Annotated in this window: 85 protein-coding genes, 2 tRNA genes, 1 other RNA gene and 5 pseudogenes (1 of these 93 cut by a window edge); 46 read left to right on the top strand and 47 right to left on the bottom strand. The window is 42.0% G+C overall.

What is annotated here, in order from left to right; genetic code table 11:
* Both tssC and tssB read right to left on the bottom strand, forming a co-directional pair.
* A partial coding sequence (gene tssC, locus IG80_RS0104215) for a type VI secretion system contractile sheath large subunit (protein ID WP_032112695.1) occupies positions 1–673 on the bottom strand: 673 nt, incomplete at its 3' end.
* Between the two features lie 21 nt (positions 674–694).
* A complete protein-coding gene (gene tssB, locus IG80_RS0104210) occupies positions 695–1252 on the bottom strand; it encodes a type VI secretion system contractile sheath small subunit (RefSeq protein WP_032113353.1) in 558 nt (185 codons plus the stop codon).
* Positions 1253–1385: 133 nt separating this feature from the next.
* Between tssB and IG80_RS0104205 the strand changes: the two genes are divergently transcribed.
* The 7 genes from IG80_RS0104205 to fliW all read left to right on the top strand — a co-directional run bounded on the left by IG80_RS0104205 (position 1386) and on the right by fliW (position 6972).
* Positions 1386–1655 (top strand): hypothetical protein, encoded by a 270-nt coding sequence (locus tag IG80_RS0104205; RefSeq protein WP_232224320.1) that lies wholly within the window; start codon positions 1386–1388, stop codon positions 1653–1655.
* A 150-nt stretch (positions 1656–1805) separates the two neighbouring features.
* Positions 1806–2930 carry a flagellar basal body P-ring protein FlgI gene (locus IG80_RS0104200; protein ID WP_032112693.1) on the top strand — a complete coding sequence of 375 codons (1125 nt, stop codon included), beginning with the start codon at positions 1806–1808 and terminating at the stop codon, positions 2928–2930.
* A gap of 5 nt (positions 2931–2935) precedes the next feature.
* Complete coding sequence (locus IG80_RS0104195; RefSeq protein ID WP_198027176.1) at positions 2936–3244, top strand: rod-binding protein; 309 nt, start codon at positions 2936–2938, stop codon at positions 3242–3244.
* A gap of 2 nt (positions 3245–3246) precedes the next feature.
* Complete coding sequence (locus IG80_RS0104190) at positions 3247–3669, top strand: flagellar export chaperone FlgN (RefSeq protein ID WP_032112691.1); 423 nt, start codon at positions 3247–3249, stop codon at positions 3667–3669.
* Between the two features lie 13 nt (positions 3670–3682).
* Positions 3683–5572 carry a FlgK family flagellar hook-associated protein gene (locus tag IG80_RS0104185; RefSeq protein ID WP_032112690.1) on the top strand — a complete coding sequence of 630 codons (1890 nt, stop codon included), beginning with the start codon at positions 3683–3685 and terminating at the stop codon, positions 5570–5572.
* A 14-nt stretch (positions 5573–5586) separates the two neighbouring features.
* Positions 5587–6522: a hypothetical protein gene (locus IG80_RS0104180; protein WP_156962026.1), complete on the top strand. Its 936-nt coding sequence runs from the start codon at positions 5587–5589 to the stop codon at positions 6520–6522.
* A 12-nt stretch (positions 6523–6534) separates the two neighbouring features.
* Complete coding sequence (fliW, locus tag IG80_RS0104175) at positions 6535–6972, top strand: flagellar assembly protein FliW (protein ID WP_032112688.1); 438 nt, start codon at positions 6535–6537, stop codon at positions 6970–6972.
* A gap of 103 nt (positions 6973–7075) precedes the next feature.
* On the opposite strand, the gene IG80_RS0104170 is transcribed toward fliW, so the two are convergent.
* From IG80_RS0104170 to mutS, 3 genes and pseudogenes are all read right to left on the bottom strand, one after another.
* Positions 7076–8455 (bottom strand): leucyl aminopeptidase family protein, encoded by a 1380-nt coding sequence (locus tag IG80_RS0104170; protein ID WP_052046009.1) that lies wholly within the window; start codon positions 8453–8455, stop codon positions 7076–7078.
* A 36-nt stretch (positions 8456–8491) separates the two neighbouring features.
* Positions 8492–9784: an AmpG family muropeptide MFS transporter gene (locus IG80_RS0104165; RefSeq protein ID WP_032112687.1), complete on the bottom strand. Its 1293-nt coding sequence runs from the start codon at positions 9782–9784 to the stop codon at positions 8492–8494.
* 366 nt (positions 9785–10150) lie between these two features.
* Positions 10151–12834, bottom strand: a pseudogene (gene mutS / locus IG80_RS12405) (DNA mismatch repair protein MutS).
* 151 nt (positions 12835–12985) lie between these two features.
* On the opposite strand from mutS, the gene IG80_RS0104155 reads away from it, so the two are divergent.
* The 5 genes from IG80_RS0104155 (at position 12986) to IG80_RS0104135 (ending at position 15592) form a co-directional block, all read left to right on the top strand.
* Entirely contained in the window at positions 12986–13864 is an 879-nt protein-coding gene (locus tag IG80_RS0104155; protein WP_052046007.1) for a phosphoribosylaminoimidazolesuccinocarboxamide synthase, read from the top strand.
* Positions 13827–14060: a BolA family protein gene (locus IG80_RS0104150; RefSeq protein WP_032112686.1), complete on the top strand. Its 234-nt coding sequence runs from the start codon at positions 13827–13829 to the stop codon at positions 14058–14060. The genes IG80_RS0104155 and IG80_RS0104150 overlap by 38 nt, the downstream gene beginning before the upstream one ends.
* Before the next feature lie 73 nt (positions 14061–14133).
* Entirely contained in the window at positions 14134–14466 is a 333-nt protein-coding gene (grxD, locus tag IG80_RS0104145) for a Grx4 family monothiol glutaredoxin (RefSeq protein ID WP_032112685.1), read from the top strand.
* A gap of 133 nt (positions 14467–14599) precedes the next feature.
* Positions 14600–14675, top strand: a tRNA-Asn gene (locus tag IG80_RS0104140).
* A 296-nt stretch (positions 14676–14971) separates the two neighbouring features.
* Positions 14972–15592 carry a hypothetical protein gene (locus IG80_RS0104135; protein ID WP_032112684.1) on the top strand — a complete coding sequence of 207 codons (621 nt, stop codon included), beginning with the start codon at positions 14972–14974 and terminating at the stop codon, positions 15590–15592.
* Between the two features lie 208 nt (positions 15593–15800).
* On the opposite strand, the gene IG80_RS0104130 is transcribed toward IG80_RS0104135, so the two are convergent.
* The 4 genes from IG80_RS0104130 to IG80_RS0104120 form a co-directional block, all read right to left on the bottom strand.
* Positions 15801–16121 carry a YbaB/EbfC family nucleoid-associated protein gene (locus IG80_RS0104130; RefSeq protein ID WP_032112683.1) on the bottom strand — a complete coding sequence of 107 codons (321 nt, stop codon included), beginning with the start codon at positions 16119–16121 and terminating at the stop codon, positions 15801–15803.
* Between the two features lie 11 nt (positions 16122–16132).
* The gene (locus IG80_RS0104125) at positions 16133–17755 is read right to left on the bottom strand and encodes a DNA polymerase III subunit gamma/tau (protein ID WP_032112682.1); all 1623 of its coding nucleotides are present in this window, start codon (positions 17753–17755) and stop codon (positions 16133–16135) included.
* A 33-nt stretch (positions 17756–17788) separates the two neighbouring features.
* Positions 17789–17886, bottom strand: an RNA gene (gene ffs, locus IG80_RS13875) — signal recognition particle sRNA small type.
* Positions 17887–17965: 79 nt separating this feature from the next.
* Positions 17966–19231, bottom strand: coding sequence for an MFS transporter (locus IG80_RS0104120; protein ID WP_032112681.1), 1266 nt, complete (start codon positions 19229–19231; stop codon positions 17966–17968).
* A 183-nt stretch (positions 19232–19414) separates the two neighbouring features.
* Between IG80_RS0104120 and IG80_RS0104115 the strand changes: the two genes are divergently transcribed.
* The 12 genes and pseudogenes from IG80_RS0104115 to IG80_RS0104065 all read left to right on the top strand — a co-directional run bounded on the left by IG80_RS0104115 (position 19415) and on the right by IG80_RS0104065 (position 32737).
* Positions 19415–19499: transfer RNA gene (locus IG80_RS0104115), tRNA-Leu, on the top strand.
* Positions 19500–19529: 30 nt separating this feature from the next.
* Positions 19530–20963 carry a trigger factor gene (tig, locus tag IG80_RS0104110; protein ID WP_032112680.1) on the top strand — a complete coding sequence of 478 codons (1434 nt, stop codon included), beginning with the start codon at positions 19530–19532 and terminating at the stop codon, positions 20961–20963.
* Complete coding sequence (gene clpP, locus IG80_RS0104105) at positions 20963–21607, top strand: ATP-dependent Clp endopeptidase proteolytic subunit ClpP (RefSeq protein ID WP_032112679.1); 645 nt, start codon at positions 20963–20965, stop codon at positions 21605–21607. The genes tig and clpP overlap by 1 nt, the downstream gene beginning before the upstream one ends.
* Before the next feature lie 499 nt (positions 21608–22106).
* Positions 22107–23564 (top strand): hypothetical protein, encoded by a 1458-nt coding sequence (locus IG80_RS0104095; protein WP_032112677.1) that lies wholly within the window; start codon positions 22107–22109, stop codon positions 23562–23564.
* Between the two features lie 327 nt (positions 23565–23891).
* A complete protein-coding gene (locus IG80_RS0104090) occupies positions 23892–24923 on the top strand; it encodes a leucine-rich repeat domain-containing protein (protein WP_032112676.1) in 1032 nt (343 codons plus the stop codon).
* A gap of 278 nt (positions 24924–25201) precedes the next feature.
* Positions 25202–25331, top strand: a pseudogene (locus IG80_RS16735) (transposase); the annotation flags it as partial.
* A gap of 51 nt (positions 25332–25382) precedes the next feature.
* Positions 25383–25637 (top strand): transposase, encoded by a 255-nt coding sequence (locus IG80_RS14585; protein ID WP_052046006.1) that lies wholly within the window; start codon positions 25383–25385, stop codon positions 25635–25637.
* A 99-nt stretch (positions 25638–25736) separates the two neighbouring features.
* Positions 25737–25871: pseudogene (locus tag IG80_RS16730) on the top strand (transposase); the annotation flags it as partial.
* 449 nt (positions 25872–26320) lie between these two features.
* Positions 26321–26749: a hypothetical protein gene (locus IG80_RS0104080; protein WP_032112675.1), complete on the top strand. Its 429-nt coding sequence runs from the start codon at positions 26321–26323 to the stop codon at positions 26747–26749.
* A gap of 635 nt (positions 26750–27384) precedes the next feature.
* Positions 27385–28647: an ATP-dependent Clp protease ATP-binding subunit ClpX gene (gene clpX / locus IG80_RS0104075; RefSeq protein WP_032112674.1), complete on the top strand. Its 1263-nt coding sequence runs from the start codon at positions 27385–27387 to the stop codon at positions 28645–28647.
* 95 nt (positions 28648–28742) lie between these two features.
* A complete protein-coding gene (gene lon, locus IG80_RS0104070; protein WP_032112673.1) occupies positions 28743–31154 on the top strand; it encodes an endopeptidase La in 2412 nt (803 codons plus the stop codon).
* 377 nt (positions 31155–31531) lie between these two features.
* Entirely contained in the window at positions 31532–32737 is a 1206-nt protein-coding gene (locus tag IG80_RS0104065; protein ID WP_084756133.1) for an SEL1-like repeat protein, read from the top strand.
* Between the two features lie 547 nt (positions 32738–33284).
* On the opposite strand, the gene IG80_RS13115 is transcribed toward IG80_RS0104065, so the two are convergent.
* Positions 33285–34127 carry a leishmanolysin-related zinc metalloendopeptidase gene (locus IG80_RS13115; RefSeq protein WP_052046002.1) on the bottom strand — a complete coding sequence of 281 codons (843 nt, stop codon included), beginning with the start codon at positions 34125–34127 and terminating at the stop codon, positions 33285–33287.
* A 581-nt stretch (positions 34128–34708) separates the two neighbouring features.
* Here IG80_RS13115 and IG80_RS14965 point away from each other — a divergent pair.
* Positions 34709–34864 carry a hypothetical protein gene (locus tag IG80_RS14965; RefSeq protein WP_156962025.1) on the top strand — a complete coding sequence of 52 codons (156 nt, stop codon included), beginning with the start codon at positions 34709–34711 and terminating at the stop codon, positions 34862–34864.
* A 99-nt stretch (positions 34865–34963) separates the two neighbouring features.
* Here IG80_RS14965 and atpD read toward each other — a convergent pair whose 3' ends face one another.
* From atpD to atpH, 4 genes are read right to left on the bottom strand one after another with little or no spacing between them, the layout of a single operon-like run.
* Entirely contained in the window at positions 34964–36418 is a 1455-nt protein-coding gene (gene atpD / locus IG80_RS0104055) for a F0F1 ATP synthase subunit beta (RefSeq protein WP_052046001.1), read from the bottom strand.
* Positions 36419–36439: 21 nt separating this feature from the next.
* On the bottom strand, positions 36440–37306 hold the full coding sequence (atpG, locus tag IG80_RS0104050; protein WP_032112672.1) for an ATP synthase F1 subunit gamma: 867 nt from the start codon (positions 37304–37306) through the stop codon (positions 36440–36442).
* Between the two features lie 18 nt (positions 37307–37324).
* A complete protein-coding gene (gene atpA, locus IG80_RS0104045) occupies positions 37325–38857 on the bottom strand; it encodes a F0F1 ATP synthase subunit alpha (protein WP_032112671.1) in 1533 nt (510 codons plus the stop codon).
* The gene (atpH, locus tag IG80_RS0104040) at positions 38857–39423 is read right to left on the bottom strand and encodes an ATP synthase F1 subunit delta (protein ID WP_032112670.1); all 567 of its coding nucleotides are present in this window, start codon (positions 39421–39423) and stop codon (positions 38857–38859) included. Before atpH ends, atpA begins: the two co-directional genes overlap by 1 nt.
* A gap of 166 nt (positions 39424–39589) precedes the next feature.
* On the opposite strand from atpH, the gene trmB reads away from it, so the two are divergent.
* A complete protein-coding gene (gene trmB / locus IG80_RS0104035; RefSeq protein WP_032112669.1) occupies positions 39590–40282 on the top strand; it encodes a tRNA (guanosine(46)-N7)-methyltransferase TrmB in 693 nt (230 codons plus the stop codon).
* 38 nt (positions 40283–40320) lie between these two features.
* On the opposite strand, the gene IG80_RS0104030 is transcribed toward trmB, so the two are convergent.
* The 3 genes from IG80_RS0104030 to IG80_RS0104020 all read right to left on the bottom strand — a co-directional run bounded on the left by IG80_RS0104030 (position 40321) and on the right by IG80_RS0104020 (position 42534).
* Complete coding sequence (locus IG80_RS0104030; protein WP_032112668.1) at positions 40321–40995, bottom strand: outer membrane protein; 675 nt, start codon at positions 40993–40995, stop codon at positions 40321–40323.
* Between the two features lie 141 nt (positions 40996–41136).
* Positions 41137–41736 carry a superoxide dismutase gene (locus IG80_RS0104025; protein ID WP_032112667.1) on the bottom strand — a complete coding sequence of 200 codons (600 nt, stop codon included), beginning with the start codon at positions 41734–41736 and terminating at the stop codon, positions 41137–41139.
* 69 nt (positions 41737–41805) lie between these two features.
* The gene (locus tag IG80_RS0104020; RefSeq protein WP_052045999.1) at positions 41806–42534 is read right to left on the bottom strand and encodes a 16S rRNA (uracil(1498)-N(3))-methyltransferase; all 729 of its coding nucleotides are present in this window, start codon (positions 42532–42534) and stop codon (positions 41806–41808) included.
* Between the two features lie 47 nt (positions 42535–42581).
* Here IG80_RS0104020 and IG80_RS13110 point away from each other — a divergent pair, with 47 nt between their 5' ends.
* The 4 genes from IG80_RS13110 (at position 42582) to prfA (ending at position 47323) form a co-directional block, all read left to right on the top strand.
* On the top strand, positions 42582–43214 hold the full coding sequence (locus IG80_RS13110) for a type II secretion system protein (protein WP_198027168.1): 633 nt from the start codon (positions 42582–42584) through the stop codon (positions 43212–43214).
* Positions 43215–43366: 152 nt separating this feature from the next.
* Positions 43367–44968: a lysine--tRNA ligase gene (locus tag IG80_RS0104010; RefSeq protein WP_052045996.1), complete on the top strand. Its 1602-nt coding sequence runs from the start codon at positions 43367–43369 to the stop codon at positions 44966–44968.
* Position 44969: 1 nt separating this feature from the next.
* On the top strand, positions 44970–46238 hold the full coding sequence (gene hisS / locus IG80_RS0104005; protein WP_032112666.1) for a histidine--tRNA ligase: 1269 nt from the start codon (positions 44970–44972) through the stop codon (positions 46236–46238).
* Positions 46239–46243: 5 nt separating this feature from the next.
* Positions 46244–47323, top strand: a complete 1080-nt coding sequence (prfA, locus tag IG80_RS0104000; protein ID WP_052045994.1) for a peptide chain release factor 1 — start codon at positions 46244–46246, stop codon at positions 47321–47323.
* Positions 47324–47929: 606 nt separating this feature from the next.
* Here prfA and IG80_RS0103995 read toward each other — a convergent pair.
* From IG80_RS0103995 to folP, 4 genes are all read right to left on the bottom strand, one after another.
* Positions 47930–48745 (bottom strand): aminotransferase class IV, encoded by an 816-nt coding sequence (locus IG80_RS0103995; protein WP_032112664.1) that lies wholly within the window; start codon positions 48743–48745, stop codon positions 47930–47932.
* Positions 48742–49314 (bottom strand): anthranilate synthase component II, encoded by a 573-nt coding sequence (locus tag IG80_RS0103990; RefSeq protein WP_032112663.1) that lies wholly within the window; start codon positions 49312–49314, stop codon positions 48742–48744. Before IG80_RS0103990 ends, IG80_RS0103995 begins: the two co-directional genes overlap by 4 nt.
* Positions 49315–49369: 55 nt before the next feature.
* Positions 49370–50752, bottom strand: a complete 1383-nt coding sequence (gene pabB, locus IG80_RS0103985; protein WP_032112662.1) for an aminodeoxychorismate synthase component I — start codon at positions 50750–50752, stop codon at positions 49370–49372.
* Between the two features lie 248 nt (positions 50753–51000).
* A complete protein-coding gene (folP, locus tag IG80_RS0103975; protein ID WP_052045992.1) occupies positions 51001–51858 on the bottom strand; it encodes a dihydropteroate synthase in 858 nt (285 codons plus the stop codon).
* A 68-nt stretch (positions 51859–51926) separates the two neighbouring features.
* On the opposite strand from folP, the gene IG80_RS0103970 reads away from it, so the two are divergent.
* Positions 51927–53210 carry a phosphoglycerate kinase gene (locus IG80_RS0103970; RefSeq protein WP_084756130.1) on the top strand — a complete coding sequence of 428 codons (1284 nt, stop codon included), beginning with the start codon at positions 51927–51929 and terminating at the stop codon, positions 53208–53210.
* A 47-nt stretch (positions 53211–53257) separates the two neighbouring features.
* On the opposite strand, the gene IG80_RS0103965 is transcribed toward IG80_RS0103970, so the two are convergent.
* The 3 genes and pseudogenes from IG80_RS0103965 to IG80_RS0103955 all read right to left on the bottom strand — a co-directional run bounded on the left by IG80_RS0103965 (position 53258) and on the right by IG80_RS0103955 (position 56348).
* The gene (locus IG80_RS0103965; protein ID WP_198027167.1) at positions 53258–53590 is read right to left on the bottom strand and encodes a hypothetical protein; all 333 of its coding nucleotides are present in this window, start codon (positions 53588–53590) and stop codon (positions 53258–53260) included.
* Between the two features lie 164 nt (positions 53591–53754).
* Positions 53755–54150, bottom strand: a pseudogene (locus IG80_RS16160) (transposase); the annotation flags it as partial.
* A gap of 521 nt (positions 54151–54671) precedes the next feature.
* Positions 54672–56348 carry a type II toxin-antitoxin system HicA family toxin gene (locus IG80_RS0103955; protein ID WP_032112659.1) on the bottom strand — a complete coding sequence of 559 codons (1677 nt, stop codon included), beginning with the start codon at positions 56346–56348 and terminating at the stop codon, positions 54672–54674.
* Between the two features lie 469 nt (positions 56349–56817).
* Between IG80_RS0103955 and IG80_RS0103950 the strand changes: the two genes are divergently transcribed.
* The 3 genes and pseudogenes from IG80_RS0103950 to IG80_RS16155 all read left to right on the top strand — a co-directional run.
* Positions 56818–58617: a hypothetical protein gene (locus IG80_RS0103950; protein WP_032112658.1), complete on the top strand. Its 1800-nt coding sequence runs from the start codon at positions 56818–56820 to the stop codon at positions 58615–58617.
* A gap of 511 nt (positions 58618–59128) precedes the next feature.
* A complete protein-coding gene (locus tag IG80_RS0103945; RefSeq protein WP_032112657.1) occupies positions 59129–59707 on the top strand; it encodes a hypothetical protein in 579 nt (192 codons plus the stop codon).
* A gap of 69 nt (positions 59708–59776) precedes the next feature.
* Positions 59777–60044, top strand: a pseudogene (locus tag IG80_RS16155) (IS6 family transposase); the annotation flags it as partial.
* Between the two features lie 487 nt (positions 60045–60531).
* Here IG80_RS16155 and IG80_RS0103935 read toward each other — a convergent pair.
* The gene (locus IG80_RS0103935; protein WP_032112656.1) at positions 60532–61935 is read right to left on the bottom strand and encodes an MFS transporter; all 1404 of its coding nucleotides are present in this window, start codon (positions 61933–61935) and stop codon (positions 60532–60534) included.
* Between the two features lie 771 nt (positions 61936–62706).
* On the opposite strand from IG80_RS0103935, the gene IG80_RS12385 reads away from it, so the two are divergent.
* Complete coding sequence (locus IG80_RS12385) at positions 62707–63366, top strand: alpha/beta hydrolase (protein ID WP_052045989.1); 660 nt, start codon at positions 62707–62709, stop codon at positions 63364–63366.
* Between the two features lie 3 nt (positions 63367–63369).
* Here IG80_RS12385 and IG80_RS0103925 read toward each other — a convergent pair whose 3' ends face one another.
* Positions 63370–64296: an EamA family transporter gene (locus IG80_RS0103925; protein ID WP_052045987.1), complete on the bottom strand. Its 927-nt coding sequence runs from the start codon at positions 64294–64296 to the stop codon at positions 63370–63372.
* Positions 64297–64842: 546 nt separating this feature from the next.
* On the opposite strand from IG80_RS0103925, the gene IG80_RS0103920 reads away from it, so the two are divergent.
* The 3 genes from IG80_RS0103920 to IG80_RS0103910 all read left to right on the top strand — a co-directional run bounded on the left by IG80_RS0103920 (position 64843) and on the right by IG80_RS0103910 (position 69558).
* On the top strand, positions 64843–65994 hold the full coding sequence (locus IG80_RS0103920) for a tetratricopeptide repeat protein (protein WP_084756124.1): 1152 nt from the start codon (positions 64843–64845) through the stop codon (positions 65992–65994).
* Between the two features lie 265 nt (positions 65995–66259).
* The gene (locus IG80_RS0103915; RefSeq protein ID WP_032112654.1) at positions 66260–68842 is read left to right on the top strand and encodes a tetratricopeptide repeat protein; all 2583 of its coding nucleotides are present in this window, start codon (positions 66260–66262) and stop codon (positions 68840–68842) included.
* Positions 68843–69156: 314 nt separating this feature from the next.
* Entirely contained in the window at positions 69157–69558 is a 402-nt protein-coding gene (locus IG80_RS0103910; RefSeq protein ID WP_198027165.1) for a DUF2155 domain-containing protein, read from the top strand.
* Between the two features lie 108 nt (positions 69559–69666).
* Here IG80_RS0103910 and IG80_RS0103905 read toward each other — a convergent pair whose 3' ends face one another.
* From IG80_RS0103905 to hemA, 3 genes are all read right to left on the bottom strand, one after another.
* The gene (locus IG80_RS0103905) at positions 69667–70683 is read right to left on the bottom strand and encodes an NAD(P)/FAD-dependent oxidoreductase (protein ID WP_032112652.1); all 1017 of its coding nucleotides are present in this window, start codon (positions 70681–70683) and stop codon (positions 69667–69669) included.
* Between the two features lie 270 nt (positions 70684–70953).
* Positions 70954–71223, bottom strand: coding sequence for a 30S ribosomal protein S20 (gene rpsT, locus IG80_RS0103900; protein ID WP_032112651.1), 270 nt, complete (start codon positions 71221–71223; stop codon positions 70954–70956).
* A gap of 139 nt (positions 71224–71362) precedes the next feature.
* Entirely contained in the window at positions 71363–72586 is a 1224-nt protein-coding gene (gene hemA, locus IG80_RS0103895) for a 5-aminolevulinate synthase (protein WP_232224318.1), read from the bottom strand.
* Positions 72587–72669: 83 nt separating this feature from the next.
* On the opposite strand from hemA, the gene xseA reads away from it, so the two are divergent.
* Positions 72670–74070 (top strand): exodeoxyribonuclease VII large subunit, encoded by a 1401-nt coding sequence (gene xseA / locus IG80_RS0103890; RefSeq protein WP_052045986.1) that lies wholly within the window; start codon positions 72670–72672, stop codon positions 74068–74070.
* A 50-nt stretch (positions 74071–74120) separates the two neighbouring features.
* Here xseA and IG80_RS0103885 read toward each other — a convergent pair whose 3' ends face one another.
* Positions 74121–74711, bottom strand: a complete 591-nt coding sequence (locus IG80_RS0103885; RefSeq protein WP_032112650.1) for a peroxiredoxin — start codon at positions 74709–74711, stop codon at positions 74121–74123.
* A gap of 185 nt (positions 74712–74896) precedes the next feature.
* On the opposite strand from IG80_RS0103885, the gene IG80_RS0103880 reads away from it, so the two are divergent.
* Positions 74897–75850, top strand: coding sequence for a TerC family protein (locus tag IG80_RS0103880; protein ID WP_232224317.1), 954 nt, complete (start codon positions 74897–74899; stop codon positions 75848–75850).
* 213 nt (positions 75851–76063) lie between these two features.
* On the opposite strand, the gene IG80_RS0103875 is transcribed toward IG80_RS0103880, so the two are convergent.
* Positions 76064–76465, bottom strand: coding sequence for an acyl-CoA thioesterase (locus tag IG80_RS0103875; RefSeq protein ID WP_032112649.1), 402 nt, complete (start codon positions 76463–76465; stop codon positions 76064–76066).
* 400 nt (positions 76466–76865) lie between these two features.
* Here IG80_RS0103875 and parE point away from each other — a divergent pair, with 400 nt between their 5' ends.
* Complete coding sequence (gene parE, locus IG80_RS0103870; protein ID WP_032112648.1) at positions 76866–78830, top strand: DNA topoisomerase IV subunit B; 1965 nt, start codon at positions 76866–76868, stop codon at positions 78828–78830.
* Between the two features lie 95 nt (positions 78831–78925).
* On the opposite strand, the gene IG80_RS0103865 is transcribed toward parE, so the two are convergent.
* The 10 genes from IG80_RS0103865 to tatA all read right to left on the bottom strand — a co-directional run bounded on the left by IG80_RS0103865 (position 78926) and on the right by tatA (position 86548).
* Entirely contained in the window at positions 78926–79375 is a 450-nt protein-coding gene (locus IG80_RS0103865; protein ID WP_032112647.1) for an NUDIX hydrolase, read from the bottom strand.
* A 78-nt stretch (positions 79376–79453) separates the two neighbouring features.
* Positions 79454–80389, bottom strand: a complete 936-nt coding sequence (gene secF, locus IG80_RS0103860) for a protein translocase subunit SecF (protein WP_032112646.1) — start codon at positions 80387–80389, stop codon at positions 79454–79456.
* A gap of 15 nt (positions 80390–80404) precedes the next feature.
* Complete coding sequence (gene secD / locus IG80_RS0103855) at positions 80405–81994, bottom strand: protein translocase subunit SecD (protein ID WP_032112645.1); 1590 nt, start codon at positions 81992–81994, stop codon at positions 80405–80407.
* Entirely contained in the window at positions 81991–82347 is a 357-nt protein-coding gene (gene yajC / locus IG80_RS0103850; RefSeq protein ID WP_052045982.1) for a preprotein translocase subunit YajC, read from the bottom strand. Before yajC ends, secD begins: the two co-directional genes overlap by 4 nt.
* 81 nt (positions 82348–82428) lie before the next feature.
* Positions 82429–83316: a M23 family metallopeptidase gene (locus IG80_RS0103845; RefSeq protein WP_198027164.1), complete on the bottom strand. Its 888-nt coding sequence runs from the start codon at positions 83314–83316 to the stop codon at positions 82429–82431.
* 10 nt (positions 83317–83326) lie between these two features.
* Positions 83327–84079 carry a 5'/3'-nucleotidase SurE gene (gene surE, locus IG80_RS0103840; protein WP_032112643.1) on the bottom strand — a complete coding sequence of 251 codons (753 nt, stop codon included), beginning with the start codon at positions 84077–84079 and terminating at the stop codon, positions 83327–83329.
* Between the two features lie 12 nt (positions 84080–84091).
* Complete coding sequence (gene serS / locus IG80_RS0103835; protein WP_032112642.1) at positions 84092–85381, bottom strand: serine--tRNA ligase; 1290 nt, start codon at positions 85379–85381, stop codon at positions 84092–84094.
* A complete protein-coding gene (gene tatC / locus IG80_RS0103830) occupies positions 85369–86160 on the bottom strand; it encodes a twin-arginine translocase subunit TatC (RefSeq protein ID WP_032112641.1) in 792 nt (263 codons plus the stop codon). The genes serS and tatC overlap by 13 nt, the downstream gene beginning before the upstream one ends.
* Entirely contained in the window at positions 86144–86377 is a 234-nt protein-coding gene (locus IG80_RS0103825) for a Sec-independent protein translocase subunit TatA/TatB (RefSeq protein ID WP_032112640.1), read from the bottom strand. The genes tatC and IG80_RS0103825 overlap by 17 nt, the downstream gene beginning before the upstream one ends.
* Before the next feature lie 15 nt (positions 86378–86392).
* The gene (tatA, locus tag IG80_RS0103820; RefSeq protein WP_032112639.1) at positions 86393–86548 is read right to left on the bottom strand and encodes a twin-arginine translocase TatA/TatE family subunit; all 156 of its coding nucleotides are present in this window, start codon (positions 86546–86548) and stop codon (positions 86393–86395) included.
* 306 nt (positions 86549–86854) lie between these two features.
* On the opposite strand from tatA, the gene IG80_RS0103815 reads away from it, so the two are divergent.
* Positions 86855–87451 carry a hypothetical protein gene (locus IG80_RS0103815; RefSeq protein WP_032112638.1) on the top strand — a complete coding sequence of 199 codons (597 nt, stop codon included), beginning with the start codon at positions 86855–86857 and terminating at the stop codon, positions 87449–87451.
* 150 nt (positions 87452–87601) lie between these two features.
* Here the strand turns inward: IG80_RS0103815 and IG80_RS0103810 are convergent, their stop codons facing one another.
* The 5 genes from IG80_RS0103810 to argS all read right to left on the bottom strand — a co-directional run bounded on the left by IG80_RS0103810 (position 87602) and on the right by argS (position 93820).
* Positions 87602–88588: a phospholipase D-like domain-containing protein gene (locus IG80_RS0103810; protein ID WP_232224316.1), complete on the bottom strand. Its 987-nt coding sequence runs from the start codon at positions 88586–88588 to the stop codon at positions 87602–87604.
* A gap of 347 nt (positions 88589–88935) precedes the next feature.
* Positions 88936–89598, bottom strand: a complete 663-nt coding sequence (locus IG80_RS0103805; protein ID WP_032112636.1) for a site-2 protease family protein — start codon at positions 89596–89598, stop codon at positions 88936–88938.
* Positions 89598–90659, bottom strand: coding sequence for a beta-N-acetylhexosaminidase (gene nagZ / locus IG80_RS0103800; protein WP_052045980.1), 1062 nt, complete (start codon positions 90657–90659; stop codon positions 89598–89600). Before nagZ ends, IG80_RS0103805 begins: the two co-directional genes overlap by 1 nt.
* Positions 90660–90683: 24 nt before the next feature.
* Entirely contained in the window at positions 90684–92075 is a 1392-nt protein-coding gene (locus IG80_RS0103795; RefSeq protein WP_032112635.1) for an SPOR domain-containing protein, read from the bottom strand.
* Positions 92075–93820 (bottom strand): arginine--tRNA ligase, encoded by a 1746-nt coding sequence (gene argS, locus IG80_RS0103790; RefSeq protein WP_032112634.1) that lies wholly within the window; start codon positions 93818–93820, stop codon positions 92075–92077. The genes IG80_RS0103795 and argS overlap by 1 nt, the downstream gene beginning before the upstream one ends.
* A 356-nt stretch (positions 93821–94176) precedes the next feature.
* Here argS and IG80_RS0103785 point away from each other — a divergent pair, with 356 nt between their 5' ends.
* From IG80_RS0103785 to IG80_RS0103775, 3 genes are all read left to right on the top strand, one after another.
* A complete protein-coding gene (locus IG80_RS0103785) occupies positions 94177–95145 on the top strand; it encodes an SPFH domain-containing protein (RefSeq protein ID WP_032112633.1) in 969 nt (322 codons plus the stop codon).
* 3 nt (positions 95146–95148) lie between these two features.
* On the top strand, positions 95149–95601 hold the full coding sequence (locus tag IG80_RS0103780; protein ID WP_032112632.1) for an NfeD family protein: 453 nt from the start codon (positions 95149–95151) through the stop codon (positions 95599–95601).
* 109 nt (positions 95602–95710) lie between these two features.
* A complete protein-coding gene (locus tag IG80_RS0103775; protein WP_032112631.1) occupies positions 95711–96670 on the top strand; it encodes a helix-turn-helix domain-containing protein in 960 nt (319 codons plus the stop codon).
* A gap of 223 nt (positions 96671–96893) precedes the next feature.
* On the opposite strand, the gene IG80_RS0103765 is transcribed toward IG80_RS0103775, so the two are convergent.
* Positions 96894–98159, bottom strand: coding sequence for an amino acid permease (locus IG80_RS0103765; protein ID WP_032112629.1), 1266 nt, complete (start codon positions 98157–98159; stop codon positions 96894–96896).
* Positions 98160–98385: 226 nt separating this feature from the next.
* Between IG80_RS0103765 and IG80_RS0103760 the strand changes: the two genes are divergently transcribed.
* Positions 98386–99606 carry the 5' portion of a pyridoxal phosphate-dependent aminotransferase gene (locus IG80_RS0103760; RefSeq protein ID WP_232224315.1) on the top strand. Its footprint extends 24 nt past the window's final position, so 1221 of the gene's 1245 nt are visible here — the first part of the coding sequence; it begins with the start codon at positions 98386–98388; its stop codon lies beyond the right edge, outside the window.

The raw sequence follows: 99606 nt of genomic DNA, 5'->3' as shown, positions 1-99606 counted from the left end.
AATCTTCGCTATCGCGGAAAGAGTTCCATTTGATCAGCTCAAGGCTCTCAAAGATCTTAGCAAGGTCGCGTGGTTTACCCAGATCCTCAAAACTATCCAAGTCAAACAAGCGTGGATGGGCCGCTGTGATAAAGGGCGCATGCGCCGCCGCTGCCACTTGGGAGAGTTTTGACAATAATTCCATATCTTGAGGATGACGCGTGAATTCAAAGTCACCCATCAGACAAGAATAAGGATGGCCACCAAAGGTGCCGTATTCTTCTTCATAGACTTTTTTGAAGAGTTGGCTTTGGTCGAATTCAACAGCTTTTTCCAAATCATCAAGTACTTCTTGCTTTGTCGCATTCAACAAACGTAGCTTTAGATGAGTGCTTGTTTCGGTGTTAAAGACAAGATAATGTAAGCCTCTCCATGACCCTTCTAATTTTTGAAAATCAGGATGGTGCATGAAAGCATTTAGTTGGGCGGCAATTAAGTCGTCCAATTGTTGGATGCGTTGCGTAATAAAAGCAACAGTATCGCTGCTGGTTACTTTTCCTTCTTCAAGAACTTGTTTCACAAATTCGGTGACAAGATCTTTAGCAAAAGGTTTTTGGGCATCGTCGCGGGCAAGCTTCCCTTTCGTCATTAAGACGTCGAGGGTAAGTTTTTCTTGGTTTGTTGTGTCAGCCATGATGTGTCTCTCCCCTTCAGGTTAGCTTGCTGGTGTTTCTTCAGAAGCAGTTGACCCCGCTGCTGGTGCTGCTGCTGCTTCATCAGCGATTCCAAGCTCGGCTTTGAGAGCATCACGTTGATCGGTACTTTGGATAATTTCTTGGAGTAATTCATCCAAGACATCGTTCCCATCAAGCTTGGTCAGCAAATCTTTCAAATGTGTTCTTGCCTCATAAAGTTTTTTAAGCGGCCCAATTTGTTTCACAACATTCAGAGGATTGAAATCATCAATAGTATGAAAAAATAGTTCTGCACTCATATGACTATTATCATTTGTCAATTTATTTTCGACCCGAAGTGGCAAGCGTGTTTTCACTTTTCCCATGATATCATCGAAGTTATCACGGTCAATTTCAACGAATTTGCGCTCTTTTAACTTTGGTAATGGATCAGCTGGAACCCCGGAAAGATCAGCGATAACTCCCATTACAAAAGGAAGTGCTTTCATGACAATCGCGTTACCGATTTCTACGTCGTAGGTAATTTGGACGCGGGGAGGTCTAACGCGATCTAACTTATGTTGTAAACTTTCAACCATTTCGGTTCCTCCATAAACTTTGCTGGCCATAACGGGGCCATTCTTATATTTAGGATGTGCTGAAAAGATTAAATTTTCCTTAAATCTTGAATTTAATTTTTTTCTTTTTGCAGAATTTATCCTACACTTTCATGTGATTGACAAAACTGGAGGCCATGATGAATTGATTCCTAACGAAGGATTTATAGCAAGGTATCCCTCTGTTAAGAGTAATTTTAATATTAAATATACGGGTAAACTTCTTAAGAAGAAATACGGCGAAGTTTTTGGATTACATGCCCTATCAGTTCATTTTTGGGAACATGCAAATGACCCAGCATGGAGTGAGGCTGATGGCCGTCAAGGTGGAGGGGGCAACACCTGCTGGCTCACACACATGCGCTTATGGGCATGGCTGCTGTAAGTAGGGTCTAAATGTCACTTTTTTGGTGTCATCATGACTCGTACCGATGACAATCTCTTCAATTTTCTCTCTCTTCTTTCACTCTATCTTCTCAGTTGGCATGATCTTTGCTTCATTAGGAAACGCAACTAACCCAAAGGTTTATATTTGATGAAGCGGATTTTTTCCTTAGCTATTTCACTTATTTATATATTAGCGACTGCCATTGGAGCCGCCCAGGCCAAAATGTATCCTGTTCGGATCAAAGACATCGTTAGTTTTGAAGGAATTCGCCAAAATCAATTGGTGGGGTATGGGCTTGTTGTTGGGTTGAATGGGACGGGAGATACAGTTAACAACAATCCCTACACGAAAGAAAGTTTGACGGGTATGTTGGAACGTTTAGGCGTCAACATTCGTGATGCTGCAGCCATTGGAAGTACCAACATTGCTGCTGTCATGGTCACCGCAACACTTCCACCCTTTTCAAGACAAGGAAGTACAGTAGATATAACCGTTTCCGCGATTGGAAGTGCAACCGATTTGCGGGGTGGGACATTGTTGGTGACCCCCTTATTAGGAGCTGATGGGGATGTTTATGCCGTCGCACAAGGCCCTGTTGCCGTTGGTGGGTTTACAGCTGCTGGTCAAAGCGGCAGCAAGATCACCAAAGGTGTTCCAACCTCAGGGAAAATCTCTTCCGGCGCTATTGTTGAAAAAGAAGTTGGCTTTGAGCTGGCCAATTTAAACACGATGAATCTAACCTTGCGTAACCCTGACTTTACGACAGCTAAAAGAATTGGAGATGCCATTAATAAGCATTTTACAGGCATTGCCAGAGCCGTGGATCCAACAACCGTTTCCTTATCTATTCCCCCAACGTTTAAAGCCGATTTGGTTGGCTTTTTAACTAAACTTGAACAGCTGACAGTTGTGCCCGATCAAATCGCTAAAGTTGTAATTGATGATCAAGATGGCGTTATTGTTATGGGCGAACATGTCCGTGTTTCAACAGTGGCGGTAACCCATGGCAGTATCACCATTCGTGTTACAGAAACCCCACAAGTCTCCCAACCGAATCCGTTTACGCAAGTTCAATCCGCCACTAAAGTTGATCGTTCTGATATCGATGTCCATGAAGAACAAGGAAAATTCGTGGTGATGGAGTCAGGAGTTACTTTGCAAAAATTAGTGAATGGATTGAATGCATTAGGGGTTACACCACAAGATATGATTACAATTTTGCGCAGTATTAAAGCAGCTGGCGCGCTTCAAGCTGAAATAGAGGTGATCTAATGGATATGATGACAGCTGGAATTGGTTATGCAAATTCACAATTATCTATGCCTAAGCCCAATGCAAGCATGGATCCTAAAAAAGCATGGGATGCGGCGGTACAAGTTGAAAATATGTATGTTAGTCAGTTTATGCAGCAAATGTTTGCGAGCAATAAAGAAGGCATGTTTGGTGGTGGACGGGTCGAAGTGATGTTTCGTTCCTTTTTTGCGGCAAATATTGCCGAGTCAGCTCAATTCAATTTGGGGATTGCCGAGTCAATTTATCCAACACTGTTTAAAAATCAAGGCAATCACCATGAGAAAGGTAAATAATCATGTCTATCCTTGTTGATTCATTTATCAAAGTTGCCAACAAATTTTTAGAAGTGTTGGCTCATGAAAATGAAATGCTGGAACAGCAGGATCTTGGGGATGTTTCTGACTTAGTCCAACAAAAGCAAATGGTTGCCGGACAATACGAGTTGCTTGCTGAAAAATTACTTCTTGCCTTTCCAGGAGAAGAAATTGTCGAACCACAGCGGGAAGAACTGCAAACGGTTGTCCATGCATTGAGTGAGAGACTAAAAGAAAATGAGCAGATGCTTACCATTGCCTTGAAATCAAATGAAAAAATTTTGGATGTGATAGTTCGTTCTTTCAAGAAAAAAGGAACACCAAATTGCTACTACACCAAAGCGGGGAATTTTAGGCGTAATCAGACAACAATTTCGATGATCTCTCTCGATACAAAACTATAAGGAGTAATTCAAAATGACTGCGGTTTCAACTCTCGTTTCCTTGCTTAAAACTGAAAGGGGTTTAAGTAATATCTGTAGCACCAACATTGCTTCTGCTGAGGTTGAAGGGTATGCTCGAAAAGAATCGGATATTGTTAGCTTGGGTATCAATGGTAATTTGAGTGGGGTGACGCTTTCGCAAATCTATAATACTATTGACCCGATTTTGCAAACTCAGACACGCGCACAAAATTCGCTTTATGGAATGCAGCAAGCCACGGATCAACTTTACCAAAAAGTTAACTTGATTTTTGGTAGTAAAGGTTCACAGACTTCTTTTGTGCATAACTTTGGACGGTTTACTTCATCAGTCGGTGAAATTACCGCAAATCCAGATATCACGAAAAAAACACAAGCCATCGCGGATGCAGTTGCCTTTGCCAATCAAATATCAGATGTTGCAAATACAGTGAATGAGTTGCGGGGTAATGCGGATCAGATGCTAGGAGATGCTATTACACAGATTAATACACTTCTTCAGCAAATTAGTGAAAGTAATCAGACAATTTTTAAGTTATCAGCTTCCCTAACTGGATCACCTGCTAACAGCGGTTATATTGATATTACAAGTTTTGAAAATGAGCGTGACGAATATATTCAACAGCTGGCGGGGCTTATTGGGATTGATGTTTATAAAACTGATGACAATAAAGTTAATATTGGTTTGGCAGGAAGTGGCCAAATTCTGGTTCAAGGAATTTATAATTATCAGTTGGATTATACCGCCGCAACATCTGTAAAGCCTGGTGATGCCTTATCGAAAATCCTTTACCTTGGCACAGATATTAAGAATGAAATTATCTCCGGTCAAGTAGCCGGATTAGTCAATATGCGTGATACGGTTTTGCCCAATGCGCAACAGGAATTTGATGAAATGACGCGCGTCATTCGCGATACCGTCAATAAGTTGCATAATCAAGGAGCTTCTTTACGAGGATCACAAACACTCACCGGAACTGCATCAGTTCCTGGCCCAGGGGGAGTTGCAGTTGCTCTTACTTCAGCGCCAGCTATTTCTGGGGCAGGCACAGTTCGTATTGGTGTTATTAATAACCTTGGGACGATCATCGATTATAAAGATGTGGATTTGTCAACAGTAGCAACAGTGAACGACATACTGAATATTAATACAGCCAACTACATGATTAGCACAACCACAACTCCAGCAGTAGGGGGTGGTTTTGCCATAAATCAGTTGGCCAGCGGTGCCATCCAAATTCAAGCTTCAACACCAGGGAATACCATTGTGATTGGGGCAGCAGGGCCAACATTGCCAACTTTAAGTTGCGGCACTCCTTATAATGCAGCAATATCGTTTGGTTTCTCCCATTTCTTAGGGTTAAACAACTTTTTTGTCACTGGCAATGATCTTGTCAGTACCGCGGTAAGCCCAACGGCCAAACCAGGAATTGCGAATCAATTGCAGGTAAGATCAGATATTGCTACCAATCCTAGCTTTTTCTCTGTTGGCAGTTTAGATAGTAATGTTCCAATTTCTGTATCAGTAGACGGGGCATTACCGAATCGGGCAACTGATATTGCCAATCAAATCGTAACGAAGTTAACTACAGGAAAACTCGCTTTTTCAGGGGCAGGTGCTATTTCGGCAATTAATACAGATGCGGCAAGTTATGCAACGCAGTTAATGTCACTGCTGCAAACCGACATTAATCAATCATCACAAAATTTAAAAATGCAAGAGTCGATTTATAACCAGATGGCAGCATTGGCCTCTGAAAAAACAAGCGTAGATGTATCTGATGAACTTATCAAAATCTATAACATCTCAACATCCCAGCAGGTGGCGACCAAAGCACTAAGTATAACATTAGAAATGATAAAATCAATTATTAACATTATTTAAGAGGGATGACAACAATGTCGAGCATGTTATTACCGGCGCCAAATCCAGCGTATCTGACATTTCAAGTGAACAATCGATTAACAGCTTTGAAACTAGAAAAAGAGTATGAATTAGCCACCCAAGAGATTACATCTGGTGGTCGTACAGTCGATTACAGTGATGTTTCAGACGTCGAACTGTTTGTAAGTCAAGAGGTAGCGTTGGAAGCCAATGGAAAATATTCTGATGGTGATAACTATAATATGAATCGCTTGAAGTTTATGGCAGCAGGGATCGATGGATTGAGAAAAATTGCCACAGATTTACAGCAACAAATTTCTATGACAACGAGTGCGGCTGGGACGCCTACAGCTCAACTGATTAACGTTGCCAAGGGCATGCAAACCCAAGTATACAACATCTTGAATTCATCTTTTGGGCAAGAATATCTTTTTTCAGGGACCGCAACCTTAGCCGCATCTGTTTCTTCCATTGATGATTCAGGGGTTACCACAGGCGGTTTCTTACCCACTTATTACACCAAGTATTATCAGGGAAATCAAGACTCTATCGTGTTTAATGCTGATCAGACAACAGCCATTCAGACCAATATTAACGCCAGTAATTTGGGTATAACTGAGTTAATTTATGCCATTAATTTGTGTGTGTATGCCGGCGGTGACCCAAACATTCAAGCCCGGTTGGGGACTGCTAACGACTTATGTAATAAAGCATCACAAGATATTATCAGTGCTAATACAGATATACAAATTCAAATGAAAAATTTAGCCAACTCACAAGAAGGCCTGCTCCTAGACGCACAAAATCTTGAGGAATCCATTAAGGCGGCTGGTTATAAAAACCCTGCCGAAGCATTGCAAGATTATATAGATGCCAGGACCTCACTTGAAATTGCCCAGGCAATTGTGACTAAAAATGATTACATCCTCAATTTGGTTGAAAAAATATAACGGAGACCCTTTATGCTGCAGCAATCAGAAGTCGTTATACACGATAAGCTAGGTGAGGGGGTAAGGCTCCTCATGCCTCAGGGTATTATTGGGTTTCACGAATTAAAGCATTATTGTTTTAATCCGATTAATAACGGTGATCAGCCGGGAGTTTTTTGGTTGTTGCAATCCCATGAATATGAAAAAATTGCTTTTATTTTACTAGAAAGCAATGCGCTTAAAGACCGTGTGGAGGTGGATTTAAAGGATCTCTCTACGATGGCAGAGCGTTACGGGATTCAAGTAGAGGCATGTGAGCTATTTTACGTGACAACCATAGACCGCTCTGATTCTGCAAACAAAAAAGTAACAGTTAATCTACGAGCTCCGGTTGTGATTGATTTTGGTCAACAACACGCCTGGCAAGTCATCTTACCAGATTCTAAATATGAAATTAATTATGCTTTGTAAGTTTTTTCAAAGAATGTCAATTTGTCAGCTAAAATGACTATCTACCTCGAAATAATTGGAGAAGGGGCTTTAATCCCCATCTCTTCAATTATTTCGGGTCTCACTATCGTCTGTCGTGCAACCAAGAGCAGATAAACTCATAAGCAGCCCGCAGTGCCATCGCGTCACCTCCTTCAGGTCTTCCAGGCGTACTGCTTAAGTTGTAAGCCATCAAATCGAGGTGAATCCATGGCGTGTCATGGGCAATGAAATGGTCAAGAAACAGAGCCGCGATAATGGCGCCACCGTAGCTGCTTTTACCGGTGCTACTCAAATCTGCAAATGGTGTTTTAAGTTGTTTAGCATAGGGTTTATGAAGGGGAAGTGGCCAAACAGGATCATTTACTTTAGTTGCTGCTAAGACAAAGTGATTGGCTAGTATTTGCCGGTTACAAAACAGAGCCGGAAGGTCGGTGCCCAGAGCCACACGTGCAGCGCCAGTTAAAGTGGCAAAATCAATGATGAGATCTGGCTTATTTTGGGAGGCTTCCTCAAGGGCATCCGCCAGGATTAATCGCCCTTCCGCGTCCGTATTACCGATCTCAACTGTCAACCCTTTTCTGGTTTTGATGATATCCAGCGGGCGCATGGCATTGCCGCTAACACTATTTTCTACGGCGGGAATGTAAAGATCCAGGTCAACGGGGAGGTTCATCGCTAAAATTAATTGAGACAGACTAAGAGCATGGGCAGCGCCGCCCATATCTTTTTTCATCAAGAGCATGTTGCTGGCTGGTTTTAGGTCTAACCCCCCTGAATCAAAACAAACACCTTTCCCCACAAGGCTTAGTTTTTTAACGGCCTGCGAGTGCCGATGTTGAAGATGGATATAGCAGGGTTCAGCTGCGGCTGCTTTGCCAACGGTATAAACGGCAGGGTAGTCTTGCTTTAACTGGGATCCTTTGACAACCCGAATTGTTGCCTGATATTTCTGGGCAAGGTTTTGTGCCAAGTTCGCCAAGGTATCGGGCGTGAAATCAGCTGCGGGCATATTAATCCAATCCCGAACATTAGTAATGGCTTCAAGATGTGCCTCCACCCAAGTTTGTTCAGCTGTTTTTGGCCAGGCAAGTTGTTTTGCAGGCACTACGCCAGCTTGGCAATATTTTTTAAAGCTGTAAAAGGAGAGTCCCCAGGCGAGGCAGGCTTGATTTGCCTGAAGAGTATCAAGGTCTGCTTCCAGGCGAAATGTTCCCATGGGTAGTTTTTGTGCCAGAGCCGCATACTGCCAGAAGGTCTCATCCTCACCCCACAAAACTTGAGCAAGACTACCACTTGAAGTGGGGATAAGAGCGATTGAACCTGGTTCTGCCGTAAACCCTGTGGATTTTAGCCATCCGTGGGTGAAGCTGTCCTGTTTCTCAAGCCATGGCAGATAGGAGTTTTTATTAAGACAGGAAATAGGGATAGACGGCGCTTCAGCTTCAATAAAAAAGGATGACATAGGACACCACACATATTCAAAATTGATTACTCTAGATTATGCAACGCGAGCGATAGGATTTTCAAGGGGCTCGGTATCACGTTTCTTTTCAATGTTAAGGACAAAACCGATGGTAGGAACAACAAGAAGTGCGCAAACAAGAAATAATAAGCTCCAGCTGCAGTGATCAGCAAGCCAACCAGCGATAGCTGATGCTGCTACTCGAGCAAACGATCCAATAGAATAAAGGAGAGTAAAGTGGGTGGCTGTGTGTGGTTTGCAACAAAAAACAGAAATATACGCAATGAACACGGTGGAAATAAGACCGGAGCAAAGACTTTCAGCACCAACGGTGATTATCAGGACGTTATAGTCATAGCCAACAAGAGCCTGAATTGCGAACATCAAACACGACATACCTTGGAGCAACGTTGACAAAATGACAGCATTCAAAGCGCCAAAACGCCTAATCAAAAGACCCCCTAATAACCCACCAACAACCATTAAGGTAATACCAAAGATTTTGGAAATATTGGCAAATTCAACCTTACTGAATCCCAGATCGCACAAGAACGGCGCGCTCATGGAGTTTAAAACAGCGTCAGCAAACTTAAAACAGAAAATAAAGAGAACAAGACTTCCAAATGTTTCTTTGTGGGAAAATTGGCGCCAAGGCTGCAAGACAAATGCTTGGATGCGCTGCGAAAAAGAACGTGGCAGAGGAGACTCCTTTAACTGCACTACTTTTTCCAATTTTGGTTCTGGCATGACCAGGACTGTGATCATGCCAATCAACATTGCAGCAGCCATGAGGTGATAAGCTGTTTGCCAATCAAAAAGCGCAGCCAAATAAAGGGCGCCAGCGCCTGAGGCAATCATCCCAAAACGGAAGCCAACACTTTCCAATGCGGCGGCCATTCCTCTATTGGAATCCGAAATAATTTCAATACGATAGGCATCGTAAACGATATCTTGCGTGGCTGAGAAAAGAGCAACCAAAAAAGCACAGGCAGCTGTTAACAAGATAGAGTTGGAGGGATTACAAAAGCCAAGTGCCACAATCGATAGAATAAGTCCGAGTTGAGCTAAAAGCGCCCAGGAACGGCGTTGCCCAAAGTACTGTGAGATGAGGGGGATTTTCACGCGATCCAGCATAGGCGCCCAGAAGAATTTTAAGCTATAAGGCAAACTAATCAGCATGAATAAGCCAATAGTGGTTTTGTCAATACCTGATTCGGTCAGCCAGAAACTAAGGGTAGAGAGAGTCAATAAGAAGGGCAGGCCACTTGAAAATCCAAGTAGCAAAATGATCCAAAGGTTCTTATTCAGAAAGGACAGACGATTTACCATTTAGGTCCCAAATTTTAATATGACATCGGTGTCATTCTTGCTATAAGATGCTTTCTCACGGGAAATCGTAATGACGAATTCTTTCAAAAGTGAGAGCCAATTCTTGTGGGCACTTATAACACACTCAAACAACAGAAAGCCAATGATGAGCGTCGTTTTTGCCTCAAAGTTGCCGATATCTATTTGTCGTAATCCCAGCTCTTTAAATTATGTGGGTCTATAAGTACGCAGATGACATTAGCAGGAAGCCTACACACCATACATTCTTAAATAATTGTATCGGAAATTTCTCAATAACTAGTTAACACATTTTCGTTAAAAAAGATAATAAATTTACTTAGGTCACATGAGGTGCACAGAACCTAATTACCCCTCGTTCAATGCCAAGTTCTTTATTTGATATAAGATATCAAGGGCTTCACGCGGGCTTAAGGCATCCACATCAAGGGTTAGCAGCTGCCGTTCAACGGCAGAGGGGCCTTTGGGTGTTGTCATAAAAGTGTCAGGAACAATAATTCCTTCTTTTTTCTCTGCCTCTAAGGTTGTAAGAATCTGGGAGGCGCGATCAATCACGGCTTGTGGTAATCCAGCAAGAGCAGCGACATGAATGCCATAAGACCGATCTGCAGCGCCAGAGATCACTTCATGCAAGAAAATAACTTTCCCATTCCATTCGCGAATCCGCATGGTTTTACACGCAACTGTTGGTAGCGTTTTTTCGAGTTGAGTCAATTCGTGATAATGGGTGGCAAAAAGCGTGCGGCAACCATTTTCCTTTGCCAATGCTTCCATCACGGCCCAGGCAATGGAAAGACCATCATAAGTGGCAGTGCCTCTGCCAATCTCATCTAAAATCACAAACGAACGATTGGTTGATTGATGCATGATGGCTGCTGTTTCAACCATTTCCACCATAAAAGTTGATCGCCCTGCTGCCAAATCATCGGCCGCACCAACGCGACTGAAAATCCGATCTACCACCCCAATGTGAGCGGCTGTGGCGGGAACAAAAGACCCCATTTGTGCTAAGATCGCAATCAGGGCATTTTGGCGCAAATAAGTGCTCTTCCCTGCCATATTAGGTCCGGTGAGAAGGAAGATTTTTTTGTCATCAATAAAGCGACAGTCATTGCGGACAAAAGAGATGGATGATTCTTTTTTAGCACAGAGGCAACTACGGGATGGAATCCTTGCTGCACGTCAAAAGTCAGGCTTTCATCAACAATCGGACGACAATAATTTTGATCGATGGCAAGTTCTGCCAATGCGCTTAATACATCAATCACCGCCAAGGCACGGCAACATCCCAGAATGCCGCTCACCTGCAGTTTGATATCTTGCACTAAATCCTCAAAAATTTTGAGCTCAAGATCCAAGATTTGCTGGGCGGCTGAGACTATTTTCTTCTCTACTTCTGCTAATTCTGGCGTGGTGTAGCGCAAGCTTGATGCCATCGTTTGTCGATGAATAAAATCATCGGGAATCTTTTGAGCATGACTCACTCCCACATCGATGTGATAACCAATGACGTTATTGTGTTTGATTTTGAGAGTGTTGACACCTGTGCGCGCAATATACTCTTCTTGAAGTTTAGCAAGGTGTTCTTTGCTGTGATCACGAAAATAACGGAAGGAATCAAGTTCACTGTTATAATCAGATGCAATAAAGTTGCCATCACGAGCTTGAAAGGGGAGCGACTCGCCAAGGGCACGCGCCAGTTTATCAATAGTATCTCCAAAGGAGCCAAGTTTTTCCAAAGTTTTTTCAAGGAGGAGGGGCACTTCTACTTGCGAAAGGGATTGTTTTAGCTGCTGTGCTTGGGCCAACCCATCCCGAATCGCACCGAGATCTCGGGGATTGCCCCGACCCAGATTAAGGCGCGATAAAGCGCGTTCCACATCTGGACATAACTTTAAAACTTCGCGTAGATAATTGCGGATATTTTGATGTTGAATCAAGAAATCAACACAGGTCAAACGGTGATTAATTTGCTCAGCATTGGTGAGAGGCGCAGAGAGATAAAAGCTCAATGTCCGGCTGCCTGCAGCTGTTAAGGTATAGTCAATTGTATCAAGCAAGCTGCCAACTTTTTGCCCAGATTGCGTGGTATGAAGCTCAAGGCTTTTCCGTGTCGCTGGATCGATAACCATTAATTGACTATTTTTCAATTGGCGCGGTCGATCAATCAGTTTAAGGGCCGATTTTTGCGTAATTTGAATATAATCAATAAGCGCTCCTGCTGCTCTCACTTCCGCATCAGAAAAATAACCAAAAGCATCAAGGGTTTTGACAACATACACTTCTTCTAGGCGTCGTTTACAGTTTTCAATGTCAAAACGCGCCTGGGGTAGAGGTGAGAGTTTCTTCTTCCATTGGTTTAAATGCTCAAACAAAGAAGGTTCCTGCAACAGCTTATCCGGGATGACAATTTCAACCGGATTCAAGCGTGACAGCACGCCAGGGAGATGTTTAAGATCAGTTGATTCAATAAAAAAAGTGCCGGTTGAAAGGTCGATCACCGCCACCCCAATGTCACTTTTAGTAAGAGGAGAAATGGCTAAAAGAAAGTTGTTTTGCCGGGAGTTCAAAAGTGTTTCTTCTGTCAATGTGCCAGGAGTGACAACGCGCACGACTTCCCGCTTGAGCGGCCCTTTGGCACCCCGTTTTTTCGCTGTTTCTGGATCTTCAACTTGCTCACAAATAGCCACTTTATGGCCTTTTTGAATGAGGCGAGCCAAATAAGTTTCATAGGTGTGGGCGGGAACACCACACATGGGGATATCATCACCTTCAGTTTTGCCCCGTTTGGTCAGGACGATATCCATATCTCTTGCAGCAATCACAGCATCATCAAAAAATAACTCGTAAAAATCACCAAGGCGGAAGAATAGAAGGGAGTCGGAATACTCTTCTTTCAACTGACAATATTGTGCCATCACAGGCGATAGATTTCCGGGAATAGGTGATTTTTGTGGTTGAGGGAGTTCAATCGTCTCGATAGATTTTTCTTCGGAATTTTCTTGAAAACCTAAATTGAGTGCTGCTTGCATGGATCTTTTATTAATTATTATGGTGATATATCCCTTTTTTAGGTCAATTTAGCTTCTCTCACAAGTGTTTAGTGTGGTTTTTGTTTGAATTCATGATATAAGATGACTAACTAAGGATAAAACATAACTTCCATGAAAGGCGAGTTTATCTATGGCTATTCGCTTCCTTTCTCCCTGGTTGGATCACAAGAAAAAATCACGGCGGCCTCAGATTTTTGAAGGGGTTACTAAGAAGCTATTTCAAGGTGCTGACCCTGGAACCTATGTGCTGAACTTTAAAGACTATATTGAATCAAAAGATTATAAAATTCACCCTTTTCCTGGGAAAGGGGCGATGGCGAATAAATTTTCTGAAACCATGATGTCGCGCTTTGAAGAAGTGCATGTAGCAACTCACTTTATCAAACGCCTCAATATGTCTGAGCAAGCGGTAAAGGCTGTTGAAATGCTCCCTTTTCGTGTGGTGACGCATAATCAAGCCGTGGGCGATTTTGCCGCGCGTTTGGGAATTGAGGAATTTAGTATTATGGAACGGCCGGTGATTGAGCTTCACATGAAATTACGTCATCAAAAAGATAAAATTGTTACCGCCATGCACCTTGATGCTCTCAATTGGGTTCGTCAGCACGAAATTGATTATCTTTACTTTATTGTGGGGAGAATCAATGATAATCTGTTGGGGCAATTCCAGGGAGTAGGGCTGAAGCTCTTGAGTTTTAGCTTAGAGTTTGGTCGCGATTATCGCGCCAATATGCTAGAAGAGAGTCTTATTTTAGTGGCGGATGAGTTATCCCCAGAAAATCTCCTCGTCCAGGATGTTGAAACTGGAAAAGTTTTGACAATTTTTGAAGAAGATGAAACAGGATTCACGCTGAATATTGCAAATTATTTGGAAATTGCTAAACGATTTGGTGTTATCCCTACTGCATCAGAGGTAGAAGAAACTCCTTCAAAGGTTTCTTGGTTATTAATGATGAAAGAGAGATTAGAAAATGGCAATGCCAGCAAGCGAAATAAAAACATTGATTGAAGACGCTATTCCAGGTGCTCATGTGGAGATTAAGGATTTGGCAGGTGATAATGACCATTTTGCAGCCTACGTGACATCGGACGCTTTTCGTGGTAAAACTCGAGTTCAACAACACCAGATGGTATATCAGGCGCTCGGAACCAGAATGGGTGGTGAGTTACATGCCTTGGCCGTCTATACGACGGTTCCAGAGTAACCCCCTCGGTGAGCGCCGTATTACCCCGTGATCTGGATGGTCGCGAGTTATATGAAATAAAGGATTAAGTTAAATGAGCAAAGAAAATATTTTGCAAACTATTGATGCTGATATTAAAAACACCCCTGTAATTTTATTTATGAAGGGCACATCAACGATGCCCCAGTGTGGTTTTTCTGCAGTGGTTGTTCAAATTTTAAATGCCTTAAATGTTCCTTTTAAGGATGTCAACGTGCTAGCAGATCCTGAAGCACGCCAGGGAATTAAAGATTACAGCAATTGGCCAACTATTCCCCAACTTTATATTAAAGGGGAATTTATTGGTGGTAGTGATATCGTGCGCGAAATGTATCAGACAGGTGAATTACAGCAACATTTGAAAGATGCGGGTGTTTTAGTAAACTAATTGAATTAATGTGACTTTTTCTTAGCCCTCTTTCTTTTTCGAGAAAGGGGGAATTTTTTTGTCTGGAAAAGTGAAAAAAATATTAAAAAAGTCTTTGTCTTGTGTTGGCAGTTATGCTATTAAAATAGTGTGTTCCCCGATAGCTCAGTCGGTAGAGCAAGTGGCTGTTAACCACTGGGTCGGCGGTTCGAGTCCGTCTCGGGGAGCCATTTTATGGCTCCTTTTTTTATTATATCTCCCTCACTTTTATATCCTGATCACCATTCAAGTATTGACTCGTCATTGCCTAACCTTGTTGGTTTTAAAATAGGTCTATTATAGTGAATCCAAATGATATTCCGAAAATTATAGCACTCAAATTTGAGGTGATTTTTCCGCCTGGCCGACAAAGCGAGTTGGCTCCGCCTGAGGAGGTCAAGCTGAAAAAAGACCACGAAATTAATCATTTTTTAAATACATTTAGTGTACTTTTACAAATGCCATAAAGTGTAAGGAGTATTTTAAAATGACATTCAGAATTTTCTTAATATCTGCAGCTCTGATGCTGGGAGTGAGTTCAGCAAATGCCTTTAATTTTGGAGGTATGCTTAGCCAAGGGGGTGCTAAACTTGGTGGGATGATAGGGGATACCAAATGTACGGCTAATGCGTGTGGTCGTGATAATGTAGCACCTAACACAGTTAATTACTGCTTTGAACAAGGGGCTGATCGCATTCGAAAAAATTCTAATTGTGCGCATGCCTTTGCCTCAAAATATTGCTTCCCAGGAACCGAGCATGATCAGGCATGTCAGAATATAGCTAAAGTTTTGACAGATGTCCATTATAGTAGTGCTCATAATGGTAACCAAAATTTTGGAAACCAAGGTCACTACAATAATCAACAAAATCAATATGGTAATAATGGAAACCAGAGAGCTGGCAATCAAAATTTTAGACCTCAAGGCCAACCTAACCAAAGTCAATATAATCAAGGCAATTATGGCAATAATCAAGCCAATGATCAGGATATGGAAGGTTATTATGACCAAAGTCAATATGACCAAGGAAATTATGGCAATGATCAAGGCTACTATGATAATAACCAAGGAAATTATGATAATGACCAAGGAAATTATGGTAATTAAGTTCGCGGAAATCGCAAGCTTCATAAAGCTTAGAAAATACTAGCTTGCCGGTTAAAATTACTAGGTATAAAAAATCCCCTTCAATAAAAAGGGGATTTTTTATTTCTTGACGTAAGTCGACAGAGGGGGCAAGAAAACCAAGGAATTCTACCTCTTGGGTTTTCCCGCGATAAGCAACTTCACATTTCTTCCAAGGAAATAATCCAAATCAAAATGGCATTTTGAATCCAGGAATATTCATGCCGCCGGTGACTTTGCCCATTTCTTCGGCAGTGTGGGCTTCAAGTTTTGCTTTGGCATCATTAAAAGCAGCCACAATTAAGTCTTCTAATACTTCAGTTTCTTGAGGATCCACAAGGGATGGATCAATCTTTAAGCTGCGCATCTCACCTTTGCCATTGATAGTGATTTGCACCAATCCAGCGCCAGAGGAGCCAGAAATTTCAACTTGCTCAAGCTTTTGCTGCATTTCAGCCATACGCTCTTGCATGGCTTGCGCCTGTTTCATTAATTGACCGATATTTTTCATCAAAAATCTCCTTAATTTGTGTTGTGGACAGCTGCCGAGGCGTTAGGGAAAGCCGCTAAAATTTCTTGCACCACTGGGTGGTTGAGAGAGTCAACTTCAAGTTGTTGCTTTCTTTGGATATTTTGATCAGCAACAGTTGCCTGACCTGTCTCCCCCGACAACGCCACCTGCCATTTTTCCCCGGTGGTCCGTAATAACAGAGCTTCTAATTCAGTTGCCAGTGTTTTTGGAGCTCGCTCATTGAGGCGCAGTTCAATCTTGTAAGGGGCAAAGGATACCAAATGTACATCTTGCATCAGATAACTATAAAGGAGAGGCTGTCGGGCTGAGGCGACAATCGACAGCACACCCTCAAAGGAGATTGGTGCGGCCTGTTGAAGTGGTGTTGCAGCAGTGATCACAGCCGGAGCTACCGCTGGAGAGGCAATTGGCGCTATCGTGGGTGTTAGCGCGGCAGAGGTGGTGCTGCGATTGGTGCTTGTGCTTCCCCCTTGAAGCAAGGTTGCTAGATCCGCGGCGCTTGGAAATTCGCTGAGATGGCATAGCCGAATCAATACCATTTCGGTTGCCTGGGTCGGCAGAGGGGAGCGGGTAACTTCTTCGTATCCTTTGGACAATACTTGCCAGGCGCGAGAGAGGGCCGCCAATGAGATTTTCTGGGCGATCGCCATACCCTGCTCGCGGTCACTAATCGGCCAAGTTTGATCGTTTTTTAAGGCTGGCGTTACCTTTAAACAGGTAATCCAGTAGGTTAAGTCTAAGAGCTCTTGCAAGATGATGACAGAGTCACCGCCAAGTCTATGCAGACTTCGTACTTCAGTGAGTGCCTCAACAATATTGCCGGCAAAAAGGGTGTCGATGAGGGTGAATAAACGGCCTCGGTCGACCAGGCCTAGCATATTACGTACAGCTTCGGCGGTAATATTTGTTCCAGAAAGGGCGATAGCTTGGTCAAGCAAGGAAAGACCATCACGTGCTGATCCATCAGCGGCGCGGACGATAAGCGCTAGGGCCTCGTCTTCAACACTCACCGCTTCAGCTGTTGCAATTTTTTTAAACAGATTCAAAAGCACTTCGCCACTAATGCGACAGAGGTCCAACTTCATACAGCGTGACAAAACTGTGTCCGGTATTTTTTTTAGTTCCGTGGTGGCAAAAATAAATTTGACATGCGGTGGTGGTTCTTCAAGAGTTTTTAGCAGCGCGTTAAAGGCGCTCTTGGAAAGCATGTGAACTTCGTCAATGATGTAAATTTTATAGTTTGCACTGATCGCTTTATAGCGTGCTGCCTCAATCACCTCGCGGATATCATCTACGCCAGTTCGGCTGGCGGCGTCCATCTCTATAATGTCGAGGTGGCGGTCTTCAGTAATAGCAACGCAAGAGGGGCATGTATCACATGGATTAGGCGTTGGATCAGTGGGGTTCATCCCAGTGCAATTCAGAGCTTTGGCAATAATTCGGGCTGTGGTTGTTTTGCCAACTCCTCGAATCCCATGCAAAACAAAGGCATTAGGCAACTTTTGCTGCTTGATTGCCTGGCTCAAGGTTTGCACCAAAACATCCTGTCCAACTAAATCGGAAAGAGTTTGCGGGCGATATTTACGAGCGAGAACGCGATAAACTTCTGTCATGGTGAGACTTTTGAAAAAAACACTTTATAAAAGGGTGGAAGATCACGAGGCGACCCGCATCGTTCCCGTTATGGCTGCTTCCTTCCGGACCTGACCAGATTCACAAGTGATCACGTCCGCCGTGATCTTCCATTGCGAACTATAGCAAATCGATCCAGGGATGTCTCTTAAAAAATCTAGAGAATTTAAGAGACCTCTTTTGACCTCCGATTAGATGACTTCTACAGCAACATGCTTGGGTACTCTTTTTAAGAAGAAAGACAAGATAAAAGACACTAGGGTTGAAATAATCACAAGAGACATCGCGCCTTGGTAATCTTGCACTGTGTAAAGGGGGAGGCCAGAGTCTGAGAGGGTGCCGTCCCACAACATATGGAGGACTTGGCCAATTTGTTTTTGGACAACGGCTGCGCCCAGAGTCACGATAAAATTGATGAATCCTGTCACGGTAGCGGCGGCAGAAATGTTCATGGTTTCGCAACAAATGGAGAAGCAAAGAACTTCACCGCCGGCACAAAACCCAATAGCAAACAAGATGGCATAAATCGCCCAAAGAGAACTTATATCCCCAAAAACGAGAAGAGTGAGAAGGCTGGCAATCATTATGGCTGAGCCACCAATAAGCGGACGGCGATCTCTAAAGAAACTGCTTAGGAAAGCAATGATGATCACGCCAAAACAGGTGCCAACGTAGATCATTGACACAGCTTGGGCGGCAACATTTTTTGTGAGCTCGTACTTCAGCATGATGAAGGAAACACCCCACAGGTCAGCAAATACAGATATAGACAAGTAGATGCCTACAGCAACAATGGCATACATCCAGCAAAAAGAACTTTTAAAGACGTCTCGAATGTTATTCCATGTATCCTGGCGGGCAAGGGTTGATGTTTTGTGTTCAGTCGTGGTCCGATCACGTAAAAACAATACGTTGAGGAGCAAGATAATAACACCAAGGCCAGCCAATAAGTAAAAGCTATCGCGCCAACCAAAATGAGTGTTCATTACGGTAAGAGGTGCCCCTCCAATCAAGGCCCCGCATGTACCGATCGTTACGGTTAAAGCAAACAGAAGTGCTTTTTTCTCAACTGGAAACCAATCGCTGGAAATTTTACTCACACATACAAAAGCGCAAGCTGAGCCCGAGCCAATCAAGGCACGTGATAGATAGACGATATATAGGCTATCCGTATAGGCAAATAAAGCAACGCCAACCGTACACATCAAGATAGATAAGATGACCATACGTCTGGCGCCAAAAAGGTCGGATAGGATACCTGCTGGAATTTGTAAAATGGCATAGAAAAAAGTGCTAATGGCTGCAAGGCTGCCAAACCCATGGGCATCGAGTTTAAAGCCAGCCATAATTTCGTCGGTCATTACACTTGGAGAGACACGTAAAATGTATTGGTATAGGTAATAAGCGACTACCAAAAGCCACATAACAATACCTAACTTCTTCATTTCCCGAGTCATTTAAATTCTCCGTTTTTGCGTGATGAGATGAGAGTGGCACTTTAGCTGTTTAGAACAGCCTATCCAGTACATAATCTTGCACAGAGTAATATTCAAGCAATAATTCTAAAAATATGGTTGATTGCGCCGAAAAACTGATGTACAAATAGACAAGCACCATATGTTAATACTCTTCATTATTAAGCGGGCGTGGTGAAATTGGCAGACACACCAGATTTAGGTTCTGGCGGCGAGAGCCGTGGGGGTTCAAGTCCCTCCGCCCGCACCACATTTTAATTCAGTCAAGAGACGTCAAATAATGCAAATCTCACAACTTCAAGTTAATGGTTTAAAGCAAGAATATAAAGTCATTGTTCCAGCTAAGGATATTGAAAAAAAAGTTGAGGAAAGACTGCAGGCGATTGGTAAGAATGTTCGCTTACCAGGATTTCGCCCAGGAAAGACTCCTTTTAATATTTTAAAGCAACGCTATGGCGGACAGGCTTTGGAAGAAGCGCTGAATCACACAGTTAATTCCAGCGTTGGCCAAATCATTAAGGACAATTCTTTGCGTCAGGCAACTCAGCCAAATGTTTCTATCGTCACTTTTGATGAAGGCAAAGATCTGGAGTTGAAAGTAGATGTCGAAGTTTTGCCGGAAATTCAAGTGAAAGATTTTAGCAAGATTTCTCTCGAAAAATTAAAGGTTGAAATCACTGACGCCGAAATTACAAAGAAAATTGACGAACTGCTCGCAGGCCATAAAAAATATCAAGAGCTCACTAAAGAACGCGCAGCTAAAAAAGGTGATATGTTGCATCTTGATGTCAGTGTTGAAGTTGCTGGTAAGCCATTTGCTGGCTTTGGCAAGCAAATGCAAGTGGTTTTGGGAGCGGAAGAAAAATTATTGTTTGGCAACATTGAATCAGCTTTGGAAGGCGCAAAACTTCATGGCAAAGTGGATGTTGATGACCAATTCCCCGACGATTTTGGGGATAAGAAACTTGCCGGCCAACCGGTGAAATTCCACTTCACCATCACAAAAATTGAAGAGCCAATTAAATTTAAATTGGATGAAGCTTTTGTTAAAGAAATGGGTTGTGAAACTGTTGATGATCTAAAAAATCGCATCAAAGAATCATTGGACAAAGAATACTCAAATTTGGCTCGCTTGCGCTTGAAGCGTCATTTGCTTGACAATCTTTCTGATGTGTACAAATTTGATTTGCCAGAAACATTGGTTAAAAACGAATTTGAAGGTATTTGGAAGCGCTTGCAAGATGAATTGGCTCATGCCAAAGAGCAAGGGACATTAGAGCCAGAAGATGATCGTCCCGAAGAAGAATTACGCCAAGAATATCAAGGAATTGCTGAACGCCGTGTTCGCCTTGGGTTGGTGATTTCGGAAGTCTCACGTTTAAACAAAATTAACGTTTCTGAAGAAGAAATTCGTCAGGCGATTTTCCAAGAAGCCATGCGTTATCCACGCCAAATGAAGGAAGTTTTTGAATTCTACCGCAAAAATCCACAAGCAGTAGATCATTTAGCGGCTCCCATTTTGGAAGATAAAGTGGTAGACTTTATTTTAGCAGGTGCTTCTTTGAAAGAAAAGAAAGTCAGCACAGATCAATTGATTGAGCTGATTCGCGGTGTTGTTCCTGGTTTTGAGGAAGAGACGAGCGACAAACCTAAAGCAAAGAAGCCAAAAGCTGCTGCAAAATCGAAAACAGCTAAAGCGAAAGGCGCCGAATAATGATATCTCAGTTCCCCATGATGGATACCCTTGTGCCAATGGTTGTTGAGCAGACTAATCGAGGGGAACGGGCTTTTGACATTTATTCACGGTTGTTAAAGGAAAGAATTATTTTCCTGACCGGCCCCGTTCATGATGACATGGCAAGCTTGGTTTGTGCTCAGCTTTTATTTTTAGAATCTGAGAATCCGAATAAAGAGATTGCCATGTATATTAACTCCCCTGGAGGCGTTGTAACGGCTGGCATGTCAATTTTTGATACGATGAACTATATTCGCTGCGATGTAGCAACCTTGTGCCTAGGTCAGGCTTGCTCCATGGGGTCTTTATTGCTTACTGCGGGAACAAAAGGCAAGCGCTATGCATTGCCAAACTCGCGCATTATGATCCATCAACCATCGGGTGGGGCGCAAGGTCAAGCAACTGATATTGAAATTCAAGCACGCGAAATTTTGAATATGCGTCATCGTTTAAATAAGATTTATGTTGAGCGGACTGGACAAAGTTTAGAGACGATTGAACAAGCAGTTGAGCGTGATCGGTTCATGTCCCCAATAGAAGCCCAAGAATTTGGTCTCATTGATCATGTGATAACAGATCGTCCATCTGCCTTAAAAATCGAGGCTGACAAAAAAGCCAGCTAGTCTTAATCTGTAAATAATTTAAAAAGGTGATTTGGGGCAGCTCAGATCACCTTTAATTTTTTTAAAGGGAGCTGGGATTATTAATTTAAGTTGGGTTGGAAAGTTGAGATTTTCTAGACTGATTTACTATAATACTCACCACAAAGGACCCCCAAAGAAACTCACCACTAACTTTATCGGAAGGCGTACAGCCCTGGGAGCACGCATAAGGCTGACAGCCAGGAAAAATCTACCCCTTTCATTCTCTTTCAGTCATTCTGAATCCAAACCCCTGAGGGCGCCACTTTCTAGCTTTGTATCTAAGGTTGTCACGCCCCAAAATAACCAGCCTCATCTCACCCAAGGTGTACAGAGTTTCCAAGAGCTCCCTCAAATCAGCTGACCATAATCCCATCTCTTCCCTGATTTTTTCATATATTCTGCCCAGATATTAATCATATATTCACAAGTGCTCAGTAAACTTAAGAATACGAAAAGAGCTAAATTTGAGTATCATCTGATGTGGTTTCGTCTGAGTGCTGTCATCATAAATCTTTGCCTTGGCATGTCCTATGCCCAAGCAGTGAATGTGGTAAACATTGGGGGAGTAGTAAAAACGCTGACATCCTCGACCAGTTGCAGAATCAAAGATTGGAAAACTCAAAGCAATAGTTGCGCATGTTGCCTCATAAAGACCAGTGCGTTTGTAAGAAGCAAAACTAATCCCTATAATAATGCTATCAATGTATGTTCGGCAAAGCGACATTGTGATGGTCAGATTTTACGCAGCCTTAATCCCTCAAATTTAATACCAGCTGACTTTATCCCTCAACTTACTCGAGTGGCAATTCAAAATCCAATAATTGCCGTGAACAAAAGTGATATACAAACAAAGGGAAGTTTGACCCCTGAGGGAGTGAGGAATTTACTCACAACAGCCGTGCATAACAAAATCATTACCAATGAACCGCATGTTACCTTATTAAAGGATGCTCGCTGTATTTACGCTCAACAGATTGGTGAGACTGGCGCGCAGGTGGAGCAGTTGTTCTTAATTAGTATTAACATGCATTGTGCAATTAAGCGTCCTGCTGGTAAATTTTCAAAAACTTATATCCTAAAGGGAACCAAGAAAAAAGATAAAGAGGTTGGTAATTTACGTAAAATTCAAGCTTCAGGATTAACCTATTATGATTTACAGAACCCGAGGCGGCATGAGGATGATCTCGCCATTGCTTTTGATGTGCAAAATTTTGTTTATAACACAGGCAGCCAAAGCCATTATTTAAGCTTGCTGGAATTAGCGCCAGGGGTTTCTTGTATGACTTTGACTAAACAATTTGGCCAAGCAACAGTAAACTATAATCCGAATAATCCAACCTCAGTAGAGGCATATAACTCCTTATATAATGATGTTTATTATTCATTTTATAAGCTAGGGTTGGGGTTGAGCCGCCTACACCAACGATTCATGAAGACTAATAATAAGAGCCTAGCAATACCAACCGTGATCCACGGTGATTTGCACATGGATAACATTTATACAGACTATATGCCTGATCTAGCAACACAGGATATGAACCCGCTACACCATACAAAAGTTACGCTGATCGATACAGAAACTTTTGCCTATGCTCTAGATAAGCCGGGGCCGGTGGCAGTTGATTTATTGGTCGTCTATAGCTTTTCCGTGGCGCAACTACAGGCAAAATATCGTGTTCCTAAAGTAATCTCTGAGGTCACGTGGCATAATGTTATGTTAAAGCCCTTTTTATTGGGGTATATTCAGGCTTGGCCCCAACAAAAACAGGCACAAATATGGCGTGAACTGAAAGGAATATTCCTCACAGGGACACCGCAAGTCAAAGTTGGCACACGCCGATCCATGATGATTGATCCCATTCGCTATAAAATGATCACTAATAAATATGCCAGCCCTATCTTTACTCAAATAGGTGAAGAGCTGGGGTTCGAATAAATTTAGCCGAAAATTAGCCTCTAAAAGTTAATATTTCAGCTACGTTTACTTTCTACCAAGGATTGTGAGAACCCATGCCCTTTTCAGGTCAATTTCCAAAGTTTTTAAGTAACTATAGTGAACCCAATTGATATTTGGAGTCACAATAAACAACTTTCTATCCTTGTAGCATGAGTTAAGACTAAGAGACTATGTGTCGATTGCAAGATCAACTTAAAAATATTATCAATTAAATATTAAAATTCATACTTGTTGCCTTAGCTTAAAGCCTTTATTGTATTTTAGAGTGAGGCATACTTTAATAATCTTGGGCAAAGGAAATTTGTTATGAAATTACCAACCTTTCTTTCTATTTTTTTACTTGGCTTGGCACCCTGCCTGGCGATGGAAAAAGTTGGTATTCCCGATGATAAACCTTCTAGTGTAGAAAGTTTTAAATTAACAAGTATTTATACAGAAAACGGATTAAATTATGTCGATATTTCCACCTGTCCTATTTTAAATTTTCATTATAAAAAAATGGGCTTAGAAGGAGTGAAAGAATTATCCCCAGCCTTAGAAGAAAATACAAATCTTACATCGTTAAATATAGGAGCTAATATCCTTAGAGATAGCGGATTGGAAGTTTTAGCGCGAGCATTAAAAAATAAAACAAAACTGACGGATTTAAATTTTAGTCGTGATATTTATTCCGATGAAGGGGTACAGTTAATAACTGATATAGTAATCAATTCTTTCTCATCCCTTACCACTCTAAACTTAAGTCATATCGGCATGAGTGATAAAGGCTTATCAATTTTCACGCAGGCATTGAAGGGAAATACCACCTTAACTTCCTTAGATCTAAGTTATAACTTTTTTGCAGATGAGGGGGTATGCAGGCTTGTTGACGTCTTAACAGGCAATACGACTCTCGTTTCATTAGATCTTGAGCATAATGATATTCAAGAGAAGGGGGCTGAGGCTCTAAGTACACTTTTAGAAAACAACCAAAATGGAGCTCTAAAATTCTTAAACTTAGCCAAGAACGAACGGCTAGGCGACGGCGTAAAGTTTTTAGCTAAGGTATTACCCTATAATACAACGCTTACCTCTTTATGTTTATTAAGAATTGAGCCAAGCATTGATGGCCTAACGGCGCTAGCTGAAGCCTTAAGACGTAATTCAACCCTTACTCATTTAGAGCTAGGGCAAAACTATGATGTAGATACTGAAGAGGTATTAAGGGCTCTCTATGAAGCTTTATTAGAAAACTCCACGCTTAAAGTATTAGTTTTGCGTATTACAAAACAAAGAGATGATTGGACAGAAAAATTCAAAACTCTTCGTTCCACGCTTCAAATCAATATAACTCTTTAAATATGACGTAGGGGATATCCTTGCTAAAGCAATAAATTGAGTCGACCTAATTCAGGTTGAAAAAAACTAATGATAGGCCGACTTCTTTATTGAGAGGCATCCGATACAATTTAAAATCATATAATTATTTATAAAAGCTTGTTGGTTTCATCCCTATCTCACTATGTCCGGTTCCCTCACAGATATATATATCAGCTTAAGTGATCAAGAATGGTCAATAAACTCACCTATGATTCCCCTTGTAAACTTGAAGGTCGACCACAAGGCGAGTCAATATCCGCCATATTGTGAATGCTATTTTTTGCTTATTAGAAACAGGATGCCAATGGCGTATACTTCCTCAAAATTTCCCGCCTTGGGGCACTGTTCACTATTATTTTCGCCGATGGAAATTAGAAGGGGTATGGTTCAAAATACACGAGCAACTACGCTCAACTGCTCGTAAAAAACACCAAAAGCATGAGCACATCCAACGGTCGGGATTATGGATTCTCAAAGTGTAAAAACCACAGAAAAAAGGGGCTATGTGGATATGATGACGGTAAAAAGGTAAAAGGCCGCAAACGCCATATTCTCATAGATACTTTGGGGTTTGTTCTTTCTTTAATAGTATTGCCAGCTGATATCTCTGATCGCAAAGGGGCTTTCTATTTATTGGAAGGAAGGCAATCTTTCTTACCTTACCTATCTTATATTTATGCCGACGGTGGCTAGGAAGGGCAAGATTTTATTGAGAACATTAAACGGCAAACAGGCTGGACCATAACGATTGTTAAGCGCTGCGATAAACAAGGGTTTATTCCTTTGCCAAAACGGTGAATTGTTGAGCGAACTTTTGCATGGCTCAATAAAAACAGAAGACTGAGTAAAGATTGTGAGCTTTACGTTCAAAGTTCAGAAGAGTTTATTTACTTGGCTATGATCCGACTTATACTTAGAAGAATTGGACTACCTTCATAACTTCTCACACAGCCTCTAAAAGTGGCTTAAAACAGTTTCGTGGCAAAAATGTGAGTAACATTCGGTAAAGGGTAATTAAGAATTCTCTCATTGCCGTTAAAGCATAGTTATGGGAGAACCTGTTAAAAAGTGGATCTAATATTTATAGCTATTTTGAAGATAAATAATTGCTCTTTGATCCTCCTTGCCCGGGTTTGCCTCCCTTTTAAAGGATTGGTTTGCTGTTTTAAAAGATTGAAATCTTAACCTAAACCTTTTTTACATTTAAAACACCTATCTTCTTAAAATAAGTCAACGTTATAAAAAATCTCTGATTAATTAAACAAAGAAATTACTTTAGGAATATCTAACGAAAATTAGTAAATTTCATTTAAACTTCATTTTTATCTCTCCTCTTAAAAATGTCATAAATAAAGAGCTTAAAGGAAGGGGGCATTATGGCAAAATCCAAAAGTGATTACACCAAAGATTATACAGATCCTGAATTGAGAGAGAAATTAAAGGAAAAGATTAAATCTGAATCTAAAGGAGGGAAAGAAGGGCAATGGTCTGCTCGAAAATCCCAACTATTAAAAAAAGAATATGAAGCACACGGCGGCGACTATAAACATAAAGGAAGTTTATCTGACTCTCAAAAGAGTTTAAAGAAATGGACCGAGGAGGATTGGCAAACTGAAGGTGGGGATAAGGCAAGGCGCGGACATAAAACCACTCGTTACTTGCCCAAGAAAGTGTGGAACAAGTTATCTTCAAAAGAAAAATCTGATACGATAAAGCAAAAAGAAAACCATTCGCTAAAAGGAGAGCAATATGCTCCTAATCCTCCTTCAGTAACTCAAAAAGTCAAAGATATACATAATTCCTAAAGTGGTTATATGTCTAATTTCCTTTTAAAAGGCTAGGTACAAAAAGTGACGATATCTAAAATTTTTTGATTTCTTCTATAAGGCCTTTTGGATTTTTAGTTGACCATACTTATCTTCTTTTTACAAACTTGTAATGGAACCTTAAAATTATCCTTTTCCTTTAAATGTCGGTACATCCGAGACTTAAGTAGCCTCGATTAGTCCAAGATTCCTTTAAAAATATAGTTTTTCCTTGTTATTTGCCTAATTTCTGGGATAAATACTAGGTAAGTGGATGCAGTGTGCAAGTTTTAGGGAGTAGAGGAATCTACCTTCTGGCTGTCATTCTCGTGCTTGGCATGAAGATCCATGTTGTTTGTATTTTTAAATACATGGACTCTGGGCGTGAGTAAAGGTAAGATTTTTTTAAGAAAATCCAACTTTTTTTGAAGCTAGAACGACAACTTAAGAAAGGTTTCCTGGCTATTATAGCTCGCACATTGCTTAAACAAATAAAAAACAATTTTAGTGGATTGATCTCTAATTGATCTATTTTAACTTTTTATTTAAATATAATTATTCATACTTAAAAGGTAGAGATAAGCTGGGTGGTTTGATCAATTTGGGAACCCACGAAGGTAGTAGGAGCAGTTAACATGAGCAAATCAAATTCAGGTGATGGAAAAAGTACTCTTTATTGCTCCTTTTGTGGCAAGAGCCAACATGAGGTTCGCAAGTTAATTGCGGGGCCCACCGTATTCATATGTGATGAATGCGTGGATTTATGTACCGATATTATCCGCGAAGAAAGCCGTTCGGCCCTTGTGCGTGGGACAGATGGTGTGCCAGCTCCAAAAGAAATTTGCAGCGTCCTGGATGAGTATGTCATTGGTCAGGCACAGGCAAAAAAAGTCCTTTCTGTTGCCGTTCACAACCATTACAAGCGATTAGCTCACAGTGGTAAGGAAAGTGAAGTTGAAATTGCTAAATCCAACATTCTGTTGGTAGGGCCTACCGGAAGCGGCAAGACGTTATTGGCCCAAACTTTGGCGCGTATTATTGACGTTCCTTTCACCATGGCGGATGCCACGACATTGACAGAGGCTGGGTATGTTGGCGAAGATGTGGAAAACATTATCTTAAAACTGCTCCAGGCGGCTGACTATAACGTTGAACGGGCGCAACGTGGTATCGTCTATATTGACGAAGTTGACAAGATTTCTAGAAAATCTGACAATCCATCCATCACGCGTGACGTTTCAGGCGAAGGGGTGCAACAGGCTTTGTTAAAAATTATGGAAGGTACTGTGGCCTCTGTTCCGCCACAAGGGGGCCGCAAGCATCCGCAACAAGAATTCCTGCAGGTTGATACCACCAACATCCTGTTTGTTTGCGGTGGTGCTTTTGCTGGCTTGGAAAAAATTATTTCCGCCCGTGGTAAAGGTGTGGCTATTGGGTTTGGCGCAGACATTCAAAATCCGGAAGATCGCTCAACTGGTGACATCTTACGGGAGGTTGAACCGGAAGATCTCTTGAAGTTTGGCTTGATTCCTGAGTTTATTGGTCGTTTGCCTGTGTTGGCAACACTCACAGATTTGGATGAAAAAGCGCTCATTGAGATTTTGACTAAACCTAAGAACGCCATTGTGAAGCAGTATCAGCGATTGTTTGAAATTGAAAATGTCAAATTAACAATTACTGAAGAAGCGTTACAGGCGATTTCACACAAAGCAATTGCTCGCAAAACAGGGGCGCGTGGGTTAAGGTCAATCATGGAAGGTATTTTGCTGGATACGATGTTTGAACTTCCCTCCTACGAAAATGTGGATGAAGTTATAATCAACAAAGAAGTTGTTGAAGGACGGTCGCAACCGTTGAAGAGTTATGCTAAAATTCGTAGTGACGCCTCAACGAAATAAAGAAGAAAATGATCAAATGGATAGACCTCTAGCTATATAGAGGTCTTGCAACCCTAGGTTTCAAACAAACCTAATAAGCAGTGAGATTGAAGCGTATGTATGGCTTGTCAAAAGGCGTAAAATACCCTGTTCTTCCGTTACGGGACATTGTTGTGTTTCCACACATGATTGTACCACTTTTTGTCGGACGTGAAAAATCAGTTCAGGCGCTTGAAAGCGTGATGCTGGGGGATGATAAACAAATCCTTCTGGTGACGCAAAAAAGCCCCGTGCTGGACGATCCGACCATTAATGACTTGTATACTGTTGGAACTCTTGGGACTGTGTTGCAACTGCTCAAACTGCCCGATGGGACGGTGAAAGTCTTAGTCGAAGGGGTGAAGCGCGTCAATATCACCAGGTTCACAGAGGAGTCTAACTATTTTGAGGCAATTGCTGAGCCAATTGAAAGTCTCAATGAGGGAACTGGAGGTAGTGAACTTGAAGCGCTCGTGCGCAGCGTGACTGCGCAGTTTGAACAATACATTAAACTCAATCGCAAAATTCCCCCCGATGTTTTGATCACAATCAATCAAATCGATGATCCAACTAAGTTATCAGATACGATTGCCTCTTATTTGACGCTGAAGATTGCGGAAAAGCAACAACTGTTAGAAACACCGCGAACAGGGGACCGATTAGAGCAAATCCTAAACTTTATTGAAGCTGAAATCAGCGTCATGCAAGTTGAAAAGCGGATCCGCGGTCGTGTCAAGCGCCAGATGGAAAAGACCCAACGTGAGTACTATCTGAATGAGCAGATGAAAGCGATTCAAAAAGAATTAGGTGACGCTGAAGATGGTCGCGACGAGATGTCGGAATTGGAAGATAAAATCCGTAAGACCAAGCTTTCTAAAGAAGCACGTGAACGCTGCGAAGCTGAAATGCGGAAACTCCGCAACATGAATCAGATGTCAGCTGAGGCTACTGTTGTGCGTAATTACCTTGATTGGATGTTAGGGATTCCATGGGGAGGTCGCACTCGCGTTAAGCGTGATATCCAGCAGGCGAAAAAAATTCTGGATAACGATCATTATGGTTTAGACAAAGTTAAAGAACGTATTTTAGAATATCTCGCAGTGCAGAGCCGTGTTGGTAAGGTAAAAGGGCAGATTTTGTGTTTGGTTGGTCCTCCTGGTGTTGGTAAAACTTCTTTAGGGAAATCGATTGCTGAAGCAACAGGGCGCCATTTCGTGCGCATCTCTTTAGGCGGGGTCCGTGATGAGGCTGAAATCCGCGGTCACCGACGGACTTATATTGGTTCCATGCCTGGGAAGATCGTGCAAGGGCTACGTAAAGCTAAAACCACCAATCCACTGTTCTTACTCGATGAAATTGACAAGATGGGATCCGATTGGCGGGGTGACCCAGCTTCTGCATTGCTGGAAGTTTTGGATCCAGAACAGAATAACACCTTTAACGACCACTATCTTGAGGTTGATTACGATCTGTCTGATGTCATGTTTGTGACAACGGCAAATACTTTGCGTATGTCGCAACCCCTTCTCGATCGCATGGAAATTATAAGATTGCCTGGTTATACCGAAGATGAAAAACTGCAAATTGCGACTCGTTATTTAATTCGAAAGCAAACTGACACTCATGGGCTGAAGAAAAATGAATTTTCTATAGAGGAGGAGGCACTTAGGACTCTGATTCGCTACTATACCTTGGAAGCAGGGGTCAGAAATTTGGAACGCGAAATTGCCAATTTAGCGCGTAAAGCCATTAAGGAAATTTTGGTCGATAAAGTGGAATCCGTCACCATTACGCCTAAAAACTTGCATAAGTATGCCGGCGTACCGCGTTATCATTACGGTTTGGCGGAGCAAGATGATGTGATTGGTGTCACGACAGGTCTTGCGTGGACCGAAGTTGGGGGGGATTTGCTGTCCATTGAAGCAGTCATGCTTCCTGGCAGAGGCAAAACTCTTATCACCGGCAAGCTTGGTGATGTGATGCAAGAGTCAATTCAGGCAGCGATGAGCTATATCCGTTCCCAAGCCGTCCTCTATGGCATTGATCCAGAGTTGTTTGAAAAAAATGATATCCATATACATGTTCCAGAAGGGGCAATTCCAAAAGATGGCCCATCGGCTGGTGTGGCGATGTGTACTTCAATTGTCTCTGCTATGACGGGCATTCCTGTCAGCAAAGAAGTTGCGATGACAGGTGAAATCACCCTTCGTGGCCGTGTATTGCAGATCGGTGGCCTGAAAGAAAAATTGCTGGCAGCCCATCGCGGTGGTGTCAAAACGGTTTTAATTCCAAAGGACAATGAAAAGGACTTGGAAGAAATTCCCGACAACGTCAAGCAAGGTCTGAAGTTGATTCCCGTGTCAACAGCTCACGAAGTCTTAAAGATTGCCTTGACGCAAGCCTTAAAGCCTTTGGAACGGAAAGATAAGCGTGGAGACTCAAAACCTACTGATGCAGATCCCAAAAAATCAGAACTCAGTTTGCAATAGGGGGGATAATTTCCCCCTTTTCTTTTTTATCTGTACTGTGCCGTATGGCTTCGGCTTTGCTGCTGTCTGTATGCTCTCTGACTAAAGACGGCACCTCTATTTGTCCTTCACTTAGTTAAATTGATAGTGTCGTTTAATTTCTTAGTTGACATCTTTTGGGACTTCCTTTCTTGGATTCTATCTCAAATAAATTCTCCGGTTTAGGGGAGCCATATCATTCATCATGGGGGCAAGCCTCCCAGGTTGCCGCTAAGCGAGTTAAATAATTGGCGTAAATTACGTTTGTTATAACGAAAAGTGAAAGCTATTTTAATTAGGATTTAATTTAAATGTTAAATTTGTAGATTAAAAATACTGCATACAAAGGATTATTGCTTATGAAAAATATGCTAAGGAATTTACTGTTTATTTGCTGTACGACAACTACCTATGTGTCTATAAGCAATGCCATGGAAAAACTCACAGAAATAGACAATAACCCAACTAACATTAGGAAAAAGCAAAACGTTGAAGAAATAGCAACGGATTGTCCATCTTTGCAAACCTTAAAACTTAGTAAAGTTGGTCAGCCTCCTGAAATTATATATAGTCAGATTTCACCACAGACATTAATTGAAGCAATATATTGGTCAATAAAAGCCGCCGAGAAAGGTGTTGTGGTGGAGCAAAAGAACTTAGGAGAGCTCTACCGGATTGGTTTGATCATAGAGAAGAATAATGAAGAATCTATGAGATGGTATACCAGAGCTGCCGAACAAGGTGATACTGGAGCTCAGAGTAACTTGGGGCGGATGTACAAGCAAGGCTTGGGCGTAGAGAAGAATAATGAAGAATCTCTGAAATGGTATACCAAAGCCGCCGAAAAAGGTGATGCTGGAGCTCAGAATAACATGGGACGGATATATCAGCAAGGCTTGGGCGTAGAGAAGGATGATCAAGAAGCTGTGAAGTGGTATACTAAGGCTGCCTTGCAAAACAATGCTGCGGCTCAGAATTCCTTGGGACGGATGCATAGGAATGGTTGGGGCGTAAAGAAGGATGATCAAGAAGCTGTGAAGTGGTATACTAAGGCTGCCTTACAAGATAATGCTGCGGCTCAGAATTCCTTGGGAGATATGTATAGTAATGGTTGGGGAGTAGAGAAGAGCGATCAAGAAGCTGGGAAGTGGTATACTATGGCTGCCTTGCAAGATAATGCTGTGGCGCAGGCTAAGTTGGGAGACATGTATAGGAATGGTTTGGGCGTAGAGAAGAGCAATCAAGAAGCTGTGAAGTGGTATACTAAGGCCGCCGAGAAAGGTATTGCTGCGGCTCAAAATTCCTTGGGGGTCATGTATCAATATGGTCTTGGCTTAGAGAAGAGCAATCAAGAAGCTGTGAAGTGGTATACTAAGGCCGCCGAGAAAGGTATTGCTGCGGCTGGGAATAACTTAGGTGAGATGTATGAATTTGGGTTTGGCGTAGAGAAGAGCGATCAAGAAGCTGTGAAGTGGTATACTAAGGCCGCCGAGAAAGGCAATGCTGAGGCGCAAGCTAACTTGGAACGCATGCACCAGAATGGTTTAGGTGTTAAAAAAGAATGATCAAGAAACTGTGAGATGGTATACAGAGGCTACCTTGCAAAGTGATGATGGAGCGCCGAATAATGTCAGCTTCCTTTCGGGGCTATTGATGCGCGGCTGTGTTGCACAAAAGAATTTTTGACGGATTTATACTGTTAGATGAAAATGCCTATGCAGCAAGACTCGCTCTGGGCATGTCAAGAAGCGCCGTTTGGTTCAAAATATGAAGGAAGTGTAATATAGCTTTTTATATTACACTTCCTTTGCTGTGTGTTATACGTTTAGATCGCTTAGAACTTGTCTGGGAAAAAGGAAAAGGTAGCTAACTCCCCAGGAAGTGTGATTGTTATGGATAATGCGACTTTCCATAAAAATCCCACCATGCAAGAAATGATTAAACGAGCAGGTCATACCATCACAGCCCTAAAAACTTAAATATTAATCCGGTGACAAATTGTTATATGTAAAGCTCATGAAGAAATAATGAATTCTTGAAACAATACATGTACTTATCATTTTCAAAAATTATAACATTTAATTAGCGGATTAATATATTGTTTCGAGTAGTCTACATAAAATGGCAACCGCATGAAGGTGCTGAATGGCCTCTACAATTGTGATACCGCTTCCTATTGTTAGTATTTTTACGTAAATGGGACTGTCCGAAAGAAGAAGAATGTGGGAGGGAATAAGATTCAGCCCTACTATAGTCAACCTCATATCCCATATCCTGCAATGCAGCCAGCGTAAGTATGCTTAAAGGATTAGGTTGATCCGTATTGTAAATACCCGTCATGAGCTCATTATCAAATATGATTTCACGCCAATGAGCACCCATTGTTCCAGGACCACCTTTATTTTCAAGGGGGACAGCTTGTTGTATCTTTCCACTTAAATTACTATAAGCCTGTATGGCATTCTTTCCTATGAAGCACGGATTATGTTGTCCATAAAATTTAACTAGATTACTATCTTCCCAAAATATACCAAAACCAAGAGCATGCACAATCTCATGAGTTACGATATTGTAGAGACCAGGATCTTTCAAATCTGCACTATCAATTGTCATTTCACCTCGGTAAGGATAAAATGGCCCGTTAGTCGAGGACTGAAACCATTTAGTTGGTCCTGCTTCAGCAAGGGTGTTGCCTTCCCCGTCTAAATCTCTTAAAGAAACACGCACAACCAAATCAAATTTTTGATCACTTGGTTTATTGTAAGTTGTTAAAATAACATTACTTAATCTGGCAGCAGCCTGATTAAGGATATTTTTATGTTGCGGATCTAAAAGATTATCATATTCAAACCCAATTTGCATTGCATAAGAGGGAGAATAAATGGCAAGACCATTAAAAACAATTGCCATAGAAATCAATTTTATTTTTTTAAAGAAAACTTTTTGGATTTTCATGATTATATTTACCTCTGTTTTAGTCTAATGACGAGGTAACAATAGTGGATAGCTTCATGCTTTCTTATCCGCAGAATAAGCTTAAGTATGATACTTAAGTATAAAATTTTGTAGGGTGTTTATCTTTCTCGGGTTGAATTTGTAAGTAAAAAATTAATGGTGGCCCATATTAGTTCTGTGTAACTGTTTGATAAAGGGGAAATCTAATAATAAAGTTATAAATAACTTTAAGGTAGATATTTAAGTAAAGCCTATTATTACTCAATTTGAATTAAGACTGATTTAAAAACAACCTTACAACTTAACTCCTTATAAACAAAGGACTAAAGACAAATATAGGCAATATTAGAAGAGAGTAGACCAGTCGGTTACCCGAACTGTCCCCTCGTTGAAACCGCATCATGCCCTATTAAGGCAATGGGTCCAAGATAAAATCATTGGGCCTAAAATCTGAAAGAAAGCCTTTATTTTCAGGCTTTACTTGGCCTTCACTTAGTTAAGTTAATGAGATGGGCCGATCCTAGAAAATCTGGTTGTTTAATATTGAACCAATAAACACCTTTTAGAAGAAAGATCCATCTATGAATAAAATGGGCGTATTAGGAATTGATTTAGCAAAGAATGTTTTCCAACTGCATGGAATAAATGAAAAAGGTAAAGTAATTCTACAAAAACGCCTTTCCAGAAAGAAGCTAGCAGAATTTGTCTGCAATCTTCCCCCGTTAAGAGGATTATAGAATTTGAGTGTCTTACTTCAGGGATGACTATCTCCTTACCAAGAATAAAAAAGCCCCCATAAGGGGGGCTCATTTTCGAAGGATGTCTCTTGAACGATTTTACGCCGCTTCAGCGAGTAGCTTTTGCGCTTTTTCAAGCGCTTGGTCAATGGAGCCCACCATATAGAATGCCATTTCTGGGATATGGTCGTAATCACCATTCACAATACCTTTAAAGCCTGCAATGGTGTCTTTCAAAGGGACAAACACTCCTGGCGTTCCAGTAAAGACTTCGGCGACGTGGAATGGCTGCGAGAGGAAGCGCTGGATCTTACGAGCGCGCGCCACAACCAATTTATCTTCTTCAGAAAGTTCATCCATTCCTAAAATCGCAATAATGTCTTGCAAGGATTTATAGGTTTGCAAAACACGTTGGATATCGCGAGCCACCTGGTAGTGCTCTTCTCCAACAGTTGTCGGTTCCAGAATACGGGAGGTAGAGTCAAGTGGATCCACAGCGGGATAAATTCCAAGTTCGGCAATCTGGCGACTCAAAACCGTTGTCGCATCAAGGTGAGCAAATGAAGCAGCTGGTGCCGGGTCAGTCAAGTCGTCGGCTGGAACATAAACTGCTTGAACACTCGTGATAGAACCCCGTGTTGTGGTGGTAATCCGTTCCTGCAAAGCCCCCATTTCTGTTGCCAAAGTTGGCTGATAACCCACAGCAGAAGGAATTCGTCCTAAAAGTGCGGAAACTTCGGATCCAGCTTGGGTGAAACGGAAGATGTTATCAACGAAGAACAAGACGTCTTTACCTTCAGTGTCTCGGAAGTATTCGGCGACCGTCAGACCAGTAAGCGCAACGCGAGCACGGGCCCCTGGTGGTTCATTCATCTGTCCATACACAAGAGCTGCTTTAGATTTATCACCTTCAAGATCAATAACCCCCGATTCAATCATTTCGCGATAAAGGTCGTTTCCTTCACGGGTACGCTCTCCCACCCCAGCAAAAACTGAATAACCTCCGTGGGCTTTTGCCACGTTATTAATCAACTCCATAATCAAAACGGTTTTACCGACACCTGCGCCACCAAAGAGGCCAATCTTACCGCCGCGTGGATATGGTGTGAGCAAGTCAATCACCTTAATCCCTGTCACCAAAACTTCCGTATCCGTTGACTGATCAATAAACGGCGGTGCATCTCGGTGGATGGGGTAGTGATGTTCGGTATTAAGGGGACCACGTTCGTCCACGGGCTCACCAATTACATTCATGATGCGACCTAAAGTTTCTGGCCCGACGGGAATCGTAATCGGCTTACCTAAATCATAAACTTCTTGCCCGCGCACCAAACCCTCCGTGATATCCATGGCAATGGCGCGAATTGTATGTTCGCCAAGATGTTGGGCGACCTCTAAAATTAGAGACGTTGATCCCGGACGCTTAATTTCAAGCGCATTAAGAATTTGTGGCAATTGAGCGGGAAAATGAACGTCAATCACAGCACCGATGATTTGTGTGATTTTGCCAATATTTTTTCCGCCGTCAATGCTTTTTAACTTTCTGGGTGGCATCTTTTTTCCCTCTCCACAGTTTTATAGTGCTTCCGCACCTGAAATAATTTCGATCAACTCTTTGGTAATCACTGACTGGCGTGTCCGGTTATAAGTTAGCTCTAACCGTTGAATTACATCGCGCGCATTTCTTGTGGCATTATCCATCGCCGTCATCCGTGCCCCATATTCACTGGCACTTGTCTCCAGCAAAATCTCATAAATGTGGCTTGCCAAGTTTTGAGGTAACAAAGCTAAGACTGCCTCTAGATGTCCCGGTTCATACTCAGTTATTGTTGTCTCAACAATTGGGTGAGTTTCAAAAGGGATTAATCCCGCTTGGGTAATTTGTTGGTTTAAAGCTGATTTAAATACACTATAAACAGCACGCACCTTACCAACCACACCCTCTTCCAGAAGATGCTGCACCTTGGTGGCAAGGGTCAAGGCTTGAGCAAATTGAACCCCTGTTTTCCCCAGCTCTGACTCAACACCTAAAATCTTTTTACTATAATCACGCTTGAGCAGCTCATAACCCTTACGACCAATACAATAAAGCTTAACGGGGATACCGGCGTGGTCATAATCACGAATGAGATTTTTTACTTCCCGCACAATATTCACATTGAAACCACCGCAAAGGCCACGATCGGATGTTACCACCAAAATCAATTCTGTCGGTACGTCAGGGCGCCCCACAAAAATGGCTGGCGGTATTCCAAAATCTGGCCATATTTGCAGGGCTTTATTAAGCGCTTCTTTTAAGCTTGTCACGTAAGGACGCGCCTTTTGTACCCGGTCTTGAGCTTTACGTAACTTAGCAGCGGCTACCATTTTCATGGCTGAGGTGATCTTTTGCGTTGATTTAATGCTTTTGATCCGAAGCCTCAGATCTTTTAATCCTGCCATGACTTTTCTCTCCTTATTTTATGCGCCGTAAGTTTGGCATAACTCAGTTAAGAATAGTTCTAGTTCCTTTTCTTGCTCCTCAGTCAGTTTCCCTGATTTGTCAATCGCCTCGAGAAGTTCTGTTTTTTCAACGCGCAACAAACGCAAGTAATCATCCGTAAACTGTCCAATGTTTTTTACATCAATTAGGTCAAGATAGCCCCTAACACCGGCAAAAATAGAGACGACTTCTTCCGCCATACTTAAAGGCGAATATTGGGGTTGCTTGAGCAATTCGGTGAGGCGGGCGCCTCTTGCTAACAACTTTTGTGTTGAGACATCCAGGTCGGAAGCAAACTGGGCAAAAGAGGCCATTTCGCGATACTGCGCCAATTCCAATTTGATTTTACCGGCAACCTGTTTCATTGCCTTGGTTTGGGCGGCTGATCCCACACGGCTTACGGACAAACCAACGTTGATTGCTGGGCGAATCCCTTTATAGAACAATTCTGTTTCTAGGAAGATCTGACCATCGGTGATCGAAATCACGTTGGTTGGAATATAGGCAGAAACGTCACCTGCTTGAGTTTCAATGATCGGCAGCGCTGTCAAAGAGCCGGCGCCGTACTTATCATCCAACTTTGCCGCCCGTTCCAATAGACGTGAATGCAGATAAAAAACGTCACCAGGATAGGCTTCACGTCCTGGGGGACGACGGAGCAACAAGGACATTTGGCGATAAGCTTGGGCATGTTTTGACAAGTCATCATAAACAATCAGCGCATGCATCCCATTATCGCGGAAATATTCACCCATCGTACAACCGACATAAGGCGCCAAATATTGCATGGGTGCTGGATCAGAAGCGGTAGCAGCAACCACAATCGTATAATCAAGCGCCCCTGCATCCTGTAATATCTTCACAATCCGTGCAACAGAAGAACGTTTTTGCCCAATAGCTACGTAAATACAATAAAGCTTTTGGGATTCATCACTTCCTTGGTTGATATGCTTTTGGTTGATGATGGCGTCAATCGCAATCGCGGTTTTCCCCGTTTGACGATCACCAATGATCAATTCGCGTTGACCACGACCGATCGGCACCAAAGTGTCAATCGCCTTAAGCCCCGTCAGCATGGGTTCGTGAACAGATTTACGCGTCACAATTCCTGGCGCTTTCACATCGACAACTGCGCGGTTTTTCGTCTTAATTTCGCCCTTACCATCGATCGGGTTTCCCAGAGCATCGACTACACGACCTAAAAGTTCTTTCCCAATCGGCACGTCAACGATCCTTTTGGTCCGTTGCACTTGGTCGCCTTCACGAATACTCTTGTCATCACCAAAAATCACAACACCCACGTTGTCAATTTCAAGGTTAAGAGTCATCCCATACAAACCACAAGAGAACTGCACAAGTTCGCCTGCTTCAACATTGTCGAGTCCATAAACGCGGGCAATTCCGTCTCCTACAGAAAGGACACGTCCTGATTCAGCGACTTCAACTTTCGCGTCAAAGTCAGAGATTTTTTGCTTTAAAATAGCTGAAATTTCTGCGGCCTGTACTTCCATTAGGCATTCCTCTTCATCTCAGTGACTAACATATTAATTTGATTACTGGCGGTAAGATCGATGACGTGACATCCAATTTTGACGAGGAATCCTCCCAAAACTTGTGAATCCAATCGATAACTAAAATTCAATTGACTCTTGGTCTGTGTAGCCAATAATCGCTGCAGTTTTTGTTGCTGTTCCTTCGTGAGATTCGTTGCCGAAACAACCTCAACTTCCTTGATATTCTCAAGATTACGCACCAGCTCACAGAAGATATTTCGAATGCTGCCAAACAAATTTAAACGTCGATTCTCGTTGAGCAAGCACAAGAATTTTAAAAATAAAGAGTCATATTTGTTTTGGGTCGCAATTTCCCGCAACACTGCTTCTTGCTCTTCAAGGGACACCACTGGGTTCAGCAGTAAAGCCTTAAAATGCGTAACTGTTTCTAGAATTTCATTAAAATGATTCAAATCTTCCTGAATCTTGGCGAGTTTTTTCTCTGCAGTCCCCAACTCAAATAAGGTTCGGGCATATCTGCCAGGTAGTGATGCTAATTGACCATCGAGATTGGTTGAGTCCATCGCTCTCTACGTAAAATTTAACTAAATCTTTAACTGATTGAGTAGCACACTCCGAAGCTCAGTACAAGATGTAGAAGTTGAATGATTATTTATCGCCTAAAAAGAGTGGCAAATACAATCCCTTTTAGAGTAAAAATAGAAAAAATAATTAAATTTATCATCAGACATGCATCAAGAATACCGAAAAATTTGGGGTCGCCGCCAAAGCCGCCCCTTAAAAGACTATCAGAAAAACCTGAGCACCCAGCTTTTACCTCAATTAGAAGTTAAAATTGAACCCGGCGTCACCATTGATCCGCTAACTTTATTTTCTACACCAAAGGCAGACTATCACCTTGAAATTGGCTTTGGTGGTGGTGAGCATTTAGCGGCTCGCGCCCTTGAGTCACCAGAGGTTGGTTTTGTGGGCTGTGAACCATTTATAAACGGCGTTGCGTCACTCCTCAAACACATCGATACAAAATCCATTGAAAATGTCCGAATTGTGGTTGACGACGCCCGTCTTCTTTTAAAGGGCTTACCCACTGCATGTGTGAATCGTATTTATATTTTGTTCCCAGATCCATGGCACAAAAAACGACATCATAAACGCCGCATTGTCAGTGATGAAACCATTGGTGATCTCTCACGTATTCTCAAAACGGGGGGGACGCTTTATCTGGCCACGGACATTTTAAATTACGCCGAATGGATGCAAGAAACACTCGCAACACGTCCTGAATTCAGCCTCGAAATGGGAGATAGAAAAAGCCTTACTGATCGACCAACAGATTGGCCGGAACCTACAAAATATGAACTCAAAGGTGTTCAAGCTGGACGGCATGCCAGTTATATGATCTATCGAAAAAAAATGGGATAAAGAGGAAGGGAGATTTAAACGGTCTCCCCTTTATAATCTTAACCGAACGGATTAAAGACAAAAGAAACTTTGGCCATCACGCGATGCTCAGCTGGATTAACCTGAATATTTTGAGCCGCGTCAGTATACACCGTCTTCTTACTCGCAAAGCCAGCATAGTCATAACCAACCCCTACCAAAACGTTATGGGCAACTTTATAGTTCAAACCGACACCTGGGACCACGCTAGCGTAATCTTTATTGAACGTTTTTTGCTGTTGACCGGCAAGTTTTAGATTCATCTTATAACGGCTCATTTCATATCCTAAACGAGCATAAATCATTACCTTAGGGTTTACTAATTTACCTGCAATCAACGCGACACCATAACCCACCGACCTTTTTTGCTGTAAGGTTCCTGCTACTAACTGCCCATTTGCCCCAATATTCTCCACTTTATTGGCAGAAGAACCATTAACATACACATCGCCACCAATCATCGTTTTAGAATCACCAACTTCATGGAGATATCCTAGATGGCCTTGATAGTATAAACCAAATTTGGTCGCTGTCGACTTGCCAGACGCTAATGTAGTATTATCAACATATTTGGTTTCACTCCGTAGGGCACCAACGCCCAAACCAGCCCCAACAAAGACGCCCCCATAAGGACTGGATAATGCTGCTGTTGTGGTGAGAACGAGAGCACCAAGGACTCGGTAAATTTTGCTCATGATACTTCCTCTTTGTAAATTTTTGGTAAATTTTTTAACAAACTTTACATTAGATTTAGTTGCGGAATTAAGCAGAGTCAAGCGCCTTAATGGATAAAAGATTAAAACCTCCTCAAGAAGGAGGTTTTAACAAGATATTGCTTATTGAGGTAATTGCGATTCAACAAAATCCCAATTGATCAAATGCTTTAAGAATGTATCAACATAGTCTGGGCGACGGTTTTGGAAATCTAGATAATAGGCGTGTTCCCAGACATCACAAGTTAATAATGCAGTTACTCCATGGGCCATGGGTAAATCCGCATTACCTGTTTTCAAAATTTTCAAGCTACCCTCTTTATCCGCAACCAACCAAGCCCAGCCACTTCCAAATTGAGTCACAGCTGCTTGCTTAAATTCTTCACAGAATTTTTCAAAAGAACCAAAAGTGGCTTCTAATTTCGCTTTAAAAGAATCGCTTGGCATACCACCGCCATTAGATTTCATGCAATGCCAATAAAAAGTGTGATTCCACACTTGCGCCGCATTGTTAAAAATTCCCATCATATCGGATTTACCGGCAGATTTCATGATCACTTCTTCTAAAGGTGCCGCAGTAAGAGGATGATCTTTCAATAAATTATTGAGATTTGTTACGTAAGCTTGATGATGTTTACCATAGTGAAAAGACAACGTATTAGCCGTGATATGGGGCTCTAATGCATTCATTTCGTAAGGCAACGGGGGTAATTGATGAGTCATATTTTCTCTCCTGGTTTGTTGCTGTTTTAGTTGTAACATTGATAGTATTATAAATGGCAGATTTTTGTCCTACTGCCAATCCCCTCTTAAAGATTGGTAACAAGCAAGTGCTGCCGCTGCTGCTGTTTCTGCCCGCAAAATTCGTGGCCCCATCTTACAAAAGCGTACAAAAGGATACGCCGTTAATGTTTTTATATCCTTACCACTTAAGCCCCCTTCTGGACCAATCAAAAAGGCTAGCTGCTGGGACCGATCCAACCCTTGCAATAATTGCACAAGCGGCACTGAATCTTGGCGTTCTAAGCAAACAATCAGCAGTTTGTTGCTATTCCACGCTTGCAAAACGCCTTGTAACGGCCGCAACGGTAAAACTTCTGGGACCGATAGACGTTCGCATTGCTGGGCGGCATCAACGCCATACCGATTGAGTTTTTCCAGATTTATCTTGTGAACTTGGACAAACTCTGTAGTCACAGGCAAAAGTCGCGCAACACCCAGCTCTGTTGCTTTTTCTATCATATAGTGCGTTGCTTCCTGCTTTAAGGGAGCGAACAATAAATCAACATCAGGTTCAGCAGTCACTGGTCTTATCTGTTCCAACACAACAACAGATCCTTGTGACTTGGTAAGCCCTTCGAGTTTTGCCAACCATTCACCACTATGTGCATTGAAGAGGTGCAGTTGATCACCCACTCTACATCGCAACACATTCCGTAAATAATGTACTTGATGTTCTTGCAAGGAAATCTCTTTTCCCGTATCTAATTGTGTATCGAGATATAAACGAACCATTGTCATGCTTAATTAGGAAGCCTTTGAGAGTGTACTTTAAAATTATAAAAAAATTGTGCAAGCAAAAAAAACTCTTCACCACAAAAGTCCCGGGATTTTCCCTCATTGAACTCTCTTTTGTGATGATCATTGTCGGGATTATTATGGCTGGTGTCTTTAAGGGGCAAGATTTATTAGATACCGCCAGGTTACAATCTTGTGTGAGTGATTTTAATCGCTACCGTCTAGCAATCATGGCCTACTATGACCAATTTGGCCAATTACCTGGTAATGATGCGAACGCTACAAGACGATTTGGCAGTACAACTACCAATGGAGATGGAAAAGGTTTTATCACCAAGGCCGAACAACCCCTCGTCTGGCAGCATTTATACTTGGCAAATTTGATCGATTCCGAGCAAACCCCCACGGCCAGAATTGGTGGTACCATTAGCGCCATAACCAATCCAACAGCCCAATTACGCGGCAATTTCTTGATCCTGTCCAAAACACCGGGCACATTAGCCCCCCTCCTCACTCCCCATCAGGCAATGATTCTGAAATCTCGAGCTGGAGAAACTAAGCCGGCTGCAGGGACTTTGCAGGTATTAGAGGGCGATGGCGTGTCTGTTGGTGCTTGCGTAAGTAGTGGCGAATATAATCTTAGCAATAAAAACCCAGCTTGCGTGATTGCGGTGGCCTTCTAAATTCTATCAACAAAATTGAGGAGGCACGCCAAAACGGACTTCTGTTAATTTTTGTTGACAAGCCTCACCACGAACGCGATAGATTTGTTGATTTTTTTGCACTTCCTTGATAGGTTTTGATTTCTACACGAACAATATGAAAGAGTTAAAAAATGTCCGATTCTGCTTCTTCATTGGCACATGACTGGCGCCTTGCCGCGCAAAATGCAAAATCTTGGCCATTTGAGGAAGCCAAACGGATATTGAACCGCATTGATCACAAGACACCCTCTAAAGGATTTGTCTTATTGGAAACAGGTTATGGGCCATCTGGCCTGCCCCACATTGGCACTTTTGGTGAAGTTGTTCGTACCACTATGGTACGCCACGCTTTTCAAACATTGTCGGACATTCCGACCCGTCTCTTCACCTTTTCCGACGATATGGATGGCTTGCGCAAAGTGCCTGACAATGTCCCCAATCAGGAAATGTTGCGTCAACACTTAGGCAAGCCCCTTACCCAAGTTCCTGACCCTTTTGAAAAATACGAAAGCTTTGGTCATCACAATAATGCAATGCTCAAACGTTTTCTCGATTCTTTTGGATTTGAGTACGAATTTCAAAGCTCAACAGAATGCTACAAAAGCGGTCGCTTTGATGAATTCTTAAAACTCGTCCTTGTTCATTATGATGAAATTTTGGCAGTGATGCTCCCATCTTTGCGCGAAGAAAGACGCCAAACCTACAGTCCTTTCTTGCCGATCTGCGAGACAACCGGCATGGTTTTGCAGGTGCCCATCGTCAGTCGCGACATTGATGCTGCAACTATCACTTATCGCGAAGAAGGAACTGGTAAACTCATTGAAGTACCGATCACCGGTGGCCATTGTAAACTCCAGTGGAAGGCCGATTGGGGGATGCGTTGGCGGGCCTTTGATGTCGACTACGAAATGTCGGGTAAAGACCTCATTGATTCTGTTAAACTCTCTAGCCAGATCTGTCGGATTATTGGGGGAAGAGCACCTGAAAATCTTACTTACGAGTTGTTTTTGGATGAATTAGGCCAAAAGATCTCTAAGTCTAAAGGTAATGGCCTGACTATTGATGAATGGTTGACCTATGCACCAGAGGAAAGTCTTGCTTATTATATGTACCAATCACCCAGAAAGGCAAAGCGTCTCTACTTCGACGTGATTCCCCGCGCTGTGGATGACTATTTAACCTTTGGGTCAAAGTTTGCCAACCAACCAAAAGAAGACCAAGTTGACAACCCCTTCTGGCATGTTCATGGCGGGATGTCTCTAACAGCAGAGTCGGGTTTAAACTTTGGAATTTTATTGAATTTGGCGTCTGTTTGTAATGCGGATGATGCGTCTGTTCTCTGGGGGTTTGTCACCCGTTATCAACCTGAGGCAAGTCCTGAGGCAACACCGTTTTTGAACAAATTAATCACCTATGCCATTGCCTATTACCGCGATTATGTCAAACCAAAAAAGCAGTATCGCATGCCTACTGAATTAGAGCGCCAAGCCCTTGTTGACCTTAAAACCCAGTTGGCGGCCCTCTCGGCAACCGCAAAAGCAGAAGAAATTCAGGCGATCGTTTATCAAGTTGGAAAAAATCATAACTTTGTTGAGCTTCGAGCTTGGTTTGCGGCTTTGTATGAAGTCTTACTTGGTCAAACCGAGGGGCCACGTATGGGATCATTCATTGAGCTTTATGGGATTCCAGAAACAATCAAATTGATTGATGAAAAGGTCACTGAGGTAGCTTAAAATGTCGCAAAAACTACAGCCAGCCCGGGGCACTAAAGATTTATTTGGTGAAGACTATCGTAAAATAGAGCAGGTGCTAACAATCGCCCAAAACTTAGCCACTTGTTATGGCTATGAGCCGATCACCACACCGATTTTTGAGTCCACCGCCGTTTTCAAACGCCCTCTGGGAGAAACATCCGACGTAGTGGGAAAAGAAATGTATACCTTCACCGATCGTGGCGGTGAAGAAGTCACTTTACGGCCAGAAGGAACAGCAGGTGTAGTCCGCGCCGTGATTTCCAACGGCATGACTCAAAACATGCCCTTGAAACTCTCATATTTTGGGCCAATGTTCCGTTATGAACGCCCTCAACAAGGCCGCTATCGCCAATTTCACCAGATGGGAGTTGAATGTTTTGGGATCAATCATCCTTTAGTGGATGCAGAAACTATCGCTTTAGGGTATGAAATCATCAAATCCTTAGGGCTTGAAAACCGCATTGAAGTTCAGATCAATACTATTGGCGACATTCCATCGCGTCAGGCTTTTCGTCAAGCATTGGTTGATTATTTCACACCCTTGAAGAATCAGCTTTCAGAAGATAGCCAATCTCGCTTGAGTCGCAATCCGTTGCGTATACTCGATTCAAAAGATGCCAAAGACCAGGAAATTGTGAAGGAGGCCCCTCGCTTTGAAGATTACCTCAATGACGACTCTGTGAGGTTCTTTGAGCAAGTATGCCGGGGTCTTGAGGCCTTAAATATCCCTTACAAAATCAACCGCCACCTGGTGCGCGGCCTGGATTATTATACCCACACTGCTTTTGAGTTTGTCACCACAGATTTGGGGGCGCAAGGAACTGTTCTTGCCGGTGGGCGTTACGATGGTCTTGTGCAACAAATGGGAGGTCCGGAAACAGCAGGGGTGGGCTGGGCCCTTGGCGCTGATCGTCTGGCATTGATGTTGCAAGCGCCAGAAAACCAGGTAAAGCCCGTTGCCCTCATCCCCCTGGGTGAGACAGAAAACGTGGCCTTTACCACCGGGGTGCAGCTGCGTAACCTAGGTTTTGTGGTCGATTTTCTCTATAACGGCAATATGGGTAAACGCATGAAACGGGCAAATAAAGTAACTGCTGTTGCCGCCATCATCATAGGTGAAGAAGAGTTGCAAACCGGTCAAGTAATTGTTAAAAATATGGAAAGTGGCAGCCAAGAACTTGTGAAACTTTCTGGTCTAGCTGAGTACTTAACGCTTCACTTTCCCAACACCAGAATTAAAGTAGGATAAGTCACGTGTCTTTAGCGACAAAACTTGAAAAAATTTTAAAACGTCACGAAGAATTACGGGATCTCTTAAGTACGGGAGATGTCTCTGATCCTGCTGAGTTTGCCAAATCCTCTAAGGAATATTCAGACATCACTCCTGTAGCTGAAGCCATTACAGATTTGTTGAAGTTAGAAAATGAAATCAAAGATTTAAAAACATTATTAGTTGACACTAGTACCGATGTCGAAATGCGTGAATTGGCCGCATTGGAGCTCCCTGAATTAGAAGCAAAGCTTCCCGCTCAAGAGCACGCTATTAAAGTGCTATTGATCCCTAAAGATGCTGACGATGAAAGAAACGCTATTTTAGAAGTTCGCGCGGGCACAGGGGGTGAAGAAGCTGGGTTATTTGCCTCAAACCTCCTTCGCATGTATCAGCGGTATGCTATCAATAAAGGCTGGAAATTTGAAATTCTCAATAGTAATGAAAGTGGGCTTGGCGCCTTAAAAGAAGCCAGCATTTCTATTTCTGGAAAGGGAGTCTTTTCCCGTCTTAAGTTTGAATCAGGTGTTCACCGCGTTCAACGCGTTCCAGAAACAGAAGCCAGCGGCCGTATCCACACCTCTGCTGCTACGGTGGCTGTGCTGCCCGAAGCCGAAGAGGTCGACGTTCATATTGACGAAAAAGATCTCCAGATCGACGTATACCGCGCCTCTGGTGCTGGTGGGCAACACGTGAACACCACCGATAGCGCTGTGCGTATCACTCACATTCCCACAGGTGTTGTGGTCACTCAACAGGACGAACGTTCCCAGCACAAGAACAAAGCCAAGGCGATGAAGATTTTACGTGCCCGGATTTATGAAGCAGAACGGCAACGTCAAGATGCTGAACGGGCTGCTAACCGGAAAAACCAAGTGGGGAGTGGCGATCGGTCAGAGCGCATCCGCACTTATAACTTCCCGCAAGGTCGCGTGACTGATCACCGTGTCAATGTCACCTTATATAAAATTCAGTTGATCATGGAAGGCGAATGCCTGGACGAAATTATCGACGTCCTTGTTGCTGAAGATCAAGCTGCCAAACTCTCTGAAGCTGGAGAATAGTATAGATTTTATAGCCATATGTATCTCAGGAACTTGAAAAGGCTAAGTTATATCAAGTTACTATTAGGCTTTTTTTAATCAGAATTGACAGAAAGAATAATTCTCTTTCAGGAATTTCTGATTAAATTTTAGTCTTTAGGTTCTGTGGACTTAGAAGCAAAAATAGAAATCCTATCTTGAGGCTACGTAGATAGAGTGCATCTCTTCCAAAGCTGCGCATTTTATAGCATAGTTACTATATGCCTTTTCACTATTTCTTTACCTTTTTCTGCCATTCTCAGGAAAATTCACCCGAAGGATTGGGAACCCTATAAAGAATGGAGCAGACGACCTACCCAATGCCCAATGTTAAAACTTCTTGTACTTGAAGAAGATGGTGGCTTTCATTTTGTCCCCAATGATCTTGAGAAATATTTGATTGGTAGACGCAAAAAATAAATTATTAATAAGTCAGAGATGACTCATTGGGCACAAGCAGAACATGAATTTTTGGTAGAAGAAGCTCAAGCTGACAATACTATGGCAGAATCAAAACATGATGAGTAATATGAGGAAATTGTAAAAAAGTGCCGAGAGCAAGACCGCTTTGGTTAAGCTTTATACCTGTTATATTGATAAGTCCTGCCCCTCTATTCGGCTGATCGATTGAACGCCAATCAATGAGTTGGTAAGAAAGAGGGCATCTGCTTGCAAAACTTCTTGCGGCCATAAAGGCCGCACATTAACTGTCACATTGTGGTTTTTCAGACGTTGAATCACTTGACCACGTTTCACGCCCGGAAGACACCCTGAGCTTAAGGGAGAAGTCACGACCACCCCTTTGATGACAGCAAAGAGATTCGCCGCCGTTGCTCCCACCACGTGACCAGCAGAATTTATGAATAGGACATCATCAACTCCCTTAGCTTGCGCTTCTAATCGCCCCAAAATGTTTAGTTGATAACCCAAATGTTTTACTAAAGATAAGGAGCTTCTTCCAGGATGACTATGTTTGGAAAAAGCAAGAGTCACCGGGAAAGCGGGGCGTGTATAAGGCGTGGTTTGAATGAGCCAAGTAGGATGTTGCTGCGCTTGAATATTAAGCCCTCGTTCCCCTAACCCACGCGTAACTGTTAAGCGAACTGCAGCAGTTTGGGTGCTCAGGTCATTGGCTGCCAACACTGCCAAAATTTGCTGTTGAACAGTCCTTTCTGACAATTGGAGAGGGATTTGAAATAAAGATAAACCTTGTTGCAGTCGCTGCCAATGGGTGGAAAAACAGTCGAGGTTGTATACTCCTAATTCATCAAAAATAGAGTCTCCCTGCTGTCCATCATAATAAATCGTTTCAAACACGCCATCGCCCAACAACAAACCACGATCATTGATTGGCACACTAGCCTCATTCAACGAAACGAGAGATCCATTGATAGCAACGATCACCGGTAATTTCCTTCCAAAAAATTACGCATCAACGCATGTCCATATTCACTTAAAACCGCTTCGGGGTGAAACTGGACCCCCACAATGGGGAGTGTGCGATGGGTCAGGGCCATAATCTCGCCCGTCGCTGATTCAGCGGTGATAAGAAGATCTTGCGGGAGTGATTCGCGCGCCACAACCAATGAATGATAACGCGTCACCTGCATTGGGGATGGCAGTCCTTGAAAGAGGCCTGCTGCTTGATGGTGAATGGGCATTACTTTACCATGAATGGGTTTTTGGGCCCGCACCACCTCCCCGCCAAAAACATGACCAATAGCTTGGTGTCCCAGACAAACTCCAAAAAGGGGAATCCGGCCAGCGAATTTTTCGATCACCATGGGCGATATTCCTGCCTCTTTGGGACTACAAGGGCCAGGGGAGATCATAATATGGCTGGGATTCATCACTTCAATCTCTGCCACAGTCACTTCATCATTGCGCCGTACCCACATCTCAGCGCCCAGCTCCCGTCCATAACGCACGAGGTTAAACACAAACGAATCATAGTTATCGATCATTAAAATCATAGAAAATCCTAAGCTAAAATGCGATTCAAGGGCCTCAACTCCGCCATTTGGGGTTTTAAAGGCAATCAGCCCCCAAAGCCCGCATCATCCCCAAAGCTTTGGTTGTTGACTCATCATACTCTCCTTGTGGATCAGAATCAGCAACAATACCACCGCCAACTTGAAACGTTACCTGATCCTCCTGGATCACAAAGGTACGAATTACAATGTTGGTATCCATCATCCCAGAAAAACCAATATAACCAATCGACCCATAAAAAGGACCTCTGGCTTGACCCTCCAATTCAGTAATAATTTCCATAGAACGTATTTTTGGCGCACCGGTGATTGATCCCCCCGGAAAGGTTGTTTTCAATAGATCTATCGGCCCATGGAGCGGCTCTAATTCCCCCACCACTGTTGTCACCAAATGATGGACAGTGGCATAGGATTCAAGCTCTAAAAGTTGTGGCACCTGAACTGAGTGGGGTGCACATACCCGTGACAAATCATTGCGCAATAGATCAACAATCATAATATTTTCCGCACGATCTTTTTCTGAAGCTAATAATTCATTGGCAATTTGTTGATCTTCTAAGAGATCAGATGATCTCCTCCTTGTCCCTTTAATCGGTTTTGTTTGAACCTGTTGACCCTCAAGCTTGAGGAAACGCTCGGGTGAAGCAGAAGCAATAATCCCTGCTTTTGTATTTAAAAAAGCCGCAAAAGGTGCCGGGTTGACTTGAGTCAAGCGTTCATACAGATCATAGGCGCTCACCTTTGTTGGCAATTTTGCTCGCAGACGTCTAGAATAATTTGCCTGATAAATATCGCCGGCATAAATATAGTCCACAACACGCTGGACAGCCGTACAGTACTCCGATTCCGACACATCAGATTGGACCTCCACCTGCCCCCAAGTCTTTTGAAAGGGAGTAGTCTCCCCATTGTGTAAGATCCCTTGCAGCCATTGCAACCGTTCTTTTGCTCGTTGTTGGCGGGACAATTCTTCTTGCTCAGGTAAGCCGCTCGAGATAATCCACGCCCGCTGCAATTTGTGATCAAACGCAATCACAGCATCATAAAAGCCAAGCCAAGCTTCTGGCATTCCGTGCTCATCTATGATGGCTTGTGGCAACGTCTCCAGCAGCTGTCCTGTTTCATATCCCAAATATCCCGCCACTCCTCCTTGAAATGGCGGTAAGGACTCTCTATGAGACAGGGAATAAAATTCTAACTGCTGTTGGAGCAGATCAAAAAAGAGCATTGGGTGCTCTTCATCCGCCAAAAACGTTTTACCCTGCCTGGATTCTAATACCTGCCAGGGATCAGCCATCACGAAACTATAACGCCCAAAATCAGGCAGATGCTGCGCACTTTCAAGCAAAATTGCCCCCGGCTGGGCCGCAAAAGCACGAAATACGATTGATGGTTCACTATAAGGGATTTCTTGGATCATTTGATTCTCCCGCCGATAATGAGGATCTTTCCTTGTACTCTATACTGATCAGTATATATGACAGGGCAAAACCCAGGTTTTCTGTGCCCCTAATTTACTCAAAGATGATTCTGAGACATTTTCAGCTGAAAATGAAGCCCAATTTCGATGGAGTAGTTTACCTCTTTCAAGAAAATGGGGGAAACTTGCTAGGCAAAAAATGGCAAAAATGGATTTGGAAAAACTAGGTGCACAGAACCTAGCTAATCTCAAGCAGTTTCAAGCAACTGAATAACCTGCCTTGTCTCTGCCACATCGTGGACGCGTATGATATCTGTTTTCTGCAGGACGGCAACTGCTGCTGCTGCCAGGCTTGCCGGTAAGCGCTGCCCTATAGGAAATCCAGTTAGATGGCCAATAAATGATTTACGCGAAGCCCCTAACAAGACGGGATATCCCAGCTCTTTTAATTGACTTAAATTCTTAATCAATTGCAGATTCTGCAAAGGCGTTTTTCCAAAACCAATCCCGGGGTCAAGGATAATTTGATGAGGTTTGACACCTCGACTAATCACATAGACAGTTAGCCGTTCTAGATCGCTGACCACATTTGTAACAATATCATTTTCATCATTATTCAATGGGCCATGGTCTGATTGATTCACGGCACGGGCCAATTGGCTATGCATGATCACAATAGGTACTCCAGACTCAACAATCACATCCACCATCTGAGGATCCAGCATTAAGCCACTGACATCATTGATGATGGAGGCCCCCACTTCCAACGCGGCTGTAGCGACCATTGATTTCGTTGTATCAATAGACAAAGGAATGGAAAAACGAGCGCGAATCGCTTGAATGATGGGAACGATGCGCTTTATCTCTGTTTCTTGATCAACAGGTATAGCCCCTGGTCTAGTACTTTCCCCCCCAATGTCAATAATATCAGCTCCCTGTTCAATGAATCTTTCAACAACCTTAAGGGCAGTTGTCACCCCCTCTTTTCCCCCGCTCAAAATGCCATCGCCAGTAAAGGAATCAGGGGTCGCGTTCAAAATTCCCATCAATTTGCTTCGAGGTTCTTTGAGCTGCGTATAAATCGTACCAAAATTTTTAGGCGACATGGGTTGTTTTCCGCGTAGTTTTGTGATGTTGTTATTTTATAAATACTTTAAATTTGAATAAGAAGCTAATGGCGTTTTTAACTTTAGGCTCTGCGCACCCAATTTCCTCCAATCTATTTTCGCCTAAAAATGTCTCACCCTCGTTTTCGCTTGAATTAGAGGTAAAGAATCTAGATGAGGTGAATGTCACCCATAAAAATGTTTTATTAAGACTTGATTTAAATCTACCAATGTCCAACGGTGAAGTAATCGATAGTACGCGCATCATCAGATCTCTATCAACAATAAATGAACTTCTGCAAAAACAGGCTAAAATTATCATCCTCTCTCATTTTGGTCGACCCAAAGGGAAAATTAATCTTGCTTACACTCTAAAACCTATAGCTGAACATCTCCAACAATTTGTTGAGTGCCCGGTTGTATTCGCGCCTGACTGCGTCGGCGACGAAGTTAAACGTATTATCACCGATGCGCCCCAAGCCAGCATTATCGTTTTGGAAAATCTACGCTTCCATGAAGGAGAAGAGAAAAACGATGCCGCTTTTGCCAAAGAACTGAGTAGCCTTGGCCAAATTTACATTAATGATGCCTTTTCCTGTACGCACCGGGCGCATGCCTCTGTTGCAGCTATTTGCGAGCAACTCCCAAGCTATGCAGGACGAGCGCTAGAACAAGAATTGACGGCACTCCAATCCGTACTTAAAACTCCCAAAAAGCCAGTAATGGCGATTGTGGGTGGATCTAAAATCTCTACAAAGATTGAACTTTTGCAAAATTTACTGCCCCGTGTTGACTACCTTGTAATTGGCGGAGGGATGGCCAATACTTTCCTCGCGGCGCAAGCCGTTGAGGTTGGCCAGTCTCTTTGTGAAGACGATTATATCCCAACCGCCCAGGAGATTTTAATGGACGCTGAGACTCATGATTGTGAAATCGTGCTGCCCATTGATGTGGTTGTCACAGCAACGATTGCGCCAAATGTGGAAAGTAAAACCGTCTCCATCGATAAAATTGCGCCCACTCAAAAGGTTGTTGATATTGGCCCGAAGTCACTCAGCCGAATCAACCACTTTATGGATCAATGCCAAACGCTGGTGTGGAACGGGCCAGTAGGGGTATTTGAAATCGAGCCATTTGATCTTGGTTCTGTTGGGCTCGCCCACCATATTGCCGCTTTGACTAAAGCAAAGAAGCTCATCAGTGTTGCCGGTGGAGGCGATACCCTGGCTGCCTTAGCAAAGGCTGATGTGGAAAAAGATCTCAGCTACACTTCAACAGCAGGAGGGGCTTTCCTTGAGTGGTTGGAAGGTAAGAAACTCCCAGGTGTGGTTGCTTTGCAAAGAGGGAAGTAGAGTATTTAGTTGGAAAGCTCACATTCCTCTACCTAAGCTTGATACACCTAACGATTATCAAAAGGAGGCGTGTTTTGTCGCACCCGAATGCGAATTGGTTGAAACTTGCTTTGGCGCCGCGCCACCAGAGAGTGCCCGGCCCAGATGACAGCAACACTTAAAAGAATCGCAAGAATTGTGTGACCAATAACCATTATTTTCCCTCCTGTTTGAGTAAGCGTAAAGGGTATGAAATAAAACATAGTCAGCATAATCGCAAAGACAATAGAAGCTGCTATAATAAGTGGAAAAATACGCTTCAAAAATCGTCGCACGGGACGACGTAATTGTTTGCGATAAAACTTTTGTGATTCTTCATTTATCACAATACTTCTAGCCAATATAAAACGATTTTATACTTTAAGGTTAACGTATGCGAGTTAATAAATACTTAAAGGGTTATGAATTAGAAATGCAAGAAAATAGAAGGCTTTGAGGGTTTGAGTTGATAGACAATGAGAGTTGAGAGGAGATGTAGACACATATTGAAGGGAGATCTGTGTCTTGCATGCTCCAACATCAGCTTGTTCTTAAGGTAGTCGAATACTGTTTCAATGAGCGATCTTTTCCGTAGGAGGGTTTTCTCATTCCAGGTAAGGAGGATATTTTTCATGTTTTTCTTGACACCGGTGATCAGTGAGACCTCTTTTGTAGAGGCGTAGAAATAGAGTTTTTGACAGATAGCCTTTGTCACCAACTAAAAGTCCCTTCAATCCTTAAGCCAAACAGTTCGGTTATCGACAGTTTCTGAAGTCAATTTGCACCGCATTAAATTTCCTTTTTCATCAGTAATGAGGTGAAGCTTAAAGCCATAAAACCAGCCTTTGGCCGTTTTACCAAGAGTAGCCCATCCCTTAAAAACCTTATGCCTTGAAATGAGTTTCGAATGGCAAACGGCCAATGAAGTGGAATCAACATAGCCTATTCCCTTACCAGGAGATAACAAGCAATAAGAAAAACCATGAGAACCCCCAGGACTCTTGGTTTTAAGGATACAAACCGCTCATAAGAAGGAGAATGAGGAAACTCCTGGCTATACAACTGAAAATAAGGTTATATTTTAAATATTAAACACAATAAGCCTGTTGGGTAACAGTTTTCAACTGTTGATGGCTTGCTTAAAAGCCTTTTTACAATTTGCCGATGATTGCTTATAAGGGCCAACGACCATCACTCTGAATGGAAGTCGCTTGAGAGGGGGTGAAGCCCGTTCCTCAAAGCCGATCGAGGGGCCTACTGCCATCTTTTGTAAAGCTTATTAAAACGTCAAATCATATTGGCTCCTTTCTGTTCTTGTCTGCGGCACAAGGAAATATAGTCGGGTTGTGGTTGAACCCCCAATTGGTCAATTACGTGTTTTACAAAGGGGTTGGTAAAATTTTATTCAGTATAGGCTAATGTTTTTGAGTTTTAAAAATTATTTCATCCAACAAAATCCGAATTATTAAGGCTAAGATTTTGCATCAGAGTGCGCAAACTTTTCATTGTTCCTGGCCCATATTTGTCTGTCCAGCCATAATGAATGTCGACAAGTGTCTTAATGTTATGTCCAGGTGTATGAATGTGGGCATGAGACCCGCCGGTTCTTTCAACTTTGATACCAACAGCTTCAAGTAAGTCTTTTACTCGATTAAATGTCATCCTATAGGCAGGCGCGTTTTCATTCAAAATTTCTTGCAACGTTTCATACTGGCTGGCACTGAGAGTAATGGGTTGTTTTGGCTGGAATTCTATCTGCAATACCTCATTTGTTGTAGCTTTCATCGGCTGTTGGGGTTTTAATTTTGCTTCAACATTTCTTTGCTGATCACGGAGGCTCCAACCGCCTTGCGGGATGGTCGGTTTTGAGGATTTAGAGGGCGTGGACTTAACCTTATGAAGCGAAGACGGCTTGGGCGAGCCTGGTACAGTCGAGGCTGCATTGGATATAGGTTGAAGATTAACTTGCTCCACCTGTGAGGCCATTGGTGTATTTTTAGTGGGAATTAGCCTCGTGCCTGTCTGGGCGCGAGCCTTATTCTTGGCGTTTTGCCTACCTTTTAATCTCTTATTGGCTTGCTTTCTATTTTGTTGAAATCGTTTAGCCTCTTCTGGTAAAAAAGAAGCATCTTGTTTATCAGGTCCTTTGGCTAAAGACGCATATAAAACATTAAAAAGTTTGGCATATTCTTTGGGAATAATCGGAATCATTACATCTTCATGTTTACGAGTTGAATAATTGTAAGCGCTTATAGACTTCTCTTCTCGAGGTCTCAATTCCCACGTGGTATCTGGATCAAAGGGAACAGATACTTTTCCTGCCAGAAACTGCATAAGAGCATAATCTTGCTTGATAAGCCAGGCTTCTCTGATAGGCAAGTCTTCCGGGTTGATTGCGTTGACCTTATTAAAGCAATCTTGGGAAATGTGGGGAAAGAGAGCATGTAGCTGTTCATCGAATATGCGGAAATTTATTATAGATTCTAAGGAAAGAAATCTGCCATAATTAGATAAGCTGCTCAGCTCACTAAATTTCGTAGCAGGTAGGAGACAAGTGTCCTCATTTTTCATCTCCTCTCGTATCATTAATTTTATTGTTCGGTTGACCATAAGGTTTTCGAAAAAGTCATCAACGGTATAGTGGGGATTGTTCAAATGGCTTAACCAGTTATCGATCGTTTCACTTTTAAGTTTATAGCCATCTATATTGAAGTTTAATCTGTCAATAATTTCTGCATCTTCGAATTTATAAAACCAAGGATGCAAGCTTTTCAGGTTAGTATTGTTTTGGGCACTTGCTTCTTGACGTAAACGCTCCAAAAATGTCTTTTGGTCATTTAAATAGAGTTTATGGGCGTGGTATATTTGTTTTGCTTGCTCTTTATATTGCTGAATTAGCGGAATTGAAGAGGTCTTATCGAGCCTAAAATACCGTTCCGGGTTTTGAATGAAACTCAGATTAGGCTGAAAGGTGTTGTACGGAGTGGGTAAGGGAGATGATACTGTCGTGAGGTGGTCCGCGAGGTAGGATTTTCCATAATCTACAGCAGGAATATCCGTCTTTTCCATTGCAAAAGATGGGGTAATCAGTAAAAGAGATGTGATAATATTTAATTTCATATTAAATTTTTTATTTTAAGAAGATTGTATCGTTGAATGCTTTATAGAAATCGAAAGACCCTTTGTTAAACTCTAATAAGGGCACCATTAAATTAATTTTATAACAGCATTTTATAACAGCAATAGTTATAATTAATATACTTTTTAATAAGTATCAATTGAATTAGTTCTGAGATAATCTTACACTAGACTTGAAAAAAGTAAGGTCACCTTTGTTTATTATTGATAATCAATAAAACCAAACAGCTTATTAAATCGCAAAGTTAATTTGACGGTACCTACCACAGCATGGCATACAGGCTATTTTAGGGCCAAAAAGCCTTGTTTACATAGTTATCTTGATTTGCGCCCTATTTTTGCTTATTTATTAAAATATTCAACTAACAATAAAAATAACAAAAAATTAACTGTGAATTAAAATTATATTCATAAGGTGATAAATATTGTTTATTTAAAAAAGTATCTAATTATGAAATTAAGAAATATTCTTTTTTATATGATGCTTGGAACACCTTTTCTCGCTTTCTCGATGGAAGCACCTATCCTAAATCAGCAAAGTGACGGATCTGATCCAGATAAGCCATCAGATCCTACGACAATGGATATCTTAAATAAGGCCAAAGTTATTGTGTCCCTTAAAAAAGACATTGAAAATCAAGGGGGAAGATTGGTTGGGCCTGAGATTTCTCCTACGTATTCTTTAAAAGATCCCCTTCATATTTTTTCTCTGCTAGAAAACGAATGCTTAAAAACAAAAGAACTTTTAGAAAAAAAGGCAAACTTTGAAAATGGGAATGAGTTTCTTCCAGGGGTTAATCATCTTTTATACCTAATAAATACATATCATCATGACCTTAAAAATATTTCTTCTAAAAATGAAATAAAATTATATATACATAATTGTTTAGAACAATTTCAAGACGCCATTGAAAAATTAAATGAGATAAATCAAACAAGTACGGTTCTCAATTATAGGCTTGATGATTTACTGAAAATAGTTCAATCAGCTCTTTCTCAAGATCTTAAATTAGGTTCAGGAGATATTATTCCTTTTTCAGAACGTTTCCAAAGAATTAAACAAGAAGAAAAGGATAATTATCCGAAGAAAATAAACGAACTTAGTAATCTTCCTTATACCCAATCAGAAGCACAAATGAGGCTTTTTCCAGGGGGAAGGGGAGATGGATCGTTACAAGACATTGAAAACACTTTATCGTTTTTAAGTCAACAAGCAGCTTTAAGACGATTTTTTCCTTATAACCATGAAATTTTAAGGCAAAGACTTACTGAAATTTTAGATGCAGAGATACGCCATAGGGATAAAGCGGTCCTTTACTCAGCTGCTTCAAATGGAAATTTTTCGCTTATCATGCTCTTTACGGCGATGAGAGAGATTCTAAATCTTCGGGCAGAAAAAGATTCAAAAACCATTAGACTACTTACCCCTCTGACTGAAACAATAGAAAAATTTTATGAATCAATTTTTGATCAAGGTGAGAATGACCAAGGGCCGACATTTGCAAGAAATGGCCTATCGACCTCTATATCCTTTGTAGATTATCATGGTACGGAATCTGCCCTCCCTTTTTGGCTTAGAAATTCCAATACTAGGCGTAATTTTGGTGCAAAGCTACAAGAAGTACTTAAAGCCTTAGGAATTGAGTTTAACCCAAATGGCAATAGCTCCCCCCTCGAGGAAGCTTTTCAGGAAATGGCAAAATACCTTAATGATTTTTCGGGCAGCCTCCTGCAAGTTTTTATCGACCCAAGTATCCTTGACAAAGTGGTATGGCCTGCTAAGCCATTTGGCCTCAGAATGGAATATCAGCTCACAAATGATAAAGAAGGATCAGTTCCCATCAAAAGTCTAAAAGATCTTATCATTCTGCTTCGGACAGATCCTCTTAGTTACTATACCCTAAATATAAGAGAAGAAGGTCAGACATCTTGGTCTGAGAATGGCTCTGTAGAAAACCCACTTTTTTCAGATATGCAAGCTCGGTTATTTATTGACCCTAAGATCCTTTTGAACAAAAAATATGTAATCATAAAAGACTACTTCCTTAAAAAGCCCGACCCACAAAATTATAGAAGGTACAAACAAGCCGTAAATAAATTAGCGGTATTAATTCTAGATGCCTACTTGAAAAACCAAGTTCATCAAGAAGAAAACATCTTTAAAAATGACATCGATGGATCAGAATATCCCTTTATGACGTTCAATAAGGTTATCACTGGTAAAGGAGAGCTATTAAGAAAGCAAGGGTAAAAAGAAGGACTCATAAAAAGAAGTGCGCAGAAATGTTTAGTTAAATTTACATAAAAAAATATTAAGTTAAAATTATTTTTAATAATTATATATTTTATAAGGATTTGCCTAGAGTTACCTGGCTGTTCTACTCAACCATAATTTCTATTACTCAGAAATACTTGCACTAATATTGTCATCTTAACTATCTAAAAGAAGTTGACGGCCCCGTTTTATAAGCATTTCACGCTGCTCTAGGGTAAGGATGTTAGGCATGGATTCACTATATTTAATTTTTAGATAAAAGCCATCTTTTCAATCGAGTTGGCTATATTCAAAAGTTCTTATCTCTAAAAACGATAAAAAATTAGATTGATTAACGTACTATTTATTGCTAAAAAATATCATTTTTTGAAATGTAAGAAGATTTCCTGCCAACAAATCTTTCAATTTTTATTAATAATAGTTTTTTTGGCGGAGAATATAGATTAAATTAATATAGATTTCCTAGTTAATTAATAAAGGGCAAAAAATGAAGACCACTCAAAATAATTCGCTCAAAGTTTTACTTGCTACTATGGCCTGTATTTCTTTACCATTTTCTTTGGCTAATGCCAGGTTTATTCCCTCTCTTTCTTGTCTGGACACTATGCCAAGTGAAGTAGTCACTCCCAATCCTCTTTATCAAAAAATGTATATAGAGAAGGGAAGTGATGAAATTCCAGAAGAATATACACCGCAAAGCTTTGATACCAAGAGATTTAATGGAACTAGCACCTTAATAATTGAAAAAATAAAATCTGCCTCCCATTATCTCGACAGCAAGTCAAGTGAAATAGTCATTCCCAATCCTCTTTATCAAAAAATGCATAGAGATAAAGGAAACGATGAAATTCCAGAAGAATATATGCTACAAATCTTTGGTAGCAAGGGATTTACGGACAAAATAAAGTTTGCCTTCACAAGAGTATTTAATAAGAACTATAAATACGATAAAACTTTACTTTTACTTGATGACAGTGAAGATGAGAGCTCTCCATTATCATGGGAATCGGGGGACTCCTGGACATCAACATACTCATCGGAATCCCAAAAGGACCCTTGGAATTGATAGCGGGGTTCTGTCGCACCTGTTGAAGGCCAATAAGAAAAAGATAAAAGGGGGGGGAAGGAATAAATTATGCTCTCCATCACTCCCCAACTACTAGGTCACTTTAAAGGTTGTTGCACAACTACTTCAATCATTATGCTGTTTGTGTACATGAAGTGCAGGTTTCCCTTAAGTTAATGTGATCTGTCTAGAAGAGATAATGCAGATGAGCGAAGCCAAAATTGACCACTCAACTTTACAACAGTGTGTAAAAAAGTTTGCCCCGCTTATTGATCAGCGTGTTCGAAAGCGCAAGAAACCTGTTGGCAAAAGCTGGAAAATGGATGAAACGTACATGTATACAACGTCAATTAATATACCCACATAGCGTCAGAGGATAGTGTCCAGTTTATAAAAGAGGCATAGAACCTTAGAAAGCTGGGTAACATGTGGTCCTTTCCTAACTTTTTACCCTTTACTCTGAAAAATATAGAAGGTTAATGAGGGATGACCTTTACATACATGCAGAATCGATAAGTTCTTTTGCCCAAAGCTTCTCTATATAAAAACAAGAGATGACCTTATAATCGGTGCCAATACGCTTGTGTACCGATTGCTTTTTTTAAGAAGCTGCTGAAGCTTCTTTTGTAAAATTTCTAGACTCAAAAGAATAGTTTCTAAGTTTCCCCCTAGCACCTATCCGGCCATTTGCTGTCGTCAATATCTAGATTCCAAACAAATCTTTCCCTACATAAATTTCACATTTCCTGAAACATTTTTTTCGGGCCGAATGGCTTGGAGGTGAATGGTTAGCAAATTCAGCATTGGAATTATCCTTACATATATTAACTTTCAATCCATTTTTTTAAATAGGTTCGATGGGATGTTAGATTTTCTGCTAAAATATATCTTTCTAAAGTCTTACTTGTAATCAAGGTATTTTTATTTCGTTTGGCAATAATGTTTGAAAAAGTTTCAGCCATTTTATGTTGAGGGACAAAAGCATATAAAGATAGGCAAAAGATTACTGAAAAGAACATTAATAGGGCTAATATTCCCCAAATGTCAAACCAAGTATAAAAGTAAAATGTTAAAAAGCCGGTTGTAAAATACATGAGAGCTTTTGCAAACGCCCAAGCTTTAGAATATTTAGAAAAGCGCGAGCGCATTGTAAAGGAGCGAATAATGACGGGTGTTGCGGGGTCAAAGCTTGCTGTTGAGAGAAGGGCTATCAGTTGAGCTAAAAAGATCGTTAAATGCGTTTTATAAAAGAATAAAATGATAAAGATCACGGGAAGCAGGATTAACGAGGCAAAAGTTCTCACTTTTAAGATCTTAAAAGGATCAAAGAGGTAGGCTAATCTTGCACAGATAAAGAGGAAAATAATTTCTATGGCTATTAAGAGAGAATTATTGAGCAAGATCGTCTGGATGGAAAGCCCAATATCATTTTTTAAAAGGTCGGAGCAGAAGCTATAGGCAAAGTAAAAAGCAGTTGGACAAATCATGTTAAGCCCAATTAAAGCTAAGAAATTACGTTTTTCAAAAAAACGTTGAATACGGGTAGGGGGAAGCTTTTTGCTCTTAGCATAATTTAAGAAATCTTTTGTTTCACGCAGTTTTTTACGGGAAATCGACGAGCAAAAAGCAATCGCTGCGCCAATATAAAAACATACTTTCCAGCCTTCTGGAGAAAAAGCTAGACATAAACTGCCTAATAGTGTGGCAAACATTCCTCCTAAGTCGCAAGTAATAGGGACCATTACCGAGGCAAGAAAGATTTTAGGATAGTGAGGGACAATTTCTGCCACAAAGATCTCCGCTCCTTTTGCTTCTCCTGCAGAGCTAAATCCCTGAAGGATACGACAGCCAATTATAAGAAAGGTGGAATAAATCCCCCATTCTGCATAAGGGGGAATGTTAGGGATCAAGAAGCAAGTAACGGCCATAATTAAGGTGGTATAAGATAAGACAACTACCCGCCCAAAATTATCCCCCACGTACCCCCAAAAATAAGCGGCAAAAGGACGAATAACGAAAGAAGAAGAGAAGGCAAAAATGGAGAGAATATTAACGACCAAAGGATCTGTTTTAGGCATGAAGTAGGGGGAAACAACAAAAGCAAGATGACTAAATAACATTAAATCAAAATATTCTAAGAAGTTACCAGTCAGAACGATGCCAAGAGCTTTTTTTTCTTCAGATCCTAATGATTTTTGAGCAGCCTCAACTGAAGGTGTTTTTAACATTATAATGCTCCCAACTAAAGCAGGACAATAATTATAAAAATTCCTCTGTCTTTAAGACTTAAACCATAAGCAAGCGAGAAAAGACTACATTAATAGTTCATAAAACTTCTCAGCTTTAGTTTTCATCTAGTATTTAAATAGGCACCCTTAACTTAGCTGTAGTAAAGTCATGTGAAGTAGTTTTTGCGCAATCAAAGAGGGGCTTTATTAAAATTAATGACCAACAACATTGGTTATGGTGAGCTGGGGGGCAGGAGGAACTAGGCGGCGATTCTATCCTCTGCTGCTGGTTGAGCATCTTAATCTGACAGTAAATAGGCATAGTTCCAAAATGGGTAAATGTCAGATCAGGTCTAACTTTTACAATTTATATTCTAGGCTATATCTCAGAGAGAGTAACGATTGAAAAATTGAAATTAATCTTTTAAGGTTTCGGCTCGACATTGAGCTTAAAAAGCTGGAATAATTTCATCTCTTAATAAGTGGCCATAGACTGAAAAGTCTCAATTTTAATTATACTAAAAAGTCTACAAAAGACGTAAGTTGGAGTTTAAATTTAATGTTACAGCTAAATTTTCTTAATTAATTTCTTCTTTAGACTCATATGAAATGTGGGTATGATAGGGATCATCATAGGATAAAAAGGACGATATCATTTATGGACGGCATAATTAAATTCTTAGAAAGAGGACCGGAAAAAATTGCCTATGTGTATGTCCCTCCCAAAGGGCGAGACGTAACGGTGATGTTTCTCCATGGTTTTTTTCATCGATGAATAAAACGAAGGGAATCTATTTAAGGGATTTCTGTGTTGAAAAAGGCTATGGCTTTTTAAGTCTCGATTACTCAGGTCATGGTCAGTCGTCTGGCAATTTTGAGGAGGGGCGTATTTCTGAGTGGCTTATGGAGTGTGTAGAAGTCATTCAGTATACGGGTGCTAAAAATATTATCATTGTGGGTTCAAGTCTCGGCGGGTGGATAATGCTTCATCTTGCCTTAAGATGTCCGGACTTAGTAAGCGGTTTAATTGGTATAGGAATTGCCCCAGACTTTACTAAGGATATTCCCAATCGAATTACCACCGCGCAGTATCAGGAATTGGAGACAACAGGTAGATTTGTTATTCCAAGCGATTATACGGCTAATGGCGTTACGATCACTAAACAGCTTTTAGAAGATGGGAATGAACTGGTACTTTTGGGGAAAGGTGGCATCCCATGCGATTTACCTGTTCGCTTGCTCCATGGGGTAGAGGATGTTGATTCTCCCTTAGATTTATCTTTGCAGCTCATGCGGGAATTAACCTCGACTGATGTGGAGGTTATTCTCGTTAAGAACGGCGATCATAGCTTAAGTGCCCCGCATCACTTGCGTTTATTAGGCCAAGTTTTACAAGGAATGATTGAAATGATCGAAGGTGTCTCTCTTTAAAAGTTATGCTGCTTCCTGGAGACCCGCTTTGCTTGCATGAGCATTGGCAGAGGCTCGTTTAGAGATTTTGATTAGTGTAGCCTTCGTATGCCATTGATTAATGACAAGGCCTAGAAAGATAAGGCAGCAGGCCATAATGGTGATCCCACTTAGTTTTTCATCCAAAACTAACCATGCGGATGAAATGCCAAACACTGGGATAAGAAGTGAGAATGGAGCTACTTTTGTTGCATCATAAGTTCGCAACAATACTCCCCATAGCGTGGCACCCACCAAAGTTGAGGCACAACCTGTAAAGAGTAGGCAGGATAAAGCAGTCGGACTGAGAGCAAGGAATGCGTGTTCGAATGCCTGGCCTCCTTCAAAGAAATAGGCCGCAATAAACATAGGGAGTGGCGGGATCAAACTAGTCCAGACAGTGAGCGAGAACATATCCACTTTCCCAGCTTTTTGGTAGAGCAGGTTGGAAACAGACCACGCCATGGCTGAGCCAATGAGCATTAAAAAGCCGATCATGCTGCTTTCCGCATGGGTTTGCCAGGCAATCATAACAATCCCGACGAAAGCAATAACCATCCCTACAATTTGAGATATACGTAATTTTGATTTAAAAAAAATCGTTGAGAGCGCTAAGGTAAAAAACACCTGACTTTGGAGTACTAATGAGGCAAGACCGGCTGACATACCCATATAAATACCGCCAAACATGAGGGTGAATTTCAAAACGCCAAGGGTGAGGCCGATGCCCCCAATAATCTTCCAGGATACTTGAGGTTTTTTTAAGAAAAGAACAGGTAATGCCGCAACGACAAAGCGGCCAGCACCATAGATAAAAGGAGGAAGCTCATTTAAGCCTGTTTTTACGACGACGAAGTTAAATCCCCAGATCGCCGCTACTAGTATTGCTAGTAGAATATGTTGGAACCTCATAATAACACCTTATTCTCCCTGCGGACACGCAGTGAGGAAACGATTATAAAAGAAAATTTGAAAAAATTAAAACATCTAGTACAGTACCAGAAGATTTTCAATGCATCAATAAAGATATTCCTTTTTTACAAAAAATAATAATAGCTATACTTAACCAATTTTGAAGATTGGGAATTATTATTTATAAATATGCAGCAACTTTTAATGAGGAACGACGCGAATTGTGGGTCCTCTTTAACGCCAATTCTCTATAAGAAGTAATGGATTTTAGCTCATTCTCCGGCTATCATTACGAGCCCTTGAAAAGGGGATATTGTTTTTCATAGAACTTACTTAGTTATCGTTTCTTGAAAATTCAAGACCTCTCTTTTTTTACCCTTTTTACTTACTCGTCATAATTTTGGGTCTTTAACTTGTTTAAGTAGAGTAAATGGATATCAAAAATTAACACTTTTTTAATCTATTGTTTTTTTTGATATATCTATTTGAATTTGAAGGTAGATATTGATTTAATTTATTGAGGTTAACAGATCTGGGAAAAGAGTAATGATGTTAAAATTAACGATAAACTTTTTAAAGGGGGCTCTTTTAGGGAGTACCCTTATCACCAGCCTTTATGCGGCTGATAATAATCAAGCAGGGTTGCTTGACACGCCAACCTTTTCAATTGCTATGTCAACACAAAAAGAAGCAGTAGATTATAATGCCCTAATGCTGGATTTGTATCGGAAAGAGGATTGGCAGGAAATTATTGATAAGACTGCCACCATGTGGGCTGACTCTAGGCGCGAAATTCGAACACTCCCCGTTAGCGTCCCTCTCGCCCAACAAAAAACAATTTTTTCCAATCTTTCCTATGAGACATTTCATGTAATTGGTCAGGCTTATTTAAACCGAAATGAGTTGACAAAAGGGCTAGAATTTTTAGGATATTGTGCGGCCCACCATCCTCAAATGGTTAATTTTTCGTATGATGTTCAAGTGGAAATTTCTGGATGGATAGCTGCCTATCAATCAGTTTTGGGGAACTCCTACGCTTATGAGAAATACAGACAAGGCTTTGACAATCCAAATCAAATTGCTTTTTTTAATATTTATGCTGGCAACTATTATATAAATCAAAACGGGGGGTATTCAGACGCTGTTAAGCAGTATGATATGGCCATTCAAAAGCTGCAAAAAGCAAAAAAACCAGTTACCCATGTTCTTTATGAAATGGCAGCTCTTGCGAATTATCAGACCAGTAATTGGTCCCAAGCAGTTCGTTATTATGAACTTGCCAAACAAGCTTGCCCCTCAAAAAAGTTAGAGGTTCCCGTCAATTATATTAATCTCGGGCAAAGTTATTATAAGCTGGGGCAGCTAGAAAAGTCTTTGAAAGAGTTTCAACAAGGATTGGATGAAGATCCAAACGCATCGGCTCTGGCCTATATTGCGGCAGCTCAGCCAGCCATGGATTTGGATGAATGGGGCACAGCGGCTGCTTTTTTGGATATAGCCTTAGAGAAAAATAGCGAGCAATTATCTATTATTTATTCCGATGCAGGCTTGGCTCACTACAATATAGAAAATTGGGATATGGCAGTTAAATATTTGAAAGAAGCCCTGCGGCGTAATCCTAAACTTCCGCAAAAAGTGCGGGATCGGTTGAAAATCGCAACTAAAAACTTAAGCCTCTGCAGGCTTGGCTTACTATAATATAGAAAATTGGGATATGGCAGTTAAATATTTGAAAGAAGCCCTGCGGCGTAATCCTAAACTTCCGCAAAAAGTGCGGGATCGGTTGAACATCGCAACTGAAAACTTAAGCCTCAAACAATAATTAATCGGAAAGGAGAATGTTATCCATGAGAGGTATTTTAAAAGGCATCACAAGATTAGTAATGTTTTTGAGTGTAATCATGGGGCATTCTTCATTTTGTGCGGAACATAAAATTCAAGAAAAAAGAGATTTTTTCCCTTTTTGCAGTTACCATTTGAAATACAGTTACAGGTACTGGGTTTTGCACCACAGCCAGAACGCTGGCGAATGAGTCAGACTTCCAAAGTTGGCTATAATCTGGTGATGGATTCTCAAATTAATTCAAGATATGAGGGAGATGGCACTGAGCTTAATAAACGACTCGCTCTCATTAATGCGAATAAAAAAGAGAATTTAGTTACCGCTGAACAATTAATAAGGGCTTTTCTACGCCCACAGTTCAAACGGGTGGATCTGAATGGTTTTGAGTCAGACACTCTAATCGCTGCCTTTGATGCTTTAAAAAATAATCCATTTCTCAGTATTTTATGCTTATCCCAAACGGGGCTGGGGACGCAACCAGACCTCTACTTCCAGGCTCTTAGCGAATTACTACAAGTCCCTTCACTTCAAACTGCCCACCTGGGTTTAGAAATGCTAACTATCCCACAGGGACAGGGTTTTAGTCAGTTCTTGCAACAACATCCCCTTGTTAATTTAAAGAATTTATTGCTGGATATAGGTGATGATCCAACAGGAGAGAAAACGGTTGCGATTCTTGATGGGGTAGAGACCAATCAGTCTTTAGAGCATCTACAACTGACTGAGCTGCATCCCACAGAACATTTTGATATGGTGTCAATGCCTTATAGCCGTGTTGATATTGGTCAAAAAGGTATTGAAAGGTTGATTGCCTATTTGCAAAATCATCCTAAGTTGCAATCTTATCAGATATCCTCGCATAATGCTAAGGCGTTTTCATATGACTTATTGTTGCAGGCTTTGGAGGTGATTAAAACTCATCCTGCTTTGAAAAGATTAAGCTTAAGTGTTTACGATGCTAATGCAGAGATAGATAAAGCTCTTGCCGATGCGGTGACTACCAACGGACACTTCGACTTTTTAGAGCTGATTATATATCCAGCAAGGTCAGAAAAAGGAGCTGATTTTGAAGAACTAGCCAAAGTTATTTCACGTATACAATTTGTGGGGATTCAGGGAGCCAATTTAACTGAAACAGCATTTACCAATTTCATTAACAGTTTAAAAAATTATGGAATGTATCTGGAAATACTTTATCTTGATAATCTAACCTTAACATCCAACCAAGTTCAACAGCTTGGAGACGTTTTGCAATTACCTGGTTCTAAAATTAAAAGACTCAAATTGCCAGATTCAGTGCTCTGGCCTTTTCAACAGAAAATGGCTGATGCTTTGGAAACCATGGGAACGGCGGAGAGTTCCTTGAAGCAGTTAGAGATTGAATCTATTGACATAAATTTAGACGAAATCCGCCAAAAGCCAAAAGAAACACAGATTGGTATTTTTTATGAGATATTTTTAGCCCAGCTCGAAAAGTATAAAGATTTGAGGATGATTGAATGGGCCGAGCAAATCTTAAAAACAAAGCGCGTTTCCTATACACCTATAACGCTGAATGTAATCGGCGAATCTCATGTACTCACCAACGATCGTATTCCTCGGGGCTTTGCCTTTTTCGATAATCTTAAGCAAGCAGGTGGTGATAATGTGCCAGCTATTGTTGATGCTTGGCTAGGAGTCTTTCATTTTTTTGGTTCCCGAATTGATCAAGCCCAACAAAGCTTTAATGCTGCATTTGCCAAGCAGTCAGATTTTGCTAACAGTATATTTTATGAGTTCGCAGGATCTACTTATAATAATCAAAGAAATTGGGATCAAGCTTTAAAATATTGGGATATTGCTATTGCCAGAAATCCTAATGTTAATGCTAGGATTCTTTTTGCAGCTGCCAATCTGCATCTAACAAAACATCTTCAAAGCCTGCAAAAGGAAGAAAAGTTAGTTTATCTCAATAAAGCCACCAGCTATTATGAAAGAGGACTCAAATTGCCAAACACGGTTGCTACTGCTGGGCATTATCAATTGGCTGGCTATGCCCATCTATTAGCTGAAAAATGGCAAGAATCTACTCATTATTATAACCAATGTTTTGAAAAAGCACCTTCAGAACATATTCACATCAGTGCGGCGCAGTATGTATATGCAGGTCAAGCCTATTTTATGACAGATAATTATCAAAGCTCGAGCTTATATTATGATCTTGCCTTTAAGCTTGCAAAAGAGAGTAACCATACGTTGAATGATATATCGTGTCGTACCGCAGGAGCAGCCCACGCTAAACAAGGAAACTTTGCTAGACAGGTTGAGTATTTGGGGACACTTAGACAGAAAGAATATAATGATTATGCAAATCTCGGATTTGCTTATTTTCAACAAAAACAATATACACAGTCTTTAGAACACTTTGAATACGCCTTTCAGGTAAACCCCGATGCTGACGCACATATTTATTTCAATGCAGCTAATGCCGCTATTTCTCTGCAACAATGGGCCAGGGTAGCTGAATTATGTGAGCTCGGTTTGACAAAGATTGATAACCCAGAAGCCTTTGTTTATGCCAATCTGGGAACGGCCTATTTTAATTTAGAAAATTGGGTCAAGGCTGATGACTATTTAACAAAAGCAATTAATCTTGCCCCTAGCAATCAGCCTATGCCAACTCGCATCTATGAAAGACTCAATATCGTTAAGACTAAATTGTAAGGTTTTTCCGTTAAAACTTGAGCATCAGCAGCGTCGGAGGGGCGTTGGGGGTGTTTACATAGCCTTATGCATAGTCGAGTTTCAGTTCCCGCCTTTCCAAGCACCATCTTGGACAGTTTCTCACTTAAAAACAGGCGCATCTTTCCCTATTTTCGAATCCCGATAGGTATATAATAAATTTAATTTAAAAAATCTTAACTTATCAGTTAAGTTTATTATAATATATGTATTCACGTGTCAAGATTAGGTAAGGCTTGCTCCAAGCCACTCCTTCTCGTCCGAGAATGATTGTTGATGAGGGAAACATGCGCATTATGTTTTTAAAAATTTTAAACTTTTTATTCCTATCTCTTTTTCCCATAAGTGAGGTGATGGCAGAGACAAAACCGCAGCGATTTGTCTCACTTTATTTGCTCAATAAACTTTCTGCCAAAAAACACCGAATTGAAGTCCCATTGGGGGCAGCTTATATCATTCAAGATATGCGTATTGTTCCGCGGTCTTGCGAAAAACTTTATGATGACCTTTACAAGATTAATTCTCATGTTGCTCATGTGGAGATTTTTATGGAACAAGATTGCGGGGAAGATAAAGATCATCCTGGCTATCATCAGCCAATTTTGCTTTATAAGGGCGATTTAAGTAATAATACACGTATTCCGAGCGCACCCGTTGAACACCCCGTTTATGATCTAATCTTGGTTCATTGCGATTAAAATAGACCTCCTTCAAAACTGTCGGCTTTTGCTTCTTGAGTAGTAGCGAAATTCTCGGTTTCGAAAGAGGTCTTCTACAAAGACGTGAAGCAGTCAGAAGGGAAAGGCTTAAGCAGCCTGAATCCCTTTGGTTGTGGAATATTCAAAATGAATGATTTCATCTGGATATAGGAAATGACGGATAGCATGTGCTGCTTGAGCCGCCTCAGCAAAGCCGGTCAAAATCAGCTTTAGTTTATGATCATAAGTGGCGATATCCCCAATGGCATAAACACCAGGACGATTAGTGGCAGCCGTAAGCGGGTTAATGGAAATGTGGCTTTTTTCAAGCCCGAGTCCCCATTCAGCAATAGGCCCCAAGTTCATCGATAGACCAAAGAATGCCAATAAATAATCTGCCCGAAGCGACTGGATTTCCCCATCCATAGACTTAACAATCACATGGGTGAGTTGGTTATCGTTACCCTCTAATCCTTCCAATTGGTAAGGAGTTATAAGGCGAATTTGCCCTTGAGTTGCTAGCTCATTTAAACGCGCTTCACTTTCTGGAGCCGCTCTAAACTTAGGCCGGCGATGAACCACGGAGACAGAAGCCGCAATTTCTGACAGAGAGAGAGCCCAGTCAACGGCAGAATCACCGCCGCCGGCGATCACGACGTGCTTATTTTTAAAGGCTTCCCTGCTTTTTACATAGTAGTGAATGGAATGGCCTTCAAATTGCTCAATGTTGTCAAGAGGGGGGCGGTTTGGACCGAATGCGCCAACGCCAGCAGCAATAATGATGGATTTACACTCAATTATTGCTCCCTTAGAGGTTATCACACGCCAGGATTTTCCAGCCTCATCTAACTGCTCAACGCTGGTGACTTGATGACCAAGATGGAATGTTGGGTTAAAGGGAAGGCATTGTTGATGCAAATTCTCAACAAGTTCTGCGCCGGTGACTTTTGGATATGCCGGAATGTCGTAAATTGGTTTTTCCGGATACAAGGCAGCACATTGACCACCAACCGCATCAAGCGTATCAATTACATGACACTTTAAACGCAGCATTCCGCATTCAAAGATCGCAAAAAGTCCAACCGGACCGGCCCCAACAATAACAACATCAGTTTGATAGGTCATGGTGAGCTACTTCTTTTCAAATTAACATGAAGGCGAGGTGAGTCGCTCAATTCACGCTTATTAATAAAAAAACCTTTCTTACTGAAGAATAAGAAAGGTCTAAATGCTTATTAGACTTCTTTCGAAACTACCGTCTTTTGCTCTGTGACGTCACTAAGTTTTAACCCCCAGCTTCATTTACTTTATGTAAACTTCAGTTGCTCGTCCAAACTTAGCTAGCCAGGAAACAAAATCCTTGATTTCAAAAGAAGTTTATTCGTCGGTGCAAAATTAAACAGCGCCTAGAGCTTTCACTCTTTTGCAAAGTCTAGAAACTTTACGAGATGCTGTATTGTGGTGTATGACACCTTTGTTAACACCGCGCATAATTTCTTTCTCAGCGATTTTCAAAGCAGCTTGAGCTGAGTCTTTCACGCCAGTTTCAATTGCTTCTTCAGCTTTGCGAATGTAAGTACGCACGCGGCTGACGCGATTTTTATTAATTTCTGTGCGACGCGCTGTCTTGCGAATGCTCTTTACTGCCGATTTATGGTTAGCCATTACTATAACCCTAGAAAATTCAATATTGACTGATTATTAAACGAAATCAACAAAAAGGTCAACAGGTTTTGGTAGCTTATACCAGGCTTTCTTTTTATTGATGATTTTAAACAATTATTGTGATTTTTAAGATGCCCTTTCATGCTGCTTTTTGCGATATTTTTGCCAGACAAGCTGTCCATAGAGCGGATAAAGCATCAACCAAGGCATCGATGTGGGCATGGGTATGTGAGGGGGTGACGGTGATCCGTAACCGCTCTTGGCCAACGGGAACAGTTGGATAATTAATGGGTTGCACATAAATTTTATATTGCAGTAGCAAAATATCAGAAATGTCACGACAGTGTTTTGCATGACCAATAATGATCGGCACAATGTGGCTGTTTGTTTGTTGATAAGGGAGGTTTGTCTTTGCCAGCTGTTGTTTGAAATAATGGACACGATCCCAGAATTGAGCTCTGAGATCTTGGCCTGTTTGAATGACTTCTACGGATTTTTTAGCAGCCAGAGCTGTTGCTGGTGGTAACGATGTTGTGAAAATAAATCCTGATGCCGCACTGCGAACAAAGTCAACTAAAGCTTTGCTGCCGGCAATATAGCCACCCACAACACCAAACCCTTTGGCAAAATTGCCTTGAATCACATCAACGCGGCCACATAAATTCAACTGTGAGGTGATGCCAGCGCCATCTTCCCCATACATTCCGACGGCGTGCACTTCATCAATATAGGTAAAGGCCCCATATTTTTTGGCAAGATCACAAATCCCCGCTACGGGCGCAATGTCGCCATCCATGGAATAAACAGAGGTAAAGACAATGAGTTTTGGTTGATCGAGCGGTAGACTTGCTAGTTTTTGCTCGAGATCTTCTAAGTCATTGTGCTTAAAGATGATTTTGGGCGCTTTGCTGGAGCGTATACCTTGAATAATCGACGCATGATTCTTTTCATCACTGAAGACGATACAGCTGGGTAAATTCCCGGCAATTGAGGAGACAGCTGCCTCATTAGCCGTGTACCCTGAGGAAAAAATTAAAGCGCGTTCTTTTTGATGAAAGCGGGCTACTGTTTCTTCTAAGAGGACGTGGGCATGGGCAGTGCCGGCAATGTTTCTTGTGCCCCCAGAGCCAACGCCATATTTTTGGGCACCTTCCACAAAGGTAGAAACAACTTCTGGATGATGACTCATCCCTAAATAATCATTGCTACACCACACCGCCACTTCTTCAATTAGACCATCATGGTGCCAGTTGGCGTAAGGCGCTTTCCCTGCAATACGCTCTAAATCCGCAAAAACTCGGTACCTTCCTTCTTGACGAAGTTGATCTGTGTAGGTTGCGAAAAATTTATCGTATTGCATCATTTAAAAAACGGCCACTTCTCGAGATTAGATAAATGTACTATAAACGATTATAATGGAAAAAAACACTGACAAGGTGACGCGCTTTGAATTCAGATCAACTTTTTGATGATAAGGTAACAGGACAGCCCATTTTTACAGTGTCTGAACTTTCGAGTTCGCTCAAGCGCAGTGTAGAAGCGAGCTATTCAGGAATCCGCGTGCGGGGTGAGATTTCTGGCCTCAAACGTCACACCTCTGGCCATATTTATTATGCCTTAAAAGATGATAATGCGGTGATTGATGCTGTGTCTTGGCGGGGGACATATAGTCAGAATGTGGTGGCTTTGGAAGATGGTTTGGAGATTGTGGCCTATGGGAGGCTGACGACCTATCCGCAACGGTCTAAGTATCAGTTTATTGTGGAAAGCTATGAAGCAACGGGGCAGGGGGCGCTTCTCAAACTTCTCGAAGAACGTAAGCAAAAACTTGAGAGAGAGGGGCTTTTTGATAGGGCGAAAAAAAAGCCAATTCCCCTCTTTCCAAAGATTATCGGTGTGGTCACTTCGCCCACAGGAGCGGTTATTCGGGATATCTTGCACCGGATTCAAGATCGTTTTCCCTGCCAAGTTATTGTTTGGCCAGTGTTGGTGCAGGGACCTGGCGCTGCAGAGCAAATTGCGATGGCTATTGAGGGGTTTCAAAACTTAACTCCGCGCCCGGATACGCTAATCGTAGCCAGAGGTGGCGGGAGCCTTGAGGACTTATGGGCTTTTAACGAAGAGGTCGTTGTCAGGGCTGCTGCAAATTCAACGATTCCACTGATCTCGGCCGTAGGTCATGAAACCGATACTACCTTGATTGATTATGCCGCAGATTTGCGGGCCCCAACGCCTACAGGGGCAGCAGAATTGGCGGTTCCTGTTTTGTCAGATTTATGGCGCTATTTACAAGACCGCATCAAACGCCTAACCGATACGGCCTATGCCTATTTGGATAACCAGCAATTGCGTTTAAAGGTGTTGGAGCGTAGCTTGCCAAATCCCTTGAATCTGATCGAGGACAAGCGATTGCGCCTGGATGACTGGCAGGATCGTCTAGTGAGAGCCTTAATTAATAGCCACCGTCAAGCCAAAGAGCGATTATTGTATTTGTCAACCAGGCTTCGGGCCCCCAAAGAATTATTGCAGAATTTGGAGCAGCAAAAAGAAACGCGAGGTCATCTGTTGGCGCTTCATTTCGCACGATTGCTTGATGATCAGACGAACCGTTTTAGTGAGCTTGCTTTAAGGTTAGAACAAGCGTCGTTCCATAAAATTTTAGAGCGTGGTTTTGCTCTTGTTACGGGGGAGGATAATCATCCGATCGCCTCCGTTAAGCAGTTTCCCGATGCAAAACCGGTGAAGCTAACACTCCAAGATGGCACGCTTTCTGTGATGAAAGTTTCAGGTAAACTCCCCTCACGGAAAGAGCCGCCGGCAAAAACCGAACAACCAAAATTGTTTTGAGAAAGGCGGGCACCCTCCCTTAAGAAGAGTGCTCTTCAAGAAAAAAACTTCTATGCGGTTTTCTTTTCGCTTAGATAATTAGAGACACTTTCCTTCGTTGGCTTAATCGCCTTTGCAGACTTTGTCCAGTTGGCAGGGCAGACTTCGCCATGCTGTTCTACATGTTGCAAAGCTTCCACCATCCGCAAAACTTCCTCAACATTTCGTCCCAAAGGAAGATCATTGACAACTTGATGGCGAATAATCCCTTTTTGGTCGATCAAGAACAAACCGCGCAAAGCTACCCCATCATCATTAAGAACGCCATACGATTTTGCAATCTTACCGCCGATATCAGACAAAAGGCCATACTGAACACCTTCAATCCCGCCTTTTTCCAAGGGAGTTTCTAGCCAAGCACGATGGGTAAAGTGACTATCAATGCTGCAACCTAACAGAGTCACACCGAGTTTTTTAAAGTCCTCTAAGCGTTCTTGGAAAGAAACAAGTTCTGTTGGGCAGACAAAGGTAAAATCAAGTGGGTAGAAAAATAAAACAATGTATTTACCATGCAAGTTTGACAGGCTTACTTCCTCAAAGCGGTCAGGAAATACACATGTTGTCTTAAATTCTGGAGCTGCTTTAGTGACTAAAAGTTCCATTTTTTTATTCCTTTTAATAGTTGATTGGTCGCATACTGCGTTTGTAGATAGTTGTATTCCTTTTTATTTCTAGAGTCAAAAGTAAAAGTAGAGACGCTTTTAATCCATAACATTAAGCTCGATTTTTACTAAAAATGAGTCCAAAATATAATGGAGAGAGTTATTTAACAAGGGAAACAACAATTTTGATCGCACATTTTATTGAATCATCCTGGAGTACGTGGGGCGTTTTCTTTGTCTTGGTATTCACAATGCTGACCCTTGATTTAGGGGTGCTGAATAAAAAGCAGCATGAAATGGGGATAAAAAAAAGTCTGAGCTTAAGTTTGTTCTATATATGTGTGGGCCTCTCGTTTTCGCTGTGGATTTATTATGTCAAAGGCGGGGATGGGGCTGAAGACTACCTCACCGGTTATTTGGTGGAGAAAAGTTTGTCCTTGGATAACATCTTTGTGATCTCCCTTATCTTCAGTGCTTTTCAGATTCCTCAAAAATATCAACATCGCGTTCTATTCTGGGGAATCTTAGGTGTTCTCATTTTACGGGGAATTATGATTGCTCTTGGCGTGTGGTTGATCCATCAATTTGAATGGGTTACCTATATTTTTGCGGCTTTTCTGATCATTACCGGAATCAAAATGCTGTGTATGAAAGAGACGGAGCACAATATTCAAGATAGCTCTTTATTTAAATTTTTCTCAGCTCATCTGCGAATTACGCCTATCCTTTACGAAGAAAAGTTCATTGTTCGATTACCAGATCCGTCGGGGAAAAAATTAATTTGGGTCACCCCCTTATTCCTTGTTTTGCTCATAATTGAGGCCGCCGATCTGGTTTTTGCAGTGGATAGTGTGCCCGCGATTTTCTCTATAACTGACGATCCTTATGTTGTTTATACCAGCAATATTTTTGCCATTTTAGGGTTACGGTCGCTTTATTTTGCGCTTTCGACGATGATGGAACGATTTTCATATCTCAAATATGCTCTGGCGTTGATTCTGATTTTTATCGGCGCCAAAGTATTGGCAGTTTTGTTTCTGCCTATTGAAAAAGTCCCCTCTCTTATCTCCTTATTGGTGACAATTTTATTATTGGCGGGCGGAATAGTTACATCAGTAATCGCTCATCGAAAGGGATAGCAAGGCCCTCTCTGCCGTTTGTCTTTGCTGTATAAATGACCTCTCAGCAGCCAATACCCAATCAACTTTGGGGGGCGTAAGTGTTTTTTAAATGGCATGGATTATTCTTGCTTAAAGCAAGTGAAAGATAACTAAATTTGCCTCCTTATTTCACTTTTTTATTTACACAATAAATCCTCTAAAAGAGGGTTCTTGTTAGCATATATGCCTGTCTTAATCCGAGAGTGCTAAGGGAGGGATTTCGCGTGGGTGTCTCTCCATATCAATAGCCACAAACGTAAAAGTGCCCTCCGTCACCTTTAATGTATTGCTACTGAGGGCGCGTCTCACCCACGCTTCAACCTTTAGAGTGATAGAGGTTCGACCGGTGCGCAAAATTTCGACATAACAAGAAACCTCGTCACCAACAAAAACGGGTTTGTAAAAGATTAAGCCATCAATCGCAACGGTAACAACGCGCCCCTTGGCTCGAATCGAAGCAATACTTCCTGCCGCTAAATCCATCTGGGAGACAAGCCAGCCACCAAAGACATCCCCTTTGGGATTTGTATCGCGTGGCATAGCAATGGTGCGAATGGCTAAATGTTGATTTGGTGGTAAAAAGGTCTCAACCACAATCTCTCGCTCCGCCTGTTAGAGTAATGTCAGTTTTGCAACTAAATTTACTGTGTTATTCCTGCTTATAGTCTAAATGTTGAGTGTTAATTTCGGATTAATAGGGGGAGTTTTCGTGGTTTTAAATACCTATTTTTCATATTAAGTAATGAACCATTGAGGTTTTTTTCTACATTGGGTAGAGTGTAGCAGAGATCTACGTTAGGTTAAGGCAAAATCTTGATGAAAACGAGGCTTTTCCTTACTCAATTTAGTTTTGAAGAAAAACTTGAGACAACTCGGAGCCTGAACTCTTGGGTCAAAATCAAGGGAGGCAATAGGGAGAGAAGTACACTTTTCTTATATCAAGCCGAGAGTAATGTCATTTATAAATAATTTTTTAATTTAGTTTGAAATATCCATGTCAGATTTGTTTCGCCAGCCCACCGTCGCAAAAAAGAGTGAATATACCGCCAAAGATATTGAGGTACTGGAAGGGCTAGAGCCCGTTCGTAAGCGCCCAGGGATGTACATTGGTGGTACGGATGAAAAGGCACTGCATCATCTCGTAGCCGAAGTCTTCGATAACGCTATGGACGAGGCGGTAGCAGGACACGCCAATCGTATTGAAATTCGTCTGGAAAAAGAGAACTTTGTGTCGATTCGCGATAATGGTCGCGGAATCCCAGTTGATCCTCACCCAAAGTTTCCTGAGCTTTCAGCCCTTGAAGTCATCTTTACCACTTTACATTCTGGCGGTAAGTTTAATACCAATGTCTATCAAACATCCGGTGGATTGCACGGGGTGGGTGTCTCTGTGGTTAATGCCCTTTCTGACGTAGTCGAAGTTGAAGTTGCGCGTAACCGGCAGACCTGGAAACAAACCTATAGTCAGGGGAAGCCAACCTCCCTCTTGCTGCATAATGAAGAGCCTACCAACTGGCGTGGAACCAGAATTCGATTTCATCCCGACCCTGAAATTTTTGGTGATTTGCAATTTAAACCCTCACTGTTGTACAAGTTGGCGCGGGCAAAAGCTTATCTCTTCAAAGGGGTAGAGATCAATTGGGTATGTGATCCGGCCTTAATTAAGGATGAGAAAACACCCGCTTCAGCAAAATTACATTATCCAGAAGGCTTAAAAGACTATCTTAAGGATATTGTGGGGGAAATTCCAACAGCTATTGAAGGTTTTTTCACAGGAGAAGGAACCTTTACCAGTGCTGAAGGGCGCGTTGAATGGGCGGTGGCCTGGATGGCTGATGAAACTTTTGAGGGCTGGGCATCCACCTTTTGTAATACGATTCCTACGCCGCTAGGGGGAACCCATGAAAATGGTTTTCGGCAAGCATTAAGTCGCGGTTTGAAAGATTATGCAGAGCGTATCGGCAACCGAAAGGGGAGTCAAATCACCGCTGATGACGTTTGCGGTGGAGCCGGGATTGTTCTTTCTTGCTTTATTGCGCAACCTCAATTCCAAGGACAAACAAAGGAAAAGCTTGTCTCGAGTGAAGCACAACGTCTTGTTGAAAATGCGGTAAAAGATCATTTTGATTTATGGTTAGGATCTCACCCTCAGGCAGCAACAGCGCTGGTTGAACATGTGATCAATCGGTCAGAAGAGCGGTTGAAACGCCGTCAAGCCAAAGAAGTGGCGAGAGCCAGTGCGACACGCCGCCTTCGTCTTCCCGGAAAGTTAGCCGATTGTTCTTCCAATAACCCTGACGTATGCGAATTATTTCTGGTCGAAGGGGATTCTGCCGGTGGATCGGCCAAGCAAGCTAGAGACCGACAAAAGCAGGCGATTTTGCCATTGCGAGGAAAGATATTAAACGTCGCCAGTGCGACGCCAGAAAAACTCAGGGCTAACCAAGAAATCTCCGATCTCATTCTGGCATTGGGCTGTGGATCAGGTAAAAATTGTAACCCAGCTAAACTGCGTTATGGTAAAATTATTATTATGACAGATGCTGACGTGGATGGCGCCCACATTGCTTCATTATTGTTGACATTTTTCTTCCGCGAGATGCGCGCGATCGTTGACGCAGGGAATGTCTTTTTAGCGCAACCACCCCTCTATCGTTTAACCCATAATGGCAAAACGGTTTATGCACAAAATGATGTGGAAAAAGATAAACTCCTCAAAACACACTTTAAGAATGCCGCCAAGGTTGAAGTTGGTCGCTTTAAGGGGTTGGGGGAAATGCTTCCCGTCCAGCTGCGAGAAACAACAATGCATGTGGATAAACGTATTCTGCAGCGGGTTGTCATTATAGAAGGCGAGGCTCTTGAGAATTTCGTTGATCGCTTAATGGGAAAAAATCCAGAAGCGCGTTATACCTTTATTCATGAGAATGCGAATTTAGTTGAGGATGTTGACCTTTAGGTTACATCCAATTCTCATCTATTTGGAAAAATTTGCAAATGAGACGAGCCACAACCGATTTGGGGAAATGAGGAGCAAGAGAGTTTAAGCTATTTTCAGAGCAGGCCCGTCTCAAAGCCATATTCTATAAAGAGGCACTCACCGCCATTAAAACAATGATTTATGGCAATTTTCAAATAGTCAATTGTGTTGTCAGGAAGCGCATCTTTGTCAAAAAAAGACCAACCAGCACACTTATCTGGCTCACTGTTTTGGATCTCGCCTTGCCAGGAATCACATACAAAGAAAAAATCCACATTGGTGCGATCCATTTTTCGATACATAACGGTGGAAAGTTTTAGATCTGTTGGCTGTAATATGACGCCTGCTTCTTCATAAACTTCACGGATCGCGGCTTGGACAACAGTCTCGTTTTCTTCTACATGGCCTGACACCAGGCCATACCAATCATTCATCCAAGGGGTATTTTGCCTAAGGCCAAGAAGAATGGAATTTTCCTGTCTAAAGAGAACATACACACTCGGAGTGGCATTAAAACGTTGCATGATGAGTCTTTCTTACTGAGGGAAGAAGGAGCAAAAAAGTGGCAATCTTCCTTAAAGGAGATTACCACAAAAACGTCTCTAATGGGCGATCTTTTCCTTTGGAGCTTCTTCTCCTCGCTTGACGTTGAGATATAATAACAACGGAGCTGCCAGACAAATGGAGGAGAAGGAACCCACTAAAATACCAATGATAATCGGCAAGCTGAAGCTGGAAATAACTTTGCCGCCCCAAATATAGAGCGCTAATAAGGCCATCAATGTCGTTGAGGCAGTAAGAACCGTTCGGGAAAGCGTTTCATTGATACTCTTATTGATGAGGTCAGCCAGTTCCATTTTACGGTATTTACGGATGTTTTCACGAATACGGTCAAAAATAACGATGGTATCATTAATAGAGTAACCCGCAGTGATCAAAATCGCAATAATCGCTGTTTCATTAAACTCAAAAGGCAAGACTGAGAAAATCCCTAAAATGGCGATAGTATCATGGGCCAGAGCAACAATGCCACAAACCGCAAATTGCCATTCAAAACGGATCGCAATATAGACCAACATAGCAATAAGGGCGAGACCAACAGCTTTCAAACTGTTATTGATAAGCTCATTTCCAACCTTGGGTCCTACGGTTTCAATACGGCGATAGTCGCTTTTGTCACTGAGTACAGATTTAATAGCAGATATAGCTTGTTCTTGAGCTGCTTCTTCAGAAACACCCTCTTGCGCTTTTCTTTCCACTCGAATCAGGAGATCATTTTCGCCGCCAAAATTCTGGATAGAAGCATCACCCAGATTAAGTTGATTGATTTTATCGCGTAAGGTGGGGATGTCCGGCTTTTCGGGCGTTCGGACTTCTATAATATAACCACCTTCAAAGTCGATACCGTAGTTTATCCCTTTTACCATCATTGTCGAGATCGTCCCGATAATGATAACGGCAGCAATCAAAAAAGTAACAAGGCGAAAGCCGACAAAGTTAATTTTTAAATCGTGCGAAACTAGTTTAAGCAAAGCCATTTTTTACTCGCTGTTTTAAATAGGCAAATTGGTGATTTGTGACTGACGACGCAGCCAAGTTACAACAAACAAACGGGTCAGTGAAATCGAGGTGAACAACGAAATCACAATACCAAGAGCTAGCGTAACCGCAAAGCCACGGATAGGACCAGTACCAAATTCAAATAAGACTGCTGCCCCGATCAGGGTGGTCAGGTTTGAGTCAATAATTGTCGTGAGTGCCCGTTTATAGCCAGTTTCAACCGCAGCTACAGGTCGTAAGCCATGGCGGAGTTCTTCCTTAATTCGTTCATAAATTAAGACGTTCGCGTCCACCGCCATTCCGATAGTCAGCGCAATTCCGGCAATACCGGGAAGTGTCAGTGTTGCCTGGAGTAAGGATAAAGCGGCAAACAAAATAATCAGATTAAAGGCAAGGGCCAGGTCGGCAAAAAGGCCAAAGAGTGAGTAGTTAGCAAACATAAATAAAGCCACCAAAACAAACGCACAAATGGTTGCAATCTTCCCATCATGGATGGAGTCAGCGCCCAGGCTTGGGCCGACGGTGCGTTCTTCAATCACATGCAAGGGAGCCGGTAATGCACCTGCGCGCAATAATAGAGAGAGTTCACTGGCTTCTTTGTTGGTGAAGGAACCGCTAATGACCCCATTACCATCCACGATTACAGCAGAGAATTGCGGTGCACTAATAATCTTGTTGTCGAGGATAATAGCAAAACGACGCTTTAAGTTTTGTGCCGAAATTTCAGCAAACTTCCGAGCCCCCACGGCATCAAATTTAATGGAGACGGCTGGTTTTGCTTCTTCAATTCTAAAACGGGCATCGACTAAATGGTCGCCAGTGATGGAGACTTGCTTTTTAACCGCTAGATAACGGATGTTGCCATCATGCATGGTTTCAGGTAATGCTTCTGTGTCGGTTGGAATGGCAACAGTTGGTCTGCCATTGGCATCAACAGGAACTGTCCCCACATCTTCGTTGACAAGTTGGAAGCTAAGCTTTGCTGTACGACCAATAAGACGCTTCACTTCAGCTGGGTTTTCAACCCCGGGAAGTTGAACGATAATACGATCGCTACCTTGGCGTTGGATTAAAGGTTCTTTTGTGCCAGATTCGTCAATACGATGGCGGATAACTTCGATGGATTGTTCCATCGCAGCTTTTGCACGGTCATCCACCATTTCTGGTGTCATAGCAACGGTCATTCTGCCGTCTGATTCTGAGGTGATCTTTGCACCGTGAACCAGTTTAGTAATCGTTTTTTCAATCAATTGCTGTTGGCTGGGGTCGCGTAATACAAATGTGACAGATTTTTTATCTGTTCCCAGGACAAGCCCTGTATAGCCAACTTTTTCCTTGCGTAAGGTATTTCGCACGTCGTCAAGCATGTTGTTGGTTTGATCTTTAAGCACACTTTTTAGATCAACTTCCAGCTGGAGATGGGACCCACCTCTAAGTTCTAACCCGAGGTTAATAGTGTTTCTCAACCATTCAGGCATTTTCTCTAGCTGCGAATTGCTCAACATATTAGGTAATGAAAAGAGAATGCCAAAGAGGCAAACGCTTATAATTAACCAGACTTTCCAACGTGCGATATAAATCATCCCTTATTCCTTTTCCACATTAGGTTTGGATGTAGTTTTTTCTTTTTTTCAACAATATCACTATTCGCTGCTTCTGTTTTTACCAAAACTTCGGCAATCATTGAGCGCAAAATACGAACGCGGACACCATCAGCAATTTCCACAAGCAATTCTTTATCATTAGTCAATTTGCTAACTGTGCCAATAATGCCACCATTAGTAACAATTTTATCGCCGCGACGAATCGCAGCCAACATTGCTTGATGTTCACGCATTTTTTTTTGCTGCGGGCGAATTAAAAGAAAGTAGAAAATACCAAATATTAAAACAATTGGTAAAAAGCTCATAAAGTCAAAGCCTGCAAGTTGCGGCATGAAAAACTCCTCTATTCTATATCTGGTAAAAATCCTTAGTCCCCCCAAATGAGGCGTCTAAACTTTATTAATGGCTTTACCTTAGTTTAAGTATTCGTTCGGATCAATTGGAGTTTTTCCATTTCTGATCTCAAAGTGAAGTTGTGGCTCTTTCACATTGCCTGTTTTGCCCACAGTACCAATCTTGTCACCCGCGCTAACTTGTTGACCTTTCGTAACTTTTATATCGTCCAGGTGTGTATAGACAGTCATATAACCATTGGTATGCTTAATAAGAATAATATTGCCAAGGCCTGCCACTTGATTACCCGTATGGGCGACAACACCGTTGTTAGCAGATTTGACAGGAGTCCCTTTAGGGGCACTAATGTTAATCCCATCGTTGCCGGTTTTACCAGGTTTAAAACCTTTGACAATTTTTCCTTTTACCGGCCAGCTATACAAACCAGCGGAATGGGGAATGCTGGCTTTAACCTTAGTTTTGCCGGCAGTTGCTGGTTTTTCAGCGTCTATTCCCTCCCCCTCAAGATCATGATCAGCTGATGCATCTATCGTCTCTGTGTCATTAAGGGATTCTGAGGGAAGTTGATCTTGGGCCGCTGGTTCGGTGCCTTTAATCGGTTCTAAGGTTGTGACTTCAACATCGCCTTTCATTTCTGTTGAGCTGGCTGCTGGTGCATCAAAGCTGTCTTCAACGTGTTTTGCTGAGGTTGCTGCGGTTTTTACCAACAATTTTTGGCCAACAAAAATTTTGTAAGGTGGTTTCAGGCCATTGAGACGGACTAATTCCATTTTGTCCATACCAAATTTCTGAGCAATGCTCGAAATGCTCTCTCCTTTACCAACTCGGTGGTAAGGGCTGATACTATGGTCATACTCAATGTCAGCAGGACGATGAGTTCGTGAAGAGCAGCCGGCAAGAAGAAGTAAACTGCTGATGCAGGCCAAAACTGAAATTTTTGAGGTCATCTGATTTACCTTAGCAAAATACATTTTCAAGTTTCTCAAGTGTTTGGTAATGGGTTAGATCAAGGGTTAAAGGAGTTACCGAAATATAGTTATGAGCAATGGCTTCTAAGTCAGTACCGCGGTCACCCATTCCATTATAGTTAATTGCACCAATCCAGTAGTATTTTTTGCCCCGTGGGTCTGTGCGTTCTTCAAGCTCGTCTTCAATCTGACGTTGGCCTTGCGTGGTGAGACGAATACCGTTGATTTCTTTTTGCGCAATATTGGGGAAATTAATATTTATTAATACATTGCTTGCTAACGACTGATTCAACAATTGTTTTAAAATTGTTGGTGCATGATGTTCAGCTGTTGCCCAGTGGGCTGGGTGACCATAATTGACGACTTGGCTCAAAGCAATAGAGGGGATCCCTAAAAGCGTTGCCTCCATAGCAGCAGCTACAGTACCAGAATAGGTGATATCCTCAGCTAAGTTAGCGCCATAATTCACGCCAGACAGAACCACATCGGGTTTCACATCTTTCATGAGGTGATTGACCCCAATCATGACACAATCCGTTGGCGTGCCGTTGATAGCAAATCGCTTTTCGGAAATCTCGCGGATTCGTAAAGGATCACGCAACGTTAATGAATGGCTGGCGCCGCTTTGATCAAGCTCAGGCGCGATAACCCACACATCATCGGAAAGGGTACGGGCAATTTTCTCCAGGATGCTTAATCCAGGACCTAAAATGCCATCATCATTACTTAGTAGTATACGCATGTTTTTATTTTATTACTTTTTTTCAATGAGTTCAATGCCGCCCATATAAGATCTTAACGCTTCTGGGACGATAATAGAACCATCTTGTTGTTGATAATTTTCTAAAATTGCGACCATGGTGCGGCCAACCGCAAGACCTGAACCATTCAAAGTGTGAACAAATTCAGGAGCTGGCTTTGGATTTTCCGCCGTTGCACGGGCACGATAGCGGGCATTCATACGGCGTGCCTGAAAGTCACCACAGTTAGAGCAGCTTGAAATTTCGCGATAAGTATTTTCGCTTGGTAGCCAGACTTCGATGTCATAAGTCTTTTGGGATTGAAAGCCCATATCGCCCGTGCATAAAGTCATCACACGGTAAGGCAGATCAAGGCGCTTAAGCACTTCTTCCGCGGCTCTTAGCATGCGCTCATGTTCTGCCGCTGATTCTTCTGGGCGAGTAACGCTGACCAATTCAACTTTACCGAATTGGTGTTGACGGATCATGCCGCGCGTGTCTCGGCCGGCAGCACCTGCTTCGGAACGAAAACAAGGTGTGTAGGCAGTATACCGTAAGGGGAGGGCCTCTATTGGTTGAATCGAATCGGCCACCAGGTTCGATAACACAACCTCAGCTGTTGGAATCATCCAGTAGCCCGTTGTCGTCTGGAAAAGATCTTCTTTGAATTTTGGCAAAAGACCTGTGCCATAAACAGATTTTTCGTTGACAAGCAAGGGAGGAGACACTTCCACGTAACTAAACTCTCGGGTATGAATATCGATCATAAAGGCGGCAAGCGCCCGTTCTAGACGGGCTAAATCCTCGTAAAGAACGACAAAGCGTGAGCCTGAAATTTTAGCTGCCACTTCAAAGTCCATCAATTGCAACGCTTCGCCGATTTCAAAGTGTGATTTTATCTCAAAATTAAAGGTTTTTGGAAGACCAAAGCGGCGAATCTCAACGTTGCCTGTCTCATCTGTTCCGAGAGGGACATCCTCGGCGGGAATGTTAGGGATTGTGGCTAGTTCCTGATTGAGTTGGTCTTGAAGTTGGTGTGAGAGACCTTCAAGCTCGCCAATTTTTGCCTTAATTTCTTCTGCTTGTTTGGCAAGATTGCTTGTGTCGTCACCTTTTTTCTTAGCTTCTCCAAAGGATTTAGCAATCTGATTACGCTGGCTTTGGAGGCTTTGAAGCTCAGTCAGGAACTGGCGGTTCTTCTGATCAATTTCCAAAAGAGCTGCCGTAATGGGGGATTTACCCCGGCGAATCAAAGCTTTGTCTAACAATTCTGGTGCGTTTCGAATAATTTTCAGGTCGAGCATGGATCCGCTTCTTTCACATTTTTCCTACGTTCAATTAATTTTACCATCAGAATAGATAAGCCGTAAAGTGCGACGAGTGGCACAGCAAGACCGATCATGCTGAGAATGTCTGGTGGTGTTACTATAGCCGCAATTGCAAAAATAATCACTATGGCAATTCGCCAATATTTAATTAATGTACTGGAATGAATAAGACCAACACTCGCGCAGACGCTTATCAAGACTGGTAATTCAAAGCTAACGCCAAAGGCTAGCAATAATTTCATCACAAAACTTAAATATTCAGCCACCCGTGGTTCCAGTTGAATGGGAAGGCTTCCACCCGTTCCAGGCGTCTCAAAGCTTAAGAAAAAACCATAAGCAGCAGGGAAGATGAACTTATAGGCAAAGATTATACCAGCTATAAACAAAACGGGAGTGGCTACCAATATTGCGCGCAATATTTTTTTTTCGTCTTTATACAAGCCGGGGGCAATGAAGAACCAAATCTGACTAGCTATAAAAGGAAAACTTAAGAAAAACCCTGAAAATAGAGAGATTTTTAAATAGGTGATAAATGCTTCACTTAAACCAGTATAAATCAACTTACGCTCAAGTTTTTTCTCTTGCAAGAGATCCCCTAATGGCTGCAGCAAGAATTGAAAAATCGTCTCGGCAAAAGGGTAGCAAGCCGCGGTGAGAAGCGCGAAAATAATGATGGAATAGATAAATCGCTTGCGCAGCTCTAACAGGTGTGCAAGGACAGGTTGGTGGCGATTATCATTACTTGTTTGTGTCATGGGCTGCTGATGTGGGTAAGGATTGCTCGTTATGTTGGGGAGAAGTTGGTGTCGCAATCGCCGCTTCGACATATTCTTGCAGTTCTTCGCGATGTTGCCTCAGCTTGGCAAAAAGTTTGCCCAAATATTGTAATACCACGGGGAGCTCTTTAGGGCCAAGAAAAATAACCGCTACAAGCAATAAGAGTAAAATATGTGACCAAGCAAAATCAAACATCAGAAAATTTTCCTTTTACTTCTGAGTATCGTTGTCGGCGTCTTTCATGCCATCTTTAAAAGCTTTAATGCCTTTGGCAATATCACCCATCACTTGGGGGACTTTACCGGCACCAAAAATCACAAGAACAATAACAAGTAATAAGATAAGATGGCCAAAACTGATTCCCATAGTAACTCTCTGATTTAAAAATATTTTTGTTTATATCACCCAGGGGTGCCTCATTATAAAATGGGAGAGAAAGTTTCTCCCGTTTCGTGTCAGCCTCGGGCCAGAGGCAGGATGACACCATGTGTTTTTAATGAGGTGATCCTGTTATATTTTCTTAATGTAGTTACTTTGTATCAATAAATCAAATTGAAGTAAATCCCTATACCTAAAATAGAGTATCAAAGCCATTAGAATATTGATAAAAAACTTGACAAAAACCCCTAAAATATTGCATTCCAATTTTCTCAACTAAGAAAGGAAAGTCTTATGTTAACACGGATAACTTGGGTAATTTTATTGCTTGCCAGTATGTGTGAGCCTTTAAAAGCCAAGGAAATTGGAATAGATCGAGAGGTGCTTGGGGAGAAAATTGTAAGAAGTAGATATCCTATAAATGATACCAGATTTGGTAATATCGACCAAAAACTATATAAATACTTAAATGATAAAGGCGACTTATCTTTTAAGTCTGACTTCGATGAAGTCGACAAGGGCATTAAATATCTTACGCAGCTTGCTAAATATGGCGGTATAAGGGTGGAACATTGCCTAACGCATACAGAAACTTCGGCACTTCTTCATCTTCTCCTCATTGGTATTAACCTTTTCAAGGGAGAAAATGGCCTGCCAAAACGGCCAGAGTATGGCTTAGAGCTCCTCAAATTATATGCGCAATATCGCCATCCTCTTTATCAACGAGAAACTCAAGAGCTTTTTAAGAAGATTTCTAGAAATCTAAAAGAATACGATAGTAGTCGTTTTTTAAATGATCTTGCTCAAGTAATCGCTGATACTCAACTTAAGAGTTCTCCGCATCCTTCTAGTATTTTCCTCATTCCATGGAGATATAACCGCGTCACATAAATCTCAGGGGCTTGCCCTACCGCGATGGATAGCATAAAAGTGGGCATAAGCCCATTTAATGGGTTCAGGTAGGGCGTTAAGCAGTAAAAAAAGGAATACTCCGTAGCATAAACTACGGAGTTAAAGAATTTTAGCTTTGCGTAAATTTCTTTAGTGACGATCTGGATTAATTGTTGCTTGGGCCCAGTCTTTCTCAAATTGATCTTCCACTATGGCTATTTGCTCAGGGTTCTCAATTAAAATGCCTAGTTCCCGAGTCCCGTCAATAGCTGGTGTATAAAAATTACCAGAGCCGAGGTACATTTCCTTACCATCAACGATAATGATTTTTGCATGGACATAAAGCTTTTCAAATAGTCCAATATCTACACCTGCCTCTTTCATAAGGTTTTGATTAGGAATATTTCGATCTATCTCTTTTCCAAAAGGAAAAGGCATCATTAAGACCTGAACTTTAACACCCGATTTTGCCGCCCTACATGCAGCTTCAGCTAATTCTTTATCTTGAAAATCTTGTTGATAAATCTTAATTTCTCGTTGAGCTTTATTAAAAAGGCTGAGAAAGGTATTTCTTTGATGATCTGGACCGAAAACGAGAGGCCTGTTTTCAGGAGTTACATCCTTATCATTAACATCCGCCACAAATACTCTAAGCATTTCATCTATGATTGGTATTTGAAGGATTGGAACTGCAAAATCACGCGCTGCTGGAATATTTTTTTCTGGAATCCCATCGAAAGACTCAGCGTCAAGATTTCCTGTGGAAATAAGCCCCCATTCTTTATCAACAACAATCATTTTAGAGTGAGCCTGGTTAAAACGGCGTTTAGGGAGTGTGTAAACTGTGGCGAATTCTTTGAAAGCTTCAATCGGTGATTTTACATTGGAACTCCCTGCGTGTTCAAAAATAAAATCTTCTATCAGCAAATTAATTTTAACATTTCTTTCATGTGCTTTTTTGAGACTATCTAGGATAGCAGGATCGGAGAGTTTATATGCTGCCATATGTATGGTTTCCTCAGCATTATTAATAGCATTTATCCAAGTCTTTCTACCAACATCCGGCATCACAAACACGGCATTGTCATGCCAATCCGGCGGCGGCGCAGCAGTTGCCCCAAAACTAAGAATAGCCAAAAATAAGAAAGGAAAAATTTTCTTAATAGAGAAATGCATGTAGATTAACCCCCTTATACTCCAAGATCATTTTAAATGTGAACATCATAAGTACTTGCATTTTATAATAGATTAGATGAAGCCTTTTCCAGTTATTTTTTGGTTTCTTTTCACTTATACCCAAACAATCTGAACGTCCGGAATTATGGTGAGTAGATATGTGGCGGCTTTTTAGGCAAAAAAGAGACTCATCGTTGGCCCTCTTTGAGGAGTTTTTCCCAAAAATTGGACCCCCTTAGGGGCCCTTAGGGCAAAACAAAAAACCATATATTTTAAAATCAGATTGACAAGCATCGCAGTGTCTTTTTTTACCACACAATAAAAAACAACACAAAACTCGCCAATATATTATAAATCGGCCCGAAAATCATCATTAAGGGGTTAAAATCAATTCCCAGTGGTTGCAATAGCGTTGGCAGAAGAAGCAAACCCAAAATAACCAGCATGCCATAAGGCTCACTCTTGCTATGCACATCGGCAAGGTGTCGTGGCAGCAAGGTGTTGATCATACGGCCACCATCGAGTGGAAGAATAGGCAGCAAGTTAAAGGTGGCCAGTACTAAGTTAATGCGCATTAAAGCCACTAATACATCATTCCCAAAAGTTTCCCCAGTTGGGTTGATATGGGTGAGGAGGCCGGCGACAATTGCTAATAAAATATTCATGGCAATGCCAGCAAAAGAGACGCAAAACTTGCCCAAGCGATTGGGGTGCAGATTGTTCTCGTTAACAGGTACCGGTTTGGCATAGCCAAAAACTAAGGGACTTCCCGAAAAAAACATAATTGCTGGTAAAATGAGAGTGCCAAATAAATCAGCATGAGCTATCGGGTTAAGGGTTAATCTTCCATATTGCTCAGCTGTGCGATCGCCAAACAATCGGGCAACATAACCATGCGCTGCTTCGTGCAAGGTGACGCCAATAATCAAGGCAATAAGGGTGGCAAAAATGGTGATATGCTGATCTGTCATTATTTTTCCAGGTAGCTTTTAATGTGTAAAGTCAGTTTTTCAACCAGGGCTGGTTCTGATTCTTCTGTGTGGGAGATCACTTTTGCAACAGACGCATTGAGGCGCTCAAGAGCATCTGCAGAAAGAGGTGGACAACCGACAGCAACATCAATCATTTCTTCAAGGTTGCCGCTGCAGTGCAGGACGACGTCGCAGCCTGCTTCTATGCTGGCAGCAGCACGTTCCTGGAAAGGCCCAGATAACGCCTTCATCGTTAAGCAATCACTAATCAATAGGCCGTTAAAGCCAATTTCATCGCGGATGACTTTTTGAATTATATTGTAGGATTGTGTTGCGGGTGCTTTTTCATCAATTGCATCATAAACGATATGGGCTGTCATTCCCCACGGATAGGATAAATTTTCGTAAAGTATGTGGTTACAGATTCCTTTGAAGGGCAAGAAATCTACTTCATTTAGCTCTTCTTCTGATGTTTGTATGCGGGGGAGCGATTCATGGCTATCAACCAGAGCTCGTCCGTGTCCTGGGAGATGTTTGATAACACCAGTCACTCCAGCCTTTTCAAACCCACGCAAGACACTTAGACCCAAAGCTGTCACAATTTCGGGTGATTCATGAAACGCACGGTCCCCAATAATCGGATGTGTTTCTGGAAAAGAAAGATCGAGTATTGGCGCACAATTCACATTGATCCCCATGCGAATCAACTCAATCCCCATGAGATAGGCATTGGTTTCTGCGCACCATGTGGCAAGATCCAAATCATCATCAGCTATTTTCCCAAAAACAGCAGGAGGAGGATATTGACGCCAGTGGGGAAGTCCCAGACGGGCGACACGTCCACCTTCTTGGTCAATTAAGATGGGGACATATTCGTGATTAACACAGCTTTTAAGTTGTGAAATTAATGATTCAATCTGCATTGGGTTATCGCAGTTACGCGAAAACAAAATGAACCCCAATGGTTGAGTGCGTTTATATAAATCAATTTCTTCAGAGGTGAGTGCGGTGCCTGAACAACCGAAGATAACAGATTTTGGTAAAGGTAAATCGTTTGTCATATGCTACTTTTAAATTTTGTTCCATTAATTTGGCTGATGTAAAACAATGCCCTTAACTTTATGTATTTTAAGTTTATTGCTAAACTGAGCCGCCGCATTGGGAGTGCCAAACCCACCGATTATGACACGGTACGAGGGTTTTTTATTCCCGCTAATAATCACTTCTTGAATTGACAAAGTTTTGTCAGTAAATAAATTTTGATCTATCCCCTTGATCCTTTTGACTTCTTTTTCCGCATCGGCTTTAGTTTCTACGGTTGCTACTTGCACCTTATAAGGTCCTGTTGCAATCTTTTGTTGAGGCTTGTCAGTTGCCTTTTGGGGCGTAGGAGCAGCAGGGACTGTGATGCCCATTTCTTGTTCAATCAATTGATCTAGAACATCTTTATCAGGAGTAGCTGTTTCGGTGTGCGGCGGTGGCGCTGCGATTGGGGTGGGCATTGGAGGTCCCGCTTGGTGACCTACTACAGGCAGAGGCTGCTGCGCTGGCGCCATTCCAGCATGTTGCACAGAAGGAAGTTGCTGCTGCTGGACCAATGGCTGCAGTGGCGCTTGCTGAACAGGAGAGGTGGTTGGCGCTGGGGCATAACCTGGGGGAGCCGGGTATCCCTGTTGTATTGGTTGGGTCACAGGCACGGTAGGATAGGGCTGCTGCCCAGCTGCTGATGGCGGCATTGTTCCTTGTTGTTGCGGTGCCATTGGTTGTGGTTGCATTGCTTGTGGATAAGCGTTTCCTGCAGGATTGGAATACTCAGTGTAACCAGCTGCGGGATCATGTTGAGGCGCTTGATATACTTGAGCAGGTGGTTGGTGAGGCGCTGGGTAGGCATAGTAAATTTGCCCATTGGCATCCACAAAAGTTTGGGGTTGTCCTGGATATTGCATTTCAGGAGAGGGGGGCGCAATTGGCTGTTCTGGTGCGGGCAATAAGTGTTCAATAGGTTGGTGTTGCTCAGGCGCTATTCGGCCATAAATAAGTTTATCCTGATGCGGAATTACCATCCCACCTGGATTGTCCGGGCGCACCTTAAAAGGGGTCGGTTCTGCTTTAATGAGGGGGGGTTCGCTATGATGGGGGTTACTTGCCCAACGATAGCCAAACCAACCTACCACACAAAGAATGAGAAAAATGCACGCAATCAGGACAAAATTGATCGGAGATTGGCGTTCTTGCCATTCTTCTTCATCTTCGGTTTGGGTGAATTGGCGTTCTTGTTCTTTGAAAAAACCCAGATTACGGATGTCTCGATCGGGGCGATGTTCGCCTTCAGGGCCTTCTCGCTCAGCCGCAAATTCAAAGCGACTCGGCTGGGATTCTTCCTCATTAAATGACGCTCTTAAAGAGAACTCGCGTTCAGGCCGCTCCCAAACATTCTGATCTTCTCGTTCTGTTGAACGTTGCGTAAATGGTCCCATTAGCGCATCTCCTCTACAGGCGTAATACTAAATAACGTTAACCCACTTGCTAGTACAATCGCAACTGCCTTAACAAGGGCGAAGCGAGCCATGGTTAAATCTTGTTTTTCTGGATCAATAAAGCGCAGCTCAACATTATCTTTTCCTTTGTTCCAAAGGCCGTGGAAAATTGCCGCTACCTCATAAAGGTAATTGGTGATACGATGCGGTTCCCGAGTAAGGGTTGCTGCTTCAACTTGGCGCGGCCATTGGGCTAAGAGCTTCATGACGGCTAACTCATTATCATCAGTGAGTAAGGCAATATTTGCTTTTTCCAAGTTCTCTAAGGTACCAAACAAGTTTTGTCCATGACGCAAAACGGAATGCGCTCTGGCATGGGCGTATTGTACATAAAAAACAGGGTTGTCCTTTGATTGTTCTAAGACTTTTACTAAGTCAAAGTCAATGGTCATGTCTTGCCGACGTGTCAGCATGATAAAGCGCGTGACATCTTTACCAACTTTATCAACAATATCGCTAAGTTTAATAAACGTGCCTGCCCGTTTAGACATCTTGACTGGTTGGCCGTTTTCTAAAAAGTTGACCAGCTGACAGACTTTGACCTCAACGGCAGCTTCGCCATTGGTGATAGCCTTTGTTGCTGCTTGAATTCGTTTAATATAGCCACCATGATCCGCGCCTAAAACATCAATTAAGCTTTTAAAGCCACGCTTATATTTGTCATAGTGATAGGCAATGTCAGTGGCAAAATAAGTCCAGCTACCATTGGATTTTTTCAAGGGGCGATCTACATCATCACCGTAATCAGTGGCTCGGAAAAGTGTTTGCGGACGTGGCTCCCAATCATCCACATCATGGCCTTTTGGTTTTTCTAAAACCCCTTCATAGATGTCACCTTTCGACTCAAGAGTCTTGAGTACCTCTTCAATTTCACCCCGTTCCACAATGGCTTGTTCTGAGCTGTAGACATCCATGGTGATGCCAATTTTGGCAAGGTCATTTTGGATCAGTTGCATCATGGCGACTAAAGTGAATTGCCGGATAGGCTCTAGCCAGAGGCTCTCGTCGGCATCGGCAAAGCGCTTTCCAAATTCTTGCGCAAGCTTGCTACCCACTTCGATCAAATAATCACTGGGATATAACCCTTCAAAGCGAGATTCATCAATGATCTGGCCAAGACTCTGCAGATAACGCAAATAAGCAGATCTAGCAAGGATTTCCGTCTGACTTCCAGCGTCATTAATATAATATTCCCGCGTGACTTTATAGCCGCTTTTTTCTAGTAAAGCAGCAATCGCATCTCCAAACACGGCGTTGCGTCCATGGCCTGCATGCATTGGGCCAGTTGGATTAGCGGAGACATATTCAACGTTAACAGGCATGCTTTGGCCAAGATCATTGGCTCCATATTCGAGACCCTCTTTTAAAATCACTTTGATTTGGTCGCGCCAAATATCTGAATTAAGGCTAAAATTAATAAACCCTGGCCCAGCTACGCTAGCGGTTGTAATTTCAGGCAGCGCCGTTAATTCTGCCACGATGAGATCAGCAAGCTCACGCGGTTTTTTCCCTGATGGTCCCGCCAAAACCATGGCGGCATTCGTAGAAAAATCACCAAAACTTGACTCTTTGGGAGATTCAACAGTCACCTTCTGGAAAGAGAGGTCATTTGGTAACGCGCCATTTTTTTGTAGCTTGTTAAGGATTTGGATCACTTTTTGGTGAAATACTGTAAACAAATTCATGTGTCAGACTCTTGAGAAAAAACATACTATGATACCTAAAATATTTGAAGCTGCCGATTCTTAATTGCGCCACGGAGGTTGTGTTGGCTCTATCTAAGTTTTGATAAATTCACAACAATCTGGAACTTACTTTTATTTGGGCACTTCTTAAAGGATCGCCTTTTATGGGCGTTGTGTCCAAACAAAAATGACGTCAACTCTGCTGGCCATAATCTGGTCTCTTCAGGTTGTTTTGGTATATATTTACTTTATTTTAATACTTGCATTCTAATATTAAAGTCAATTAAATCACTTTACTGATACGAAAGTAAATATTTTTATATAACATTATAAGCATTTCTCCTCGGGGGTTTCAGATGACTGAAATAGTTTTATCTCTTATCGTTTTATTGGTGGTTTTTATTGTCTATTCAACCATTAAGACAGTTCCGCAAGGTTTTGAATATACGGTGGAGCGATTTGGTCGTTATACCCATACGATGGCTCCTGGATTTCATATGATCATTCCGTTTGTTGATCAGATTGGGGCAAAGGTAAATATGATGGAAAGCGTCATGCAAGTGCCTTCTCAAGATGTGATTACGAAAGACAATGCGGCTGTGACAGTGGACGGCATTGTCTTTTATCAGGTATTAGATGCTGCCAAATCCGCCTATGAAGTCTCGAATTTAGAGCAAGCAATTTTAAACTTGACGATGACAAATATCCGTACGGTTATGGGGTCAATGGATCTTGATGAATTATTATCGCATCGTGAAGTGATTAATGCACGATTGTTGAGTGTTGTGGACGAAGCAACAAGTCCTTGGGGTACGAAAGTGACTCGTATCGAAATTAAAGATATAAAGCCACCCCGAGATTTGGTGGATTCGATGGGCCGCCAGATGAAAGCAGAACGCGAGAAACGGGCGTTGATTTTAGAAGCAGAAGGGGAACGTCAGGCAGCTATTTTGGCTGCTGAAGGGGATAGACAATCCAAGATTTTAAAGGCAGAAGGCGTCAAGCAATCAATGATTCTTGAGGCAGAGGCCAGAAAAGAATCGGCAAATCGTGATGCAGAAGCGCGCGAGAGATTGGCCACAGCAGAGGCGCAAGCAACAACAGTTGTCTCGCAAGCGATTGCTCAAGGTTCCACCCAGGCAATCAATTATTTCGTAGCGCAAAAGTATGTGGAGGCATTTAAATCTTTGGCGGAATCCCCTAATCAAAAGCTTGTGCTGATGCCAATGGAAACCACAGGGATATTGGGGACTATTGCCGGCATTGCGGAGCTTACTAAAGAGGCATTCCACTCCCATGAAGACCACTCAAAAAAGGGAAAGTAAGTCATGGATTTAACAGTTTGGATGCCGCTTGAATTTTGGCATTGGTTGATTCTTGGGCTAGCATTCCTTGGAGTAGAGTTGTTGACTTTAGGAGCCTATTTTTTATGGATAGGGGTCGCGGCCCTCATGACAGGCGGGCTTGTATACTTATTGCCGCTTACTCCTATTGGCCAAGTAATTCTTTTTGCTGCCTTAGCAATTTTGCTGATAGGGGGAAGCCGTAAATTTTTGACGCGTTCTCATGAGAAGTCAGCACAAACGGGTTTAAATCAAAGGGGAGCGCAGTTAATTGGTCGGGAACTTGTTTTGGAAGAGCCTATTTTTCAAGGAAAAGCGCAAGTGAGTATTGGAGATTCCAAGTGGATTGTTCACGGGCCCGACTTAGCTGCAGGGGAAAAAATAACCGTTATCCGCGTCGAGGGGGTTATCTTAATTGTGACCCCTTTAGAAAAATAGAAAAATTTCAATAATTTCACATTTTGTATAAACTTTTTAAGTTGAATTGTTTTTAAAATCCTGTTTTATATAGAATATATCATATCTTAAGGTGTAATCGGGGAATTGTATGGGGCCAAACAATCAGGCACATGAAATACAATCTCAAACAGAAACTGACGACAACGAAATCTATTCTATTGGCCGGCTTTTGAGAGAAACCCGCGAAGAAAAACGCTTAACGATTGCTGAAGTTGCTGTTGAGACAAAGATTAGACAAGTTTACATTAAAGCTATCGAAGAGGGTGCTTTAGAGAGTCTTCCTGGAGAGATTTACAAAGTCGGCTTCATTAAAAGCTATGCGAGCTTTCTGGGATTAGATACTGTAGAAATTCTACGGCGCACTGGATTACACGAACAAGATGTACAAGTTAGTTATGCAAATAACACATACGTTACTCCCACCGAATATCAGCGTCATCCTAATAAAAAAATCTTATACCTTTCGCTTGTCGGTGTTCTTGTCTTTAGCATTTTCGCTTATATAATTCATCATTCAGATAAGAGAGGGACAGCTGTTGTCCAAGAAACCTTGTCAGAGAATAACACTGTACCCGACGTTGAACGACTTGACCCAGGTGTTTCTTTAGAAAGTTTGGAGGCACCAGCTACAGCCGAGATAGAGAAAGAAGAGCAACCGCTTGCGCCTCATCTTGATTCATCGCACCTAACTACTCCTGAGATGCCAGCCATGAAAACAGCATCCTCAGTTCCTGAATCACCCCAAATACCTACCTCAGCTCTTGATGAAAGCTCTATGTCAATATCGGAGAATGATGTGATGTTAACGGCGGTAAAAGATACATGGGTGCAGATCCTAGATGGTTCTGAAAAGACGGTGTATGTTCGCCTTATGCATGCAGGCGATACTTATAAAGTGCCAACAAACGGTATTCATACCCTCAACACCGGGAATGCAGGTGGCCTTAAAATCACTTTGAATGGTAATAACACAAAGCTTTTAGGAGCGGATGGCCAGGTGATTCGTGGTGTTCTTCTCACAGAGTCAGGGTTGAAATCATTTTATTAATTAGTTTTACCCATATTTCAAACTTTAGACAGTCCCGCCATTTTGGGCCGTCGAATAAGGTGTGAAGCCTTTCTCTTGCCCCCCTCCCTGCCTCCCCCTTGTCCAAGTGGAGTTGGCTATATCTTGGACAAGAGCCCTTGAGTTAAGTCCAAGGGCGAGTGCAAGAAGGAGATTGCTATATTCGCGGAAGCTCTTTCCAACTGCATTCACTATAAATAATGGATTAAAACCCACAGATATTACAAACTTCACACACAACTACCCCACTCCCTATAACGAAGACAAGAGTCCGCAAAAACTTCGACGTTGTGATTGAATAAAAAAAGTATGTAGGTTCTGTATTGCTCATTTTTGCTTGGAGTGAATGAGATGGATAGGAATTAGCGGTCTGTTTATCCGATTCTCTCAATAAATAAATGGGTAAGAAAATGGCAATTATCGTCAAGATCAAGCCGGCAAAGCCCAGAGCTCGAATAAATACGCCTGGCGTGAAAAGCCCTATAAGGAGAGGAGGGATGAGAGCAAGCACAAGTATAAATGGGCGTTTTGCTGCTCTTTCTGGCAAGTGTTGTTCCCAAAAACTAATGATTGCAAGGCCCACCCCAACTGCGGACGTCAAAATGGCAAGGAGACCCACAATCCAGCTGACTGGCTGTAACCAAGAATGTCCTGTTGCCTCGCTCAAAGCCTGCATGAGCTGGCCTAGCTCTGCTTTTTGAGTAATGAGAATTTGGTAAAACACCGGCGCCCTCAGATAGAGAATGATAAGGGTGACTAATACCCAGGCAACATAAGCAACAAGGGGCATTAGACTTCCCCAAAAGAAAGCTTTTTTAAGAGCATTAGCATTATAGTCGCAGTAAATAACCATTGTATTTTGAATGATGTGATACCCAAATGATGTGAAGAGAACGGGGATTGCCACCTGCCACACGGATGCTTCTTGCCAATGGGAAGTCATTGCAGTAAGATTAACGTCGTATAATGCGCTTCCCAACCCTAAAATCAAAGTTATCATTGCGGCTAACATTATCAAAAATAAAAAACGATTATGGTGATCAACCCAACGTAAATTTCCCATCAAAATCAAAACAATGGTAACAACAATCATGGCAAGGGGTGAGAAGGCATGGAAGGTGTTAGCGGCAGTATACTGATTTAAAAATGTCTCGAGTAAAGAGGCGCCGCCAAATAAATAAGCTGCCATCAGAGCGTAAGTTAAAATGACGAGACTTGCATCACCTAGAATTCTAGCGATGGGGCCGCTAAAAAATTGTCCTAACCCCCCAAGTGTTAATCCTTTGCCTGCACGCAGATTGAGCTCTAGGCCGTAAAGGCCAGCCAGATACATCGTTAGCCAAATAATGACCATCGCAGCTGTGCCACCGACAAGCCCAAGGGCCGAGATAGTTAACGGGAGCGCTAACATTCCAGCGCCAATCGTTGTTCCCGCTACCAGGCAGGCAGCTCCTAGTGTTTTTGAGGACATAGTGTCACTCCCTTGTTAAATAAACAGTATTGTGCTCCCAATATCTGCAGGTGCCAGAAACCGGCTTCTTTAGGTATTGTGGGGATATTATTGATTGAGGATCCGTAATTCAGAGACTCTCAACATATGCCATTTCTTTCATCATATTTTGTAGAGCCTAATAAACAATAAAAAATGAAGCTTTGAATGAAAGTATAGCAAATTTTCTTTCCCACATCTAAATAAAATGCTAAAAACTCAAGAAAAAACTATCTATCTCGGAGTTGAACAAGAAATGCTTGCCAAACGTCTGTCCTTCATAAAACCCTCCCCCACTCTCGCGATGAGTGCAAAAGCTGCACAAATGAAAGCCAGGGGAATCGATATTATCAATCTGAGCGCTGGTGAGCCAGACTTTGACACGCCCGATTTTATCAAGCAAGCTGCCACCGCAGCGATGGCCAAAGGGATGACAAAATATACCGCGGTTGATGGAATGCCGGCATTAAAAAAAGCAATTCAGCAGAAATTTTTGAGAGATAATCAACTCAGCTATGAGCCTGAACAATTAATGGTCTCCACCGGTGGTAAACAGGTGATCTTTAATGCTTTGATGGCGACAATAGAACAAGGTGACGAAGTTATTATTCCGGCGCCTTATTGGGTTTCTTATCCTGACATGACAGCTCTTTTTGGCGGCAAACCTGTGTTTGTTGAATGCATAGAGGCGAATGGTTTTAAACTGACTCCCTCCCAGTTGGATGAGGTAATTACTCCCAAAACAAAGTGGTTGATTTTGAACTCACCTTCCAATCCAACTGGTGAGCTCTATAGTAAAGAGGAGTTGATGGCTCTTGGTGAGGTGCTTTTAAAGCATCCCCATGTTTATGTAATGTCTGATGATATTTATGAGTATCTTGTCTATGATGAAAAGCCTTTTTACACAATTGCTTCTCTTGTGCCCGGGTTGAGATCCAGAATCCTTGTCGTTAATGGTGTTTCTAAATCATATTCCATGACGGGATGGCGTATTGGATATGGCGCAGGTCCCAAAGAACTTATTAAAGCAATGACAATGCTCCAATCTCAAAGTACTTCAAATGCCTGCAGCATTGCTCAAGCGGCTACCATTGATGCGTTGTCATCTGATCTTGGTTTTTTGAAAGCTTGGAAAACTGAGTTTGCTGCCAGGCGTGATTTCTTCCATGCCGAAATCAATAAGATTGAAGGGTTATCTGCCCGCAAAGCGAGCGGGGCCTTTTATCTTTACATTAACTGCAGTGGAATCATTGGCAAAATAACACCCCAAGGTTCAACCATTGAATCCGATAATGACTTTACAACCTATTTATTAGAACATGCCAACATAGCTGCTGTCAGTGGTGCCGCCTTTGGGCTCTCCCCATACTTTCGCATTTCGTACGCCACCTCAAAAGAAATTTTGAGTCAAGCCATTAGGCGTATTGCA

The organism is Candidatus Paracaedibacter symbiosus (assembly GCF_000757605.1).
Lineage (GTDB): Bacteria > Pseudomonadota > Alphaproteobacteria > Paracaedibacterales > Paracaedibacteraceae > Paracaedibacter_A > Paracaedibacter_A symbiosus.
The sequence above is the reverse complement of the archived record's forward strand: the minus strand, read 5'-3'. Positions and strand labels throughout refer to the sequence as shown.

Bases quoted from the DNA above. Each gene is read 5' to 3' on its own strand.
- tssB (WP_032113353.1), bottom strand. From the start codon at position 1,252: ATGGTTGAAAGTTTACAACATAAGTTAGATCGCGTTAGACCTCCCCGC.
- IG80_RS0104200 (WP_032112693.1), top strand. From the start codon at position 1,806: ATGAAGCGGATTTTTTCCTTAGCTATTTCACTTATTTATATATTAGCG.
- IG80_RS0104195 (WP_198027176.1), top strand. From the start codon at position 2,936: ATGATGACAGCTGGAATTGGTTATGCAAATTCACAATTATCTATGCCT.
- IG80_RS0104190 (WP_032112691.1), top strand. From the start codon at position 3,247: ATGTCTATCCTTGTTGATTCATTTATCAAAGTTGCCAACAAATTTTTA.
- IG80_RS0104185 (WP_032112690.1), top strand. From the start codon at position 3,683: ATGACTGCGGTTTCAACTCTCGTTTCCTTGCTTAAAACTGAAAGGGGT.
- IG80_RS0104180 (WP_156962026.1), top strand. From the start codon at position 5,587: ATGTCGAGCATGTTATTACCGGCGCCAAATCCAGCGTATCTGACATTT.
- fliW (WP_032112688.1), top strand. From the start codon at position 6,535: ATGCTGCAGCAATCAGAAGTCGTTATACACGATAAGCTAGGTGAGGGG.
- IG80_RS0104170 (WP_052046009.1), bottom strand. From the start codon at position 8,455: ATGTCATCCTTTTTTATTGAAGCTGAAGCGCCGTCTATCCCTATTTCC.
- IG80_RS0104165 (WP_032112687.1), bottom strand. From the start codon at position 9,784: ATGGTAAATCGTCTGTCCTTTCTGAATAAGAACCTTTGGATCATTTTG.
- IG80_RS0104155 (WP_052046007.1), top strand. From the start codon at position 12,986: ATGGCTATTCGCTTCCTTTCTCCCTGGTTGGATCACAAGAAAAAATCA.
- IG80_RS0104150 (WP_032112686.1), top strand. From the start codon at position 13,827: ATGGCAATGCCAGCAAGCGAAATAAAAACATTGATTGAAGACGCTATT.
- grxD (WP_032112685.1), top strand. From the start codon at position 14,134: ATGAGCAAAGAAAATATTTTGCAAACTATTGATGCTGATATTAAAAAC.
- IG80_RS0104135 (WP_032112684.1), top strand. From the start codon at position 14,972: ATGACATTCAGAATTTTCTTAATATCTGCAGCTCTGATGCTGGGAGTG.
- IG80_RS0104130 (WP_032112683.1), bottom strand. From the start codon at position 16,121: ATGAAAAATATCGGTCAATTAATGAAACAGGCGCAAGCCATGCAAGAG.
- IG80_RS0104125 (WP_032112682.1), bottom strand. From the start codon at position 17,755: ATGACAGAAGTTTATCGCGTTCTCGCTCGTAAATATCGCCCGCAAACT.
- IG80_RS0104120 (WP_032112681.1), bottom strand. From the start codon at position 19,231: ATGACTCGGGAAATGAAGAAGTTAGGTATTGTTATGTGGCTTTTGGTA.
- tig (WP_032112680.1), top strand. From the start codon at position 19,530: ATGCAAATCTCACAACTTCAAGTTAATGGTTTAAAGCAAGAATATAAA.
- clpP (WP_032112679.1), top strand. From the start codon at position 20,963: ATGATATCTCAGTTCCCCATGATGGATACCCTTGTGCCAATGGTTGTT.
- IG80_RS0104095 (WP_032112677.1), top strand. From the start codon at position 22,107: ATGTGGTTTCGTCTGAGTGCTGTCATCATAAATCTTTGCCTTGGCATG.
- IG80_RS0104090 (WP_032112676.1), top strand. From the start codon at position 23,892: ATGAAATTACCAACCTTTCTTTCTATTTTTTTACTTGGCTTGGCACCC.
- IG80_RS14585 (WP_052046006.1), top strand. From the start codon at position 25,383: ATGAGCACATCCAACGGTCGGGATTATGGATTCTCAAAGTGTAAAAAC.
- IG80_RS0104080 (WP_032112675.1), top strand. From the start codon at position 26,321: ATGGCAAAATCCAAAAGTGATTACACCAAAGATTATACAGATCCTGAA.
- clpX (WP_032112674.1), top strand. From the start codon at position 27,385: ATGAGCAAATCAAATTCAGGTGATGGAAAAAGTACTCTTTATTGCTCC.
- lon (WP_032112673.1), top strand. From the start codon at position 28,743: ATGTATGGCTTGTCAAAAGGCGTAAAATACCCTGTTCTTCCGTTACGG.
- IG80_RS0104065 (WP_084756133.1), top strand. From the start codon at position 31,532: ATGAAAAATATGCTAAGGAATTTACTGTTTATTTGCTGTACGACAACT.
- IG80_RS13115 (WP_052046002.1), bottom strand. From the start codon at position 34,127: ATGAAAATCCAAAAAGTTTTCTTTAAAAAAATAAAATTGATTTCTATG.
- IG80_RS14965 (WP_156962025.1), top strand. From the start codon at position 34,709: ATGAATAAAATGGGCGTATTAGGAATTGATTTAGCAAAGAATGTTTTC.
- atpD (WP_052046001.1), bottom strand. From the start codon at position 36,418: ATGCCACCCAGAAAGTTAAAAAGCATTGACGGCGGAAAAAATATTGGC.
- atpG (WP_032112672.1), bottom strand. From the start codon at position 37,306: ATGGCAGGATTAAAAGATCTGAGGCTTCGGATCAAAAGCATTAAATCA.
- atpA (WP_032112671.1), bottom strand. From the start codon at position 38,857: ATGGAAGTACAGGCCGCAGAAATTTCAGCTATTTTAAAGCAAAAAATC.
- atpH (WP_032112670.1), bottom strand. From the start codon at position 39,423: ATGGACTCAACCAATCTCGATGGTCAATTAGCATCACTACCTGGCAGA.
- trmB (WP_032112669.1), top strand. From the start codon at position 39,590: ATGCATCAAGAATACCGAAAAATTTGGGGTCGCCGCCAAAGCCGCCCC.
- IG80_RS0104030 (WP_032112668.1), bottom strand. From the start codon at position 40,995: ATGAGCAAAATTTACCGAGTCCTTGGTGCTCTCGTTCTCACCACAACA.
- IG80_RS0104025 (WP_032112667.1), bottom strand. From the start codon at position 41,736: ATGACTCATCAATTACCCCCGTTGCCTTACGAAATGAATGCATTAGAG.
- IG80_RS0104020 (WP_052045999.1), bottom strand. From the start codon at position 42,534: ATGACAATGGTTCGTTTATATCTCGATACACAATTAGATACGGGAAAA.
- IG80_RS0104010 (WP_052045996.1), top strand. From the start codon at position 43,367: ATGTCCGATTCTGCTTCTTCATTGGCACATGACTGGCGCCTTGCCGCG.
- hisS (WP_032112666.1), top strand. From the start codon at position 44,970: ATGTCGCAAAAACTACAGCCAGCCCGGGGCACTAAAGATTTATTTGGT.
- IG80_RS0103990 (WP_032112663.1), bottom strand. From the start codon at position 49,314: ATGATTTTAATGATCGATAACTATGATTCGTTTGTGTTTAACCTCGTG.
- pabB (WP_032112662.1), bottom strand. From the start codon at position 50,752: ATGATCCAAGAAATCCCTTATAGTGAACCATCAATCGTATTTCGTGCT.
- folP (WP_052045992.1), bottom strand. From the start codon at position 51,858: ATGTCGCCTAAAAATTTTGGTACGATTTATACGCAGCTCAAAGAACCT.
- IG80_RS0103970 (WP_084756130.1), top strand. From the start codon at position 51,927: ATGGCGTTTTTAACTTTAGGCTCTGCGCACCCAATTTCCTCCAATCTA.
- IG80_RS0103955 (WP_032112659.1), bottom strand. From the start codon at position 56,348: ATGAAATTAAATATTATCACATCTCTTTTACTGATTACCCCATCTTTT.
- IG80_RS0103950 (WP_032112658.1), top strand. From the start codon at position 56,818: ATGAAATTAAGAAATATTCTTTTTTATATGATGCTTGGAACACCTTTT.
- IG80_RS0103945 (WP_032112657.1), top strand. From the start codon at position 59,129: ATGAAGACCACTCAAAATAATTCGCTCAAAGTTTTACTTGCTACTATG.
- IG80_RS0103935 (WP_032112656.1), bottom strand. From the start codon at position 61,935: ATGTTAAAAACACCTTCAGTTGAGGCTGCTCAAAAATCATTAGGATCT.
- IG80_RS12385 (WP_052045989.1), top strand. From the start codon at position 62,707: ATGAATAAAACGAAGGGAATCTATTTAAGGGATTTCTGTGTTGAAAAA.
- IG80_RS0103925 (WP_052045987.1), bottom strand. From the start codon at position 64,296: ATGAGGTTCCAACATATTCTACTAGCAATACTAGTAGCGGCGATCTGG.
- IG80_RS0103920 (WP_084756124.1), top strand. From the start codon at position 64,843: ATGATGTTAAAATTAACGATAAACTTTTTAAAGGGGGCTCTTTTAGGG.
- IG80_RS0103910 (WP_198027165.1), top strand. From the start codon at position 69,157: ATGTTTTTAAAAATTTTAAACTTTTTATTCCTATCTCTTTTTCCCATA.
- IG80_RS0103905 (WP_032112652.1), bottom strand. From the start codon at position 70,683: ATGACCTATCAAACTGATGTTGTTATTGTTGGGGCCGGTCCGGTTGGA.
- rpsT (WP_032112651.1), bottom strand. From the start codon at position 71,223: ATGGCTAACCATAAATCGGCAGTAAAGAGCATTCGCAAGACAGCGCGT.
- hemA (WP_232224318.1), bottom strand. From the start codon at position 72,586: ATGATGCAATACGATAAATTTTTCGCAACCTACACAGATCAACTTCGT.
- IG80_RS0103885 (WP_032112650.1), bottom strand. From the start codon at position 74,711: ATGGAACTTTTAGTCACTAAAGCAGCTCCAGAATTTAAGACAACATGT.
- parE (WP_032112648.1), top strand. From the start codon at position 76,866: ATGTCAGATTTGTTTCGCCAGCCCACCGTCGCAAAAAAGAGTGAATAT.
- IG80_RS0103865 (WP_032112647.1), bottom strand. From the start codon at position 79,375: ATGCAACGTTTTAATGCCACTCCGAGTGTGTATGTTCTCTTTAGACAG.
- secF (WP_032112646.1), bottom strand. From the start codon at position 80,389: ATGGCTTTGCTTAAACTAGTTTCGCACGATTTAAAAATTAACTTTGTC.
- secD (WP_032112645.1), bottom strand. From the start codon at position 81,994: ATGATTTATATCGCACGTTGGAAAGTCTGGTTAATTATAAGCGTTTGC.
- yajC (WP_052045982.1), bottom strand. From the start codon at position 82,347: ATGCCGCAACTTGCAGGCTTTGACTTTATGAGCTTTTTACCAATTGTT.
- IG80_RS0103845 (WP_198027164.1), bottom strand. From the start codon at position 83,316: ATGACCTCAAAAATTTCAGTTTTGGCCTGCATCAGCAGTTTACTTCTT.
- surE (WP_032112643.1), bottom strand. From the start codon at position 84,079: ATGCGTATACTACTAAGTAATGATGATGGCATTTTAGGTCCTGGATTA.
- serS (WP_032112642.1), bottom strand. From the start codon at position 85,381: ATGCTCGACCTGAAAATTATTCGAAACGCACCAGAATTGTTAGACAAA.
- tatC (WP_032112641.1), bottom strand. From the start codon at position 86,160: ATGACACAAACAAGTAATGATAATCGCCACCAACCTGTCCTTGCACAC.
- IG80_RS0103825 (WP_032112640.1), bottom strand. From the start codon at position 86,377: ATGTTTGATTTTGCTTGGTCACATATTTTACTCTTATTGCTTGTAGCG.
- tatA (WP_032112639.1), bottom strand. From the start codon at position 86,548: ATGGGAATCAGTTTTGGCCATCTTATCTTATTACTTGTTATTGTTCTT.
- IG80_RS0103815 (WP_032112638.1), top strand. From the start codon at position 86,855: ATGTTAACACGGATAACTTGGGTAATTTTATTGCTTGCCAGTATGTGT.
- IG80_RS0103805 (WP_032112636.1), bottom strand. From the start codon at position 89,598: ATGACAGATCAGCATATCACCATTTTTGCCACCCTTATTGCCTTGATT.
- nagZ (WP_052045980.1), bottom strand. From the start codon at position 90,659: ATGACAAACGATTTACCTTTACCAAAATCTGTTATCTTCGGTTGTTCA.
- IG80_RS0103795 (WP_032112635.1), bottom strand. From the start codon at position 92,075: ATGGGACCATTTACGCAACGTTCAACAGAACGAGAAGATCAGAATGTT.
- argS (WP_032112634.1), bottom strand. From the start codon at position 93,820: ATGAATTTGTTTACAGTATTTCACCAAAAAGTGATCCAAATCCTTAAC.
- IG80_RS0103785 (WP_032112633.1), top strand. From the start codon at position 94,177: ATGACTGAAATAGTTTTATCTCTTATCGTTTTATTGGTGGTTTTTATT.
- IG80_RS0103780 (WP_032112632.1), top strand. From the start codon at position 95,149: ATGGATTTAACAGTTTGGATGCCGCTTGAATTTTGGCATTGGTTGATT.
- IG80_RS0103775 (WP_032112631.1), top strand. From the start codon at position 95,711: ATGGGGCCAAACAATCAGGCACATGAAATACAATCTCAAACAGAAACT.
- IG80_RS0103765 (WP_032112629.1), bottom strand. From the start codon at position 98,159: ATGTCCTCAAAAACACTAGGAGCTGCCTGCCTGGTAGCGGGAACAACG.